The sequence below is a fragment of the Variovorax sp. CCNWLW186 genome, assembly GCF_037203865.1.
Taxonomy (GTDB): domain Bacteria; phylum Pseudomonadota; class Gammaproteobacteria; order Burkholderiales; family Burkholderiaceae_C; genus Variovorax.
On record NZ_JBBCBO010000024.1, the window covers coordinates 1 to 95,713 of the forward strand.

Annotated in this window: 94 protein-coding genes and 7 tRNA genes; 53 read left to right on the forward strand and 48 right to left on the reverse strand. The window is 66.2% G+C overall.

Features of this window, described 5'->3' with window-relative positions; all coding sequences use genetic code 11:
* The first annotated feature begins 159 nt into the window (after nucleotides 1-159).
* The 4 genes from V9K97_RS22635 to V9K97_RS22650 are packed head-to-tail and all read left to right on the forward strand — an operon-like array spanning nucleotide 160 to nucleotide 3,881.
* A complete protein-coding gene (locus V9K97_RS22635) occupies nucleotides 160-1,035 on the forward strand; it encodes a TauD/TfdA dioxygenase family protein (RefSeq protein ID WP_337320856.1) in 876 nt (291 codons plus the stop codon).
* Nucleotides 1,036-1,056: 21 nt separating this feature from the next.
* Nucleotides 1,057-2,067 (forward strand): ABC transporter substrate-binding protein, encoded by a 1,011-nt coding sequence (locus tag V9K97_RS22640; protein ID WP_258504088.1) that lies wholly within the window; start codon nucleotides 1,057-1,059, stop codon nucleotides 2,065-2,067.
* Nucleotides 2,068-2,127: 60 nt separating this feature from the next.
* Nucleotides 2,128-3,015 (forward strand): ABC transporter ATP-binding protein, encoded by an 888-nt coding sequence (locus tag V9K97_RS22645; protein ID WP_337320858.1) that lies wholly within the window; start codon nucleotides 2,128-2,130, stop codon nucleotides 3,013-3,015.
* On the forward strand, nucleotides 3,012-3,881 hold the full coding sequence (locus tag V9K97_RS22650; RefSeq protein WP_337320860.1) for an ABC transporter permease: 870 nt from the start codon (nucleotides 3,012-3,014) through the stop codon (nucleotides 3,879-3,881). Before V9K97_RS22645 ends, V9K97_RS22650 begins: the two co-directional genes overlap by 4 nt.
* 9 nt (nucleotides 3,882-3,890) lie before the next feature.
* Here the strand turns inward: V9K97_RS22650 and V9K97_RS22655 are convergent, their stop codons facing one another.
* Entirely contained in the window at nucleotides 3,891-4,286 is a 396-nt protein-coding gene (locus V9K97_RS22655) for a DUF5329 family protein (RefSeq protein WP_337298213.1), read from the reverse strand.
* A gap of 123 nt (nucleotides 4,287-4,409) precedes the next feature.
* Here V9K97_RS22655 and hisN point away from each other — a divergent pair, with 123 nt between their 5' ends.
* The 3 genes from hisN to V9K97_RS22670 are packed head-to-tail and all read left to right on the forward strand — an operon-like array spanning nucleotide 4,410 to nucleotide 6,363.
* Nucleotides 4,410-5,186: a histidinol-phosphatase gene (gene hisN / locus V9K97_RS22660; RefSeq protein ID WP_337320862.1), complete on the forward strand. Its 777-nt coding sequence runs from the start codon at nucleotides 4,410-4,412 to the stop codon at nucleotides 5,184-5,186.
* A 9-nt stretch (nucleotides 5,187-5,195) separates the two neighbouring features.
* Nucleotides 5,196-5,390: a DUF2905 domain-containing protein gene (locus V9K97_RS22665; protein WP_126747984.1), complete on the forward strand. Its 195-nt coding sequence runs from the start codon at nucleotides 5,196-5,198 to the stop codon at nucleotides 5,388-5,390.
* A gap of 46 nt (nucleotides 5,391-5,436) precedes the next feature.
* On the forward strand, nucleotides 5,437-6,363 hold the full coding sequence (locus tag V9K97_RS22670; RefSeq protein WP_337320864.1) for an ROK family protein: 927 nt from the start codon (nucleotides 5,437-5,439) through the stop codon (nucleotides 6,361-6,363).
* A gap of 49 nt (nucleotides 6,364-6,412) precedes the next feature.
* Here the strand turns inward: V9K97_RS22670 and V9K97_RS22675 are convergent, their stop codons facing one another.
* Nucleotides 6,413-7,939 carry an aminotransferase-like domain-containing protein gene (locus V9K97_RS22675; protein WP_337320866.1) on the reverse strand — a complete coding sequence of 509 codons (1,527 nt, stop codon included), beginning with the start codon at nucleotides 7,937-7,939 and terminating at the stop codon, nucleotides 6,413-6,415.
* Between the two features lie 174 nt (nucleotides 7,940-8,113).
* Here V9K97_RS22675 and V9K97_RS22680 point away from each other — a divergent pair, with 174 nt between their 5' ends.
* Nucleotides 8,114-8,461: a hypothetical protein gene (locus V9K97_RS22680; RefSeq protein WP_337320867.1), complete on the forward strand. Its 348-nt coding sequence runs from the start codon at nucleotides 8,114-8,116 to the stop codon at nucleotides 8,459-8,461.
* Between the two features lie 12 nt (nucleotides 8,462-8,473).
* On the opposite strand, the gene otsA is transcribed toward V9K97_RS22680, so the two are convergent.
* From otsA to V9K97_RS22700, 4 genes are all read right to left on the reverse strand, one after another.
* The gene (gene otsA, locus V9K97_RS22685) at nucleotides 8,474-9,859 is read right to left on the reverse strand and encodes an alpha,alpha-trehalose-phosphate synthase (UDP-forming) (protein WP_337320869.1); all 1,386 of its coding nucleotides are present in this window, start codon (nucleotides 9,857-9,859) and stop codon (nucleotides 8,474-8,476) included.
* Nucleotides 9,856-11,778, reverse strand: a complete 1,923-nt coding sequence (locus V9K97_RS22690) for a glycoside hydrolase family 15 protein (RefSeq protein ID WP_337298218.1) — start codon at nucleotides 11,776-11,778, stop codon at nucleotides 9,856-9,858. The genes otsA and V9K97_RS22690 overlap by 4 nt, the downstream gene beginning before the upstream one ends.
* On the reverse strand, nucleotides 11,775-12,569 hold the full coding sequence (gene otsB / locus V9K97_RS22695) for a trehalose-phosphatase (RefSeq protein ID WP_443098617.1): 795 nt from the start codon (nucleotides 12,567-12,569) through the stop codon (nucleotides 11,775-11,777). Before otsB ends, V9K97_RS22690 begins: the two co-directional genes overlap by 4 nt.
* A 74-nt stretch (nucleotides 12,570-12,643) precedes the next feature.
* Nucleotides 12,644-13,912, reverse strand: coding sequence for a multifunctional CCA addition/repair protein (locus V9K97_RS22700; RefSeq protein ID WP_337320871.1), 1,269 nt, complete (start codon nucleotides 13,910-13,912; stop codon nucleotides 12,644-12,646).
* A 160-nt stretch (nucleotides 13,913-14,072) separates the two neighbouring features.
* Here V9K97_RS22700 and V9K97_RS22705 point away from each other — a divergent pair, with 160 nt between their 5' ends.
* Nucleotides 14,073-14,798 (forward strand): OmpW/AlkL family protein, encoded by a 726-nt coding sequence (locus V9K97_RS22705; protein WP_337320873.1) that lies wholly within the window; start codon nucleotides 14,073-14,075, stop codon nucleotides 14,796-14,798.
* 18 nt (nucleotides 14,799-14,816) lie between these two features.
* Here the strand turns inward: V9K97_RS22705 and V9K97_RS22710 are convergent, their stop codons facing one another.
* The 3 genes from V9K97_RS22710 to V9K97_RS22720 all read right to left on the reverse strand — a co-directional run bounded on the left by V9K97_RS22710 (nucleotide 14,817) and on the right by V9K97_RS22720 (nucleotide 18,189).
* A complete protein-coding gene (locus V9K97_RS22710; RefSeq protein WP_337320875.1) occupies nucleotides 14,817-15,500 on the reverse strand; it encodes a glutathione S-transferase family protein in 684 nt (227 codons plus the stop codon).
* Between the two features lie 120 nt (nucleotides 15,501-15,620).
* Nucleotides 15,621-16,184, reverse strand: a complete 564-nt coding sequence (locus tag V9K97_RS22715; RefSeq protein WP_337320877.1) for an MgtC/SapB family protein — start codon at nucleotides 16,182-16,184, stop codon at nucleotides 15,621-15,623.
* Nucleotide 16,185: 1 nt separating this feature from the next.
* Entirely contained in the window at nucleotides 16,186-18,189 is a 2,004-nt protein-coding gene (locus V9K97_RS22720) for a lytic transglycosylase domain-containing protein (protein WP_337320878.1), read from the reverse strand.
* 36 nt (nucleotides 18,190-18,225) lie between these two features.
* Between V9K97_RS22720 and V9K97_RS22725 the strand changes: the two genes are divergently transcribed.
* Complete coding sequence (locus V9K97_RS22725; RefSeq protein WP_258504104.1) at nucleotides 18,226-18,843, forward strand: 5-formyltetrahydrofolate cyclo-ligase; 618 nt, start codon at nucleotides 18,226-18,228, stop codon at nucleotides 18,841-18,843.
* A 27-nt stretch (nucleotides 18,844-18,870) separates the two neighbouring features.
* On the opposite strand, the gene V9K97_RS22730 is transcribed toward V9K97_RS22725, so the two are convergent.
* Entirely contained in the window at nucleotides 18,871-19,854 is a 984-nt protein-coding gene (locus tag V9K97_RS22730; RefSeq protein ID WP_157612102.1) for a LysR substrate-binding domain-containing protein, read from the reverse strand.
* A gap of 165 nt (nucleotides 19,855-20,019) precedes the next feature.
* Here V9K97_RS22730 and V9K97_RS22735 point away from each other — a divergent pair, with 165 nt between their 5' ends.
* Nucleotides 20,020-20,340 carry a DUF2917 domain-containing protein gene (locus V9K97_RS22735; protein ID WP_126747996.1) on the forward strand — a complete coding sequence of 107 codons (321 nt, stop codon included), beginning with the start codon at nucleotides 20,020-20,022 and terminating at the stop codon, nucleotides 20,338-20,340.
* Nucleotides 20,341-20,390: 50 nt separating this feature from the next.
* Here the strand turns inward: V9K97_RS22735 and V9K97_RS22740 are convergent, their stop codons facing one another.
* Nucleotides 20,391-20,795, reverse strand: coding sequence for a BLUF domain-containing protein (locus V9K97_RS22740; protein WP_258504106.1), 405 nt, complete (start codon nucleotides 20,793-20,795; stop codon nucleotides 20,391-20,393).
* 90 nt (nucleotides 20,796-20,885) lie between these two features.
* Here V9K97_RS22740 and V9K97_RS22745 point away from each other — a divergent pair, with 90 nt between their 5' ends.
* Nucleotides 20,886-21,656: a Crp/Fnr family transcriptional regulator gene (locus V9K97_RS22745; RefSeq protein WP_258504107.1), complete on the forward strand. Its 771-nt coding sequence runs from the start codon at nucleotides 20,886-20,888 to the stop codon at nucleotides 21,654-21,656.
* A gap of 37 nt (nucleotides 21,657-21,693) precedes the next feature.
* Here the strand turns inward: V9K97_RS22745 and V9K97_RS22750 are convergent, their stop codons facing one another.
* Nucleotides 21,694-22,581, reverse strand: coding sequence for a DUF6279 family lipoprotein (locus tag V9K97_RS22750; protein WP_337320881.1), 888 nt, complete (start codon nucleotides 22,579-22,581; stop codon nucleotides 21,694-21,696).
* Here V9K97_RS22750 and glmU point away from each other — a divergent pair.
* Complete coding sequence (gene glmU / locus V9K97_RS22755) at nucleotides 22,580-24,010, forward strand: bifunctional UDP-N-acetylglucosamine diphosphorylase/glucosamine-1-phosphate N-acetyltransferase GlmU (RefSeq protein ID WP_337320883.1); 1,431 nt, start codon at nucleotides 22,580-22,582, stop codon at nucleotides 24,008-24,010. The two genes, V9K97_RS22750 and glmU, sit on opposite strands and share 2 nt — an antisense overlap.
* 13 nt (nucleotides 24,011-24,023) lie before the next feature.
* Here glmU and V9K97_RS22760 read toward each other — a convergent pair whose 3' ends face one another.
* The gene (locus V9K97_RS22760; protein WP_258504110.1) at nucleotides 24,024-24,506 is read right to left on the reverse strand and encodes an Lrp/AsnC family transcriptional regulator; all 483 of its coding nucleotides are present in this window, start codon (nucleotides 24,504-24,506) and stop codon (nucleotides 24,024-24,026) included.
* A 138-nt stretch (nucleotides 24,507-24,644) separates the two neighbouring features.
* On the opposite strand from V9K97_RS22760, the gene glmS reads away from it, so the two are divergent.
* The 8 genes from glmS (at nucleotide 24,645) to V9K97_RS22800 (ending at nucleotide 33,184) form a co-directional block, all read left to right on the forward strand.
* On the forward strand, nucleotides 24,645-26,525 hold the full coding sequence (gene glmS, locus V9K97_RS22765; protein WP_337320885.1) for a glutamine--fructose-6-phosphate transaminase (isomerizing): 1,881 nt from the start codon (nucleotides 24,645-24,647) through the stop codon (nucleotides 26,523-26,525).
* Nucleotides 26,526-26,565: 40 nt separating this feature from the next.
* Nucleotides 26,566-27,477 carry a LysR family transcriptional regulator gene (locus V9K97_RS22770; RefSeq protein ID WP_258504111.1) on the forward strand — a complete coding sequence of 304 codons (912 nt, stop codon included), beginning with the start codon at nucleotides 26,566-26,568 and terminating at the stop codon, nucleotides 27,475-27,477.
* 129 nt (nucleotides 27,478-27,606) lie between these two features.
* Nucleotides 27,607-28,617: a Bug family tripartite tricarboxylate transporter substrate binding protein gene (locus V9K97_RS22775; protein WP_258504112.1), complete on the forward strand. Its 1,011-nt coding sequence runs from the start codon at nucleotides 27,607-27,609 to the stop codon at nucleotides 28,615-28,617.
* A 32-nt stretch (nucleotides 28,618-28,649) separates the two neighbouring features.
* Complete coding sequence (locus tag V9K97_RS22780; protein WP_337298230.1) at nucleotides 28,650-29,339, forward strand: RraA family protein; 690 nt, start codon at nucleotides 28,650-28,652, stop codon at nucleotides 29,337-29,339.
* Nucleotides 29,336-30,262, forward strand: coding sequence for an NAD(P)-dependent oxidoreductase (locus V9K97_RS22785; protein WP_337320888.1), 927 nt, complete (start codon nucleotides 29,336-29,338; stop codon nucleotides 30,260-30,262). Before V9K97_RS22780 ends, V9K97_RS22785 begins: the two co-directional genes overlap by 4 nt.
* A gap of 58 nt (nucleotides 30,263-30,320) precedes the next feature.
* Nucleotides 30,321-31,283, forward strand: a complete 963-nt coding sequence (locus V9K97_RS22790; protein WP_337298232.1) for a tripartite tricarboxylate transporter substrate binding protein — start codon at nucleotides 30,321-30,323, stop codon at nucleotides 31,281-31,283.
* Between the two features lie 10 nt (nucleotides 31,284-31,293).
* A complete protein-coding gene (locus tag V9K97_RS22795) occupies nucleotides 31,294-32,181 on the forward strand; it encodes an amidohydrolase family protein (RefSeq protein WP_337298233.1) in 888 nt (295 codons plus the stop codon).
* A gap of 58 nt (nucleotides 32,182-32,239) precedes the next feature.
* Nucleotides 32,240-33,184 carry an SMP-30/gluconolactonase/LRE family protein gene (locus V9K97_RS22800; RefSeq protein ID WP_337298234.1) on the forward strand — a complete coding sequence of 315 codons (945 nt, stop codon included), beginning with the start codon at nucleotides 32,240-32,242 and terminating at the stop codon, nucleotides 33,182-33,184.
* Nucleotides 33,185-33,366: 182 nt separating this feature from the next.
* Here V9K97_RS22800 and V9K97_RS22805 read toward each other — a convergent pair whose 3' ends face one another.
* From V9K97_RS22805 to V9K97_RS27315, 6 genes are all read right to left on the reverse strand, one after another.
* Nucleotides 33,367-33,864 carry a hypothetical protein gene (locus V9K97_RS22805; RefSeq protein WP_337320890.1) on the reverse strand — a complete coding sequence of 166 codons (498 nt, stop codon included), beginning with the start codon at nucleotides 33,862-33,864 and terminating at the stop codon, nucleotides 33,367-33,369.
* A gap of 71 nt (nucleotides 33,865-33,935) precedes the next feature.
* Nucleotides 33,936-34,307, reverse strand: a complete 372-nt coding sequence (locus V9K97_RS22810) for a VOC family protein (RefSeq protein ID WP_337320892.1) — start codon at nucleotides 34,305-34,307, stop codon at nucleotides 33,936-33,938.
* Between the two features lie 518 nt (nucleotides 34,308-34,825).
* Entirely contained in the window at nucleotides 34,826-35,077 is a 252-nt protein-coding gene (locus V9K97_RS22815; RefSeq protein WP_258505368.1) for a hypothetical protein, read from the reverse strand.
* A 110-nt stretch (nucleotides 35,078-35,187) separates the two neighbouring features.
* On the reverse strand, nucleotides 35,188-35,919 hold the full coding sequence (locus V9K97_RS22820) for a hypothetical protein (RefSeq protein WP_337297928.1): 732 nt from the start codon (nucleotides 35,917-35,919) through the stop codon (nucleotides 35,188-35,190).
* Nucleotides 35,920-36,013: 94 nt separating this feature from the next.
* A complete protein-coding gene (locus V9K97_RS22825) occupies nucleotides 36,014-36,706 on the reverse strand; it encodes an alpha/beta fold hydrolase (protein WP_337320893.1) in 693 nt (230 codons plus the stop codon).
* Between the two features lie 160 nt (nucleotides 36,707-36,866).
* Entirely contained in the window at nucleotides 36,867-37,211 is a 345-nt protein-coding gene (locus tag V9K97_RS27315) for a DUF6896 domain-containing protein (RefSeq protein ID WP_443304013.1), read from the reverse strand.
* A 234-nt stretch (nucleotides 37,212-37,445) separates the two neighbouring features.
* Here V9K97_RS27315 and V9K97_RS22835 point away from each other — a divergent pair, with 234 nt between their 5' ends.
* On the forward strand, nucleotides 37,446-37,736 hold the full coding sequence (locus tag V9K97_RS22835) for a hypothetical protein (RefSeq protein WP_337298236.1): 291 nt from the start codon (nucleotides 37,446-37,448) through the stop codon (nucleotides 37,734-37,736).
* A 99-nt stretch (nucleotides 37,737-37,835) separates the two neighbouring features.
* On the opposite strand, the gene V9K97_RS22840 is transcribed toward V9K97_RS22835, so the two are convergent.
* The 3 genes from V9K97_RS22840 to V9K97_RS22850 form a co-directional block, all read right to left on the reverse strand.
* Entirely contained in the window at nucleotides 37,836-38,309 is a 474-nt protein-coding gene (locus V9K97_RS22840) for a GFA family protein (protein ID WP_337298237.1), read from the reverse strand.
* 101 nt (nucleotides 38,310-38,410) lie between these two features.
* Nucleotides 38,411-38,803 carry a VOC family protein gene (locus V9K97_RS22845; RefSeq protein ID WP_337298277.1) on the reverse strand — a complete coding sequence of 131 codons (393 nt, stop codon included), beginning with the start codon at nucleotides 38,801-38,803 and terminating at the stop codon, nucleotides 38,411-38,413.
* A gap of 186 nt (nucleotides 38,804-38,989) precedes the next feature.
* Nucleotides 38,990-39,550: a dihydrofolate reductase family protein gene (locus tag V9K97_RS22850; protein ID WP_337298238.1), complete on the reverse strand. Its 561-nt coding sequence runs from the start codon at nucleotides 39,548-39,550 to the stop codon at nucleotides 38,990-38,992.
* 145 nt (nucleotides 39,551-39,695) lie between these two features.
* Between V9K97_RS22850 and V9K97_RS22855 the strand changes: the two genes are divergently transcribed.
* From V9K97_RS22855 to V9K97_RS22865, 3 genes are all read left to right on the forward strand, one after another.
* Nucleotides 39,696-40,298 (forward strand): GNAT family N-acetyltransferase, encoded by a 603-nt coding sequence (locus V9K97_RS22855; protein ID WP_337298239.1) that lies wholly within the window; start codon nucleotides 39,696-39,698, stop codon nucleotides 40,296-40,298.
* Nucleotides 40,299-40,514: 216 nt separating this feature from the next.
* Complete coding sequence (locus tag V9K97_RS22860) at nucleotides 40,515-42,401, forward strand: sensor histidine kinase (RefSeq protein ID WP_337298278.1); 1,887 nt, start codon at nucleotides 40,515-40,517, stop codon at nucleotides 42,399-42,401.
* A 95-nt stretch (nucleotides 42,402-42,496) separates the two neighbouring features.
* Complete coding sequence (locus tag V9K97_RS22865) at nucleotides 42,497-43,414, forward strand: AraC family transcriptional regulator (RefSeq protein ID WP_337320898.1); 918 nt, start codon at nucleotides 42,497-42,499, stop codon at nucleotides 43,412-43,414.
* 44 nt (nucleotides 43,415-43,458) lie between these two features.
* Here the strand turns inward: V9K97_RS22865 and V9K97_RS22870 are convergent, their stop codons facing one another.
* A complete protein-coding gene (locus tag V9K97_RS22870) occupies nucleotides 43,459-44,367 on the reverse strand; it encodes a LysR family transcriptional regulator (RefSeq protein WP_337298241.1) in 909 nt (302 codons plus the stop codon).
* Between the two features lie 166 nt (nucleotides 44,368-44,533).
* Here V9K97_RS22870 and V9K97_RS22875 point away from each other — a divergent pair, with 166 nt between their 5' ends.
* The 7 genes from V9K97_RS22875 to V9K97_RS22905 all read left to right on the forward strand — a co-directional run bounded on the left by V9K97_RS22875 (nucleotide 44,534) and on the right by V9K97_RS22905 (nucleotide 51,108).
* Nucleotides 44,534-45,253 carry a pirin family protein gene (locus V9K97_RS22875; protein WP_337298242.1) on the forward strand — a complete coding sequence of 240 codons (720 nt, stop codon included), beginning with the start codon at nucleotides 44,534-44,536 and terminating at the stop codon, nucleotides 45,251-45,253.
* A 140-nt stretch (nucleotides 45,254-45,393) separates the two neighbouring features.
* Entirely contained in the window at nucleotides 45,394-46,047 is a 654-nt protein-coding gene (locus V9K97_RS22880; protein WP_337320900.1) for a hydrolase, read from the forward strand.
* Between the two features lie 16 nt (nucleotides 46,048-46,063).
* Nucleotides 46,064-46,342, forward strand: a complete 279-nt coding sequence (locus tag V9K97_RS22885; RefSeq protein WP_258504132.1) for a XapX domain-containing protein — start codon at nucleotides 46,064-46,066, stop codon at nucleotides 46,340-46,342.
* Nucleotide 46,343: 1 nt separating this feature from the next.
* Nucleotides 46,344-48,233: an amidohydrolase gene (locus tag V9K97_RS22890; RefSeq protein WP_337320901.1), complete on the forward strand. Its 1,890-nt coding sequence runs from the start codon at nucleotides 46,344-46,346 to the stop codon at nucleotides 48,231-48,233.
* A gap of 5 nt (nucleotides 48,234-48,238) precedes the next feature.
* Nucleotides 48,239-48,634, forward strand: a complete 396-nt coding sequence (locus tag V9K97_RS22895) for a DoxX family protein (RefSeq protein WP_337320903.1) — start codon at nucleotides 48,239-48,241, stop codon at nucleotides 48,632-48,634.
* Entirely contained in the window at nucleotides 48,627-50,222 is a 1,596-nt protein-coding gene (locus tag V9K97_RS22900) for an MFS transporter (RefSeq protein ID WP_337320905.1), read from the forward strand. The genes V9K97_RS22895 and V9K97_RS22900 overlap by 8 nt, the downstream gene beginning before the upstream one ends.
* A gap of 64 nt (nucleotides 50,223-50,286) precedes the next feature.
* Nucleotides 50,287-51,108 carry an alpha/beta fold hydrolase gene (locus V9K97_RS22905; RefSeq protein ID WP_258504136.1) on the forward strand — a complete coding sequence of 274 codons (822 nt, stop codon included), beginning with the start codon at nucleotides 50,287-50,289 and terminating at the stop codon, nucleotides 51,106-51,108.
* Nucleotides 51,109-51,123: 15 nt separating this feature from the next.
* Here the strand turns inward: V9K97_RS22905 and V9K97_RS22910 are convergent, their stop codons facing one another.
* Complete coding sequence (locus tag V9K97_RS22910; RefSeq protein ID WP_337320907.1) at nucleotides 51,124-51,939, reverse strand: helix-turn-helix transcriptional regulator; 816 nt, start codon at nucleotides 51,937-51,939, stop codon at nucleotides 51,124-51,126.
* Nucleotides 51,940-52,202: 263 nt separating this feature from the next.
* On the opposite strand from V9K97_RS22910, the gene V9K97_RS22915 reads away from it, so the two are divergent.
* The 6 genes from V9K97_RS22915 (at nucleotide 52,203) to V9K97_RS22940 (ending at nucleotide 59,349) form a co-directional block, all read left to right on the forward strand.
* On the forward strand, nucleotides 52,203-52,556 hold the full coding sequence (locus tag V9K97_RS22915; RefSeq protein WP_337320909.1) for a hypothetical protein: 354 nt from the start codon (nucleotides 52,203-52,205) through the stop codon (nucleotides 52,554-52,556).
* Between the two features lie 174 nt (nucleotides 52,557-52,730).
* Nucleotides 52,731-53,936: a TolC family protein gene (locus V9K97_RS22920; protein WP_337320911.1), complete on the forward strand. Its 1,206-nt coding sequence runs from the start codon at nucleotides 52,731-52,733 to the stop codon at nucleotides 53,934-53,936.
* Nucleotides 53,933-54,553 carry a hypothetical protein gene (locus V9K97_RS22925; RefSeq protein WP_337320912.1) on the forward strand — a complete coding sequence of 207 codons (621 nt, stop codon included), beginning with the start codon at nucleotides 53,933-53,935 and terminating at the stop codon, nucleotides 54,551-54,553. Before V9K97_RS22920 ends, V9K97_RS22925 begins: the two co-directional genes overlap by 4 nt.
* An 8-nt stretch (nucleotides 54,554-54,561) precedes the next feature.
* Nucleotides 54,562-55,725 (forward strand): efflux RND transporter periplasmic adaptor subunit, encoded by a 1,164-nt coding sequence (locus tag V9K97_RS22930; protein WP_443304035.1) that lies wholly within the window; start codon nucleotides 54,562-54,564, stop codon nucleotides 55,723-55,725.
* Nucleotides 55,726-55,740: 15 nt separating this feature from the next.
* The gene (locus V9K97_RS22935) at nucleotides 55,741-58,884 is read left to right on the forward strand and encodes an efflux RND transporter permease subunit (protein WP_337320914.1); all 3,144 of its coding nucleotides are present in this window, start codon (nucleotides 55,741-55,743) and stop codon (nucleotides 58,882-58,884) included.
* A gap of 78 nt (nucleotides 58,885-58,962) precedes the next feature.
* On the forward strand, nucleotides 58,963-59,349 hold the full coding sequence (locus V9K97_RS22940; protein WP_337320916.1) for a hypothetical protein: 387 nt from the start codon (nucleotides 58,963-58,965) through the stop codon (nucleotides 59,347-59,349).
* Nucleotides 59,350-59,389: 40 nt separating this feature from the next.
* Here V9K97_RS22940 and V9K97_RS22945 read toward each other — a convergent pair whose 3' ends face one another.
* The 3 genes from V9K97_RS22945 to V9K97_RS22955 form a co-directional block, all read right to left on the reverse strand.
* Nucleotides 59,390-60,658 carry an MFS transporter gene (locus V9K97_RS22945; RefSeq protein ID WP_337320918.1) on the reverse strand — a complete coding sequence of 423 codons (1,269 nt, stop codon included), beginning with the start codon at nucleotides 60,656-60,658 and terminating at the stop codon, nucleotides 59,390-59,392.
* Entirely contained in the window at nucleotides 60,655-61,263 is a 609-nt protein-coding gene (locus tag V9K97_RS22950) for a rhodanese-like domain-containing protein (protein ID WP_337320920.1), read from the reverse strand. Before V9K97_RS22950 ends, V9K97_RS22945 begins: the two co-directional genes overlap by 4 nt.
* A 123-nt stretch (nucleotides 61,264-61,386) precedes the next feature.
* Nucleotides 61,387-62,832, reverse strand: coding sequence for an aminotransferase-like domain-containing protein (locus V9K97_RS22955; protein WP_337320922.1), 1,446 nt, complete (start codon nucleotides 62,830-62,832; stop codon nucleotides 61,387-61,389).
* Between the two features lie 135 nt (nucleotides 62,833-62,967).
* Here V9K97_RS22955 and V9K97_RS22960 point away from each other — a divergent pair, with 135 nt between their 5' ends.
* Nucleotides 62,968-64,116, forward strand: a complete 1,149-nt coding sequence (locus V9K97_RS22960) for a pyridoxal phosphate-dependent aminotransferase (RefSeq protein ID WP_337320923.1) — start codon at nucleotides 62,968-62,970, stop codon at nucleotides 64,114-64,116.
* Here the strand turns inward: V9K97_RS22960 and V9K97_RS22965 are convergent.
* Entirely contained in the window at nucleotides 64,113-65,939 is a 1,827-nt protein-coding gene (locus V9K97_RS22965) for a histidine kinase (protein WP_337320925.1), read from the reverse strand. The genes V9K97_RS22960 and V9K97_RS22965 overlap by 4 nt on opposite strands.
* A gap of 224 nt (nucleotides 65,940-66,163) precedes the next feature.
* Here V9K97_RS22965 and oxlT point away from each other — a divergent pair, with 224 nt between their 5' ends.
* Nucleotides 66,164-67,510 (forward strand): oxalate/formate MFS antiporter, encoded by a 1,347-nt coding sequence (oxlT, locus tag V9K97_RS22970; RefSeq protein ID WP_337320927.1) that lies wholly within the window; start codon nucleotides 66,164-66,166, stop codon nucleotides 67,508-67,510.
* A gap of 100 nt (nucleotides 67,511-67,610) precedes the next feature.
* On the opposite strand, the gene V9K97_RS22975 is transcribed toward oxlT, so the two are convergent.
* From V9K97_RS22975 to V9K97_RS23035, 13 genes are all read right to left on the reverse strand, one after another.
* The gene (locus tag V9K97_RS22975; protein ID WP_337320929.1) at nucleotides 67,611-68,366 is read right to left on the reverse strand and encodes a response regulator transcription factor; all 756 of its coding nucleotides are present in this window, start codon (nucleotides 68,364-68,366) and stop codon (nucleotides 67,611-67,613) included.
* A 7-nt stretch (nucleotides 68,367-68,373) separates the two neighbouring features.
* Nucleotides 68,374-68,664 (reverse strand): DUF1330 domain-containing protein, encoded by a 291-nt coding sequence (locus V9K97_RS22980; RefSeq protein WP_337320930.1) that lies wholly within the window; start codon nucleotides 68,662-68,664, stop codon nucleotides 68,374-68,376.
* Between the two features lie 68 nt (nucleotides 68,665-68,732).
* Nucleotides 68,733-70,325 (reverse strand): tannase/feruloyl esterase family alpha/beta hydrolase, encoded by a 1,593-nt coding sequence (locus V9K97_RS22985; RefSeq protein WP_337320932.1) that lies wholly within the window; start codon nucleotides 70,323-70,325, stop codon nucleotides 68,733-68,735.
* A gap of 198 nt (nucleotides 70,326-70,523) precedes the next feature.
* Nucleotides 70,524-71,204: a Crp/Fnr family transcriptional regulator gene (locus V9K97_RS22990; RefSeq protein ID WP_258504151.1), complete on the reverse strand. Its 681-nt coding sequence runs from the start codon at nucleotides 71,202-71,204 to the stop codon at nucleotides 70,524-70,526.
* Between the two features lie 241 nt (nucleotides 71,205-71,445).
* The gene (locus tag V9K97_RS22995; protein WP_337320933.1) at nucleotides 71,446-72,009 is read right to left on the reverse strand and encodes an HNH endonuclease; all 564 of its coding nucleotides are present in this window, start codon (nucleotides 72,007-72,009) and stop codon (nucleotides 71,446-71,448) included.
* A 63-nt stretch (nucleotides 72,010-72,072) separates the two neighbouring features.
* Nucleotides 72,073-72,149, reverse strand: a tRNA-Arg gene (locus V9K97_RS23000).
* Between the two features lie 7 nt (nucleotides 72,150-72,156).
* Nucleotides 72,157-72,230: transfer RNA gene (locus tag V9K97_RS23005), tRNA-His, on the reverse strand.
* A gap of 21 nt (nucleotides 72,231-72,251) precedes the next feature.
* Nucleotides 72,252-72,328, reverse strand: a tRNA-Asn gene (locus V9K97_RS23010).
* A 46-nt stretch (nucleotides 72,329-72,374) separates the two neighbouring features.
* Nucleotides 72,375-72,575, reverse strand: a complete 201-nt coding sequence (locus V9K97_RS23015) for a short-chain dehydrogenase (RefSeq protein WP_258504226.1) — start codon at nucleotides 72,573-72,575, stop codon at nucleotides 72,375-72,377.
* Nucleotides 72,576-72,671: 96 nt separating this feature from the next.
* A tRNA-Arg gene (locus tag V9K97_RS23020) sits at nucleotides 72,672-72,749 on the reverse strand.
* Nucleotides 72,750-72,872: 123 nt separating this feature from the next.
* Nucleotides 72,873-72,948, reverse strand: a tRNA-Pro gene (locus tag V9K97_RS23025).
* Between the two features lie 22 nt (nucleotides 72,949-72,970).
* Nucleotides 72,971-73,055: transfer RNA gene (locus V9K97_RS23030), tRNA-Leu, on the reverse strand.
* 147 nt (nucleotides 73,056-73,202) lie between these two features.
* A tRNA-Gly gene (locus V9K97_RS23035) sits at nucleotides 73,203-73,279 on the reverse strand.
* Nucleotides 73,280-73,711: 432 nt separating this feature from the next.
* On the opposite strand from V9K97_RS23035, the gene V9K97_RS23040 reads away from it, so the two are divergent.
* Nucleotides 73,712-74,245 (forward strand): hypothetical protein, encoded by a 534-nt coding sequence (locus tag V9K97_RS23040; protein WP_337320935.1) that lies wholly within the window; start codon nucleotides 73,712-73,714, stop codon nucleotides 74,243-74,245.
* Between the two features lie 29 nt (nucleotides 74,246-74,274).
* On the opposite strand, the gene paoC is transcribed toward V9K97_RS23040, so the two are convergent.
* The 4 genes from paoC to V9K97_RS23060 all read right to left on the reverse strand — a co-directional run bounded on the left by paoC (nucleotide 74,275) and on the right by V9K97_RS23060 (nucleotide 79,321).
* Nucleotides 74,275-76,488 carry an aldehyde oxidoreductase molybdenum-binding subunit PaoC gene (gene paoC / locus V9K97_RS23045; protein ID WP_337320937.1) on the reverse strand — a complete coding sequence of 738 codons (2,214 nt, stop codon included), beginning with the start codon at nucleotides 76,486-76,488 and terminating at the stop codon, nucleotides 74,275-74,277.
* Nucleotides 76,489-76,493: 5 nt separating this feature from the next.
* A complete protein-coding gene (locus V9K97_RS23050; RefSeq protein ID WP_337298263.1) occupies nucleotides 76,494-77,444 on the reverse strand; it encodes an FAD binding domain-containing protein in 951 nt (316 codons plus the stop codon).
* On the reverse strand, nucleotides 77,441-78,091 hold the full coding sequence (paoA, locus tag V9K97_RS23055; RefSeq protein WP_337320939.1) for an aldehyde dehydrogenase iron-sulfur subunit PaoA: 651 nt from the start codon (nucleotides 78,089-78,091) through the stop codon (nucleotides 77,441-77,443). Before paoA ends, V9K97_RS23050 begins: the two co-directional genes overlap by 4 nt.
* Nucleotides 78,092-78,337: 246 nt before the next feature.
* Entirely contained in the window at nucleotides 78,338-79,321 is a 984-nt protein-coding gene (locus V9K97_RS23060; protein WP_337320941.1) for an AraC family transcriptional regulator, read from the reverse strand.
* Between the two features lie 199 nt (nucleotides 79,322-79,520).
* On the opposite strand from V9K97_RS23060, the gene V9K97_RS23065 reads away from it, so the two are divergent.
* Complete coding sequence (locus tag V9K97_RS23065; RefSeq protein ID WP_337320943.1) at nucleotides 79,521-80,381, forward strand: alpha/beta fold hydrolase; 861 nt, start codon at nucleotides 79,521-79,523, stop codon at nucleotides 80,379-80,381.
* A 6-nt stretch (nucleotides 80,382-80,387) separates the two neighbouring features.
* Here the strand turns inward: V9K97_RS23065 and V9K97_RS23070 are convergent, their stop codons facing one another.
* A complete protein-coding gene (locus V9K97_RS23070) occupies nucleotides 80,388-81,293 on the reverse strand; it encodes a beta-1,6-N-acetylglucosaminyltransferase (RefSeq protein ID WP_337320945.1) in 906 nt (301 codons plus the stop codon).
* A 73-nt stretch (nucleotides 81,294-81,366) separates the two neighbouring features.
* Nucleotides 81,367-82,266 carry a LysR substrate-binding domain-containing protein gene (locus tag V9K97_RS23075; protein ID WP_258504234.1) on the reverse strand — a complete coding sequence of 300 codons (900 nt, stop codon included), beginning with the start codon at nucleotides 82,264-82,266 and terminating at the stop codon, nucleotides 81,367-81,369.
* Nucleotides 82,267-82,392: 126 nt separating this feature from the next.
* Between V9K97_RS23075 and V9K97_RS23080 the strand changes: the two genes are divergently transcribed.
* The 5 genes from V9K97_RS23080 to V9K97_RS23100 all read left to right on the forward strand — a co-directional run bounded on the left by V9K97_RS23080 (nucleotide 82,393) and on the right by V9K97_RS23100 (nucleotide 87,394).
* The gene (locus tag V9K97_RS23080) at nucleotides 82,393-83,553 is read left to right on the forward strand and encodes a CaiB/BaiF CoA transferase family protein (protein ID WP_337320947.1); all 1,161 of its coding nucleotides are present in this window, start codon (nucleotides 82,393-82,395) and stop codon (nucleotides 83,551-83,553) included.
* A 52-nt stretch (nucleotides 83,554-83,605) separates the two neighbouring features.
* Nucleotides 83,606-84,532, forward strand: coding sequence for a dioxygenase family protein (locus tag V9K97_RS23085; RefSeq protein WP_337298268.1), 927 nt, complete (start codon nucleotides 83,606-83,608; stop codon nucleotides 84,530-84,532).
* Nucleotides 84,533-84,544: 12 nt separating this feature from the next.
* Nucleotides 84,545-85,351: a citryl-CoA lyase gene (locus tag V9K97_RS23090; protein WP_337320949.1), complete on the forward strand. Its 807-nt coding sequence runs from the start codon at nucleotides 84,545-84,547 to the stop codon at nucleotides 85,349-85,351.
* On the forward strand, nucleotides 85,348-86,313 hold the full coding sequence (locus V9K97_RS23095) for a Bug family tripartite tricarboxylate transporter substrate binding protein (RefSeq protein ID WP_337320951.1): 966 nt from the start codon (nucleotides 85,348-85,350) through the stop codon (nucleotides 86,311-86,313). The genes V9K97_RS23090 and V9K97_RS23095 overlap by 4 nt, the downstream gene beginning before the upstream one ends.
* Before the next feature lie 100 nt (nucleotides 86,314-86,413).
* Nucleotides 86,414-87,394, forward strand: a complete 981-nt coding sequence (locus V9K97_RS23100) for a Bug family tripartite tricarboxylate transporter substrate binding protein (protein ID WP_337320953.1) — start codon at nucleotides 86,414-86,416, stop codon at nucleotides 87,392-87,394.
* A gap of 22 nt (nucleotides 87,395-87,416) precedes the next feature.
* On the opposite strand, the gene V9K97_RS23105 is transcribed toward V9K97_RS23100, so the two are convergent.
* Entirely contained in the window at nucleotides 87,417-88,829 is a 1,413-nt protein-coding gene (locus V9K97_RS23105; RefSeq protein ID WP_337320955.1) for an aminotransferase-like domain-containing protein, read from the reverse strand.
* 161 nt (nucleotides 88,830-88,990) lie between these two features.
* Here V9K97_RS23105 and gabT point away from each other — a divergent pair, with 161 nt between their 5' ends.
* From gabT to speB, 6 genes are all read left to right on the forward strand, one after another.
* A complete protein-coding gene (gabT, locus tag V9K97_RS23110) occupies nucleotides 88,991-90,283 on the forward strand; it encodes a 4-aminobutyrate--2-oxoglutarate transaminase (RefSeq protein ID WP_337320958.1) in 1,293 nt (430 codons plus the stop codon).
* A 27-nt stretch (nucleotides 90,284-90,310) separates the two neighbouring features.
* Nucleotides 90,311-91,405 (forward strand): ABC transporter ATP-binding protein, encoded by a 1,095-nt coding sequence (locus tag V9K97_RS23115; protein ID WP_337320960.1) that lies wholly within the window; start codon nucleotides 90,311-90,313, stop codon nucleotides 91,403-91,405.
* 85 nt (nucleotides 91,406-91,490) lie between these two features.
* Nucleotides 91,491-92,519, forward strand: a complete 1,029-nt coding sequence (locus tag V9K97_RS23120; RefSeq protein WP_337320962.1) for an ABC transporter substrate-binding protein — start codon at nucleotides 91,491-91,493, stop codon at nucleotides 92,517-92,519.
* A 27-nt stretch (nucleotides 92,520-92,546) separates the two neighbouring features.
* Nucleotides 92,547-93,803, forward strand: coding sequence for an ABC transporter permease (locus V9K97_RS23125; RefSeq protein ID WP_337320964.1), 1,257 nt, complete (start codon nucleotides 92,547-92,549; stop codon nucleotides 93,801-93,803).
* 22 nt (nucleotides 93,804-93,825) lie between these two features.
* Nucleotides 93,826-94,644 (forward strand): ABC transporter permease, encoded by an 819-nt coding sequence (locus tag V9K97_RS23130; protein ID WP_157612203.1) that lies wholly within the window; start codon nucleotides 93,826-93,828, stop codon nucleotides 94,642-94,644.
* A gap of 12 nt (nucleotides 94,645-94,656) precedes the next feature.
* Nucleotides 94,657-95,607 carry an agmatinase gene (speB, locus tag V9K97_RS23135; RefSeq protein WP_337298276.1) on the forward strand — a complete coding sequence of 317 codons (951 nt, stop codon included), beginning with the start codon at nucleotides 94,657-94,659 and terminating at the stop codon, nucleotides 95,605-95,607.
* Nucleotides 95,608-95,713 lie beyond the last annotated feature (106 nt).

Here is a 95,713-nt window from a genome sequence, read left to right on the forward strand (position 1 = left end):
ACACCTGTTACCCAGGTCCCCGGTCCATACAGCGAAGCAAAGAAAGTGAGTCGCCCGCCGGGGCGAGACCCGGCCTCGGGAAGCAAACCAAGCCAGCTACATAAGCTACCAACAAAGAGTTCGTTTGAGAAAGCACCCCCTCAAACCTACATTGGCGGGATGACCCAGCCCGACCCAGCCCGGCAGCACTTCGAAGTCCGCCCCTTCAACGCCCCCGTAGGCGCCGAAATCATCGGGCTCGACATCTCCAAGCCCATCAGCGCTGAAGATTTCAAGCGCATCCACCAAGCGCACCTCGACCATCACGTCCTGGTCTTCCGCAACCAACAAATCACCCCCCAAGAGCACATCGATTTCAGCCGTCGCTTCGGCCCACTCGAAATCCACGTGCTGCACCAGTTCCACCTGAAGAATCACCCCGAGATCCTGATCGTTTCCAACATCAAGGAAAACGGCGAACCCATCGGCCTGGGCGATGCGGGCGTCTACTGGCACTCGGACATCTCGTACAAGCCCCAGCCGAGCCTAGGCTCCCTGCTGCATGCGCAAGAGCTGCCGAGCGAAGGTGGCGACACGCTCTTTGCCGATCAGCATCTCGCTTGGGAAGCGCTCGACCCCGAGCTGCAGCAGCGCATCCTGCCGCTCAAGGCCGAGCACAGCTATCTCGCCAAGTACGAAGAGTTGCGCGCCAAGAACCCGTGGCGCCCCAAGCTCTCGCAGGCGCAGATCGACCAGGTCGCCCCCGCGGTGCAGCCGGTGGTGCGCACGCACCCGGAAACGGGCCGCAAGGCGCTGTTCGTCAGCGAGCATTTCACGACACGCATCGTCGGCCTCCCGCAGGAAGAAAGCGACGCACTGCTGGCCGAGCTGTTCGCGCACAGCGTGAAGCCCGAGTTCGTGTATCGCCACCAATGGGCGCCGCACGATCTGGTGTTCTGGGACAACCGCTCGCTGATGCACCTTGCGGCGGGCACGCCCGACCATCTGCGACGGCGCCTCAACCGCACCACCATCGTCGGCGACACGCCTTTCTGATTTTCTCCTGGACTCATTTCAATGAACCGATTCACACGCAAGGCCGCCGCGCTCGTCACCGGCTTCGGTCTCCTCGCGGGCAGTCTTGCTGCCCATGCCGAAGGGCAGATCCGCATCGCCGAGCAATTCGGCATCGTCTACCTGCTGCTCAATGTCGCGCAGGAACAAAAGCTCATCGAGAAGCACGCCAAGGCGGCCGGTGTCGATGCCAAGGTGGAGTGGATCAAGCTTTCGGGCGGCTCGGCGGTGAATGACGCGCTGCTCTCGGGCAACATCGAGATCGCGAGTGCCGGCGTGGGCCCGCTGCTCACGCTGTGGGACCGCACCAAGGGCAAGCAGAACGTGAAGGGCGTGGCATCGCTGGGCAACTTTCCCTACTACCTGGTGAGCAACAACCCGAACGTGAAGACCATTGCAGACTTCACCGACAAGGACCGCATCGCCCTGCCGGCGGTGGGAGTCTCGGTGCAGTCGCGGGTGCTGCAGTTCGCATCGGCCAAGCTCTGGGGCGACAAGGAGTTCAACCGGCTCGACAAGATCAGCGTGGCGGTGCCGCATCCCGATGCTGCGGCGGCCATCATCAAGGGCGGCACCGAGATCACGGCGCATTTCGGCAACCCGCCGTTCCAGGACCAGGAGCTCGCGGGCAATCCGAATGCGCACATCGTCCTCAACTCGTACCAGGTGCTTGGCGGGCCGGCCTCGGCCACGGTGCTTTATGCCACCGAAAAATTCCGTAGCGAGAACCCGAAGACCTACAAGGCGTTTGTCGACGCGCTCGACGAGGCGGCGAAGTTCGTCACGGCCAATCCGGAGAAAGCGGCGGACATCTACCTGAAGGTGGGCAACGCGAAGATCGACCGCGAGCTGCTGCTGAAGATCATCAAGAACCCCGAGGTGCAGTTCAAGACCACGCCGCAGAACACCTATGCGCTGGCGGAGTTCATGCACCGCGTGGGCGCGATCAAGAACAAGCCGGCTTCGGTGAAGGACTATTTCTTCGACGATGCGCAGAACGCTTCGGGGAATTGAATGAGCACGGCGAAGGCGCGATCCGGCTTTGACTCCTTTCCCCTTTGGGGGAAGGCGGGGATGGGGGCGGGCAGAGCGATGGCGACGCCAACGCTGCTTGCCCCCACCCCAGCCCTCCCCCGGGAGGGGAGGGAGGAAGACGAGAGGCAAGACATCGCGCCGCTCCTTCAGGTCGACGGCGTCAGCCTCGAATACCGTACGCCCGAGCGCGTGGCGCGCGCCACCCACCGCGTGAGCTTCGACGTGCACGCCGCCGACCGTTTCGTGCTGCTCGGCCCGTCGGGCTGCGGCAAGTCCACGCTGCTGAAGGCCGTCGGCGGATTCATCCAGCCCGTCGAAGGCGAGATCCGCCTCGACGGCCGTCGCGTGGCACAGCCGGGCCCCGACCGTATCGTCGTGTTCCAGGAGTTCGACCAGCTGCCGCCCTGGAAGACCGTGCAGCAGAACGTGATGTTCCCGCTGCTCGCCTCGCGCACCCTCGGCAAGAAGGAAGCGGCCGAACGCGCGCTGCATTACCTCGACAAGGTGGGCCTCGCCAAGTTCGCCGACGTGCATCCGCACCAGCTGTCGGGAGGCATGAAGCAGCGTGTGGCCATTGCGCGTGCGCTGGCGATGCAGCCGCGCGTGCTGTTGATGGACGAGCCTTTTGCCGCGCTGGATGCACTCACGCGCCGCAAGATGCAGCAGGAGTTGCTCGAGCTGTGGGACGAGGTGCGCTTCACGCTGCTCTTCGTCACGCATTCCATCGAGGAGGCGCTGGTGGTGGGCAACCGCGTGGCGCTGCTGTCGCCGCACCCGGGCCGCATGCGTGCCGAATTGAACAGCCACGGCTTCTCGCTGGCCAGCCTGGGCGGCGCCGAGTTTCAGGGCACGGCGCAGCGCATTCACGACATGCTGTTCGAAGAAGAGCAGGAGCAAGGGCAAGAGCACGAAGAGGCCGCAGCATGAGCGCACTCGTTCCGCCCATCCGCCCCGAGTACGAGCGCACGCTCGAGCCCTTCACCGAGGTGCCGGTCGAGCGGACCCTGCCACTGCCGACGCGCATCTGGGCCCAGGCCGGCGTTCGCAAGGGCCTGATCCTGATCGTCATCGCGGTGCTCTGGGAGCTTGCGGCCCGATGGCAGGACAACGACCTGCTGCTGCCTACCTTCAGCGCCACGGCCCTCGCGTTGGCCGAGGGGCTGGCGAGCGGCGAACTCATCGAGAAGGTGCGCATCTCGCTGGCGGTGCTGCTGCAGGGCTACCTGGCCGGCGTGCTGCTGGCTTTTGCGCTCACCACGCTCGCGGTGTCGACGCAGATCGGGCGCGACCTGCTGGACACGCTGACTTCGATGTTCAATCCGCTGCCCGCCATTGCGCTGCTGCCGCTCGCTTTGCTGTGGTTTGGGCTCGGGCGCGGCAGCCTGGTGTTCGTGCTGATCCATTCGGTGTTGTGGCCGCTGGCGCTCAACACCTATGCGGGCTTCCAGGGCGTGCCTGAAACACTGCGGATGGCGGGGCGCAACTACGGGCTCAAGGGCTTGCGCTACGTGCTGCAGATACTGGTGCCGGCCGCGTTGCCGTCGATCCTGTCGGGGCTGAAGATCGGCTGGGCCTTTGCCTGGCGCACGCTGATCGCGGCCGAGCTGGTGTTCGGCGCCTCGTCGGGCAAGGGCGGCCTTGGCTGGTACATCTTCCAGAACCGCAACGAGCTCTACACCGACCGCGTGTTCGCGGGCCTGGCGATGGTGGTGCTGATCGGCCTGTTGGTGGAAAGCCTGGGCTTCAAGACGCTGGAGCGCCTGACGGTGCGGCGCTGGGGCCAGCAGCGCTGATCGGACGATTCAGCCGGCGCCGGGCTTCGCGCTGCCCTTGCGCAGCGTGCGCAGCTCGGCGTTCAGGAACTCCTTGGCGTCCTTCATCGAGCCATTCGGCATCTTGACCTGGTAGGCCTTGCCGGTCATTTCCGAGCGGGAAGCGCAGCGGTCGATGAAGTCTTCGGCCGTGACGATCTCGTCTTTGAAGTGGTCGAACTTGGCCCGCATGTGCTTGGCGGCATCGTCGGCGTCGTGCGCCTTGCCATTGCGCATGAAGGTCATCGTTTTCATCTGCGAAACGCGTTGGATCAGCGTGTCGATGAGCTTCTGCTCCGACGCGGAAGGGGCGGCCTGGGCCAGTACGGCCATGGAGCCGAGCAAAAGCGCCAGCAGCGCCATGCGCAAAAATCGAAATGAAGCCATTCAGTGGTGATCAGGGATCGAGTGGGACGGGTAGTTCGGCCCATGCTAGAGCGCCGGCACCTGGCATGTCAAACCGGGCCCGGCTCGGGTCTAATCGCAGTTTTGGCCCGCTTCACTTCTTTCATGAGCTCCCCGACCCCCGATCTCCTGTCGATTGCCAATGCGCTGGCCGATGCGGCCGCCGCGCAATCGATGCACTATTTCCGCACGCCGCTGGACATCATCACGAAGGCGGACGAAAGCCCCGTCACGCTCGCAGACCGCGCCGCCGAAACGGCCATGCGCGAAATTCTGGCCGCCCGTGCGCAGGCGGACGGCATCTTCGGCGAAGAGCACGGCCTGGAGCGGCTCGACGCCGAACGCGTCTGGGTGCTCGACCCGATCGACGGCACGCGCAGCTTCATTACCGGCTCTCCGCTCTGGGGCACGCTGATCGGCGTGCTGCAAGGCGCCCGCGTGGTGCTCGGCATGATCGACATGCCGGTGCTCAAGGAGCGCTGGGTCGGCCAGGCCGGCAAGGGCGCCACGCGCGACGGCCAGCCGGTGCGCGCCAGCAGCTGTACAGATGTAGCGAAGGCCCGCATCGTCACCACCTCGCCCGACATTTTTGCGCCGGCCGACTGGCAGGCTTTCGATCGGCTCAGCCGCCAATGCGCGATGCGCCGCTTCGGCGGCGACTGCTATGGCTATGCCCAGCTTGCGGGCGGCACCATCGACCTGGTGGTGGAAACCGGGCTGCAGCCGTACGACTACCTGGGGCCGGCGGGCGTGATCGAGGCGGCGGGCGGCGTCATCACCGACTGGCAGGGGCGGCCGCTGGGGCTGGAGTCCGACGGCAGGGTTATTGCGGCCGCAACGCCCGAACTTCACCGACAAGCCATGGCCGTTCTTGCGGCCTAGACTGTTCCCATGTTCCGCTGGCTGATCGTCGTCGTCCTTGCCCTGGTGCTCATGAGCGGCCTCACGGCCTGGCTGCGCCGGTTCGGCTTCGGGCGATTGCCTGGCGACTTCGAGTTCCGCGCTTTCGGCCGCGAGTGGCAATTGCCCATCTCCAGCACCCTGGTGCTCAGCATGATCGCGGCGCTGGTGGCGCGCTTCATCTAGCGCCTTCGATGAACCAGAAACCGAAAAGAAAGAGAAGAACCACGCGATGAGAGCCTGTGTTGACATCGGCGGCACCAAGGTGGCCGTGAGCCTTTCCGCATCGAGCGATGCGCCGCTGGTCGGCCGCCGCAGCGAACCGACGGCCAAGACCGGCAACAACGACGCCGTGGCCGTGCAGATCATGCGGATGATCGAGGAGGCCTGCACCGAGCAGGGGATCGATATCGCCACGATCGACCGCGTGGGCGTCTCGTCGACCGGCCCCTTCGAGCTGCGGGACGGCATGGTGGAGCTGGCCACGCCCAATATCTGCGGCGGCATTGCCGGCCCGGCGCGCGGCCTGCCCAACGACTGGATGACGGCCATCATCGAAGCACCGCTGGCGCGGCGTTTCGGCAGCGTGCGGGTCGAGAACGACGCCGTGGCCGCGCTGGAGGCCGAACGCCAGTGGGGTGCGTTGCAGGGGATGGACAACTGCGCGTACGTTACCTGGAGCACCGGTGTCGGCGTGGGCCTGTGCGTCGATGGCCGCGCGCTGCGCGGCAAGAACGGCAATGCCGGCCACGCGGGCCACAGCTTTGTGGCGGACGATGCCAGCGGCGCGCTCTGCGGCTGCGGCAATCTCGGCGACGTGGAGGCGCTGGTGGCGGGCAACTCCATTGCGCGCCGTTTCGGCCAGCCCGCGCCCGACCTGTTTGCCGCCGCTTCGGCGGGTGAGCCGCATGCCATAAGCATCGTCGATGCGCTGTGCCGCGTCACCGGACGCATGCTCTACAACCTGGTGGCGACGCTCGATCTCCAGCGCATCAGCCTGGGCGGCAGCGTGTTCTGGCACCACCGCGACTTTTTGCTGCCGCGGCTGCAGGCGCAGGTCGACGGCAAGCTGCTTCCGCTCACGCGCGGCGTGACGCTGGTGCCCGCAGGGCTCGGTGAAAAGGTCGGCGACTACGCCGCCCTGGCGCTGCTCGACTGAGAAGGTGCGAATGAACCTGCTGCGCACCCCGATCTCGCACCTGCGGTCCTCACCGTACGCGAGTACGGTTCCGGTCCTCGACGCAAGCTCGGGGCGCTCGCGACGGTTCCTTCACACCTTCTGACGCCGGCGCACTGCGGCTCATCAGCGTCTCGACGATCTGGCCCAGGCGGCGCAGGCCCGAGTCGACCGCCTCGCCATACGGCCAGCCGCAGTTGATGCGCAGGTAATGGTCGAAGCGCGACGAGTTCGAGAACAGCGTGCCGGGCGCCACCACGATGCGCTCGGCCAGTGCCGCATCGAAGACCCGCGACGAAGAAAGCCGCTCGGGCAACTCGACCCATAGCTGCAGCCCGCCCGGCGGCAGGTTGATGCGGGTGCCCGCCGGAAAGTAGCCGGCAATCGCATCGGCGGTCTGCTCGCGCTGCGTCTTCAGGCAGGCGCGCAGGTGGCGCAAATGGCGGTCGTAGGCGCCGGTGCCCATGAACAGGCCCGCCGCGCTTTGCGAAAGCCCCTCGTTGTTGCGCGTTTGCGCGAACTTGAGCATCTCTACCCGGGCCTGCCAGCGGCCCGCGGTGATCCAGCCCAGCCGCAGGCCGGGCGCCAGGATCTTGTGCAGCGAGGCGCAATAGATCACGTTGCCGCTGGTGTCCCAGGACTTGAGCGCGCGCGGCGGCAATGGCGCGTCGACGAGCTCGCTGTAGGTGTCGTCTTCGATCAGCGGAATGGCGTGCCGCTCGCACAGTTGTGCGAGCCGTGCCTTGTGGGCATCGGGCATCACGCTGCCCAGCGGGTTCTGCAGGTGCGGCACCACCACCACGGCCTTGATGTTGTCGTAGGCGCCGATCGCAAGTTCCAGCGCCTCGATCGAGATGCCGGTTTGCGGGCTGGTCGGGATTTCCAGCGCGCGCATGCCCAGGCTCTCGAGCACCTGCAGCAAACCGTAGAAGGTGGGTGACTCCACCGCCACCGTGTCCCCCGGCTGCGCCACGGCGCGCAACGCGAGGTTCAGCGCCTCGATGCAGCCGTTGGTCACCAGGATGTCTTCCGGCGAGATCGTCATGCCCACGCGCACGCTGCGCTGCGCGAGCACTTCGCGGAACTGGCGATGGCCCTTCAGTTGCGCCGCCACCGTCAGCAGCTCGGGTTGCTGGCGCAGCACGCGCGTCATTGCATTGCGCAAGGCCTCGGCTGGGTACAGCTGCGGTGCGCCGCGCGCAATCGAGAGATTGAGCTTTTCCGGAATCTGCCGGCGGCGGGCCACGAAGTCAGACACCTTGGCGTGAATGCCCACGTACTGGGCCGGATCGGGCGGCACGCCGGCCGCGGGCTCTTCCATGGGGGCAATGGCCAGCCGCTTGGGCCGCCGCACGAAATAGCCCGAGCGGTCGCGCGCCTCGACCCAGCCGTCGCTCTCCATGGTGCGGCACAGCTGCAGCGCGGTCGACAGGCTGATGTCGTGCAGGCGCATGAGGCTGCGCAGCGAAGGCAGCTTGTCGCCCTGCTTGAGAGAACCCGTGTGGATCGCGTCCACATAGCGTGCTGCAAGCTGGCGGTAGAGCGGTAGCGAATCCATGGCGTCGATGCTCTTCCTGTCGCGCGTCCGAAAACAGATGCAGATGCGCAGAAAAACGACCATAACAGATGCCTGATGGCAGGCGCTGTTCCGGTGCGAATCGCCTTGGCGTGTGCCTGTTTTCCGGGCGCCCGAATTCCTACGATGACCGCACCAACTCCAGAAGGTGCGCCCATGTCTCCCCTCACGCTCGATAGATTGCCCGATACCCTCGTGCTGCACCCCGGGCAGGCCTTGCGTGCCTCGCTCGAGCCCGCCACCTGGATCGAAATGCTGGAAGGCTGCGCGCAGCTGGTGTCGCCGCCGTCATGGTTCGGCGACACGGTGTTCACCGCCAAGACCGTGCTGAACGAAGGCGACGTGCATCGCCTGGAGCGGGGCGGCTGGATCGAACTCTCGGCGCTCACGCCGGTGCGGCTGCGCGTGCATGCGCCGCGGCAGGCGGCGGTTGCGCCGGCTTCCAGGCACCCAGCGGAAACGCGGCCGGTGATGCGGCTGGTGCGGCTGCTGACCGGAACCTAGCCGCGCGGCTTTCTACCGCTGGCTCGCCGCTTCGCGCAGCGCATCGAGAAAGCTGCGCCGCCACCAGTGAATGTCTTGCTCGCGGATGCGCGACAGCAGCTTCTGGTGCCGCTCGCGCCGCTCCTCGAGCGGCATCTGTAGCGCCTGCTGCACGGTTTCGGCGGTGCCGTGCGTGTCGTAGGGGTTCACCAGCAGCGCTTCCTTCAGCTGCTCGGCCGCGCCGGCAAAGCGCGAGAGCACCAGCACGCCGGGGTCGCCCGGGTCCTGCGCGGCAATGTATTCCTTGGCGACCAGGTTCATGCCGTCGCGCAGCGGCGTCACCAGCCCCACCGCGGCCGCACGGCACAGCCCCGGCACGCGCTTGCGGGCCACCATGCGGTGGATGTAGCGCACCGGCATCCAGTCGAGTTCGCCGTAGTCGCCGTTGATGGCGCCGCACAGCGACTCGAGCTCGCGCCGGATGTCGCCGTAGGCATCGACCGTTTCGCGCGTGGGCGAGGCAATCTGGATCAGCGTGGCGCTGCGGCGGTTCTCGGGGTAGTTGGCAAGCAGTTCGCGGAATGCGCGCACCCGCTGCGGAATGCCCTTGGAGTAGTCGAGCCGGTCGATGCCCAAGAGCAGCCGCCGCTGCGAGTACTCGCGCTTCATGGTCTCGAACATGTCGCGCGACTCCTTGGCATGCGTGAGCGCCGCGAACTCGTCGACGTCGATGCCGATGGGGAAGGCGCTGCAGCGCACCGTCTGGCCGTAGGCGCGGTACATGTCGTCGCCCAGGTATTCGCCATGCGCCTCGTTGCGCACGTAGTGCTCGAAGTGCTGCACGTCCTGCTGCGCCTGGAAGCCGATCAGATCGTAGGAGAACAGCGAGCGCATGAGCCACTCGTGCTGCGGAACGGCCGCGATGATGATCTGCGGCGGCAGCGGAATGTGCAGGAAGAAGCCGATGCGCTGCGTGCAGCCCATGGCGCGCAACTCGGCCGCGAGCGGGATCAGGTGGTAGTCGTGGATCCAGATGATGTCGTCTGGCTTGAGCATCGGCATCAGCTTGCGCGCGAACAGCTGGTTCACGCGCCGGTAGCCGCCGATGAAGCCAGCTTCGAAGTGGGCCAGGTCGAGCCGGTTGTGGAACACCGGCCACAGCACGTCATTGCTGTAGCCCAGGTAGAAGCTGTCGTGGTCTTCCCGGCTCAGGTCGATGGTGGCGAGCATGACCTTGCCGGCCTGCTGCATGTGCAGCTCGCCTTCGCCCGTGGGGCCGTCTTCCACGATCTGCCCGCTCCAGCCGAACCACAGGCCCCCGCTTTGCTGCAGGCTTTCGCCGAGCGCAACGGCCAGGCCGCCCGCCGCAGGCTTGCGTGGATCCGCCACGCGGTTGGAAACAACAACGAGCCGACTCATATGCACGAGTCCCAGGGCGCCGACAGCCGCACAGCCGCGTTGATGATGCCGACCATCGAATACGTCTGGGGAAAGTTGCCCCACATCTCGCCCGTGACCGGGTGCGTGTCTTCCGAGAGCAGGCCGAGCGGATTGCGCGCCGCCAGCATGGTCTCGAAGATCTGGCGGGCCTCGGCCTTGCGGCCGATCTTGGCCAGCGCGTCGATCCGCCAGAAGGTGCAGATGTTGAATGCGGTCTCGGGCTTGCCGAAGTCGTCGGCCGCTTCGTAGCGGCGCATGTAGGGGCCGTCGCAAAGCGACTTTTCCATGGCGTCGACGGTGGAGATGAAGCGCGGGTCGCGCGCGTCGATCAGCCCAACCTCCACCATCAGCAGAATGCTGGCGTCCAGCTCGTGGCCGCCGAAGCTCTCGGCAAAGGCCTGGCGCTCCTCGCACCATGACTTGGCCAAAATTTCTTCCTTCATGCGCGCGGCATGGCCGTGCCAGTAGGCGGCGCGCTCGGGCAGCTCCAGCGCACGCGCGATCTTGGCCAGCCGGTCGCACGCGGCCCAGCTCATCAGTGCCGAGCTGGTGTGCACGCGGGCGCGGGTGCGCAGCTCCCACATGCCCGCGTCGGGCGTGCCGTAGACGCGAATCGCCTGTTCGCCCACCGCTTCAAGGTGCGGAAACTCGGCCACGCCCGCGCGCGCGAGCAACCGGTGGTCATGAAAGGCCTGCGCCGCGCCGAGCACGATGTTGCCGTAGACGTCGTGCTGGAAGTGCTCCTGCGCCTGGTTGCCCACGCGCACGGGGCCCATGCCGCGGTAGCCCGCAAGGTTCTCGACCATCGACTCGGGCAGTTCGCGCTCCAGCCCGATGCCGTAGAGCGGCTGGATGTGCTCGCCGTGCGAGCCGATCACCACGTTGCCGAGCCAGCGCAGGTAGTCTTCCATGGTGCCGACTTCGCTCAGCGAATTGAGCGCCCGCACCACGAAGAAGGCATCGCGCAGCCAGCAGTAGCGGTAGTCCCAGTTGCGCTGGCTGCCCGGCGCCTCCGGAATGCTCGTGGTCATGGCCGCCACGATGGCGCCGGTGTCTTCGTAGAGCGATAGCTTGAGCGTGATGGCCGCGCGGATCACCGCGTCCTGGTACTCGAACGGAATGGCCAGCCGCTTGCTCCAGGTGCGCCAGTAGGCAATGGTTTCCTGCTCGAAGCTGCGTGCCGTGTCGGCAATGCCGTCGAGCAGGGTTTCGTCGACGCCGAACATGAAGTTGTATTCGCGCGAGATCACGAAGGGCTGGCGCGAAAGAATGTGCGAAATCGATGCGTCGGTATTGAGCCGCAGCGTGAGGTCCGGCCCCACGTAGCGAATGTGGTTGCTGCCGCGGGTGACTTCCACCGGCGCCGAGGCACCCCACTGAAAGCGCGGATCGAGCGCCACGCGAATGCGCGGCGCGCCGGCAATCGGGCGCACGCGGCGCACCAGCATCAGCGGCCGGAAGTAGCGCGAGCGGCTGTAGAAGCGCGGCGCAAAGTCGGTGATCTCGATGCCTTGGCCCGCGCTGTCGAACAGCTGCGTGCGCAGCACCGCGGTATTGGGTTCGTACCACTGCTTGCTGGATGCGAAATCCTCGATCTCGATGGCCCAGGCGCCGGCGTCGTCGCCGGGGTGCAGCAGGGCATTGAACACCGGATCGCCGTCGAAGCGCGGCAGGCAGCACCATACGGCGCGTCCGCGTGCGTCGATGAGCGCGCTGTAGGCGCAGTTTCCAATCACGCCCACATTGAGCGAAGGCTCGGCCGGCGGCCCGAAGCCGCGCGGTACCGCCGAAGCCGCGGCGCGCGGATCCACCGGCGCACGGTCGTCGGGCCCGGCGGCGCCGGCAAGCGAAATGCCCGCACGGTCTTCAGGTGCCTTGGGCAGTTGCAGTTCGCTCATCCAGCACTCCTCGGGTTTTCATCTTTCTTGTGTTCCGGCGCGGCCAGTTGATCGCGCAACTGCACCAGCCATTCGTACACCGCCCGCGGCGATTCGAGCCGGTGCAGCGCCAGGCTCGGTCCCGAGCCCACCTTGATGCCGATGCCGCCGCGCGGCTGCACCACCGCGAAGCCGCTCTCGTCGGTGGTGTCGTCGCCAGCAAAGACCGGCGTGCGTCCGGCGAACGGGGGCTCGTTCATGAAGGCCTCGATCGCAATGCCCTTGTTGATGCCCGTCGGCTTGACCTCGAACACGAACTTGCCATGCAGGAGCTCGAGCTGGGGCCGGCCCGCAATGGCGCGCGACATGGCGTCGCGGCACACGGCCTCCAGTTGCGGCGCGAGCCGGTAGTGCAGTGCAATAGCCGCGTGCTTGCGCTCGACCAGGAGGCCTTCATGCACGCGCGCCAGTTCATTGGCAATCTCGAGAATGGGTACGAGGTCGGGGGCGTGCTGCTCCTGCATGCGGCCCTTCGAATCGCGCCGCTGCACGCCGTGTTCGCCGGCTGCCGGCAGCCGCAGCGGCGCAAGAAAGCGGTCGATGGCGTCGATCTGGCGGCCCGACACCACGGCCAGCGCACCGCCGAGCTGATCGCGCAGGTTCTCGAGCAGTGCCACCAGCGCGGGAGGAACTTCGACAGCCTCGGGAGTGGGCGCAAGTGCGACCAGCGTGCCGTCGAAGTCGAGAAAAAGGGCTGAATCTCGCCCCAACGGAGGGGGCAGTTGTGAGGGCACTTTGGAAGACATTGGCATCGCCGAAAACCATAACACGGGCATAGCAATTCCCGTGTCGGCCAAAGTCGGACGTTACCCGCGGCGGGGCCGCTTCAGCCCGGCAACGCCGTCACGGCCGCCACGGCTTCCACGCGCGCGCGATGGATCGCCTCGCCGATCTGCGGGCCCGTGGCGCCCGACTGCTGAGCCGTGCGTGCGACCGCATCGGTCGCCACGCCGGCCGCCGCGCGCAGCACCGCCAGCAGCCGCTCGCGCTGGGGGTAGGGCTGGTCTTCGAACCCGAGCCGGCCGCGCGAGTCGCACTCGCACGCCAGCAGCACCTCGGCAAAGCGCGCGGGCTTGCGGAACGCATCGCAGCGCTCCAGCAGGCGCACCAGTTCGGGTGCATCGAGTTCGCCGCTGGCGTGAACGTTGCCGTGCTCGCGCGCCACCACCTCGGCCAGTTCGCGAACGTCGACCGGCACGCGCCAGCGGTCGCACACCGCGTGCAGCAGTTCGGCGCTGCGCTTCTCATGGCCGGTATGGCGCGGCAACAGAGCGGGTTCGGTCGTGCCCTTGCCAAGATCATGCATCAGGCAGGCAAAGCGCACCGCCAGCGGCGCCTGCCGCCTGGCGCTGGTGTCGAGGACCATCATCAGGTGCACGCCGGTGTCTACCTCGGGGTGATGCTCCGCGGACTGCGGCACGCCCCAGAGCCTGTCGACTTCCGGCAGCAGCACGGCCAGCGCGCCGCAAGCCCGCAGCACATCGAACATGCGCGAGGGGCGCGTTTCCATCAGGCCGCGGGCCAGCTCTTGCCAGACGCGCTCGGCCACCAGTGCACCGGTTTCGCCGGCTGCCACCATTTCGCGCATCAGGGCCATGGTTTCAGGTGCGACCGAAAAATCGTCGAAGCGCGCGGCGAAGCGCGCCACCCGCAGGATGCGCACCGGGTCTTCGCGGAAGGCGTCGGTGACATGGCGCAGCACTCGCTGTTCCAGATCGCGCCGGCCGTGGAAGGGGTCGGCCAGCTTGTCTGGATCGGGCTCGAAGCTTCCATCGGGCTGCACCCACTCCGCGGGCATTGCAATGGCGTTGACCGTGAGGTCGCGCCGCGCCAGGTCTTGCTCCAGGGTGACGTCTGGCGACGCATGCACGGTGAAACCGCGGTAGCCGGGCGCGCTCTTGCGCTCGGTGCGGGCCAGCGCGTACTCCTCCCGGGTCTGTGGGTGCAGGAACACCGGAAAGTCGCGCCCCACGGGCAGGTAGCCGCGCGACGTCATTTCTTCGGGTGTGGCGCCCACCACCAGCCAGTCATGGTCGGACACCGGCCGCCCGAGCAGCCGGTCACGCAGCGCGCCACCGACGAGATACGTTTTCATGCGCTCCAGTGTAGGGATATCCATACGCCAAGAAATAGAACGACCGTTCGATAATTTTCTGGCAAATCAAAGGAACGTTCGCCGATTTGCCCGAAAGGTAGCCGCTGTTTCAGCAGCTGCCGCGTGCCACGAACATTAAAACCAAAGGAGCAATCACACCATGAAGAAAACAATGTTTGCGCTGGCGGCAGTGAGCGCAATGGCGTCCGGAAGCGCGTGGGCGCAGAACGCCGGGGACTGGGTCATCGGCGCAGGCTGGCTTCGAATGTCACCGCAGGATTCGAGCAAGCCGCTCACCTTCACGGCGCCGGTGCGCAGCGTGGTGCCCGGTTCGGGCGCGTCGGTGAGCGACGCCGACACGCTCGGCCTGAGCGCGGTTTATTTCGTCGACAACCATTGGGCCGTGGAGGGGGTGCTGGGCATTCCGCCAAAGTTCAAGCTCGACGGCGAAGGCACGCTGGCCCGCATTGGCGAACTCGGCGAAGCGCGGCAATGGAGCCCGACGATTCTGGGCAAGTACTACTTCAACGAAGGCAGCAGTACCTTCCGTCCGTTCGTGGGCCTGGGCGCCACCTATGTCTGGTACAGCGACGTCAAGCTCACGCCGGGCCTGCAGGGCGCGCTGGGCAGCCAAGTGCGCCAGCCGCCGCTTTCCACCTCGACCACCGCCAAGCTCGACAGTTCGTTCGCGCCCGTGCTCAATGCCGGCGTGGCCTACCAGTTCGACAAGAACTGGGGCGTGTCGTTCTCGGTGTCCTACATTCCGCTGAAAACCAAGGCCAAGCTCACCACCACGTCGATCACCGGCCTTCCGGTCGCCACCAGCGAAGCCAGGCTCAAGCTCAATCCGATTGTGACGTACCTCGCGGTGACCTATCGCTTCTGAGCCTCGGCCTCGAAGAGCTCAGCGCGCCTTGCGGTACGGCTCTTCGAACTGCAGGAAGTCTTTCTCGGCCAGGGCATCGTCGATCCACGCCTTGACGCCGGGCAGGGCCTGCACACGCTCGATGTAGGCCGTGATGGCCGGCGGCATGGGCAGCCCGTAGGTCTTGATGCGCGTGCCCACGGGTGCGAAGTAGGCGTCGGCATTGCTGAATTCGCCGAACAGCATCGGGCCGCCATGGGCACTGAGCAGGTCGGTCCACATCTGCACGATGCGGTCGACCTCGCCCTGCAGGCCGGGGTTGTCCTTCAGCAGCTGCGCGCCGACGTCGGCCAGCGACGCCTCGATGTTCATGACGCAGAGGCTGCGAAGGTTTCCGAAGCCCGAGTGCATTTCGGCGCAGATGCTGCGCGCGCGGGCCCGGTCGGCCGCGGCGCGGGGCCACAGCTGCTTCTCGGGAAATGTCTCGGCCAGGTATTCGGCAATGGCGAGCGTGTCCCACACCACCAGGTCGCCGTCGACCAGCACCGGCACCTTGGCAACAGGGTTCAGCGAGCCGATGGTTTTCTTGAACTGCGAATTGGCCTCGAACGAATCGAAGCGCACCTTCACTTCCTCGAACGGAATGCCGGCCTGCTTCATGAGCACCCAGGGCCGCATGGACCAGGACGAGTAGTTCTTGTTGCCGATGTAGAGCTTGCGCATCGCGTTGTGATCCTGCGGTTCAGATGAAAGAAAACCTTCAATGCTAGCGGGGCCGTGCGCGCCGATTGATGCCGAAGCGCAGGCGAATTGATGCGTGCAGCGCGCCCACCGGGCCTTTCTTCAGCGCGGTGGCGGGTCTTCAGGAGAGGCGATCACGCGGGACGCCTCGCCGTTCTTGCCTTCGTCGCGCGGCGGACCGACCAGCCGCTCGATCAGGTTCACGAGGCGCGGCACCAGCGAGAGCACGGCCAGCGCCAGCAGCGCGCTCAACACCGCGGTCACTTCGCGGCCGAGCCCGCAGGCCATGCCGATGGCGGCGGTCATCCACAGCCCGGCGGCGGTGGTGAGGCCCTGCACCTGGTGCTCGTCCTTGCCCTGCTTGAGGATGGTGCCGGCGCAAAGAAAGCCCACGCCCGCCACCAGGCCCTGGATCACCCGGCTCATGTCGGCCGGAACAATGCCGGTCTGCTGCGGAATGAGCACGAACAGCGCCGAGCCGATGGCCACCAGCATGTGCGTGCGCACGCCGGCCGCCTTGCCCTGCTGCTCGCGCTCGAAGCCGAGCATGAAGCCGATGATGGCCGCGAGCATCAGGCGAACCACGATGCGCGTGAGCTGGGCGACGTCGCCCACGTCCGAGAACTCGGCCGCAACGGTGTCGAGTACCTGGTCGCCCCAGCTCATGTCAGGGAAGGTCCTTGTTGGGCTCGGGCTCGGAGGCGTCACGCGGGCCCACCCGGCCGAGACGTTCTTTCAGCGATTGCGGGCGCCCGGTGATCAGCGCGGCGTAGTTGGTGGTGTTGGCCAGCACCTTCTTCACGTAGTCGCGCGTTTCGTTGAAGGGCACGTTCTCGGCCCAGATCGCGGCTTCCATCACCGGGCCGTTGCGCCAGTTGCGCGGCCGGCCGGGGCCGGCGTTGTAGGCCGCGGCGGCCAGCGCCATGGAGCCGTCGAAATCGTCGAGCGCCAGCTTCAGGTAGTTGGTGCCGATGGTGATGTTGGTCTCGCGGTCGTTGATCTGCCCCGGCGTGAAGTCGTTCATGCCGATCTTGCGGGCGGTCCAGCGGGCCGTGGCGGGCATGACCTGCATGAGGCCCGAGGCCCCCACGCCCGAGCGCGCGTCCATGATGAAGCGGCTTTCCTGGCGGATCAGCCCGTAGACGTAGGCCGGGTCGAGCCCGATGTCCTGGCTCTTGCGCAGCACCGTGTCGTGGAACGGCATGGGGAAGCGCTGCTCCGCGTCGATCACGCCCTTGGTGCGCTCGCTGGTGTTGATGCAACGGTCCCACACTTCGCGCTGGCAAGCGAGGTCGGCCGCGGCCAGCAGCGCGCGGTCGTCCATGCCGCCCTTGTCGTGCAGGTTGGTGGCGTAGTTCCATTCGCGCGTGCCCTCGGGGCGCAGGCCGATGGCAATGGCGTAGAGGGCGCGGCTGAGCGAAGGGTTGCTGCGCGCGGCGTTCTTCTCTTCGGGCGTGAGGGGCGCCGGGCGAGTCGGCGTCACGGTACGCTGGCCGAGTTCTTCGAGCGCCAGCATTTCGTAGAAGCCGCGCGTGCCGGCAATGCTCTGGTAAAGCTCGCGTGCCTGGGCGCGGCGCTCGTCGCCGCCCGCGGCGCTGAGGGCGCGCGCCTTCCAGTAGACCCAGGTGGGCTCCAGCTGGGCGGTTTCGCTCATGGCGTTGATGGCGGGCGCCACCTCTTTCCACTGGCCGTTGCGCAGCGCGGCGCGCACGCGCCAGCCGAGCATGTCGTCGGACAGGTCGCTGTTCTTGGTGACGTTGGCGAAGTAGCTGCCCGCCATGGGCGAAAGCTTGCCCGCCGCCTGGCGGCCGATGGTGCCCCAGAGCCAGTTGCGCTCTTCGGCGGAAAGCATCGGGCCCCACTTGCTGTCGAGCTGCGTGGCGGCCTGTTCCGGGTCGGCCATGGCAATCTTGATGAGCGCCAGAACCACCAGCTCCTTGCGCGACTTGGCGGCCACGAAGGCGCGGCCGGCCAGGAACTTGGCTGCGCTGGCGTTGAGCTCTTCGAACAGCGGCAGCGCATCGGGGGCGGCGATGGTCACGGCGCCGCGCGCGGCTTGCGGGCGGTTGGCCTCCATGGCCAGGCGGGCCTTCTTCCAGACGTCGTTGGTCGCGATCAGTCGGGCCGCGACCATGCGGTCGGCGGCGGTAAGGCAGCCGTCGTCGGCCTCCTTCTGAGTGAACCAGTTGCGGCGTACCTCGTCGGCCTGGGCCTGGGTGGCGGTGCCGGAGCGCAGCGCCTCGACCAGCACCGCATAGCAGCGCACCTGCGCGTCGTCGCCCATGCGGAAGCCGGCAATGGCGGCGGAAAAACCGTCCCAGTCGCGGCGCTGGCCCAGCAGCAGCAGCCAGTCGTTGCGCAGGCGGTCTTCCTGGTAGGTGCCCGGGTAGCGGGCGAAGAAGTCTTGCACCTCGTTCGGCGCAGCTTCCTGCAGGCGTGCCTTGAGCTCCCAGTAGGCGGCCCAGGGTTCGAGCGCATGGCCGCGCGCCTGGGGCAGCAGGGCGGAAAGGCGGCCCTTGTCTCCGCGCTGGAAGGCCTGCTTCATCTGGATGAGCACGTCGTCGTTGCTGTTGGCCTGCGCGGCGGCGTGCTGCTGTGAAAGCAGTGCGGCAGCTGCTACAACAGCGGAAAAAACGAGTGCGGGTGCTGCGCGGCGCGGGCGGTGGCGCATGGATGCCAAAATGCTTGGGAACTGCATCGGGGGATTATGGACAAGTCAAAGGATGCCGACACCTCGGCGACCGTGAGTTTTCTCAAGGATCAGCTGCGAAAAGCGCTGATCGAGCAGCGCCTGGCCATGCCCGACCGCCTGGCCAGGGCCGACCTTCTGCAGCGGGTCATGCGGATCTGGCTGGTCGGCCGGCCCGACACCGTGATTGGCGCCTACTGGCCCATCAAGGGCGAATTCGATCCGCTGCCCGCATTGCACCGCTGGAAGGAAGACGGCGAGCTCATCGACGAGCCGCAGCGCCGCCGCATCGGGCTGCCGGTGATGAACAAGGTGCACAAGACGCTGACCTTCCACGCCTGGTACCCCGGCTGCCAGATGGAAGAAGACGCCTACGGCATTCCGAAGCCCAAGGACACCGAGCTCATCGTGCCCACGCTGCTGTTCGTGCCCTGCGTGGGCTACAGCGCCGGCGGCTATCGCCTGGGCTACGGCGGCGGCTTTTACGACCGCACGCTGGCCGCGCTGGAGCCGCGCCCGTTCACGGTGGGGCTGGGCTTTACCAACGGCTTTCTCGACGAATACGAGCCCGAGGCGCACGACCTGCCGCTGGACGCGATCCTCAACGACAACGGCGTCGTCTGGCCGACGTCCTGAGCCGCGCGGCGGCCGCTGGTCGCTGGCTCAGTCGATGTTGTCCACGGTGTCCGGGTCGGGCACCTCGCCGATGGTCTCGCGCGTGGTGATGGCCTGGGCCTGGAGCCAGTCCCAAAAGGCCCTGATTTCCGGCCGCAGCGCATTGCGCGGCCCGGCAATGAGCCAGTAGCCCATCGGCGAATCCATTCGGTGCTGCGGCAGCACCTCCACCAGGTCGCCGTTGGCCAGGCTTTCGGCAATGAGCGAGCTGCGCGCGAGCGTGACGCCCTGGCCGGTGAGCGCGGCCTGCACCATCTGGTAGGCGTAGTTGAAATAAAGCCAGCGCTTGGGCTGCGCCCTCTCGAGGCCGTTCACCTCGAACCAGCGCCGCCAGGTCAGCCATTCGAGGTGCGTGCGGTGTGCGTCGCCGGCCTCGATGAGCGTAAAGCCGGCAATGTCGGCCGGCGTCTTGATGGGCGGGCTGCTCTTCAGCAGCCAGGGGCTTGCCACGGGCGTCAGGGTTTCGCCAAAGAGGCGCACCGCCGTGGCCGGCATGGCCTCGCGCGGGCCGTAGCGCAGGGCAATGTCCACGTCGGCCACTTCCAGGTCCACTGCCACGTCGCTGGCGTCGATGCGGATGTCGATCTCGGGGTTGTCGCGCTGAAAGGCCTCCAGCCGCGGAATGAGCCACATCGATGCAAAAGATGCAAAAGTGGTGAGCGACACGCTCTTGCGCCCCGCGCTCTGGCGAATCTGCCGCACCGCCGTATCGATGCGCGGCAGCGATTGCTGCACCGCCAGCAGCAGTTGCGCCCCGGCGCTCGTGAGCTCCACGGCCCGCGTATGGCGCAGGAACAGCGCCACGCCCACTTCTTCTTCCAGCGACTGGATCTGGCGGCTGACCGCCGACTGGGTGAGCGCCATTTCTTCCGCGGCGGCCCGGAAGTTCAGGTGCCGCGCCACGGCTTCGAAGGCGCGCAGATGCCCGGCCGAGATGGGGCGGGAGCGCAGATGGGTTTGGGAGTGCTGCATGGACGGGGGCGTTGAGGGCATCTGAGGATTGATGCGGATTCGGAATCAGTAGGCTACTTCGTTTTCATTGGACTGCCAACAGGCCCCGAACGATCATTCATTCCCGAACTGCGCCATTGCCTCCCTCCGTGTCATCGCAGTTCGGCAAGCCCAAGGAGTTTCATCATGTCCACCGCCGTCTGCACCAACGAATCGCTCGCTTCCCTGTCGTCTGCCCGTACCGCTTCCGCCGTTCCCCCGGCCGTGCGCCGCGGTGCTTGGCAAATTGCCCCCGGCGAGGCAATGAGCCTCAAGGCGCGGTCGGCCAGCGTGCTGCGCGTCAAGCAGGGCCGTGTGTGGATCACGCCGGACGCCACCTCGGCCACGGCCAGCGAAGACCTGGTGCTGGCCCCTGGCGAGTCGCTCAACGTGGCCGCCGGCCAGCGCATCGTCATGGAAGCGTGGGATGGCTACGGTGCCACCTACTCGTGGGATCCTGCGGCCTGACCGGTCGACTCCCCACGGCGGAAAGGCGGCTTCGGCCGCCTTTTTCGTTTTCAGCCGTTGATGTCGAAGCTGGAGCGCAGCGCCAGGAAGTGCTTCAGGGCGGCTTCGCCTTCCAGCGCGTGCACGCCGGCCATGAGGTGGGGGCCTTCGCTTTCGGCCAGGCCCATGCCAAAGCCCGAATAACGGCGGGCGGCCAGGGCGCCCTGGTAGACCACCCGCACATCGGTGTGCCGGGAATCCTGGTCGATGCGCTGCATCAGCGTCTTCACGGCTTCGGGCGGGCCTTCGAGATGCTGGCAGAAGCGCATGCCGTCAAAAACCAGGAGACCGGTGATCTGGTGTTGCGCATTGCGTGCACGGGCCTGGGTCACTATGGCGCCGACCGTGGCGGGTGGCAGGTCTTGCGTGAGCACACTGCAATAAAAAATCTCGAAAAGCGACGTTTCTTCTGTCATGCGAACGGGTGCGGAAAACGTGCGAAGTTTATGAAGCCCCGGCACACGCTGAAATGTAAAAAGACACAGGTAAAAAGCCTATAGTGGCGCGTGAAATTCGAGGACCATTCACCCCCTGCCTTGCCGCCGCAGGGGGCCAACCCCTGCGACGACTGTGCGTTGCGCAAGCTCGAGGCCTTCTTGCCGGCTTCGGCGGAAGAGCTCAAGACCATCGAGTCCTTCCGGGTCGGTGCCCGCCGTGTTCCGGCCGGCGGCGCCATCGTCGAAGAGCATCGGCCAAGCGCCCAGCTGTTCACCCTCTATTCGGGTTGGGCATTTCGCTACAAGACGCTGAGCGACGGCCGTCGCCAGATCCTGAGTTTTCTGCTGCCCGGCGATTTCATCGGCCTGCAGGATGAATTTGCCGACGGCCAGACGCACGGCGTGGAGGCCGTGACCGACGCCACGCTTTGCGCCTTTTCGCGCGACCGGCTCTGGGAACTGTTCCACGCCCAGCCCAAGCTGGGCTACGACATCACCTGGCTCGCCGCGCGCGAGGAAAAGATGGTGGACGACAACCTGGTGACCACCGGCCGCCGCAATGCGAGTGAACGGGTCGCCATGCTGCTGATGCACCTGTACCGCCGGGCCGAGCGGGTCGGCATGGTGCGCGACGGCTGGGTGGAGTTTCCGTTCAACCAGCAGCACCTGGCCGATGCGCTCGGGCTCTCGCTGGTGCACACCAACAAGACGCTGCGCAAGCTGCAGGGGTTGGGGCTCTACAAGCTCGACGCGGGCTGGCTGCGCATTCTCGAGCCGCATGCGCTCGAAACATTGGGCGACTATTTCGAACGCCCCATGCGGCCCACGCCGCTGATCTGAGCTCGCGGCGCCCTGCGGCATCTTGGGGCAGGGCCGTTCAGCGCGCAGCCACCAGTTGCCGAAGATCGTCCTGGTAGGCCTGCAGCCGCCGCACGGCCTGTTCGCGCTGGCTAGCGCTGGTGGCGTTGTGAAGGGCAGCCAGGTTGCGGCAGCCTTCCTGGAGCAGTGCCTGCTGGTGATCGCGCCAAGGTCCGGGCGGCGGATCGGCAATGCGCATCACATAGGCATGGATGGCCGCGCGCGCTTCGGCCGGCGGCGGCTTGGTGGCGTTAAAGCCGCGCAGCAGCGCCAGCGCCTCCTGCTGCCGCTGGCGGCGCTCGGAGCCGGCCAGCCGCGGGTCGAACACCGACTGCGCCACTTGCTGCCGCACCAGTTCGCGCTGCTCGGGCGTCAGCCGGCCGTAGAAATCTTCCAGGCGGTCGAGAAACTTCTCGTAGCGCTTTTCCTGCACTTCGGCGCGGCTGCGGTCGAGCCATTCCTTGCGGTACTCGGCATTGTTCTTTGCATACTTGCGCTCGAGCTGCTGCAGTTGCGCCTCCGTCAGGCTCAGGGCCAGCTCGGTGCCGGCAGGTTCCGCACGCTCGGTTACCGCCAGCAGGCGCTCGCGGATCTGGTCCGCCATGCGGCAGGCCTGGGCCGCGGTCACGTCGCGCGGCGCCAGGGCCTGCGCTTCCTGCAGCACGCCGAGCACCCGGGGGAGTTCGTTCTGACGGTGCCAGCTCAGCAGTTGCGCGAGCTCGTCGCGCACCTTGGGCGTTTGCGAACCGTCGAAATCAACGTATGCGTCGAGCCACCAGTAGCTCAGCTCGGGCAGGTTGTTGTAGGCCAGCTTGATCGTGCTGCACGCGCCCAGCGCGGCGGCCACAAGCAGCACGCCGATAATTCGCGCCAACTTGGCGCAACGCATTCGGGTAGAAAGAAGCATGAATCAGATTCCACAAGACAACCAGGGACCGGTCGACGTGGTCATCATGGCGGCCGGCAAAGGCACGCGCATGAAGAGCAGGCTGCCCAAAGTGTTGCATCGTTTGGCCGGGCGTGCACTGCTCGCGCATGTGACAGGCACCGCGGCGCGCATCGGCGCCCGCCACGTGGTGGTGGTGACCGGCCACGGCGCGGCCGAGGTCGAGGCGGCGATGTCTTCCGGCAACGGCGTCGGCGCCGCCCTGCAGTTTGCGCGGCAGGAGCCGCAGCTTGGCACGGGCCACGCGGTGCAGCAGGCAGTTCCGCTCCTGCCCGAAGACGGCACGGTGCTGGTGCTGTCGGGCGACGTGCCGCTCATCGGCGAGGAAACGCTGCGCGCGCTGATTGCCGCGAGCGCCGGCCAGCGGCTCGCGCTGCTGACCATCGAGTTCGACGATCCGACAGGCTATGGGCGCATCGTCCGCGCGGAATGCCGGGAAGGTGAAGTCACGGCCATCGTCGAGCACAAGGACGCCACCGAGGCACAGCGCGGAATCCGCGAAATCTACAGCGGCATGATGGCCGTGCCCGCGGCCCTGCTCAAGGGCTGGCTGGCCCGCCTGGACAACCGCAACGCCCAGGGCGAGTACTACCTCACCGACATCGTCAAGCTGGCCGCAGCCGACGGCGTGCCGGTGGTGGCGCATGTCACGACCGACGCGCTCCAGGTGGCGGGCATCAACAGCCCCGCGCAGCTGGCGTCGCTCGAGCGTGCCTGGCAGCTGCGGCAGGCGGAGGCGCTCATGGCACAGGGCGTGCGGCTCGCCGATCCGGCGCGGTTCGACTTGCGCGGCACGCTGGCTTGCGAGGCCGACGTCGAGATCGACGTCAACTGCGTGTTCGAAGGCTCGGTGTTCCTGGGCGAGGGCGTGCGCATCGGCGCCAACTGCGTCATTGCAAATGCGCGCATCGAGGCGGGCGCGGTGATCCACCCCTTCACCCACATCGAAGGCGAGAAGGCCGGCGTCACCGTCGGCGAAAGGTCGCTCATCGGCCCCTTCGCACGGCTGCGGCCCGGTGCGCAACTGGGTGCCGAAGTGCACATCGGCAATTTCGTCGAGGTCAAGAACTCGACCCTGGCCGAGGGCGCCAAGGCCAATCACCTGGCCTATCTTGGCGACGCCACGGTGGGCCAGCGCGTCAACTACGGCGCGGGCAGCATCACGGCCAATTACGACGGCGCCAACAAGCACCGCACCGTCATCGAGGACGACGTGCACGTGGGCAGCAACTGCGTACTGGTGGCCCCGGTCACCATTGGCGCGGGCGGCACCATCGGGGGCGGGTCGACCGTGAACAAGTCGACCGAGCCCGGCGCGCTCACCGTGGCGCGGAGCAAGGCTGTGAGCTTTCCCAACTGGAAGCGCCCGCAGAAGAAGCCCAAGGCCTGAAGAGGCAGGCGGATCAACCCAGCGGCAGCCGGGGCTCGAACTTCGCGCGCTTCAGGCTGAAGAAGGCCTTGACGTTGCGCACGTTCGCGTCGGCATTGAAAAGCCGCTGCGCGAGCGCGCCGTAGCCGGGCATGTCGCGGGCGGCCACCACCAGCACGAAGTCCGGGCCCGGCGAAACGCGCCAGCATTGCTGCACGGCGTCGTCGGCGATCACGCGCGCCTCGAAGGCGTCGAGTGCTGCCGCGTCTTGCCTGTCGAGCGAGATTTCGACCACCGCCTGCAGGCCGTGGCCCAGCACCGCGGCCAGGCGGTCAGGCGAAAGCAGCGCGATTTGCCGCTCGATGAGCCCTTCCTGCCGCAGGCGCTGAACGCGGCGCAGGCAGGTCGGAGGCGAAATGCCGATGTTCTCGGCCAGCCGCTGGTTGGTCTGCGAGGCGTCGCGCTGCAGCGCGTCGAGCAGGCGAAGATCTATTGCATCGAGCGAGATCGGTTCCATATATGTATGAATTATGGAATAAAAGTTCATACGAAGAGACGGGTGAAATAAATCTTCAAAAAGATCGATATTTCGAGTGCATATTTTTTCGCCTCATCTCTACCATCTGGCTTTCTCCTCATTCAAAGGCAGCTCACCATGTGCGGCATCGTCGGCGCAGCGTCCCATCGCAACATCGTTCCGGTCCTCGTCCAGGGGCTTCAAAGGCTCGAATACCGCGGTTATGACTCCTGCGGCGTCGCGGTTCATGCGGGCGGCCTCACGCGTGCGCGCACCACATCGCGCGTGGCGGACCTCGTCACGCAAGTGCGCGAAGACCATGTCGAAGGCCTGACGGGCATCGCCCACACGCGCTGGGCCACGCACGGCGCACCGGCCGTGCACAACGCGCACCCGCACTTCAGCCATGGGCCCGGCGCCGACGCGCAAGGCGCGCGCCCCGGCCGCATCGCGCTCGTGCACAACGGCATCATCGAAAACCACGAAGCTTTGCGGGCAGCCCTTGAGGCCAAGGGCTATGTCTTCGAGAGCCAGACCGACACCGAGGTGATCGCCCACCTGGTCGACAGCCTGTACGACGGCGACCTGTTCGAGGCCGTGAAGGCCGCGGTGCTGCAGCTGCACGGCGCCTATGCCATTGCCGTGATCTGTCGTGACGAGCCGCAGCGCGTGGTCGGCGCGCGCGCGGGCTCGCCGCTCATTCTTGGCGTGGGCAAGGAAGGCGGCGAAAACTTTCTTGCAAGCGATGCCATGGCCCTGGCCGGAGTCACCGACCAGATCGTCTATCTCGAAGAAGGCGACGTGGTCGATGTGCAGCCCGGCAAATACTGGATCGTCGACCGCGGCCACAAGCCCGTGCAGCGGCAGGTGCGCACCGTGCAGGCGCACAGCGGCGCGGCCGAGCTCGGCCCCTACCGCCACTACATGCAGAAGGAAATCTTCGAGCAGCCGCGCGCCATTGGCGACACACTCGAAGGCGTGGCCGGCATCGTGCCCGAGCTGTTCGACGGCATCGGGCAGGACGGCGCCACCGGTGCCAGCGCGCATCGCGTGTTCAAGGACATCGACAAGATCCTCATCCTGGCCTGCGGCACCAGCTACTACAGTGGCTGCACCGCCAAGTACTGGCTCGAGGGCATCGCAAAAATCTCGACCCAGGTCGAGATCGCAAGCGAGTACCGCTATCGCGACTCGGTGCCCGACCCCAAGACGCTCGTCGTCACCATCAGCCAGTCGGGCGAAACCGCCGACACGCTCGCAGCGCTCAAGCATGCGCGATCGCTCGGCATGGAGCAGACGCTGACCATCTGCAACGTGGCCACCAGCGCCATGGTGCGCGAATGCAAGCTCGCCTACATCACGCGCGCCGGCGTCGAAATTGGCGTGGCCTCGACCAAGGCCTTCACCACGCAGCTGGCCGGCCTGTTTCTGCTGACGCTCGCCATTGCGCAGACCAAGGGGCGTCTCACCGAAGCCGACGAGGCGCGCTACTTGAAGGAAATGCGCCACCTGCCGGTCGCGCTGCAATCGGTGCTTGCGCTCGAGCCGCAGATCATCGGCTGGGCCGAAGACTTCGCACGCAAGGACAACGCGCTCTTTCTCGGCCGCGGCTTGCACTACCCCATTGCGCTGGAAGGCGCGCTCAAGCTCAAGGAAGTGACCTACATCCACGCCGAGGCCTATGCCGCCGGCGAGCTCAAGCACGGCCCGCTCGCGCTGGTCACCAGCGAAATGCCTGTCGTCGCGGTCGCGCCGAACGACGCGCTGCTCGAAAAGCTCAAGAGCAATCTGCAGGAAGTGCGCGCCCGCGGCGGCGTGCTTTATGTACTGGCCGACGGCGACACGAAGATCAAGGGCAGCGAAGGCCTGCACGTCATTCGCATGCCAGAGCACTACGGCGCGCTGTCGCCGCTGCTGCACGTGGTGCCGCTGCAGCTGCTGGCGTATCACACGGCTTGCGCGCGGGGAACCGATGTGGACAAGCCGCGCAATCTTGCGAAGAGCGTGACGGTGGAGTGAGGCGGGGCTGCGGCCCTGGTTGTAGTCTTCGAATAAATTCTTGGAGTTCATCCTGGACCTGCGCGACCTCCAGTACTTTGAAGTCATTGCCGAGCTCGAGCACATGGGGCGCGCGGCCGAACGGCTGCACCGCACGCAACCGGCGCTGACAAGCTGCGTACGGCGGCTGGAAGAAGCGTGCGGCGCGCTGCTCTTCGAGAAAACAGGACGCGGCATCCGCCTGACCAGTGCGGGGAAGGCGCTTCTCAAATGGGCCCAGCGCACACGCTTCGATGTGGAAAGCGCGCGCCGCGAGATCAACGACATCGGCAGGGGCCTGACCGGAAACATCAAGATCGGCATCGTTCCGACGGCCGCACAGTTCTTGTTGCCTCCGGCCGCGCGCGACTTGATGCGCGAGGCACCCGAGGTCACTTTGCGGACCACCGTGGCGCTGGTCGACATCCTGAAGCCGCTGCTGCGCGCCGGCGATATCGATCTGATGGTCGGCACCGAAGGCGCTGCTGAACCCGGGTTCGCCTCGCAGAATCTGGCCGAGGACGTGATCGTGGTCGCCGCCTCGAATACGCACCCAATCTTCGACAAGCCGAAGCCGAGCCTGAAGGACCTGGCGGGCTATCGATGGGTGCTTCAGCCCCCCGGGGCGCCCACTCGGGACTGGCTCGACCAGACCTTCGATCGCCACCGCATTCACCGGCCTGTGGTGCAGGTCGAAAGCACGATGCTGCTGATGCTGCCGACACTGATCGGCGAGACGGGCCTGCTGAGCTTCATCTCGCGTCTTCACCTGCAGGCGGGGCGTTCCGGCGCAGCCTTGCGCGAAGTGAAGCTGCCGGCCACGACTATGCGCCGCCGCATGGTCGTGACCTATCGCGACAGCGGCTATGTGTCCCCGGCAGCCCAACGGCTGATCCGCCTGCTGGCGAAATACGCCGACTCGCCGCCGGGCTGATACCAAAAGCCAGATCTATCGATCTTCAAAAACTATCGATTGGACTGAATAGGCCCAGCGCCGAATACTTGCCTCCACTGAACGCACCGCCCGCAATCGAGCAGGGTGGGCCAAACAGGAGACAAGTTCATGCCACATCGCGCCCTCACGGCGGCTGCTTCGCGCCGCCTCATCGGCATCGCCGCCATCACGCTACTTGCCGGTGCAACGCTCATGGCGCACTCGACGGCGTCCGCACAGGCGTATCCATCGCGCCCTATCAAGCTGATCGTTCCCTTTCCGGCTGGCGGCGGCACCGACCTTATTGCACGTGAAGTTGCCAACAAGGTGGCCGTCGCCAACGGATGGTCGATCATCATCGACAACAAGCCCGGCTCCGGCGGCAACCTGGGCGTGGATGCCGCAGCCAAGGCACCCGCCGACGGCTACACGCTGGTGCTGGGCCAGACCAGCAACCTGGCGATCAACCCCACGCTCTACGCCAAGCTGCCTTACAACCCCGAGAAGGACCTGACCCCCATCGTCGAGGTTGCAAGCGCGCCGCTCGTCCTTGTGGTGGCTGCGGACTCGCCCTACAAGACGCTCGCCGACGTGGTGGCCGCTGCCAAGGCCAAGCCCGAGTCGCTGAACTACGCCAGTTCCGGCAGCGGCACGGTGGCGCATCTCGCCACCGAGATGTTCCAGAAGACGGCAGCCGTCAAGTTCACGCACGTTCCGTACAAGGGCGCTGCGCAAGGTTCGACCGACCTGATCGGCGGGCAGATCCAGATGTACATGTCGTCTGTGCCGACGCTGATCGGCTACGTCAAGAACGGAAAGATGCGCGCCCTTGCCGTGACCTCGCCCAAGCGCACCGCGGACCTGCCGTCGGTGCCCACCGTTGCGGAATCGGGCTTCAAGGGCTTTGAAGCCGTCACCTGGTTCGGCGTTGCCGGGCCGGCGGGCTTGCCGAAGGACGTGGTCGCCAAGCTGAACGGTGCGTTCAACAAGGCGCTGCAGGACCCGGAGGTCAGGAAAAAGCTCGCCAGCCAGGGCGCCGATGCGCTCGGCGGAACTCCGGAGCAGTTCGCCAAGCTGATCCACGACGACATCGGCCGCTGGGGCAAGATCGTCAAGGAATCCGGCGCCAAGGTCGACTGACCACTTTCATCTCTTGCATCCGAAAGAACGCCATGCCTTCCAATCTTCCCGACATCATTCGCAACTTCGACCGCGTGCCCGCGCACATCGTGGCCCAGGCGGCCCACTTTCAACCGGCAATCCTGGCCGACGTGGCGGGGCGCCGCGGTGCGGTGGACGGCCGCATCAAGGCACTGCGTCCCCGCATGAGGCTCGCCGGCACGGCCATCACGGTGGAAGTGCGCCCCGGCGACAACCTCATGATCCACGCCGCCATCGCCATGGCCAAGCCCGGCGACGTGCTGGTGATCGACGGCAAGGGTGACCAGACCGCGGCGCTCATGGGCACGATCATGATGACCGCATGCAAGAAGCTCGGCATCGCCGGCGTCGTGATGGACGGCGCATGCCGTGACAGCGGCGAGATCGACGAGATGGATTTCCCCGTTTTCTGCGTCGGCACCAATCCGAACGGCCCGACCAAGAACATCGGCGGGCGCATCGGCCATCCGGTGTCGATCGGCGGCGTCACGGTGAACCCCGGCGACTTTGTCATTGGCGACGGTGACGGCGTGGTCGTGGTGGAGCGCGAGAAGATCGAGTCCCTGCTGCCGCTTGCCAAGAAGAAGGTCGAAGACGAGGCCGCGCGCATCGCTGCCATCAAGGACGGGAACACCACCGCCAAATGGCTCGATGCGGCGCTGCGCACCGCCGGCGTGCTGAAAGAAGGCGAGACGCTGTGAGCGCCATCGTCGTGACGGGCGCCGACCTGGCGCCGCAAGCGCTCGCACTGCTCGAGGGGCATGAGGTCGTCTACGCGGGCAAGACACCGACCGAGGAAGACCTGGTTGCCCTGTGCCGCGCGCATGATCCGGTGGCCATCATCGTGCGCTACGGCAAAGTGGGCGCGTCCGTCATGGACGCCGCTCCATCGCTCAAGGTGATATCGAAGCACGGCAGCGGTACCGACACGATCGACAAGGCGGCGGCGAGCGTCCGCGGCATCGAGGTGGTCGCGGCGGTAGGCGCCAACGCCGCAGCCGTCGCCGAGCAGGCCCTCGCGTTGCTGCTTGCCTGCGCCAAGTCGGTGGTGGCGCTGGACGCGCGCATGCATGCCGGCCACTGGGACAAGGCCACGCACAAGAGCCTCGAGCTCGGCGGCCGCACCGTCGGCCTGGTGGGGCTGGGTGCGATCGGCCTGCGCTTTGCGCGCATGGCCGATGCGCTCGGCATGCGCGTGCTGGGGTTCGACCCGTTCGCCAAAAATCTGCCGGCCCATGTCGAAGCGGTGGACCTTGCCACGCTCTGGCGCGAATCCGACGCCATCTCGCTGCACTGCCCGCTGACGGAAGACAACCGAGGCCTGCTCAACGCACAGACGCTGGCGCAATGCAAGCGCGGGGTGATCGTCGTCAACACGGCCCGCGGCGGCCTGATCGACGAGGATGCCCTGCTCGAAGCCGTGCGCTCGGGCCAGGTCGCCATGGCCGGGCTCGACAGCTTCGCGGTCGAACCGATGGCACCCGGCCACCCTTTCCAGGGCGAAACACGCATTGTGCTGAGCCCGCACATCGGCGGCGTGACCGGCGATGCCTATGTGAACATGGGCGTGGGTGCCGCGAAGAACTTGCTGCAGGTGCTGGCGCGCCAGGCCGCGACCAACTGAATCTGCCGAGCTGCGCGAATGAATGCGCCGCCCGCTTTTTGAATATCGCAAGGAACCCATGATTCACAACACCATCCGGCGCATGCTCGGCGCCTGCCTTCTTGCCGCCGCCGCGTCTGCGCAGGCCGCCTTTCCGGAGCGGCCCATCACGCTCGTGGTGCCGTATGCGCCCGGCGGTTCCGCCGATGCGCTCGCGCGGGTGCTCGCGGTGCGCGTCGGCGCGAAGCTCGGCACCAGCGTGATCGTCGACAACAAGCCAGGCGCCAGCGGCACCATCGGTGCGAGCTTTGCCGCCAAGGCCGCACCCGACGGCTACACGGTGCTGTACGACGCAACGCCGTACTCGATCAACCCGCACCTTTTTCCGCGCATGCCGTTCGCCGCCAACGCCTTGCAGCCGCTGGCATTGGTCTCGCTGGCACCCAACATCGTCATCGTGCGCGCGGAGTCGCCCGTCAAGACCATCAAGGACCTCGCGGACAAGGCCAGGTCGGAGCCCGGGAAGATCAACTTCGCATCTGGCGGCAGCGGCACCGTGCAGCGCCTTGCAGCCGAACTGTTGCGCCAGCGGCTCGGTTTGGACATGGTGCACGTCGGCTACAAGAGCGGCGGCCCGGCCATCGTCGACACCATGGGCGGACAGGTCGACTTCATGTTCAGCACCATCGCCGCGTCATACCCGCTGGTGTCCAGCGGCAAGCTGCGCGCGCTGGCGGTGTCGTCGCCGCAGCGCTCGCCGCGCCTGCCCGACGTGCCGACCATTGCCGAGACCGTCGCGCCCGGCTACGAGGCGTACGAATGGAATGGCCTGCTGCTGCCCGCCGGCACCCCTGCCGCTGTCGCCGAGAAGCTCCACAAGGCCGTGGTCGAGGTGCTGAAGGAGGACGAGGTCAAGCGGCGCTTCGTCGACGTGGGCGTGCAGCCGGTGGGCTCGACGCCGGCCGAGTTCGCCGAGTTCCTGAAGAAGGAAGATGCCAAGTGGGCGGACGTGATCCGCAAGGGCAGCATCAAGCTCGACTGAGCCGTCGTCGATGACCGCCAACCCGCTCTCGCAGCCGGTTCCTCATTCGGTGGGACTGAACCGGCCCGTGCTCGCATTTCCGCCGGACGCCTGCGACAGCCACATGCACATCTTCGATCCGCGATTTGCCGCATCGAAGCACTGGAAGCGCCAGCCGCCGCGAGCCGAAGTGGGCGACTATCGTTTGCTGCAGCGGCGGCTTGGCACCACGCGCACAGTGGTCGTCAATCCTTCGACCTACGGCACCGACAACGCCTGCACGCTGGACGCGCTGGCGCAGTTGGGCGAGCACGCGCGCGGCATTGCCGTCGTCGGGCAGGATGTTTCCCACGAAGAGCTCGACCGTCTTGCCGCGCGCCGCATCTGCGGCCTGCGGGTGAACTTCGTCACGCCGCAGTCCTGGGGCACGACCACCGCGCAGATGCTCATCACGCTCGCGGGAAAGGCGGCTCGGCTGGGTTGGCACGTCCAGGTCTTTATGCAGCCGGAGCAACTGGTCGAGCTCGCACCCGTGCTTGCGGCGCTTCCGGTGCCATTGGTCATCGACCACATCGGCCGCATCGATCCGGCCGAGGGGGTCCATGGCGAGGCCTACACGGCCATGCGGCGACTGCTCGACGCAGGCAACACCTGGGTCAAGCTCTCCGGCGTGTACATGCGCTCGCGCGACGGCGCACCGGCCTATCGCGATTGCGCTGCCATGGGCCGGGCGCTGGTTGAAGCGGCACCCGAGCGCCTGGTCTGGGGGAGCGACTGGCCGCACACCACGGAGAATCCCAACACCGTGAACGACGCCGACCTGGCCGATGTGCTCGCGGCCTGGTGCCCGAGCGTGGCGGTGCGCAGCCGCATCCTGGTCGACAACCCCGCGAAGCTCTACGGCTTTGCGGCCGGCTGACTTGCCGGGCAGACCGCCCCTTTAAACCCGTGGGGCCGAGGCCCTCAAGGAGACAGACTTGTACCTACTGCATGCGCCCCAGGTGCTGGAGCTCCAGACCTTCACCACCATGCCCGGCATCTTCCGGCGGCAAGAGCGGAGCGCCTGGGCGGACGCCAACCGCGGAGGCCAACCCACCGATTCCTTTCTCGAAGGCCCCGTGTTCGACGACGCCGGCAATCTCTACGTCTCGGACATTCCCTTTGGCCGGATCTTTCGCATAGACGCCGCGGGCGAATGGACGCAGGTTGCGGAGTACGACGGCGAGCCGAACGGCATGAAGTTCATCGACGCGCACACGCTTCTCGTCACCGACTACAAGAACGGACTGATGCGCGTCGACGTGCGCACCGGCCATGTCACGCCGCACCTGCAGCGGCGCAACACCGAGAGCTTCAAGGGCGTCAACGACCTTGTGCTCGACGCAGAGGGCAACATCTACTTCAGCGACCAGGGCCAGAGCGGATTGCACGATCCGTCGGGCCGGCTCTATCGCTTGCGCCCGAATGGGCAGCTCGACCTGCTGCTCTCCAACGTGCCGAGTCCGAACGGCGTGGCGCTGTCCCCCGATGGCAGGCTGCTGTATCTCGCGGTGACGCGCGGCAACTGCATCTGGCGCGTTCCGTTGCTGCCCGACGGCAGCGTGGCCAAGGTGAGCCAGTTCTTTACCTCCTACGGCCCCAGCGGCCCCGATGGACTTGCGGTCGACACACAGGGGCGCCTGCTGGTCGCCAATCCTGGCCTCGGCTACGTGTGGGTGCTCAACCAGCGCGCGGAACCTGTGATGGTGCTGCGCGGCCCGGCCAGTGCGTCGACGACCAACATCGCGTTCGGCGGGCCCGGCAGAGCGACGCTCTTCGTGACCGACTCCACCCACGGCAATGTGCTGAAGCTGGTGCTGGATACGCCTGGGGTCGCATTGCATCGCGGGCCGCTGCCCGGGCAGCAAGCAGAGAAATACTGATGGTTGATTTGAGCTGGCGTGCTGGAGGCGGTTGTTGCAAGAATGCTGAATTCTTGATCCGGGGGGGCTGCTTTGGAGCAAAGCGTACGGCTGGTGTGGGCCCAATCCGGAAGTTCGCGATGTTCCGAAGCAGTCATTCAGCGCATGTACAGCCTTTCAGCAGAGCGTTGCTTCGGCCACCCTTACCGGAGTTGCCACCAAGGCTTCTTTGGGGGAGCGCTCGATGTCGCCGGAGTTGCTGCCTGCGCGGCCCCGCCCAAGGACTGTGCGCAGATTGAATTCCACACAACAGCGTCCAACGGCATGACTCTTGACCAGTCAATCTTCCCCGCGAACACCGGATGAGGCGCGAAACCGAAAAACTGCCCCACAGATCGCGATACGCCCCGCTCCTTCAGTAAGGCAACACCATTGCTCAAAAGATGTTGTTCCTGCCAAGGCTGAGAGTTCATCAACGTTGCAAACTCTGAACGGTTCGCTGCGACGTGGTGAACCCCGCCTTCCAGTACGTCCAGCTTTTCCACAGCACCAGACCTTCGCTCAAAGAAGAGGTCACCGAAAGCTGAGGCTCCGATAGGCCCTACTTGACCGGTAACCACGTCCGGCCATTCGGAAAGCAGCCTCCTGAAGTCGAGGTGCGCTGCATCGACGAATAGATCGTCCCAAGTCAATGAACTCATGGGTAGGGGTGAAATTGAAATATAGCGGTCAGAGGCAGCTTCTGGCCGGCAACCGCCGGTGCTTCCTCGGCTCAGTCAGGGCCAGAAACATCCTCTCCAAACATCATGCGGTGACCGTCAATGGTCGCGATTCCAAACTCTCGCATGCCCCAGGGCTCTGTACGAAGAGCCTTGACCATCTGAACACCCCGCGCAGCCAGATCCTTGTGCAAGCCAGTGACATCGTCGACCTCAACGTAGGCCATATATGAATGCTCGCCCAGTTCCCGCGCGGCAGGTGTGTCCGGGCACTCTCCCGCCATGATGGTGCAGGCGTCGCGTCTGAACAGACGCCAGCCGGGCACTTCCTTCCACTCGATCGAGAACCCCAGGACGTCGCGGTAGAAATCGGCGGACCGGGCCAGGTCGCGCACTGCGATCACGAACCGAGGTTGTTTGAGCATGACGAATATGACGGAGGATCGAATGACTACCCGCAGGATTCTGCTTCAGAGGTCGGCTGGTCGCCAAGGTCAATGCCCAGCGTCGGAACCGACGCGCGGCGCGCTGCAAGTGGCGCAGTAGTTCGCGGCGGGAGTGCGAAGCGGCTTCCCGCATTCAGAACACGGCGGCCCATAGAGGCTCAGGCGATGGTGGTAAAGAGCAAGAGGATTGGTCTCTTTGAAGCCGGTGATGCGCTCATAAGTTGCTAGCGCTTGCTCTCCGACGTCCGTCTGTGCCTGACGTAAGTCGACCCCTGTTTTCTCGCGATATTCCCGTATCTGCTCTATGAAACTCTTAGGGAAGACCAGTTCATATTCCTCCTCCGTGAGAATCGGGAGATCGATCTTGCATCGCCAGCAATACATAGTGGTAGCCACTCTTCCTCGCTCCTTTGTATGAGGCACATGCTTCTGGAAGACAAAACTGGACGTCCGCCAGAATGTCCGGTCCTGGCCGCATTCTGTCCTTGCTGGCGAGGTCAGGAAAAGACGAATGTCAGAACCGCGAACATGGCCAAGATGAATATGAAAGCCAGCCCGTCGAAAAGCATGACGCTACGGGCGACAAGGCGAGGCAGGCGCGCGGCGAACGTTCGCAATCGATCTGCGGACGGATGGCCGCGAGGATACATCGCCGCTACGACCAAGCAGCCAATGAGGACCAGTGCGCCGAGCGACAGTGCCACGGCCGCGAAGGCCAGCAGAAACCCAAACGCAGGAAAGTTGTTCATCAGTTGGTGCACCCTGAGTGCTTGCGAAGGTCCGATCTGGCCGAGTGCGGGCTCTGCCTTAACGGACTCGAAGTCGCCTCGAGATCGAGAGCAAGGACGCAGCTAGCGCACTAGACATCGAGCGCTCGCTGCCTGCGGATTTGACGTTTCTCCTCAGCACTAGGCGGCTTGTAGGCGTCGGAACGGCGTCGCCGGAGGGACTTTATCGCGGCAGATCTTGCGCGCATCGCACCAGGATCGGTCACCGTCTGGGCTTCTGCCCACTCCAATGAAGCTTCGATGGGCGCCCCTCTCAACGCGCACAGGCAAAGCGTCTGCTGATATGCCGTCCCGGAGGCGGAGAATGTTCTGATCACGAGCTCTTGCAGTTTTTTCTGTTGTTCTTGCGGCGGCACCAACCCGTCATCGAAGCTCGTCAATCCGCTCAACGCGCCCAGCGCTCGCCAGAACGGATCATCTGGATCGTCCGATAGAGCGGTGGTCGACATGCAGTAGTCCAACAACACCGTTACGCTAGATTCAGCGCGAACTTCACTTAAAACCGCAATGGCAAATGTTGCGAGCGCTCGATCGGCGAGCAAATGCTTCAGTGAAGCGATGCCGCCGCGGCCGTAGCCGACGCAGACTGCAGCCCACCGCGCGAGCGGCGTTACTCTTTTTCCGTCTGCCAGCACGCCGTCCTGGTGCCATCCATGCTGCTTGCAGAGCCGCTCAATCTCATCAGCACCGTCCGCGCCGTAAGCAACTGAGAACCGAATCAAGTCTTCCGGATGAACCGTGCCACCGTAGGACGGTGGGCCGGATCCCTTGGCGGCCTTGCGGGCAAGATCATTGAATTTCATGGGAATTCGGCGGGCGTGCTTGCAGCGATTATGTCGTTCGCCAGCTGCCATCTAGGCCAACGTGGCGAAAGTCTGCTTTTGGCCGAATTCTGTCCTACGGCGCCGTCACCGTGTCGATGAAGTCTGCCACTGCGGAAGCGGCCTCTTCGGGAACGACCTGCAGAAGGCAGTGCGGGGCATCAAACAATTGAACCTTCATGCTCCGACAATGGTGCTGCGCTTCAACCGTCGCTGGCGTCGGCACTATCCGATCGCTTGTACCCTTGAGGTACAGGACGGGGACCTCAAGTGCTCGCGCCTGCGCCCGCATATCGACAGAGACTACCGCCCGGAGCCTGGCGCGCAGTATCGTCGGCTGCACCTGGGCCAGAGCATCTCGCAGCATGCGGCTCAATCTCGGGGTCGCGAACCGGCCGAAGAGCATCGAGCTCAGGATTGACGACGGCGGAAGGGGTGCTGGTAGCGACGCCAACCCGCTGAGCCAACGGAGGCCCGGTCTTGGGTTGCGAACGAACGTGCAGCATAGAACGACGCCTACGACACGCTTCGGATTGGCCGCGGCCAACGAGATGGCTATGGGCCCGGAGAACGACTCGCCGAGCAGGACCAAGGGGCCTTCAGGTGGCAATGCCAGGGCAGCGAGGTCGCGCAGGCTCGCATAGGTTTGCGAATGACCTGATGTTGGATAGGTCACCACCCTGACGCGGGTTCCATTTCCGAGTGCTGCAACGAACGGCTCGAACAGGATGCCTGTTCCGTCCATGCCCGGAAGCAGGACGAGGGTCACCAGATTTTGTGCCGCCGTTGGCAAGGAAGGGGACTGCAAGTCAGAGATATTGTTTGGGGAATGCTTCTGACCGACTGTAGCCGGCCGAAGCCGCGCCGCCCTTGAATGGTGTTCGCGAATTAGGCAGTCGTGACGAACGTCCGGTTCTGGCCGAGGGCTGTCAACCCACCGATGATCGGCGAAGCAGGGATTCGGCTTCGTCATAACTCAAAGGCTGGCCCTTCGATTCGGCGAATTTCTGTACTCGCCAAGGATCAATCACCTCCGGGTCGCTGACAACCACGTGCATATCGACGACGAGGTGGGGTGCTGGAGCTCGCCGGGTGAAGACCACGCCAGCTCCGTGTTTCTGTGCTTCCCAACGCTCGCCCTGAACGTCGAGATCCTCAGCTATCTGAACGCCGAGGAGCCATTTATTCCCCTGCACCTCAGGGCAACGCTGCAGCAGCGCCTCACTAAGTCTTCGCTGCCACTGGACCAGTTCTTCTATCAGGCCATCATTCATAGCTGGTGAGTCAATGAGTTGAGCGTCCGGTTTTGGCCGTAACGAGCCGTTGAGGTCGAGACATCGAAACGTTCAACCATACAGGTGACGCCGCCGCCGGCCAGGTGCGTCAATGACCAAGACCCCGATACCTGGGCGCAATTCCTACACCGGCAATCCCGTTTAGCCCACGCCACGGCATCGCCACGAGCATTGAATCTTGGCTTCTTGCCGAAATGATGAAAAGGAGCAGGCATGCCCAAGCGAGCACAAGATCCTGGTGACGAGGCGGGCCGCCTCGACCCCATCGGCCCTCATGGCCCCAATCCGCCGTCGCACGGCCGAGTGAGCGGCGGTGACCCCGGAGCGGAAGCCGAAGTTAATTTCGACGACGATGAGATCTACTCAGGCACTGGTAACAACAGCCGGCGCGGCGGGACTTCAAAAAGCGCGGGTGCTGACAGCGGGGCACTCGGCCCGCCGTCGGAGCAGTTGTCAGACAGCAACCAGCCGCGCGAGAAGAACGCGAACGGAACCGGGATGTAGCGCCACTGGCGTGATGCAGGAACGGCCTTGGCCCTGTAATCGACCAATCGGCGAGAACCTCCACCAAGCGCCAATGAGACATTGAGCATCGTTGAGCGACTACCGGGCCATGACTGGTACTGGATACTTGGCAGGATGCTCCGGCTGCCCTTCGGGGCTCAGCCTTGCCTTCGCAAAGCAGTCAATCTCAGCAGGCAGGGCGACGCCCGATTGCGCCGAGCGGGTCCAAATGTTCGCCGCTACCTCCACCGCATTGGGGTTGTCGTAGCAGCCCCGAGAGAGTGCGCGCAGATTGGGCCAGCGCTCAAAGGTAAGGCCGACGGTCGTTCCGCAAGTTGGGCAGAACTCGACATAGACCTTCTTCCCGCTTACATCCGATGTGTGCTCGTACTTGCGTATCTCGCCACCGTTGAACTCGACTGCCTCGACGGGGAATACGGAGTTGGCGTAGAACGAGGAGCCCGTCATCCGCTGACAGAAAGTGCAGTGACAAACAAGGGTTCTAAGCGGCGCCTGTTTGACGCGGAACTTGACCGCTCCGCAGAGGCAGCCACCGTCAAGAACAAACGGCATCCTGAAGCTCCTGGTTCAATTCTTCGATGACGCGAGGCGACATCTTTGAATCCTGCCACAGGTCTGACCGTCAGCTCCTGGCCTGAACGAGTCAACCGATATCAGCCCCCCATGGGAGAGCAGAGCTCAACGAGCGTGCCGTCTGGGCAGCGCACATACGACACGACTTGTCCCCAGGGCTTGGTGCGAGGTTCGGCCAATTCTGTCGCGCCCGCCGCCAACGAGCGCATGTGCGCAGATTCAACGTCGTCGGTAACGAAACCCAGTTTCATGCCCAAAGGCTTCTTCGACTCCGAGGCGGCTACATGGCCGCCGTCAAAGTTTGTGGATGCCAGTTCGTGGTGCGCGAAGGCAAGCGTCGTACTCCCAGTCTCAACCTCGCCGTACGTTCCAGACTCATGCAGGAACCGTCGAGGGAAGCCAAATGCCTGCTCAAAGAACCGTAACGAGGCTTCGACATCTGGCACGTAGATGATGGTGTATCCGAACTTCATTTGTGGTTGAGCATTGATTCGTGTAGCCGCCCAATGCTGAGCGTGCAATTCAATCTTGCCATGTCGGCGGCCGGAAGCATGCTTCACTGCAAGGAGAGGCGGATGGCCCGCTTTTGGCCGACTGTATCCGGTCGCAGCCTTGGTGCAGCGACGGGCCGCGCGGCAGGCGTGCGCTACAACCGACTGCTAGCCGCGCTCTCGCCGGTAATGCATTGCCACCGCGCCGTTGCCGAGCGGCTTCGCCGAAACCAGCTCGAGTCGTCGCGTGCTGGGCAACCCGCTCTGGTACAGGGTCGGGCCGTGGCCGGCGATCCTGGGGTGAACGAGGAACTTGTACTCGTCGATCAGATTCAGCCGGTCCAGCTCGGCCGCGAGCTTGCCGCTACCGAGGAGCACGCCGGCCGGGGTCGCGTCCTTGAGCCTTTGCACGCCCGAGCGCAAGTCGCCGGCGATGTGGTGGCTGTTGGCCCACGAAAAGTCCGTTCGCGTCGACGACACGACGTACTTCGGCTTAGTCTCCAGCTTGATCGCCCATTCGCGCACTGCTGGCGGCGCGTCCGCATCGCCGTGGGCGACGGCCGGCCAGTAGCTCTCCATCATCTCGTAGGTGGTGCGGCCCCACAGCATCGCCCCTCCGTCGTCCATGAGGCGGGTGAAGAAGGCGTGGGTCTCGTCGTCTGCGATTCCCTCCTGGTGGTCGACACAGCCGTCCAGGGTGAGGTTGAGGCTGAAGGTTAGAAGTCCCATACGAGTCTCCTCCGAGTCAAGCGGTCGCTGGACTGCCGCTTGTCGACGAATGCCTGCGCGAATCCCGCGCGAGGCCTACTATATGTGCGACAACCCGAGTTTTCCGGCAAGTGCGAACCTTCCGTTTTCACATGAGGAGGACGAAATGAACCAGCAGTCGATTGAGATCCGCAGTGCCACGTCCGACGAGATTCCGCGCGCCGTCGCAGCGATCGTGGCGGCATTCCTCACCGATCCGCCTGCGCGGTTCGCGTGGCCTTCGGTGCACGACTATCTCTTGGCCATGCCCGTGGCCACAGGCGAGTTCGCAGGCAGCAGTTTCCAGTACGGCACGGCCTATGTGTCCGTGGACTTCTGCGGCGCCGCACTCTGGTTGCCTCCCGGCGTGGCGCCGAACGGCCAGGCTCTCGAAAAAGTGTTCCGTGACACGGCAAAGCCCGAGCACATGGACGACCTGCTGGCCACCTTCGAGAAGATCGAAAAGTCGCATCCTCGAGAAGCTCATTGGTACTTGCCCCAGATCGGCGTCGAGCCGAACGCCCAGGGCAAAGGCATTGGGGCGGCGTTGATGCGCCACGCTCTCGCCCGTTGCGATGAGGAGCGATCGCTGGCATACCTCGAGGCGTCGAAGACGCAGAACATTCCGTTCTACCAGCACCACGGCTTCGAGGTAATAGGCCAGATCCAGGTGGGTTCGGCCCCGCTCGTCACGCCCATGCTCCGCAAGCCCGGCCGGCCAGGAGCCTGACCCCGCGGAACTGGACGGCTTCCTGCGGTCCCGGACGCAAGGCAGATACGCCACTGACGCTCGCTGGCCGTCACAGGCGACCTTGTCTCATACATTAGTGGTAACGAACCACAGACTCGGCCGATGCATCGCGACTCCACCCCCCGCCGCAGGAACCATCAGCAGATGGCCTGGTGGGCCGTGGCGCTGTGGCTGGCCTTGCCATGTGCGAGCGCCATGCAGCCGCCGGGTGCGGATGCGGCTGCGGGGCAGCCCGATGGCGCCGTCCACATCACGCGGGCCGAGTTGCTGTCCATCCCGGGTACGGGTTATTCGGCCCCGCCGCGACGCATCGAGGAAGCCAGGCTGCCGGTCGACGGATGGCTGGAAGTCAGCCTGCCGCACACGGCCGAGCGCGAACTGGTTCCCACGTCGTCAGGCGGTGTGAACACCATCACCGATTGGTACCGCATCGAGCTGGCCGGCCTGGCGCCATCGGCAGCACAGCCGCGCCTTCTCTACCTGCCGCGTTGGAAGACCCTGGGCCGCATTGCGGTGTACGGCGACGGCGTGCTGCTCTACCAATCGCAAGGCAGCGCCGTGCACAACGGCTACAACCAACCCTTGCTTGTGCCGCTGAACGCGGCGGCCAACACGCCTTCTCCGCGCTCGGTGCTGATTCGCATCGATCGCCTGCGAAGCAGCGGCAGCGGAGTTTCGACGGTGTGGGTGGGTGACCAGCACTCGCTCGGCTGGCGCTACCAGGTGCGCCAGTTGCTGCAAGTGCAGTTGCCGTTCATGGGCAGTGCCGCATTCCTGGCGGTGGGCGCATTCGCGTTTGCGGTGTGGCTGGGCCGGAGGCGCGAATTGCTCTACCTGCTGTTCTTTGCCATCTCGGCACTGGCCTACTTGCGCACGCTCCACTATTTTGTGAGCGGCGACTACCTGCCGATTTCGGACGAATGGTTCGAATGGATCACCGTTGTCTCGCTGCTCTGGCTGATCATCCTCATCCACCTGTTCTTGCAGCGCTTGCATCAGCAGCCCTCGGCCTGGCTGACCCGCTTGTCTGTCGTCCTGGCATTGGCCTGCAGCGTCGCGACCCTGCCGCATGCATCCGAGGCGATGCCGAGTCTCTATCTGTTCACGCCGCTGCTCAACCTGGCGGTGCTGCCCGTTGCGGTACTGATCTTTGCCGTGAACCTGCGCAAGGCATTGCGTGCGAAGCTGCCCGAGGGGCGCCTGGTGGCCGGCTGGGCGGTGGCGGCCGTCGCATTCACCTCGTATGACGGGCTGCTGCAAAACAACCTGGTCAGCCCGGAGAGCGTGTACACCTCTCCCTACGCCATCATCAGCCTGTTCTTCATCTTCTCGTACATCATGTTCCAACGGTATACGGGCGCGTTTGCCGAAGTGGCCCGGTTGAACAAGGGGCTGGCGCAACGCCTGCAGGCGCGCGAAACCGAGCTGGAGCAAAGCTACCAGCGGCTGCGCGTGGTCGAGAACGAGCAAATGCTCGGCGCCGAGCGCCGGCGCCTGATGCAGGACATGCATGACGGGTTGGGGTCTTCGCTGATCAGCGCCATTCGCTCGGTCGAGCAAGGCGCCATGACCGACAGCGAGATCTCCGGCGTGCTCAAGGGCTGCATGGACGACCTGAAGCTTGCCATCGATTCGATGGAGAGCGTGGATGCCGATCTGTTGCTGTTGCTGGCCACCTTGCGCTTTCGCCTGGCACCACGCATAGAGAGCGCCGGCCTCGCGCTGCGCTGGGAAGTGCAGTCGGTGCCTGCGCTGTCGTGGCTGAATCCCGGCAGCGCGCTGCACATCTTGCGCATCATGCAGGAGTGCGTGGCCAACGTGCTGCGCCACACCCGGGCCACCACCATCCGCTTCAGCACCGCAACGGACGGGCAGGGCGTATGCGTGGTGATCGAAGACAACGGCGAGGGCTTTGCCGTGGAGGAGGCCCTGCATCGACGAGGCCGGGGACTGCGCAACCAGCAGCGGCGCGCAACGGCCATCGGCGGCACCGTCAACTGGGAATCCGGCAGCGCCGGAACGCGCTTCACGCTCTGGTTGCCGCTTGAACAGGTCGCCGGCACCGAATTCGTTCCCCAGTGATGCACCCGCCGCCCGCATATTCGAGCAGCCCAACTGGCTACCATGCGGTTTCTCCCAGCCGACAATCGTCCCATGACCCTGCGCATCGTTCCCAAATGCTGAGTGCTCCTGGTATCGGCTGCCACTTCGGACAACGGCTCGCATCGCAGTACGGCATCGACGCGGTTCAGTCCTTCGTGAGCAGGTCGCGGCGCGGCTGCGAGCTGGGCATTGCGCGCATGCGCTATGAGCTGCCGCATCTCTTCGTGCTCGCGCCGCTGCCCACCGAGGACGCGTTCCTGCTCAGCGTGGAGATCAATCCGGGCGGCAGCCGACGCATCATCCGCGACGGCAACAGCCGGCAACTGGGCCTGCAGCAAGAGGGCGCTTTTCACATTGCCGATCTTTCACGGCGCGCCTCGGCCTACGTGAGCAGTCCCTTCCATTCGGTGTTCTTCCACCTGCCGCGCGCAACCATCGATGCGTTCACCGAAGAAATGGAAATGCCGCGTGTCGACGGGCTGGGCTGCGCCGCCGGCACGCTCGATCCAGTGGTCGCCCATCTGGGGCGCGCCATGCTGCCGGTGCTGATGCATCCGCAGGATGCGAGCCGGCTGTTCGTGGAACACCTGGCGCTGGCGCTGAAGGCGCACGTGGTGCATGCCTATGGCGGCGTAGCCGGGCCGGCGCCGGTGCAAGCCCGAGGCCTCGCGCCCTGGCAGGAGCGCCGCGCCAAGGCGTTTCTCATGGAGCACCTTGCCGGGGACGTGTCGCTGGGCGACGCCGCGCGCGAATGTGCGCTGTCGCGCAGCCACTTCAGCAAGGCCTTCAAGCAGACCACGGGGCATACGCCGCATGCATGGCTTGTAGCGCAGCGCGTGCAAGCGGCGCGCCGCCTGCTGGGGCAGCCGCATCTTCCGATCGCGGAGATTGCCACCGCCTGCGGCTTTTCCGACCAGAGCCATCTGACGCGGGTGTTCACCGCGCACATGGGCACGTCTCCCGCGCGCTGGCGGCGCTTGAACGCAGGGTGATCGCGGGTTGATCGTGGGCTGATTCGCGCGCGGCCCGGACGGGTTCAGGCCGATCTCGGCAGCAGCGCCGGAACCAGTTGCCGGTTCAGCTGCTTCACCCACCACTGAAGCGCCTTTCCCTTGGCGCCGGTCTTCCATGCAAGCCAGAATGCCTCGGGGGCGCGCGGCTCTTCGGTTTGCAGCTCGATGAGCGTGCCGCGCTTCAGTTCGCCCTCGATGCAGGCCCTCGGCAAGAATCCGTGCCCCAGGCCCGCGGCCTGGCAGGCGATCTTCGCGGCCATGCTCGGCACCGCCACGCGGTGCTGGCCGGCAAGCAGCCCCACGGTGCGGTCGGAGAGGGTGCGCGCACTGTCGCTCACCACGATGGCGTTGTGTTCCAGCAGATCGCCGCGATGCAGCGGCCGCTCGAGCCGGGTCAGCGGATGCGTGGGCGCCACGCAGAACGCGAACTCGAGGCTGCCCACCATCACCGCCTGGTAGCCCCCGCCGGCCGGCCCCTCGCCTGCGGCAATGACGATGTCGGCGCGCCCTTCGCGCAATGCCTCCCAGGTGCCGGTGAGCGCCTCGCACCCGATGCGCAGCCGCGTGCCGCAGCGCAGCGCCTCGAACGCGCGGATGTCGTCGATCAATGCCTGCGTGGGAATCAGCGAGTCGTGCACCAGCCGCAGCTCCGATTCGAACCCGGTGGCGATCTGCCGCATGCGCGATTCGAGATCGCCCGCGGCGCCGAGCAGCCACCGGCCTTCCTTCAGCATTTCTTCGCCGGCCGCGGTGAGTGTCACGCGCGGCCCGTTGCGCACGAACAGCAGCATGCCCAGCTGCTCCTCGAGCTTGCCCACGGCGTAGGAGATGGTCGAGGGCACCTTGTTCAGGCGCGTGCCCGCGGCGGCGAACGAGCCGTGGCGCGCAATGGCGTCCACCAGTTCGATGGCTTCGAGGCTGAGCTTGAGCACGGCAGGTCCTTCAAGAATTGAATCATCGAAAAATTCGATGATTGACGGCTAAAAGTTTCGTCAAAAGGCCTTGGTGAAAGAAAGATGATTCGTCCATGCCTCGGAGATTCTTCTCCGAAGCGATTGTGAATCACATCGAACCAAACAACCACCAAGGACCTCAATCATGTTGGAAATTCGCAGCGCCAATGACCGCGGACTTGCAGACTTCGGCTGGCTCAAGTCCCGCCATACCTTTTCTTTCGGCCACTACCACGACCCGGAGCAAGAGGGCTTTTCGGACCTGCTGGTGATCAACGACGACCGCGTGCACCCCGGCCGCGGCTTCGGCACCCACCCGCACCGCGACATGGAAATCTTCTCGTATGTGCTCGACGGCGCGCTCGAGCACAAGGACTCGATGGGCACCGGCTCCGTTATCCGCCCCGGCGACGTGCAGATGATGAGCGCCGGTACCGGCGTGCGCCACAGCGAGTTCAATTCGTCCGCCACCGATCCGCTGCACTTCCTGCAGATCTGGATCGTGCCCAATGCCAAGGGCGTTGCACCGCGCTATCAGCAAGTGCACTTCGCGCCTGAGGAAAAGCGCGGCCGGCTGCGGCTGATCGTCTCGCCCGAAGGCACCGACGGCTCGCTTGCCGTGCACCAGGACGCCCGCGTCTACGCCGGCCTGTTCGACGGCGATGAAGCCGCCTCGCTCACGCTCGGCCCCGATCGCCATGCCTATGTGCATGTGGCGCGCGGCAGCGTGGAAGTCAACGGCCAGCGGCTGGGGGAGGGCGACGGTGCGCGGGTGCGCGGCGAAGAGCGGCTCGACCTGGCGCGCGGCCAGGGCGCCGAGGTACTGGTGTTCGACCTGCGCCCGAAAGAGTTGCCTTCTTTCTGACATTGCACATGCGCCCGTGGCCGGCGCGGACGGCAAATGTCCAAACGGCCTCACTAATCGACAAGACACGCATCGGCGCCGAAACGACGATGCATGGCAAGGCAAGACCTAAATTTTTTCACCAACTCACGGAGAGTCCCATGTCCATCAAAGCCACCCCTACCGCCGGTTCCAAGCTGCTCACCCCCGCCGACCACACGCTGATCATGATCGACTTCCAGTCGCAGATGGCATTTGCCACGCACTCGATCGATGCGGTCAACCTGCGCAACAACGCCGCCCTGGTCGCCAACGCGGCCGCCGGCTTCGGCGTGCCGACCATCCTCACGACCGTGGCCGAGAAGAGTTTCTCGGGCCCGATGTTCAGCGAGATCACCGATGCCTTCCCGGGCCAGAAAATGCTCGACCGCACCTCGATGAACACCTGGGAAGACGCCGCGGTGATCGACCGCGTGAACGAGATCGGCAAGAAGCGCATCGTGCTGTCGGGCCTGTGGACCGGCGTGTGCATCGTGGGCCCGGCGCTGTCGGCCATCGACCAGGGCTTTGAGGTGTTCGTGATTGCCGACGCTTGCGGCGATGTGTCCGCCGAAGCGCACAACCGCGCCATGGATCGCATGGTGCAGGCCGGCGCGCAGCCGATGACCTCGCTGCAATACCTGCTCGAGCTGCAGCGCGACTGGGCCCGCACCGACACCTACGAGATGACGACCGGCATCGCGAAGAAGTTCGGCGGCGCCTATGGCCTGGGCGTGACCTACGCCAAGAGCATGTTCGGCGCCCACGAAGGCTGATGGCCAGGTGAACGGAATGAAGCCCTACGTCCTGTCGCTCGCGCTCGGCCTGCTGGTCGGTGTGATCTACGCACTGTTCCAGGTGCGCTCGCCGGCCCCGCCGGTCATTGCCCTCGTGGGGCTGCTCGGCATCTTGCTCGGCGAGCAGATCCCGCCGCTCATCAAGAGCGTGATCAAGCCCGATGCCGTGGCCACCTCGTGGCTGCGGCACCAGGTCAAGCCGCATGTGTTCGGCGAGCTGCCGCAATGCGCCAAGGCCGAAGCCGGCACCGCGGCCGGAAAGAAGGACGCCTGACGTGGCCGGCATCACCGCCCCCCAATTGATCCTGCACAACGGCCGCTTCACCACGCTGGACCGCGCCAACCCCGTGGCCGATGCCGTGGCCATCGCGGACGGCCGCTTCACTCGCGTAGGCCGCGCGCAAGACATCCTGCCGCTGGCGGACGGCAGCACCCGGGTCATCGACCTGCAGGGCAGGCGCGTGCTGCCGGGCCTCATCGACAACCACCTGCACATCATTCGCGGCGGGCTCAACTTCAACCTCGAGCTGCGCTGGGACGGCGTGCGCAGCCTGGCCGACGCCATGGCGATGCTGAAGCGCCAGGTCGCGATCACGCCGGCGCCGCAATGGGTGCGCGTGGTAGGCGGCTTCACCGAACACCAGTTCGTTGAAAAGCGCCTGCCGACCATCGAAGAGCTCAACGCCGTGGCACCCGACACGCCGGTGTTCCTCTTGCACCTGTACGACCGCGCGCTGCTCAACGGCGCGGCGCTGCGCGCGGTGGGCTACACCAGGGACACGCCGGCACCGCCCGGCGGAGAAATCGTGCGCGATGCAGCCGGCAACCCGACCGGGCTGTTGCTGGCCAAACCCAACGCGAGCATCCTCTACGCCACGCTGGCCAAGGGGCCGAAGCTGCCTTTCGAATACCAGCTCAATTCCACGCGCCACTTCATGCGCGAGCTCAACCGCCTTGGCGTGACCGGCGCCATTGACGCAGGCGGCGGCTTCCAGAATTTCCCAGAGGACTACCAGGTGATCCAGCAGCTGGCCGATGCCGGCCAGCTCACCATTCGCCTGGCCTACAACCTGTTCACGCAAAAGCCCAAGCAGGAGAAGCAGGACTTCCTCAACTGGACGGCCAGCTCGAAATACAAGCAGGGCGACGACTACTTTCGCCACAACGGCGCGGGCGAGATGCTGGTGTTCTCGGCGGCCGACTTCGAAGACTTTCGCCAGCCGCGGCCGGACATGGCGCCCGAAATGGAGGGTGAGCTCGAAGAAGTGGTGCGCGTGCTGGTGCAGAACAAGTGGCCGTGGCGCATGCACGCCACCTACGACGAAACCATCGACCGCGCGCTCGACGTGTTCGAGAAGGTCAACCGCGACACCCCGCTCGCGGGCCTGAACTGGTTCTTCGACCACTGCGAGACCATCTCCGAAAAATCGATCGACCGCATCGCCGCGCTCGGCGGCGGCATTGCCGTGCAGCACCGCATGGCCTACCAGGGCGAATACTTCGTCGAGCGCTACGGCGCCGGTGCGGCCGAAGCCACGCCGCCGGTGAAGCGCATGCTCGAGAAGGGCGTGAAGGTGTCCGCGGGCACCGACGCCACGCGCGTTGCCTCGTACAACCCGTGGGTGTCGCTCTCGTGGTTGGTCACCGGCAAGACCGTGGGCGGCATGCAGCTGTACCCGCAGCGCAATTGCCTGGACCGCGAGGCCGCACTTCGCATGTGGACCGAGAACGTCACCTGGTTCTCGAACGAGGTCGGCAAGAAGGGCCGCATCGAAGCCGGCATGCTGGCCGACCTGATGGTGCCGGATCGCGACTTCTTCGCCTGCCCCGAGTTCGAGATTGCCGACACCACGGCGCTCCTGACCATGGTGGGCGGCAAGGTGGTGTATGCCGCGGGGCCGTTCCAGCCGCACGACGAGGGCGCGCCGCCGCCGGCCATGCCCGACTGGTCGCCTGTGCGCAGCTTCGGCGGCTATGCCGGCTGGGGCGATGCCGAGGGCGCGCCGCTGCAAAAGGCGATGCGCCGCGCGGCCATGGCCTGTGCATGTGCCAACAACTGCAGCGTGCACGGCCACCAGCATGCAACCGCCTGGAGCAGCAAGCTGCCGATTGCCGACCTGAAGAGCTTCTGGGGCGCGTTGGGCTGCGCCTGCTGGGCGGTGTGATGGCCATGCGCTGGACCACTTCACCCGCGGTGCGCTGGGTCGCCTTGCTGCTGCTCTGTGCGGCCTACCTGCAGGGCGGCATCAACAAGGCCCTGGACTTCAACGCGGCCATCGCCGAGATGAACCACTTCGGCCTGTCGCCCGCCGCGCCGCTGGCGGTGGGCGTCATCGTGCTGGAGCTGGGCGCCTCGGCGCTCATTCTCACGGGCTTCCTGCGCTGGCTCGGCGCGCTGGCGCTGGGCGGCTTCACGCTGATGGCGACCTTCGTCGCGCTGCGCTTCTGGGAAATGCCGCAGCCCGAGCGCTTCATGGCCGCCAATTCATTCTTCGAACACCTGGGCCTGGTCGGCGGCTTTGTGCTCGTGGCTTGGCTCGACCTGAAGGAGCGCACCCATGACTGATTCCCCCAAGGGCGCTGGAGCTTCGCCGCCCGGCGCTTTCGCTCCCCTGCGCCAACCGGTGTTCGCGGTGCTGTGGGCGGCCACCGTGCTCGGCAACATCGGCAGCTTCATGCGCGACGTGGCGAGCTCGTGGCTGGTGACCGATCTCTCGGCCAACCCGACCGCGGTGGCGCTGATCCAGACCGCGGCCACGCTGCCGATCTTTCTGCTGGCGATTCCGGCGGGCGTGCTCTCCGACATCCTCGACCGGCGGCGCTTCCTGATCTTCGTGCAGCTGGTGCTCGCGGCCGTGAGCGGCACGCTGCTGGTGCTCTCCCACACCGGCACGCTCACCGTCGAATACCTGCTCGCGCTGACTTTCGTCGGCGGCATCGGCGCGGCGCTCATGGGGCCGACCTGGCAATCGATCGTGCCCGAGCTGGTGCCCCGCAGCGACCTGAAGAGCGCGGTCGCGTTGAACTCGCTCGGCATCAACATCGCGCGCTCCATCGGGCCGGCGGCGGGCGGGCTCATTCTCGCGAGCTTCGGCGCCGCGGTGACCTATGGCCTGGATGTGCTGAGCTATGTGTTCGTCATTGCGGCGCTCATCTGGTGGAAGCGCCCCGCGGCCGTCGACACCGGTCTGTCCGAAAACTTCTTCGGCGCCTTCCGTGCCGGCATCCGCTACACGCGAGCGAGCAAGGAGCTGCACGTGGTGCTGTTGCGCGCGGCGGTGTTCTTTGTGTTCGCAAGCTCTGTGTGGGCGCTGCTGCCGCTGGTGGCGCGCCAGATGCTCGGCGGCACGGCGGGCTTCTACGGTGTGCTGCTTGGCGCCGTGGGCGCGGGTGCCATCGGCGGAGCGCTGTTGATGCCGCGACTGCGCAAGCGGCTCGACGCCGACGGCATGCTGCTGCTGGCTTCGCTGCTCAGCGCTGCCGTGATGGGCGGGCTGGTTTTTGCGCCGCCGCAGTGGCTTGCGGTAGCGCTGCTGTTGTTGCTGGGGCTGGGCTGGATCATCGCGCTCACCACGCTCAACGGCGTGGCGCAGTCCATCTTGCCGAACTGGGTGCGCGGCCGCGGGTTGGCCGTGTACCTCACCGTGTTCAACGGCGCAATGGCGGCCGGCAGCCTGGGCTGGGGCCTCGTCGCACAGCAGATCGGCGTGCCCTACACGCTGGTGGCCGGCGCCGTGGGCCTGGTGGTGGCCGGCCTCATCTTCCACCGGGTGCGCCTGCCCGCCGGCGAAGCCGACCTGCAGGCGTCGAACCACTGGCCCGAGCCGCTGCTGGCCGAGCCCGTGGCGCATGACCGCGGGCCGGTGATGGTGCAGGTCGAGTACCGCATCCGCAAGGAAGACCGGCCTGCGTTCATGGAGGCGATGAGGCGCCTGTCGCTCGAACGCCGCCGCGACGGCGCCTATGCATGGGGCGTGACCGAGCACACCGGCGACGCGGAGCGCGTGATGGAGTGGTTTCTCGTCGAGTCCTGGGCCGAGCACCTGCGCCAGCACCAGCGCGTGTCGCATGCCGACGCCGACCTGCAGAACGAAGCCGTGCGCTTTCACATGGGGCCCGGAAAGCCCGAGGTGCACCACTTTCTTTCCCTCTGATTTTTCGATGTCGGCTTTCTTTTTCCTTTCTCCTTTCCCTCAACTCCACTACCACTGAAAAACCATGACCACACTGACATTGCGCGACGGCACCGAGCTCTACTACAAGGACTGGGGCACGGGCCAGCCCATCCTCTTCAGCCACGGCTGGCCGCTCAGCGCCGACATGTGGGATGCGCAAATGCTGTTCTTCGCGGAACGCGGCTACCGCGTCATCGCGTTCGACCGCCGCGGTTTCGGCCGCTCGAGCCAACCCTGGACCGGCTATGACTACGACACCTTTGCGGACGACATCGCCGAGCTGATCGAAAAGCTCGACCTCAACGACGTGATCCTGGCGGGCTTCTCGATGGGCGGCGGCGACGTCACCCGCTACATCGCGCGCAAGGGCAGTGCGCGCGTGGCAAAGCTTGCGCTCATCAGCGCCGTGACGCCGCTGTTCATGAAGACCGAAGACCACCCCGTGGGCCCCGACGCATCGCTGTTCGCGGGCATTCGCGCCGGCCTGGCCGCCGACCGCCCGCAGTTTCTTGACGACTTCAGCACGCTCTTCTACGGCACCAACCGCCCGGGTGCCAACGTGTCGCAAGGCGTTTTCAAGCAGACGCTGCAGATCGCGCTGCAAGCCTCGATCAAGGCCACGATCGACTGCGTGACCGCGTTCTCCGAGACCGACTTCCGCCCCGACATGGCCAAGATCGACGTGCCCACGCTCGTGATCCATGGTGACGACGACCAGGTCGTGCCGATCGACGCCACCGGCAGGCTGGCAGCCAAGATGATCAAGGGCAGCCAGTTCAAGGTGTACGCCGGTGCGCCGCACGCCACCTGCACCACGCACAAGGACCAGGTCAACGCCGACCTGCTCGCGTTCATCCAGGGCTGATTGCTACACGGGCCATCAAAAGCCTGGCCGCGGCGGCGCTGTGTCTGCAACCCGCATCCTGCGCCGCCAGATGCCTGGCGGCACGCCGGCATGCTGCGAGAAGACACGGGAGAAGTGGCTTTGATCGGCAAAGCCGCAGGCCGCGGCAATGTCCGCCAGCGAAGCGCCGGCGTTCATGAGGAGCGCGCGCGCGTGCTCCAGCCGCTGCGCAATCAGCCATTGGTGAGGCGTGCAGCCGGTGGTCTCGCGAAAGGCATGGATGAAATAGCTGCGCGACAGCCCGCACGCATCGGCGATCTCGGTGATTGAAATGCTGCCGTCGAACTTGCTGCGCAGCATTTCCTTGGCGCGCGCCTCGTGCGAGCGCGACAGGATCCGGTTGGTGCGGGGGGCCGACGTTGCCGCGCCGCCGTAGGTTTCGACGAGATAGCTCGTCATGGCAACACTCAGCTGCTCGACGAACAACATGCTCGCGCCGGCGGGGTTCTCGAGCGCCGGCGCCAGGGCCTCGGCAAGGTTGAGCAGCACCTCGTCCCGGACGCCCGCCACATGGGCCAGGCTGCCGACGCGCTTGCCCGGCTTTTCCTCGATGGCCCGGTCCAGGCTGGCCTGCGATATCTCGAGCAGCACAAAATCGAAAGGGCGCCGGATGTCGGCACGATAGCGTTCCGAAAAACCGCGAATGTAGATCGACCCCCTGTCGAAGTCGTGGCACGAGGCATGCCGCCCGGCCACGATGCGCCGGCTGTGGCCGTCGCGCATCGAGATGCCGAGCAGCACGCCGCGAGCGCTGGGCTCCGTCTCCACATGGTGGAGGTGAGGCTGGGCCATGGTCTTGCGGTGGATTCCGACGCCGTTCGCGCTTAGGCCCTGGTCCCGTTGAAGATCGCTGGACATGCACCCGAGCGTGTCTTTCGGTGCCGGCGTGACTCGCAGCGGCGATGCTTGCGGAGCCGGCGGAAACGTAGTTCTGCTTTGCGCCAGACGGTCGCTTTCAACATGCATGGGTGGACGGAACAGGGAAGGGGAGTCGGCAAGCCTATCAGGAGCACGGGCATTCGAAGCCGCGCGGGAGCTTCCGGTAGACTGTTTGCATGCGTCGGCGCTTCGCGATTGTTCTTCTGCTGCTCTCTGCCTTTTGGCAGGCCTTTGCCATGGCCGGGCAGACGACGGCGTTTGCGGATGTGCAGGAAATCGGGCACGCCGTTCTTCACTGGCAGGGCGAAGCCCACCATCATCACGATGACGGATCGGTCGCGCTGGACGAGTCCGACGAATCCCTGCAGCACGTTGCCTCCGATGGTTGCCTGGGCAGCTCGGCAGTCTGGGCGACCATGTCGTTCACCTTTGCGCTGGCCGTCGGCGCACCGCCGCTGGCGGTGAACGAATTGCAAAGAGCCGGGCCGCATCCCGACGGCCCTCGACGACCTCCAAGACTGACCGCCTGAAAACGCCCTTGCTCACCCAGCGCTTGCGCGGGTGGGTCGTTTTCATGCAGGCGAAACCCGCCGGACGATGCTGTGCCTTGGTGCACGCGATCCGCGGGGCTCCTCGCCGCCACGTCAGTCAGGAGTCTTGTGAAACCCGTTCCATGGTTCGTGTCCTGCGCCGTCGCAGGAAGCGTGCTTCTGGGAGCCGCGCCCACAGCTGCGCAGGCGCCCGTTCCTTCGTCCTTTTTGCCGGCCGGCGTGACGCTTGGCCACGCCCTCGAGGCCGCCTGGCAGCGTGCCGTGCAGGCCCGGGAATCGGAGGCGCAGGTCCGGCGCGCCCGGGCCGAGCAGACCGCCGCGTCCAGCCTTTGGGCAGCGCCGCCCGCCGTCGAGCTGAACCATCTCAACGACCGCGCGCACTCGAATGCGGGGCGGCGCGAAACGGAAGTCGGTCTCGTCTGGCCGCTCTGGTTGCCCGGCCAGCGCGACGCGCGCGCCGCGGCGGCCGACGCCGAGTCGAAGCTTGCCGACGCCGCAACGCAAGCCGCCCGATTGCGCGTGGCCGGCCAGGTGAGGGAGGCGGCGTGGAAGCTGTCGGCAGCCCAGGCCGAAGCCGCTTCGGTGGCCACGCAGGCGCGCTATCTCCAAGGCATTGCCGACGACGTGCAGCGTCGCGTCCAGGCCGGCGATCTCGCACGAGCCGATGCACTGGCGGCGCGCGCCGAGCTTCTGGAGGCCAGATCCGCGCAGAGCGACGCCGACCAGCGCGTGCAGGCCGCGCGCGCGCAATGGAAAACGCTGACCGGGCTGGAGGCCATGCCGCGCTTGCAGCCTCCGCTGGCGGCGAGCGTTTCCGATATGCCCACCGAAGAACACCCGGAACTGCGCCTGGCCGCGCAGGCCGTCGAGCGTGCGCGCAAGCGGCTGGATTCAGTCAACCTGTCGCGCCGCGACCCGCCCGAGCTCTCCGTCAAATACCGCGAGGAATCCCCCGGTTTCGGAGAGGCGGCGCAACGCGGCATCGGAATCGGCCTTCGAATCCCGTTCGGCACCGACAGCCGCAACGCGCCGTTGCAGGCGGCGGCGCTCGGCGAGCTCGACGTGGCCGAGGCCACCGAGCAGCGTTTGCGCGAGCGGCAAGACGCTGACCTGGCCCTGGCGCGAAGTGCGCTGCAGAGCGCTGCGCAGCAACTCGACGGCACTCGCGATCGCGCAGGGCTGCGTCGTGAACGCGCCCAACTCGTCGACACGTCATTCAAGGCCGGCGAGACCTCGCTTCCCGAACTTCTGCGCGCCGCCAACGCAGCGGCGCAGGCCGATGCGGCACTCGCACGCCAGCAGGCCGCCCTGGGCCTTGCCCACGCCCAACTCCAACAAGCACTCGGACTTCTTCCATGATCGATTCATCGAACGCCACACAGCGCAGGTGGCATCAACGCCTGGTGCTACTCGCAGCGGCCCTGTTCCTTTTCTTCGCAGCCGGTGCCATGGCATCGCCTGGGGCCCATGGCCCGAATGGCGAGCATCTCGATGGCCCCACCCAGGCGGCGTCCGGCGCGAGCAAGGCACCACGCATGGAAGCCAGGTCGGAGGCCTTCGAACTGGTCGGCCAACTGCGCGATGACGAGTTCTCGATGCTGATCAACCGCTTCGAGACCAGCGAACCCGTGCTGGACGCAAAGGTCGAGATCGAGACCGGCGCACTGAAGGCGCCCGCAAAGTTCCACGCGGACATGGGCGACTACGCGGTGGACGATGCCGCGTTCCTCAAGGCATTGAAGGCCCCCGGCGCGCATGCGGTGGTAGTCACCATCGTGGCGGGTGCCGAGTCCGATCTGCTGGAAGGCACGCTCACGAGCGAAGGCGCCGACGCGCATTCGCATGAAGACGGGCACGGCCATGGAATGCCGACGACGGCATGGCTGGTCCTGGCGCTCGTCGCGCTGGGTCTTGTGATCTACGCGCTGAGCCGCAGGCCTGGCGGCCGCACGGCAACACGCTCTGGAGACGCTTGATGAAGCAGATGACTTTTTCAGCGCCGCGGTGGATGACGCGCAATCACCGGTGCGCAGCGCTCGGCATTCTTGTCGCCCTGCACCTCGCCGCCCTCGGCACCGCATCCGCCGCGCCAGGCGCCCACGGCCCCAACGGCGAGCACCTGGATGCGCCGACCGGTGGAAGCACCTCCGGCCTGGCCCGGCTGCCCGACGGAAGCGTGCAGGTGCCGATGCTGGCGCAACGGCGCATGGCCGTACGGACGGTGCTCGCGAACGAAACCGAGGCCCACGCGACCGTGGAGCTTTCCGGCCGCATCGTGATGGACCCGAATGCCGGCGGGCGCGTGCAGCCGGCGCACGGCGGGCGGATCATGCCGGGGCCGGCGGGACTGCCGGTGGCGGGGCAGGCCGTGCAGCGCGGCGAAGTGCTCGCCTATGTGCAGCACCATGCGGAGCCCTATGCACTTGCGGCGCAGCAATCGCAACTGACCGAGTTGCGAAGCAACCGGGAGCTGGCGGCAAAGCGTGTGCAGCGCCTGCAGTCGCTCGAGGGCACGGTGCCGCGCAAGGAGATCGAAGCCGCCCGGGCCGAGCTCGAGAGCCTCACGGCGCGGGAGAAAAGCATCGGTGCCAGCCTGGGCTCGCGGGAGGCACTGACGGCACCGGTCACCGGCGTCATTGCGCGCGCCGATGCGGTCGCCGGCCAGATCGTCGAAGCGCGCGACGTGCTGTTCGAAGTGATCGACCCTGGCCGCGTGCTGGTCGAGGCGACGACCGCCGACCCGGCATTGCCGGCACGCGTAGGTGACGCCTTCTTGCAAGGCACTCCAGGTGTCAGGCTGAAGTTGCTCGGTGCTGCGCGGTCCTTGCGCGACGGCGTGCTGCCGCTGACCTTTCGCGCGCAGCCTGAGAAAGCGGGCACCCCGATGCCCCTCGCGGTCGGGCAGCCGGTCACGGTCGTCGCCTCGCTCAACGAGCGCATCAAAGGGTTCGTCTTGCCCGCGCAGGCCGTGGTGCGCAACAGCGCCAACGAGCCGATCGTCTGGATCAAGTCCGGTCCCGAACGCTACATACCGCAGCCGGTGCAATACCGCGCGCTCGACGCCGCCACCGTGATCGTCACCCAGGGCCTGGGCGCCGACAACCGCGTCGTGGTGCAAGGCGCACCGCTCATTGCGCAGATCCGCTGAACGGAGCCGCTCCACATGTTCAACTGGATCGTTCGAAACAGCCTGCACAACCGCCTGTTCGTGCTGGCGATTGCGCTGCTGCTGCTGGTCTATGGTGCGATCACGGCGTGGCGCACGCCTGTCGACGTGTTTCCGGACCTCAACAAGCCACTGGTCACCGTGCTGACCGAAGCCGGCGGCATGGCACCCGAGGAGGTAGAGCAGCTCGTCACCTTCCCGCTGGAAACGGCGCTCAACGGCATGCCGGGCGTGACCCGTGTGCGTTCGACCTCGGGCATCGGCCTTTCCATCGTGTATGCCGAATTCGACTGGGGCACCGACGTGTACCGCAACCGCCAGCTCGTGGCGGAACGCCTCGCACAGGTGCGCGAGCAGTTGCCGGCGGGCATCGCGCCGGTCATGGGCCCGGTCTCCTCGATCATGGGCGAGGTGATGCTGATCGCGTTGCCGCTGTCCGCGGGCGATGGCAAGACGGCCGCCGACCCGATGCGGGCGCGGGAATATGCCGACTTTGTGCTGCGGCCGCGCCTGCTGTCGATTGCGGGGGTGTCGCAGGTGATCCCGATTGGCGGCGACGTGCGGCAGTTGCGGGTGGAACCCGACACGGCGCGCATGGCGCAGTTCGGCGTTTCGCTCACGCAGGTAGAGCAGGCGCTGCGCGGCTTCGCCGGCAATGCGGGCGGCGGCTTCATCGACCTCAACAGCCGCGAATACCTCATCCGCCACATCGGGCGGACCAACCGCGTCGAAGACCTGCAGGGCGTCGCGGTGGCCTGGAAAGAAGGCCGTGCGATTCTTCTGAGTCAGGTGGCCGAGGTGCGCTACGCAGCCGCCATGAAGCGCGGTGACGCCGGCTACAACGGCGCACCGGCGGTGATCGTGAGCGTGCAAAAGCAGCCCGCGGCCGACACGGTGCAGCTCACCGGTGCCATCGAGGCCGCACTGGGCGAACTGAAGCAGGGCTTGCCGCCCGGCCTTGCCGCGCCCAAGGTGCTGTTCCGGCAGGCCGACTTCATCGAGTCCTCCATCGGCAACGTGAGCGAGGCGCTGCGCGACGGCGCGATCATGGTGGCGATCGTGCTGTTCGCGTTTCTGCTTTCGGCGCGCACCACGGTCATCTCGCTGGTCGCCATTCCTTTGTCGCTGGCGGTCACCGCGCTGGCCTTCAAGCTGCTCGGGCAATCGATCAACGTGATGACGCTCGGCGGCCTGGCCATTGCCATTGGCGAGCTGGTCGACGACGCGGTGGTCGACGTCGAGAACATCGTGCGCCGGCTCAAGCAGAACCGTGCGGCGGGCAATCCCTTGTCCACCATGGAGGTGGTGCGACAGGCCAGCGTGGAGGTTCGCTCGGGCATCGTGTACGCCACGGTGATCGTCGTGCTGGTGTTCGTTCCGCTCTTCGCACTGCCGGGGATCGAGGGCCGGCTGTTCTCGCCGCTGGGCATTGCCTACATCGTGTCCATCCTGGCCTCGATGCTGGTGTCGATGACCGTCACGCCGGTGCTGTGCCACTACCTGTTGCCGAAGATGAAGCGGCTGGACCATGGCGACAGCCCGCTGGTCACGCGCCTGAAGCGCTGGGATGAAAAGGTGCTGGGCTGGTCGTTCGCGCGCGCGAAGCTGCTGATCGCCATCGCCGCGCTGGCAGTTGCCGCGGCTGCGGCCAGCGTCCCGTTCTTTCCGCGCGCCTTTCTGCCGGCGTTCAACGAAGGCTCGCTGGTGCTGGGCATGGTCTTCAATCCCGGGACGGCGCTGGCCGAGGCCAACCGCATGGGCGCGCTCGCCGAGACGCTGATCGCCGAGGTACCCGAGGTAACGCAGGTGGGCCGGCGCACGGGCCGCGCCGAGCTCGACGAGCATGCCGAAGGCGTGCATTCGGCCGAGATTGACGTGGACCTGAAGCGCTCCGCACGCAGCCGCAAGGCGGTGATGGCCGACATCCGGGCGCGGCTTGCCGTGCTTCCGGCGCAAGTCGCGGTCGGCCAGCCGATTTCTCACCGGTTGGACCACCTGCTGTCGGGCGTGCGTGCGCAGATTGCGCTGAAGATCTTCGGCGACGACACCGACACGCTGCGCGGCCTGGGCGAGCAGATGCGGCAAGGCCTTTCGGGCGTGCCAGGCCTTGTCGACCTGACGGTGGAAAAGCAGGTGCTCATCCCGCAGATCACCGTGCGCCTCGACCAGCGCAAGCTTGCACAGACCGGCCTTTCACCCGGCGAGGCGATCCGGATCCTGCAGGCGCTCACGGATGGCGCGCATGGCGCGCAGATCGTGGACGGCCTGCGCCGCTACGACCTTGTGCTGCGGCTGCCCGACGGCCGACGCAGTCCGCAGGACCTGGCCACGACGCTGATCGACACGCCCGCGGGGCGGCTCCCGGTCTCTGCCATTGCGACAGTCGAGGAAACCGATGGCCCGAACCAGATCGGACGCGAGAACGGGCGGCGGCGCATCGTGGTGTACGCCAACACCGACGGTTCCGACATGGGTCGCGTGATCGAGGACATCCGCGCGGTGATCGCGAAGACCAACCTGCCCCCGGGCACCTTCGTGAGTCTCGAAGGCCAGTTCCAGGCACAGGAGCAGGCAGCGAAACTCATCGTGGGCCTTTCGCTGATCTCGCTCGCGATGATCTTCCTGGTGCTGTACGCGCGCTACAGGTCGGCAGTGCTGGCCGGCATCGTCATGGCCAACATTCCGCTCGCGCTCATCGGCAGCGTGGTGGCCATGTGGCTTGCGGGCGTGAGCCTTTCCGTTGCCTCGATGGTGGGCTTCATCACCCTGGCCGGCATTGCCACGCGCAACGGCATCTTGAAGATCAGCCACTACATCAACCTGTGCAGGTTCGAAGGAGAAGCCTTCGGGCAGGCCATGATCGTGCGCGGTTCGCTGGAGCGGCTGACGCCGGTGCTGATGACCGCGCTGGTCGCAGCCTTTGCGCTCACGCCGCTGCTGCTGGCGGCCGATGCGCCGGGCAAGGAAATCCTGCATCCGGTGGCGGTGGTGATCTTTGGCGGCCTCGTGAGCTCGACGCTGCTGGACACGCTGTTGACGCCGGTTCTCTTCTGGCTTTTCGGCCAACGCGCCACCGAGCGCCTGCTCGAAGCGGAGCCGGTCGAAGCCGGTATCCGCTCTACACCGCAGGAGGCCTACTGACGCAGACTCCGACTCCCAAAGGCACCGCGGCGCCGCCTGTCCAAGCGCGCCGAGATCGAACATAGGAACCCCAACATCATGAAATCCGGAAAATTCAAACACCTTCTCGCCGCGCTCTTGCTGTCTTCGTCGGCCGTTGCGACTCTGCCCGCCTTCGCCCATGGCGCAGCCCCCGCGCGGCACGGCGGTGTTGTGCAGACTGCAAGCGACATGTCGTTCGAACTCGTGCCCGCCGCCGATGGCGCGGCGCTTTATGTCGTCGATCACGAGGCCGACTACAACGTCAAGCAGATGGGCGGCAAGCTGACCGTTCTGAACGGTGCCGAGAAGACCGAAGCCGAACTCAAGCCAGCGGGCGGCAACAAGCTCGAAGCCAAGGGCGTCAAGCTCGGCAAAGGCGCCAAGGCAGTGGCTACGGTGACGGAAGGCCGCAAGACGACGACGGTGCGCTTCACGATCAAGTAGTCCGGAGCACTGTTGCGCGCACCCGTGGAGGCCAGGGCGGCTACTCCCCCTCCACCCGGTCCCGCCGCATGGCTCGCCAGAGCGCGAGGTCATACCCAATCTTCAGCAGCCCGCAGGCGATGAGCGGCAACGAGATCCACCCGGCCGCAAACAGCGCGCCGCTGATCGTCGGGCTGATGGCCGCGGCAAGGCTGCGCGGCACGGCCGTGAAACTCGCCGCGGCGCTGCGCTCCGCGGGTGTGACCACCGCCATCACGTAGGCCGTTCGCGTGGGCACGTCCATCGACGACAGTGCACTGCGAACCATCAGGAGGCCCAGCGCAATCGGCAGGCTGGGCGCCAGCGCCGCAAGTACCAGGCACACGTTGGCCGGCAAGTGCGTGAAGACCATGGTGTTGAGCAACCCGATGCGCCGGGCGACCACCGGTGCGGCAAGCTGCGACGCTGCGCCGAGCAAACCGGTCCAGAAGAAGAACACGCCCGCCTGGGTCAGCGAGAGGCCGAACCGCTCCAGCAGCCACAGCGACATCAGCGCGTTGATGGCGAGTCCACCGGCAAACGAATCGACGCTGAAGAGCGCCGCCAGCCGCATCACCACGCGCCGAGACGGTCCGAGCGGTGCCGGCGGCACAGGCGCGCCGTTCGCGCTGCTGCTGCCGGTGCCGACGTGCGCGGGCAGCTTCCGGTAAAGCCAGAACACGGCCAGCCCGATGGCCGCGTAGACCACGAACATCCCGCGCAGCGCATCGATCCGCGTGAGACCGCTGTGCCGAACCAGCCAGTCGGGCACGGCCGCGGCCAATGCACCCAATGCCGCGCACAACGCACCCAACAGGCTGTAGCGCGCGAACAGGGCCGTGCGGGCATGCCCCTGCGCCGCCGCAGCCAGCCGTGAATGTTCGAGCGGAAGGAACACGCTGACGTCTCCCGAACTGGGGTTGAGCGTGCCGACCAGCGCGACGATCAGCAATGGCCAGAACGACGTCAGGCCCGCAAAGCCCAGGCCCGTGGCCGCCATCAGCAAGGCGGCGCCCCGAAGGAGCCGGCCGCCCGCAAAGCGATATCCCCAGGCGCCCACTGCGAGGGTGGCAAGCGCCGAGCCCAGCATCGTCGCGGTGGCGACGATGCCGACCTCCAGCGTACCCAGCCCGATCGACAGCAGGTAGGCCGGCAGCAGCACGGCCATGTAGCCGTCGCCAAAGGCGCGCAGTCCGCGGGCGGCGAGCAAAGGCACGGCGCCCGGGTCGACTCCGGCTGGCAGCAGTCTTGCAAGACCGGTGCGCGGCCCAGGCGAAGGTGCGGCGCTCATCGGCTTGGCCCGGGAGGCTTGGCCTCGACCGGCCGGCCCGCGGCCTGCCAGCCGTCGAAGCCGCCGCGCAAATACCGCGCATCGATGCCCATGGCGCGCAGCCGCATCGCGGTGCTGCGACCAACCTCATGCCCGTAGACGCAATAGACCACGACGCCGCGGTCCGCCGGCAGCTCGAAGGCCCATCGGTCCACGGCCGACGGGTCGAACCACGTGGCACCGGGGATCATCGCGGTCGCATGCTCGAACACGCCGGCCCGGCGAACGTCGAGCAGCGTCGATCCGGCGACCTCATCTTGCGTCGCGCCGAAGGGCTCGCTGGCGGCGTGCACGGCCTGCTGGTAGCGCTCGTACACCCGAGCCAGCAACCCCCACCCCGAACCGCCGTCATGGGCCTTGCCCATGGCGGCAAACTCTTCGCGCCAACGCTCGGCACTGCCGAAGCTGGCCGAGAGGGCCAGCGCCATGGCAGGCTCCATCGGTTCGCTGTTGCCGCCGAGCGAGACGAGGTACAGCTCGTGCAGCAGCATCGGGTCGAAGGGAGAAAGCGGGAGGGGAACGGGCGCAGAAAGCGCGTGGGATGCGTCAGGCGAAGTGGTGTCCACGGAGTGCTCCGTTGTGAGTCACCAGCGCTTGGACGGGACACCGTCTGACTTTGCAGAACGGGAGGCTGTTTTCCCGATGCCGGCATCGTACACCGGGTTTGAATCCGTTGTCCAAGCCAGAAATCACGAACTCGGAGTGCGCCCCGCGAGCGCCTTGCGCGCCATGGCGCCGAGCGTGCGCAGGCCCTTCTCGATCCGGGCGTCCCAGCCGTGGCCGCCGCTCAGCCGCAGGCAGTGGGCGTATTTGCCGCTGGCAGAGAACACGACGCCGGGCGCGAAGCAAATGCCTTTTTCGAGCGCCTGCGCAAACAGCAGGCGCGTGTCGGCCGGCTCGGGCAGCTCGACCCACAGCACAAAGTTTCCTTCGGGCCGCGACACCTTCGTGCCCGGCGGAAACGCCTGCTCGATCACCCGCGTCATGCGTTCGAGAGTGTCGGCAAACTCGCGCCGGATGCGGCGCAGGTGCCGGTCGTAGTCGCCGTTGGAAAGAAAGGTGGCCAGTGCCACCTGGGTCAGCACCGGCGTGGCCAGGCTCGTGGCGAACTTGGTTTCGAGTACCCGCGCCATGTGCCGGCCGGTCGCGATCCAGCCGATGCGGTAGCCGGGCGCAAGCGTCTTTGAAAACGAGCCGCAGTAGATGACGTTCTCGTGCGTGTCGAGCGCGCTGAAGGGCAGGGGGCGCTCCTCGCCGAAATGAACGTCGCCGTACACGTCGTCCTCGATCAGCGGCACGCCGTGCTTCGCGAGCAGGCGCAGCACGGCGCGCTTGTTCTCTTCGGGCATGGTGCAGCCCAGCGGATTGCTGAAGCTCGACGCCAGCACGCAGGCGCGCACCTTGCCCGAGGCCACGATCTCGCCGAGTGCATCGACGTCCACGCCGGTGACGGCATCGGTTGGCAACTCGACCACCTTGAGCCTCTTCGCGCGCAAGACCTGAAGCAGCCCAAAGTAGGTGGGCGATTCGATCGCGACCGTGTCGCCGGGCTCGGTGACCGCGTCGAGCGCCAGTGCCAGCGCCTCGGTGCAGCCGCAGGTAATGGCGATGTCATCGGGCGACAGCGCCTGCCCGTAGCGCAGCGCGCGCCGGGCAATTTCCAGGCGCAGCGACATCTCGCCGCGCGGCGGCGAATAGGTGTTGCTCTGCCCGCCCTTCACGCGCGCCGTGCGCGCAAGCACAAGATCCAGCTTGGACGAAGACAGCAGCCGCTGGTTGGGAATGGCGCAGCCGAGCGGCACCAGGGTGTCGTCCGAGGCGTGCTCCAGCAGGTCGAGCATGAGGCCCGAGAGCTCCACCTTCGCCGGCCGGATCGAGTGCCGCGTGGTCGTTGGAACGGACAACGCGGGCGGCGCCTTGGCAACGTAGTAGCCCGACTGAGGCCGCACCTCGAGGATGCCGCGGTCTTCGAGCAGGCGATAGGCCTGCACGGCCGTGCTGAGGCTGGTGCGTTGCTGGGTGCTGATCTCGCGCAGCGACGGTGCGCGCATGCCGGGCCGCAGCGCGCCGCGGCCGGCGAGGCCGGCCACGAAATCGGCGACTTCTTCATAGCGGAACCGGGGAGATTGCGACACGGTTGAATCCTGCTTTCATGAACGGCACGGCATGCAACTGTACTGCACCTAATTTCAATAAATTGTGGCTGTTATCGCGAGTCACGAAACGGCAATATCAATGCACAGCCACACCAATCGATCAAGCAGCAGTACATGGCACGGTTTCCGGACAACGAAATCATCTCCCTGGTCAGCAAGGCGCCCCGGTTCGATCTTGCGGAAAGCGTGGGGCCGAGCGTGCGGCTCGCGGAACTGATCGACACGGCCTTCGGCGATGACGCCGATTTTTCGCTGGACTACGGAACGGCGGCGGGCAACCCGGAGCTGCGGCAGGAGATCGCGAACGAAAACGGCGTGCACGCCGACGACGTTGTGGTCACGGTGGGCGGCATGCACGCGCTCTTTCTCATTGCCTTCACGCTGTGTGAGGCGGGCGACGAAGCCATCGTGGCCGAGCCGGTGTTTCCGCTCGCGCGCAACGCGCTGACCGCGGTGGGCGCCGTGACGCGTCCACTGCCGCTCGGCTTCGACACGGGCTACCGAATCGACCTGGAGGCGCTGCGACAGCTGCTGTCCCCCAAGACGAAGCTGGTGAGCCTGGCCTCGCCGCAGAACCCCTCGGGCGTTGCGATCCCCGAGCAGACCCTGCGCGACATCGTGGCCATGCTGGCCGAGCACGCGCCCGATGCCTGGCTGCTGATCGACGAAACCTACCGCGAGGCCGCCTATGGCGAGGATGCCGCCGCGCCGAGCGCCGCATGCCTCGGGCCGAAGGTCATTTCGGTTTCTTCGCTGTCCAAGAGCCATGGGTCGGCGGGCTTGCGCATCGGCTGGGCGATCACGCGCGACACGGCGCTTCGACAGGCGCTGGTGACGGCAAAGTTCAGCACGGTGATCTCCTGTTCGCCGGTCGACGAGGCGCTTGCGCTGGCCGTGTTCAGGCAGCGCGAACGGATCATCGGCGAGAGGCGCAAGCTCCTCGCGCAAAACCTGCAGCTGGTCGAGAACTGGGTGCTGCGCCATCCCGGCCACATCGACTGGGTGCGCCCGGATGCGGGGGCGTTGTGCTGCATGCGGCTCAAGCCCGAAGTCTTCGACGCCGCGGCGATCGAGCGCTTCTATGCGACGCTGGCCAGGTACAGCACGCGTGTCGCGCCCGGCGCGTGGTTCGGAGACGACCCGCTGGTGTTTCGGCTGGGCTTCGGCTTGCCCACGCTCACGGCGCTGGCCATTGCGCTGGAGTGCGTATCGGTGGCCTTGACCGAGGCCACGCGGGCGCCAGAGGGCGCGGCTACCTTCTAGGCCGTGCTTTGCCCGCGCTGGGTCCAGCGCAGCGACACCCAGGTGCCTTCGCCGCGGCGGCTCTCGATGCGCAGCCGCGCGCCGATCGCATCGGCCTGCTCGCGCAGCCCCACGATTCCGTAGTGCCCCGCGGCGCCCGCGCTCGGCTCGAAGCCGATGCCGTCGTCGCCGATCTCCAGCTCGACTTCATCGCTTGCAACGCTGTGCAGGCGAATCAGCAGCCGACGTGCGCCTGCGTGGCGTTCGACGTTGCGCAGCACTTCCTCGCACATGTGGAACACGGTTTCCGCCGGCTCGGCCGCCAGGTCGGACAACGCGGGGTCCATCTGGCAGTCGAGCTCGATGCCGGTGCGCTCGCCCAGGTTCTTGGCCAGCTCGGCCAGCGCCGCGCCCAGCCCGATGTCGCGCACCGGGTTGCTGCGCAGCTGGTCGATGGCGCGGCGTGCCTCGTCCAGCCCGTCGCGCGCCGCGCGCTCGGCCCGGACCAGTTCGTCCGGCAGCGCATCGGGCCGGCTCGATGCCAGGTGCTTGAGCACGCGGATCTCGGTGAGCATTGCCATCATCGAATGCGCCAGCGTGTCGTGCAGCCCGCGCGCCAGGCGCAGGCGCTCGCGCACCACCGCGGCATCGCGTGACTCCTGCGCGAGCCGGCTGATCTCCTCGGTGCGCTGCCGCACGCGCTCGTCCAGCTCGGCATTGAGCCGGCGCAACTCGTCGCGCTCACGCTGCAGCGTATTCAGCAATCGGTCGAGCGCGCTGCCCAGCCGCGCGGCTTCGTCGGCACCTTGCGGCACCTTGATGCGCGTTGCGCTTCCGGCCAGCACCGCGTCCGCCGAGTGGGCGATCACGCTCACGCGCCGCGTGAGGCGGTGCGCCACGATGATGCCGGCGGCAGCGGCCGCCAGGCCCAGCAGGCTCAGCACGATCGAGATGCGCCATTCGATGGCCGTGGCAAAGGCCGCGACCGATTCGACCGGCTGGATCACCACCGCCTGCCAGCCGAGCCGGCGCAGCGTGCCGTCGCGCGCATTGGGCGGAGAGGCGATCAGGTAGGGCCGGTTGTCCAGCAGCCGCCGGGTGCGGATGCGCGTGGGCAGATCGGATCCGTCGTTGCCCAGACCGGCGACGACGGGGTCGAACGGCGTGATGGGATCGCCCACCTCTTGCCAGCGCTTGCCCAGCAGCACGGCCGGCCCATGGCGCACGATGCCGTCGCGGTCGATCAGCAGCCATTCGCCGGGCGAGGCGCGGATTTCGGCCACCATCTTTTCGACCCAGCTCCAGCTCAGGTTGGCGGCCACCACGCCGATGATCGCCCCGTCGGCATTGCGCACCGGCGCGGTGAGCTTCAGGAAGCGCTCACGCGGCGAGCGGCCTTCCTCGATCCATGCGGCGTTCAGGCCTTGCGAAATCCACGCGTGCTGATTGACGTTCTGGCCCACCACCTGCTCGTCGGTCGCGGCGACGATGAAGCCGTCGGCATCGGTCACCGCCAGCCAGATCAGGTCGGGCACGCCGCGGCGCACAGCTTCGAGCGAGCGCTTCAGGCGCGCGCCTTCGCTGTGCTGCACGTCTTCCGACAGCATGGCCGCCACCACGCTGACCGCCTGCAGGCGCAGCAGCAGTGCGGTGTCGAGTTCGGCGTTGACGTGCTCGGCCGCGGCTTCCAGCCGCTGGCCGTGTTGCTCGAGCAGCGTTGCACGCACGAAGCTGCGCAGCCACAGGTTGGACACCAGTGCCAGGCACAAGGTGAGCGCAATCAGCAGCCAGCCGATCGCGGCGGCCATGGAGCGCCGTGGGTCGATGCGACGTGCGAGGTTCATTGGCTGCGGATTCTCGCAAACGGCAGCCGTGACTTTCGGCATGGGTAGTTCCCCTGAGTCCTCGGGGTTTGTCTCGACTCGCTGCGTGACTTCCGGCAGGCGCGCCGGCGGCGGTTTGCGGCAACAGTTGCACCCATCGCGATCCGTGCCCCCAGCGCGACTGATTCCCAACCCTGCAACGTGCCGCGACGCGATCGGCGCGACAACGAATGGAGACGAAGCGAATGAACCCCACTTCCCCGACATACATCTCATCCGGCGCGCCGCCGCGATTGATCGACAACCGCTGGCTGCAGCTGGTGGTCGGCATCGTCTGCATGATTGCCACGGCCAACATCCAGTACGCGTGGACGCTGTTCGTGCCGGAAATCCAGGGCAAGTTCGGCTGGGAGCGTGCGTCGATCCAGGTCGCCTTCACCATCTTCGTGCTGGTGCAGACCTGGCTCGCGCCCATCGAGGGCTACTTCATCGACAAGTTCGGCCCGCGCCTGATCGTGGCCTTTGGCGCGCTGTTCATCGGCGCGGCCTGGGTCATCAACTCGCAGGCCACCACGCTGATGGGCTTCTACATCGGTGCGGCCGTCGGCGGCATTGGCGTGGGCTCCATTTATGCCACCTGCATCAACAACGCGCTCAAGTGGTTCCCCGATCGTCGCGGCCTGGCGGTGGGCCTGACGGCCGGCGGCTACGGCGCCGGCTCGGCCGCCACCATCCTGCCGATCGCGGCAATGATCGAATCGTCGGGCTTCCAGCAAGCCTTCATGTTCTTCGGCCTGCTGCAGGGTTCGCTGGCCTTTGCCGCGGCCTGGTTCCTGCGCGCGCCCAAGGGCAACGAAGTGCGCGGCTCGACCAAGCTTGCGCAGAGCCGCCGCGACTACACGCTGGGCGAGGCGCTTCGCACGCCGCTGTTCTGGCTGATGATCTTGATGTTCTCGTGTGTGGTCACCGGCGGCATGATGGCCGTGGCCCAGCTGGGCGTGATCGCACAGGACCTGGGCGTGAAGAACTTCAAGGTCGACCTGTACTTCGTCACCATGGCCGCACTGCCGCTCGCGCTGATGCTCGACCGCGTCATGAACGGCATCTCGCGTCCGCTGTTCGGCTGGATCTCCGACCACATCGGCCGCGAGAAGACCATGGTGATCGCCTTCACGCTGGAAGGCATCGGCATCATCGCGCTGGGCTACTTCGGCCACAACCCGTGGGCCTTCCTGATCCTGTCGGGCGTGGTCTTCCTGGCCTGGGGCGAGGTGTATTCGCTGTTCTCCGCACTCGCGGGCGATGCGTTCGGCACCAAGCACATCGGCAAGATCTACGGCGTGCTGTACTGCGCCAAGGGCATCGGCGCGCTGTTCGTGCCACTCGGCAACCTGATGATGGAAGCGACCGGCACCTGGTCGACCGTGCTCTACACCGTGGCGGCTCTCGACCTGTTCGCCGCCTTCCTGGCCATCGTCGCGCTGCGGCCGATGCTGGCAAGGCACACGGCCAGCAATGCGTCGTATGCGTCTTCGCCGGCGCCTGACCTCGCGATGCCGGGCGGCCTGTCGGCCGCGGGCCGCACGGCCTGATGACCTGAGACCAACTGCCATCCCACGCGCACCCGCGGAGCCGGCTTTGCCGGGCTCTCGGGTGCGTTTCGCATTCAGGGCGCCGAAGCGCGTTGGAGGTTTATTTCTTCAACACCAGCACGGCCAGTTCAGTGCGTGTGTTCGCGTGAAGCTTTTGCATGATCCGGCTGACGTGGTTCTTCGCCGTTCCCTCGGCCAGGTTGAGCGCCGTGGCAATCTGGCGATTGCCGTAGCCCTTGGCAATCAGTTCGAGCACGGCGGCCTCACGGTCGGTCAGCGGCTTGGTCGCCGCTTCGGCCCCCAGCAACTCGCCGGGAACGGTGGCCTGCGGTTCGGCGCGCAAGTCCGGCGCAGGCGCGGGTGGCGGCTCCTGCGCAACGCGGTCGGCCAGGAGCCGGAACTGGTCCATCACCTTGCGAGCGATTTGCGGCGTGAGCCGTGACTCGCCGCGGTGCACCGCCCGCACAGTGTCCAGCACCTCTTCCTCCGAGGCGTCCTTGAGAAGATAGGCTTGCGCGCCGGCGCGCACCGCGTCGAAGACGAGGTCGTCGCGGTCGAAGGTGGTCAGCACCATCACGCGCGTGTGCGGCAGCGCGGCCGAGATCTCGCGCGTGGCGAGCACGCCGCCCTTGCGTGGCATGTGCAGGTCCATCAGCACCACGTCGGGCAGCAGGCGCCGGGCCAGTTCCACGGCTTCGATGCCGTCGGCGGCTTGGCCGACCACTTCGATGTCCAACGCGGCATCGAGCAGCATGGCCATGCCGCGGCGGATGAGTGCCTGGTCGTCGGCAATCAGCACGCGAATCCGCGGCGCGGCATGCGGCGCGGGCGCCGACGGCTCGGCAATGGTGCTCATGGCAGGCTCAAACGCCTTCGATGATCCGCAGGTCCCGCTCGGCGCCGTCGGCCAGCGCGGCGAGCGCGGCCTGGTAGTCGGGGCTGTCATGCACGGCGCGAGCCTGCTCGACGCTGTCGAATTCGATCAGCACGGTGCGCTCGGCCAGGCCGTATTCATAAACCTGGGCGGGCATGCCCCGCGCCAGGAAACGCCCGCCGCCCGCAGCGATTGCGGGGCCGGCGAGTTTTGCATAGGCCGCGAGTTTGTCGGCATCCTTGACGGCACGGTACGCGCTGACCCAATAGGCTTTTGCCATGGTGATTTCTCTCAGTTGCAGAGCGAGCAATATAGCGTGCTCGCCGCTTCGGCGCTTGGGTTCGCAACTCAGGATGTGCAGGCGTAGTTGGCCGCCAACCGGGACGCTGCAGCATCGTTGGCCGGCCCGGTGTACCGCGGGTATTGCGGGTACTGGCACAACGGCCGGCTGAGCAGAACGGCTCCATCGGCGTCGCGCTTTTCCGCGACCAGCGTGGCCGGTGCCGCGCTCTTGGTCACCCATTGGTCGAGTGCCGTCAGCAGGTCTGCCGAGTCGGCACCCGGTCCTCCGGCGCAGTGGTTCACCCCCGGCGCCACGTAGAAGCGCGTGGACGCGTCGGCGGCCGGGGCGCCCACCGCGTTTCGCATGTTCGCGTGGTACTCGACGGTCGACCGGGCGCTGAGCGCGGCATCGTTTCCGCCGTGCCACAAGATGAGCTTGCCGCCGCTGTTGATGAACGGCCGGATGTCCGCATTGGTCGCGTCGTTGAGTGCGGCCATGGCATAGAGGGCGTTCTGGTTCTGGTCCCAGGGCGTGTAGGCCAGCGAATCGACTGTGCGGTCGCGGGCGAGGTAGTTCTTGACGGTCGTGTCCTGAAACAGGAACTGCAGCGCCATGGTGACGTTGCCGTCTCCCGTGAGCCAGGTCCGCCAGGCGCCCGGGTCGTCCTCGTTGCCTGTCAGGTTCCAGCCCGCATTGCGGAAGGTGGGGCTGCCGGTGAACGTGGCTTCGGTCGTCCACGAAGCCACCACGTCGAGCTGTGCATCCGAGAGGCAGCTGTCGCCGGTATCGGCTCCACCGGCACAGCGCAGCGCGGCAACGTTGACAACCGCCGGCGTGCATGCGGCCTGGTTCGACACAACGCCATCGGTGATGCTGTCGAGCGCGTCGCAGGCGTTTCGCACCTGCGTGCTCAGAAGGGCCGTCTTGGCGGCGCTGAATGCACCGCCGGGTGCGGCAAGCGCCCTGGAGTTCCGGTTGAAGGCACCCATGAACCCGACCCAGTTGTAGGCGGGTGCGCGCGCAATCACGCCGTCGAAGAGGTTCGGCGAGCGCTGCACCGCCATCAACGCTTCCCGTCCGCCGTTCGAGCAGCCCTCGAAGTACGACTTGGCCGGCAGTGCGCCGTAGGCGGTCGCCAGCGTCTCCGTGGCGGTCGACATCACGGTGGGTACCGAGAGGCTGCCGAACAGCTGGGCGGCAAAGGTGTCGGTCAGCGCGAAGTCCGCGCTCAATCCACTGCCCTGATGGCCGGAGTCGCTGGCGACCACGGCGTAGCCCTGGCTCAGCGCCGGTGCCCCGGGCGGCGAGATGGCGCCGTTGTAGCCGCCGCCGCCCTGGTAGTAGAGCTTGCCGTTCCACGCCTCCGGCAGGGAGATCTGGAAGTTCAGCGCGGGCGCGATCGTGCCGGTCACCTTGCAGTACACGGGCGTGCCTGCCGAGGCCGCTTCCATCACGGCCGTCAGCGCGGCGCCTGCAACGGTTTTTCCGTTCAGGTCGCTGCATGCCTTTTGAGCCGTGACAACCGGCGGTGCGGGTGGCGGGTTTCCGGGTTGAGCGGCCGGAGGGGCGGGGAGCGGAAAGAAGGGCGTGCCGTTGTCGGAGCCGCCGCCGCAGGCCGCCAGCATTGCCACGCTGACAGCAGCAGCATGGAGCTTCACGCGAGGCGATGATGCCTTTGAGAGTAAGAAGTGCATGTCTCTATTCCTTTGTCAGTTTTCTGCCGGCGCACCGCATCGAGATTGAGCGATGCCGATCAGATTCTGAAAGGCGAGAACATTGACAACTGTTTCGCAACGGACATTCGGCCCGTTAATTTCTAAGGAAAAACCCTTCGGTTTCCAGGCGTGCCGGCCCTGCTACGGATACCTGGCAAGTGCTTGCCTGTCCATCACCGTGATGTAGCCGTAGCCCCGCTGGATGAGGCCCGCGGTTTCGAGTTCGGTTAACGCGATGTTGACGCGCTGGCGCGAGATGCCGACCAGCAGCCCGATCTCCTCCTGATTGATCCGCAGCGTGGAGTCGGTGTTCGGGTAAAGCACCGGATGGAAGAGGCTGGAGATGCCGCGCGCCACGCGCGCCGTCGGTTCGAGCAGCCGGTCGAACTTCACCATGGCAATGAACTGCCCCAGCCGCTCGTTCAAATGAGAAAGCATGAAATGGTTGAACGGAATACTTCGGTCGAGCAACCACGAGAACGTGGCCCTCGGCAGGTGGACCGTGATGGTCGGCCGCGTTGCCATGACCTCGTACCTGCGGTGCTCGGGCTTCAGCAGCGATCCTTCGCCGATCCATCCGCTGGCCGCGACGCCCGTGAACATGATCAGGCGGCCGTCCACCGTGGTGTCCTGCACACGAAGAAAACCTTCCAGCACGCCAATCCAGCTGTCGGCTATTTCGTCGCGCTGGCACACATACGAGTGCGCTTCATGGTGACGGACGTACAGGGCCTCGAACGCCTTCGTTCGCTCTGCCTGCGTCAGTGCGCGCGGCCAGATGCAGCGCTCGAAGAAGGCATTCAGTTCCTTGGCCGGCAGCATGCGTTACCACCACGCCAGGCGAGAGATATCGGCGCGGGCGAAGAACGAACCAGATCGAACTCTCATTGCGAATTTCCTTCAGCTGGCGAATCCTATGGGCGCTGGCTTGCCGAGTTTGTAGCGTGGACGACATTTACGCCCTTGCACCGCTGGGACAAACCCTGACGGAAGAGCCTGCGAAGCGCTTCGCGTGGCGCGAAAAGAAAAAGGGGCGCCCCTCGCGGAGCGCCCCCTTGTTCGTTCAGTTGAGCCTGGAGCCCTTCGGCAGCCGGCTTGCGAGCCACTCGTGCACGTCGGCTCGCACGTTCCGGCCTTCCAGAAGAAAGTCTTCCCAGCGGCTTGGGACGTACGGCAGGTAGACCAGCTTCATGCCGGCTTCCTCGGGCAGGCGGTCTGCTTTTTCCGAGTTGCAAGCGCGGCAGGCCGCGACCAGGTTCATCCAGTCCCAGCCGCCGCCGCGGCTGATGGGAAGAATGTGCTCGCACGTGAGGTCTTGTTCGCGAAAGTGCTGCGCGCAGTAGGCGCAGGTGAAACGGTCGCGCACGAAGAGCTTGCGCCGGCTGAAGGCCGGCGTCTGGTCGAACAGGTTCACCTTCGCGCAGCCCTTGAGCGCGATGATCGGCGAAATCTCGAGCCGCGACTCCACGCCGCGCGCCACGTTGAAGCCCCCACGCATCGTCGCCAGCGGACCAGCGCCGTCTTCCCATACAACGGAGTCCGTCGCATAGTGAGCAGCGGCGTGCTCAAGCGAGATCCAGGCCTGCGGCGTTCCCTGGATGTCGAGCTGAAGAACTTGGGGTTTCATGATGACGGCCTCCTTTCATGGCCGAGCGCTTTTTTAGAGGGGAATCTCCTGTTTCGTGTTTGTTGGACCAGCCGGCTGGATCCGCCCCAGCGACCTCGCGCTTCGGAGGCGCGCGCGCTGTCTGACTGCGCCACGGCTGGAAAAAATTGGGGTGCACGAACGGAATCGAACCGTCGTCAGCTGGACCACAACCAGCGGCTCTGCCATTGAGCTACGCGCACCGTAAGCGTTGGGGAAAAAAATGGCTCCTCGACCTGGGTTCGAACCAGGGACCTTCGCATTAACAGTGCGACGCTGCTACCAGCTGAGCTACCGAGGAAAAAAGAATGTGTTCGATCGAGTAGGCGGCGGCCATTGCCGCGGCTTTACCACTCGCCGATTTCGCGCACGCGCTGGTCGAAGTCGAGCTTCTCGAAGCGCTCGCGTGCGCGCTCGGCCTCCCGCTGGCGCTGCCCTGTCATCGCACCGAAGCTGCGGGTGACCGCCTGCACAAGCGCGTTGCGAGGCCTGGGCTCGGACACCAAGATGCTGTTCGCCGGCCGGCGGTGGCTGGTGGTGAGTCGCATGGATGTCCTCCTGTGGGTCGCGCTGGGCGGTGGTGAATGATCTGTATATCGGCGGGTGCCGTGAAATGTTGAGCGGCTGCTCGCACTCCAGGTGTATGGCCCCACGCACACGATTCGAACGTGCAACCCCCGGCTTCGTAGGCCGGTGCTCTGATCCAGTTGAGCTAACGCGGGAAGGGAAGAATGGCCTCTCGGCCAATGCTCCAACGGTGTCCGGTTACGAGTTCCGGCGCCTCCCAATCTTTGAGGCCGGTTTCCACGAGAGGACGATGTGAATCGCCCGGTCTCGCTCTTGTGTGGTCGGGGCGGCAGAAATCGAATCTGCGACCTGATGCTCCCAAAGCAACCGCGCTGCCAACTGCGCTACGCCCCGAATTTTTCAAATGAATCTGGTGTGGTGCCCCAAGAGAGCCTCGAACTCTCATGACTTTCGTCCCCGGCTTCTGAGGCCGGTGCGTCTTCCAATTCCGCCATCGGGGCATTCCATTTCGGTTGTGTCTTCACGCGATTCGAGCGCTTGCGCGCCCACGTCGGCATCGCTGCACATGGTTGGGTCCAGACCGTGCACATCCCTCCAGGCCGCCGGCGCGGTTGGCCTCTGGAGGTGCTGCAAAGGCACACCCGAAATGGAGCAGCAGGAGGGCTTCGATCCCTCGGCCTCAACGTTGGCGACGTTGCGCTCTACCTGGCTGAGCTACGGCTGCATGTTCTTGCGGATCGTCGGCCCACCAGTGAGGGACGCGATCCGCGGCAAATTTTTAAAGAGCGTTCACCGGCGCCGCTCGGCGGGTGAATTCACGGCAGCGCGATCACTGCAGTGGCGGCCGGCAACAGGTGCCGCTCGCGGTAGGTGGTGCGAAAAAACAAAAAGGCCCGGATCCATTTCGGAATCCGGGCCTCTGATGAGAGAGCTTGGAAGGTATGCGCCTACGCGCTACCTCCACCCGGGTGCGGCTGATCCTCGTACTGCTGTCCGAGCCACAAGGTGGCCGGCGCTGCGGGACGGGAGTTCAGCTGCGAATGCACGTTGGACGCCGCCAGACCGCGACCGCCGCGAAACGAGACGCGCACGAACGTCCGACCCGATGCCGGTCGGTTGTTCAGTGAGGTCATGTTTGCTTTCACGATGGTTTCCAGTGCTTGGCGAAGTTCTCGATGATTCGAAGTTGGTTGTTGCGGATGAAACGGGGACGAAGCATTTCGTCGATGGGATGTACTGTAAACTCGGTTTACTAATTCGCGCAACACTTTTTTTGAGTGTTGTGTTTTTTTTCTCACCAAGCATGTCTCTTCCAGCTATCCGCCGCAACAACGTCCTGCTTCTGTTCGGTGAGTTCGTTGCGGAGCATGCGGCCAACGGGGCGGAGCCGCTCGGCCTGGCCGCCAAGTTTGCACAGAAGCTGCAGATCTCGGCGAGCATGTGGAGCCAGATCAAGAAGGGCCGGGTGATCTCGGACAAGCTGGCCCGGCAGATCGAGTCCCACTGCGGTAAGGCTCCACTCTGGCTTGATGCGCCGCAAGCCGCCGAGCCTTTGCCCGACCTGGGGGAAGAGCGGTTCGTGGAACTGGCGCGCCAGGCCTACAGGGCGCAGAACGCGCGTGGCAAGCGCGCACTGCGCACCATCTTGCTGGAGCACGCGAACCCACCACAAGCCCAAAGCCCGCGGTAGGTTGGCAGTAGGTAATAACCCCGCTTGGCTCAGGCCACCGGCGGCAAGCGGTCCAGCAACTTGTCGAGCGTGATCGGGTAGTTGCGCACCCGGACACCAGTCGCGTTGTAGACGGCGTTGGCCACCGCGGCCGCCACGCCGCACATGCCGAGCTCGCCCACACCCTTGGCCTTCATCGGCGACGAGATCGGGTCCGTCTCATCGAGAAAGATCACTTCCTGGTGCGGAATGTCGGCGTGCACCGGCACCTCGTAGCCCGCCAGGTCGTGGTTGACGAAGAAGCCATGCCGCTTGTCGAGCGCCAGCTCTTCCATCAATGCGCCTCCAACGCCCATCGTCATGGCGCCGATCACCTGGCTGCGCGCCGATTTGGGATTGAGAATGCGGCCCGCCGCGCACACCGCGAGCATGCGCCTGACGCGTATCTCGCCCGTGGCTGCATCGACGCCCACCTCCACGAAATGTGCGCCGAAGGTGGACTGCTGGTACTTCTTGTCGAGGTCTCCGTACTCGATGCCGTCCTCGGCTACCAAGCCGTTCGCGCCTGCCGCGTCTGCGATGGGCACCACGCGCTCGCCGGACCGCACCATGCCGTCCGAAAATTCCACGCCCGCCGCAGCAGCAAAGCCCAGCTTGCTTGCAATGGCTTCGCGCAGCTTCATGCAGGCCGCATAAACGCCCGACGTCGAGTTGTTGGCGCCCCACTGCCCGCCGGAGCCGGCTGAAACGGGGTAGGCCGAGTCTCCCAGTCGCACTTGGACCTTGTCGAGCGGCACGCCCATGGTTTCCGCGGCGGTCTGCGCAATGATGGTGTAAGTGCCCGTGCCGATGTCGGTCATGTCGGTTTCGACCGTGACCATGCCGCGGTTGTCCAGACGCACACGTGCGGCCGACTTGGTCAGCAGGTTGTTGCGGAATGCCGCGGCGACGCCCATTCCCACAAGCCAGCGCCCGTCACGCTGCCGGCCCGGCGACGTGTTGCGCTTGCTCCAGCCGAAGCGCTCGGCGCCTGTGCGCATGCACTCGATCAGCTTGCGCTGCGAGTAGGGGCGCTCCGGTTTTTCAGGGTCGACCTGCGTGTCGTTGAGCACGCGAAACTCGATTGGATCAAGCCCGAGCTTCTCGGCCATTTCGTCCATGGCGATCTCCAGCGCCATCATGCCGGGCGCTTCGCCGGGCGCGCGCATGGCGTTGCCCTCGGGCAGGTCGAGCACCGCGAGCCGCGTGGTCGTCAGGCGGTTGGCGCCCGCATAGAGCAGCCGGGTCTGGTTGACCGCCGTCTCCGCCTGGCCGCCCGGCAGGTCGCCGGACCAGCCTTCATGCGCAATGGCCGTGATCTTGCCGTCCCTCGCGGCGCCGATGCGGATGCGCTGGATGGTGGCGGGCCGGTGCGTGGTGTTGTTCATCATCAGCGGCCGCTGCAGGGCCACCTTCACGGGGCGCTTTGCCGCCCGCGCACCCAATGCGGCAAGCAATGCATCCGCGCGCACGAACAGCTTGCCGCCGAACCCGCCGCCGATGAAGGGCGACACCAGGCGCACATTCGCTTTCGGAATGCCGAGCGTCTTGGCGACATCGCCGACGCCCCACGCGATCATCTGGTTCGATGTCCAGATGGTGAGCTTGTCGCCCTTCCACTGTGCGATGGAAGCGTGCGGCTCCATCATCGCGTGCGACTCGTCGGGCGTGGTGTAGGTCGCATCGAGCTGCACCGGGGCCGCGGCAAACGCACCCGGAAAGTCCCCGGTCTTGGTTTCCGGCTGGCCCGAAAACGGATTGGGTTCGGGCAGCTGCGCCGCACCCATCTCGGCCGACAGGTCGAAGCGTCCCTGTGTTCGCGTGTACTCGATGCGCACCAGCTGGGCCGCGGCACGCGCCTGTTCGAAGGTGTTGGCCACCACCAGCGCTACCGCCTGGTGGTAGTGATCGATCTCCGGCCCGCCCAGGAGCTTGGCCGTATTGAAGTCGCCCTTGCCGAGCTTGCCTGCGTTGCGCGCCGTGACGATCGCCAGCACGCCCGGCGCCGCGCGTGCGGCGTTCAGGTCCATCGAGGCGATGCGGCCTTTTGCGATGCCGGCACCCACCACGTAGCCATAGGCGGCATTGGGCACTTCGGAGTTGCGTTCATAGGCATAGCGTGCGGAGCCCGTGGTCTTGACCGGGCCGTCGATCCGGTCGGTCGGCTTGCCGATGATCTTGAGCTGGTCGATCGGGTTGGTGGTGGCGGGTGTGTCGAATTTCATGATGGTCAGCTCCTCGCTTGCACCAGCGCCGCGGCCAGCGCGCGCTCGGCCAATGGCAACTTGAATGCGTTCTCGTGGGTCGGCTGCGCGCCGGCCAGCAGCTGTGCGGTCACGGCTTTGGCGCCCTGCGGCATTGCGGCCTCCGCGGACTCCAGGCGCCACGGTTTGTGCGCCACGCCGCCCAGGGCCACGCGGCCGGAGCCGTCGCGCTGCACGATGGCCGCAACGGACACGAGCGCAAAGGCATAGGAGGCCCGGTCACGCACCTTGCGATACACCTGGGTGCCGCCAATCGGCTTGGGCAGCGTGACGCTGGTGATCAGCTCGTCCTGCTCCAGCGCCGTTTCGATGTGCGGCGTGTCGCCGGGCAGGCGGTGAAAGTCGGCAATTGGGATCACGCGCGTGCGGCCATCGGGGCGCACCGTTTCCACGGTCGCGTCGAGCACGCGCATGGCCACCGCCATGTCGCTGGGGTGCGTCGCAATGCAGGCCTTGCTGGTGCCGACCACCGCATGCTGGCGGGTAACGCCGCCGATGGCGCTGCAACCGCTCCCGGGCTGGCGCTTGTTGCACGGCTGGTCGGTGTCGTAGAAGTAGGGGCAGCGCGTGCGCTGCAGCAGGTTGCCCGCCGTCGTTGCCTTGTTGCGCAACTGGCCGGAGGCGCCGGCCAGCAGCGCGCGCGACAACACGCCGTAGTCGCGGCGCACGCGCTCATCGGCCGCCAGGTCGGTGTTGCGCACCAGCGCGCCCACGCGCAAGCCGCCATCGGCCGTGGGTTCGATCTTGTCCAGTGCAAGGCCGTTCACGTCGACCAGGTGCGGCGGCGCTTCGATCTGCAGCTTCATCAGGTCCAGCAGGTTGGTGCCGCCCGCGATGAACTTTGCGCCCGGGTTGCGGGCGATGGCTGCGGCAGCCTGTGCCGGCGACTGCGCCTTCTCGTAGGTGAACGGCTTCATGCTCTGCTCCCCGCCACTTCGGTGATGGCCTCGACGATGTTGGAATAGGCGCCGCAGCGGCAGATGTTGCCGCTCATGCGCTCGCGCAGTTCTTCGGCCGAAAGCATCGGGCGCGCAGTGAGGTCGGCGCTCACGTGGCTCGGCACGCCGCGCTTCACCTCGTCGATCACGCCGACCGCCGAGCAGATCTGGCCCGGCGTGCAGTAGCCGCACTGGTAGCCGTCGTGCTTCACGAATGCCGCCTGCAGCGGATGCATGTTCTGCGGAGTGCCCAATCCTTCGATGGTGGTGACCTGCCCGCCGTCGTGCATGACGGCGAGCGTCAGGCAGGAGTTGATGCGCCTTCCGTCGGCAATGACGGTGCAGGCGCCGCACTGGCCGTGGTCGCAGCCCTTCTTGGTGCCGGTCAGGTGCAGGTGTTCGCGCAATGCATCGAGCAGGGTCGTGCGCGTATCGAGATCGAGCGAGTGAGATTTGCCGTTGACGGTGAGCGACAGCTTCGCACGGGGCACCGCACCTGCCGCGGAAGCAGCGGGCGCAGCGGCAGCAGGGGCGGAAGCCGAAACCGCGGCGGCAGTGGCCGCGGTCGCGGCACCGACGATGAGCGCGTCGCGTCGCGAGATCAGATGGGTCGTGGGACTGTCCATATCAGCTCCTGTTGTTCGAGGTTCGTGGGTTCGTGGGCGATCACCGCTGATATCGCGAGCCATCAGCGATGGCAATAGGAGGCGGGCCCTTTGTTGCCGGATGAGTTCCCCGACAGCAAAAAGTCCTCAGCCCCAAAAGGCGAGGCCGGATCACCATTTTTAGAAGACGCGCGCGGGATTGATAGAGCAATCCGCTTCATTTCTTGCCTGATCCTCTGTGCTCGGCATGTGCCGCGCCGCAAAGCGTCAATCGTTCAGGGCAGGGCGGCGTCGCACGAAGTCTTTTGCATGCGTTTGCACGTTGGCGCCGCGCGCGCCGTCCCGCAGCACCTCGATGTCTCGCTTGGGCGGTGCTCCGAACAGCCGGCTGTATTCGCGGCTGAACTGCGAGGGGCTTTCGTAGCCGACCTTGAAGGCGGCGCTCGCCGCGTCGGAGTGCTCGCTCAGCATCAACCGCTTCGCTTCGTTCAGCCGCAGCCACTTCTGGTACTGCAGCGGGCTCATGGCGGTGAGCTGGCGAAAGTGGTGATGGAACGTGGGCGTGCTCATCTGCACGCGCGCCGCGAGTTCATCGACGCGCAGCGGCGACGCGTAGTTCAGCTTGAGCCAATCGATGGCTCTTGCAATCCGGTAGCCCTGTCCGTCCACGGAGGCGATCTGCCGCAGCTTGGGCGCCTGGTCGCTCATCAGCAGCCGGTAGTGAATCTCGCGGTGAATCAGGGGCGCGAGAACAGGAATGGCCGCAGGCTCGTCGAGCAGCTCCAGCAGCCGTCCGAACGGCGCCAGCAGCGCGGGTGTTGCCGCGCCGATTCCCACACCCACGCCGGGCGAGCGATCGCGATGCGGCGGCAGGCCGCCCTGCGCGACCAGCTCGGTCAGCACCCGCACGTCCAGCTTCAGCACCAGGCCGAGGCAGGGCCGCTCAGGGCTTGCCGCCAGCACTTCGGAGTTGGCGGGCACATCCAGCGAGGTGACCAGAAAACGCGACGTGTCGTAGGGATAGGCTTCGCCGCCCACCCACATCTGCTTTGCGCCTTGGGCGACAAGAACGATGCTCGGCTCGACCATGCACACGACAGGCGACGCCGGGGCGTCGCGCCTAAAGAAGGCCAGGCCGGCAATGGGCGTTTCGAAGTCGCCCGAACCCGACGTTCGCGCGCCGATGATGCGGACCATGGCCTCTTGCGGCGGAATGGGCTGGGCGGCCGTGTCGTGGGGTTTGGGTGCCATGTTGCTGGAGCCTCCGCAAAGCACTCTAATGCGCGGGCCGATCTTGATCCGCAAAATAGCGGCAGCGCCAGAGGATCAGGCAAGAAATCGAGCGAAATGCGCAAACGATTGGTGGGGCGGCTCTCCAGAACGTGCACTTGCCCAGCTTGCCGCGGCGAGCGTACCCTTTGATTCAAGCTGATGAAAGGAGAGCCGCGAAATGAAAGCCGATCCAGCACACCGCGAAAGCTTCGATATCGCAGGCTGCAAACTTTCCGCCGTGGTGGGCGGAAACCGGAACCACCCGGCTGTCTTGCTCCTGCATGGGTTCCCGAGTTCGTCGCGTACCTTCAGGAACGTCATTCCGCGCTTGGCTGAAGCATGCTTCGTGATCGCGCCGGATCTTCCGGGCTCGGGCGAGTCCGATCTCATTCCAGACGCGACCTTTGCCCGCTTCGCCGACCTGGTCGAAGGCCTGCTGCAAGAGCTTGGCATCGCCAAGACCCATCTCTATCTGCATGATTTCGGCACGCCTGTGGCCCTCGAGCTGGCAATGCGCGATCCGCGTCGTGTGCTGGGCCTGATCATCCAGAACGCGAATGCGCATCGCAGCGGTATGGGGCCGCAATGGCGCGGCACGATTGACTATTGGAACGCGCCGACAAAAGAAAACGAACGGGCCGCCACGGCGCATCTGACCTTCGAAGGTGTGCGCGCCGAATATGTCGGCGGCGTGCCGGACGACATTGCCTCGCGCATCTCCGCCGACAGCTGGATCGAAGACTGGCGCACGATGAGTCGGCCCGGCCATCTGGAACTTCAACGCGCCCTGGTGAAGGACTACGGAAACTACGTGGCCCGCTTCGACGACATCGCACGCTATCTGCGCGACCACCAGCCGCCGGCGCTAATGCTCTGGGGACGGCATGACAGCTACTTCGATTGCGCCGAGATCCTCTCCTGGCTGCAGGATCTGCCGCGCATGGAAGCGCATGTTCTGGACGGCCCCCACATGCTGCTCGAAACCCACGCCGAGTACTGCGCGGAACGGATTGCCGATTTCGTGCGGCGCCACGGCTGAGCCGCGCTACGCAGTCTTTCTGTCTTGCTCCGAGGCCAAGTCGTCGTCCATATCGTCCAGCATGTCGCACAGCTCGCCCGAGACGCCGCTCCCCACCTTGCGAACGAACCATCTGCCCGACGCGACGATCTCCTCGTAGTCCGCCGCGTGAAACCAGCGCGACAGCGAAGGGTCGATCAGGTGCAGGTTGGCCGCGTCCCACACGCCGGAGCCGGAGACGCGCTTCACGCTGTGCCGAAGCGGGGAGTGTGCGAGCAGGGTATGAAAGTAGATTTCGTCCGGCGCCTTGGAGAACCGCAGAAAGCGCTTCACGGGCTCTTCGAGCGGATGCGAAACGAGGTACTCCACCGCTTCGGGGTTGAGCGCCCACCACTGCGAGCCGAAGTGCCATTGCGGAAAGAGCGAAAGCGAGCGGCGGCCGAGCTTGCCGGCCAACTGCGAAAGGCCGCGCGCCAGGCGCACCAGCGTGAACTTGCGTCCATCGACCGGCAGGTCTTCGTAGAACCAGAAATGGCGAATGCGCTCATGCAGCTTGCGCGTGCTTGCCAGGGGAATCATCTTGATGAAGTTCATGCCGGCATGCGAGCGCGAGTAGGCACCGAACTCTTCCAGTGGCCGCACGGGGTAGCAGTTGCCGGAGAGCAGCACGAAATGGCTCACCTGCGACACCTCGCATCCTGCAAGCGCAGCCCGCATGAGCCTCAAGGTGGCGTCGACCTGAGAGATGGCGCCCCAGCGCACGTCGACGCGGTCTTGCACGTAGCTCACGCGCGGGTCTTCGATGCGGAAATCCGAAAGATCGGACTTTGCATCGACATGAACAAAGCAGCGGCCCACGGAAACGAGCCGCTGCAGCAGCCGTTTGGCCTGCTGTGGATCCGTATGGACAAGCAATAGGAATACCGGGCTCATGTCGCGGCGTGCTCAGTGTTTGGGGTTCTTTCGATCATGCAAGAAGAATGCCCCGGAAACCAGCGCGACCCCGCTACTGGGTACCCTGCAGGCTGCTTCGCAGCGCCAGTTTGCGCACGATGGTCGAGAACGCACGCGTGGCTGCCGCGTCGCGCGCCACGGGCGACCACAGCATGCCGGGCGTGCGCACCGGCGTGGGGCTTTCGAGCCGAACGACCACGAGGCCCGACTGAGCAGTAACGACATTGGCCGCCATGATGGAAGCCAGCTGCGTCTTGGCGACCAGGTCCATCATGGGCGCCAGCGTGTTGATCTCCGCCACCACGTGCGGCTGCGCACCGCAGGAGCGAAAGCATTCGTCCAGCATCTGGCGGGTGGCAAAGCTGCCCGGCAGCAGCACCATGGGCAGGCGATGCAGCTCCACCATGCGCACGCGCTTGCGCCGCGCAAGAGGGTGCTTCTTCGCCACCACCAGCACCATCTCCTCGTTGTAGAGCGGCTCGAACTGCAGCGGGCCGGGCGCATTCGGCCGGTAGGCAATGCCCAGGTCGAGCGTGCCCTGCTGCAGCCGCGCGGCAATCTGGTCGGCCGAGAGTTCTTCGACCACCACCTTCACCTGCGGGTGCTTGCCGTGAAAGCTCGCAATGCAGTCGGGAATGAAGCCCAGGTTGAAGGTGTGCGTGGAGCCCACGCGCAATTCGCCTGCTATGTCGGAGCTGCTCTGGCGCAGCGCGCCCAGGCCCAGGTCGATCTCGTGCAGGGCCTTGGTGCAGTAGTGCAGAAACTCGTCGCCGGCCTCGGTCAGGCTCACGCGCTTGCCGATGCGGTCGAACAGCGGCTGGCCGATTTCTTCTTCGAGTTGCTTGATCTGGTGCGACAGCGTCGACTGCGTCACATGCAGCCGCTCGGCCGCGCGGGTGAAGTTGAGCGAGCCTGAAAGGGCGATGAAGTAGCGCAGGTGCCGGAGTTCCATGGCGGTTTTGGGTGCCGATGATCGATGGCGTCGATGCTAACGATGAAAAACAATCATTTTCAGGAACTGCCCGCCCCGCCTACAGTTTCTTCCAGTCCTTACAAACAACTATCAGGAGACGCCTCGGTGCAAAAAGTCCTCAGCGGCATCAAGGTGCTGGAGCAAGGCACATTCATCACAGGGCCGGCCGCGGGCATGTTTCTCGCGGACCTGGGCGCCGAGGTGGTGAAGATCGAGCAGCCCGGCGCGGGCGACCCGTTCCGCGCCTTTCGCGGCGGGCTCTACAGCCCTCACTTCCAGACCTACAACCGCAACAAGCGCAGCATCACGCTCAACCCCAAGCTGCCCGAAGACGCGGCCGTGTTCGACGAGCTCGTCAAGGACGCGGACGTCTACATCCAGAATTTCCGTCCCGGCGCGGCCGACCGACTCGGGGCCGGCGAAGCCCGGTTGCGCGCGCTCAACCCGCGGCTGGTGTATTGCGCCATCAGCGGTTTTGGGCAAACGGGCCCCGCCGCCGGGCGGCCCGCCTACGACACTGTGGCGCAGGCCGCGAGTGCCTTCCTCAAGCTGCTGGTGAACCCCGCCAACCCACGCGTTGTGGGCCCCGCGCTGGCCGACGCCATGACCGGCTTCTATGCCGCCTACGGGGTGCTCGGCGCGCTTGTCGAGCGGGGCCGAACCGGCCGCGGCCGCGCGGTGGAAGTGTCGATGCTGGAGGCCATGTGCCACTTCAACCTCGACGCATTCACGCACTACTTTTCGGAGAGCGAGGTCATGGGCCCGTTCAGCCGGCCGAGCGTGTCGCAGTCCTACGTGCTGGAGTGCGCGGACGGCCTGTGGATTGCGCTGCACATGTCGTCGCCCGAAAAGTTCTGGCAGGGCCTGGCCAATGCCATCGAGCGGCCGCAGCTTTTTGCCGACCCGCGCTTTGCCTCGCGCGAGGCGCGCATTGCCCATCAGGAAGACCTGATCACGCTGCTCGGCGAGCTGTTCCGCCAGCAGCCGCGCGCCACCTGGTGCGCCCGGCTCGAGGCGGAAGACGTGCCGCACGCCCCCATGTACGACACCCGTGAGGCGATGGAAGACCCGCAGGCGCGGCACCTGCAATTGGAGGTGAGCGCGCCGCATCCGGAGGGCGGCGAATGGCGCACCATCCGCTCGCCCGTGAGCTTCGACGGCGAGCGCGCGCTGGAAGTGACGGCGCCGCCCACGCTCGGCGCCGACAACGCATCCATCGTCGATCCGATCCGCAAGCGCCTGGGGCAGCCGCCGGGTGCAAGCTGAATCTCTCTCGACACACCCCTTGAATCAAAACAGAGCCAGGAGACAAAAGAACATGACCCCATCGAACGAAAGCGAGCTGACGCAGGCCGTGCTGCAGCGGCTGGAAGGCGCCGGCGATGCGCGCTTTGCAGAGATCATGCAGTCGCTCATCACCCACCTGCATGCGTTCATCCGCGAGGTGGACCTGAAGCCCGATGAATGGATGAAAGGCATCGAGTTTCTGACGGCGGTGGGCCAGACCTGCACCGACAAGCGCCAGGAGTTCATCCTGCTGTCGGACACGCTGGGCGCCTCGATGATGGTGGTCATGCTCGACCAGCTGCGTGCCGCCGCCGGCAGGCGCAGCCGCGGGGGCAGCGGTGCGACCGAAGCCACAGAAGCCACAGAGCTGGGCGAGGCTACGCACGCCACGGTGCAGGGCCCCTTCTATTGGGAAGGCGCACCCGATCTGCCGCTGGGCGCCGACGTGGCGCAGGGCGCGCGCGGTGAGCCGACCTTCTACAGCGGCCGCGTGACCGACACCCACGGGCAGCCGCTGCAGGGTGCGCTGCTCGACATCTGGTCGGGCGACGGCGAAGGCGTGTACGACATGCAGATCGAAGGCGCCGCCATGGCCGCGCGCGGGCGCATTCGTACCGACCATGAAGGCCGCTACTGGTTCTGGTCGATCCGCCCGACCTTCTATCCGATTCCGGTCGATGGACCCGTGGGCCGCATGCTCGATGCGATGGGACGCCACCCGAACCGCCCCGGCCACATCCACATGATGGTTTCGGCGCCGGGCCATGTGCCGGTGACCACGCACCTGTTCGTGGCGGGCAGCCCGTACATCGAATCCGACGCGGTGTTCGGCGTGCGGCCCAGCCTGATCGTCGATTTCGAATCGCACCCCGCGGGCCGCGCGCCCGACGGCAAGACGCTGGAAACGCCGTACTGGTCCGCGCACTACGACTTCCGCCTCGAACCCCAACACGCCTGAAAGACGCTACCCATGAAGATCGGAAAGTCCACCGTCCCGAGCACCGCCATCTGCACCTCGGACGAACACACCATCGTCGTGCGCGGGCAGGACCTGTGCCAGGAGCTGATCGGGCACCTCTCGTTTGCCGACTACTTCTTCTTGCTGCTCACCGGGCGGCGCCCCGATGCGGCGTGCAGTGCCGTGCTCAATGCCACGCTGGTCGCCATCGCGGAGCACGGCCTGGTGCCGAGCGTGCAGGCCAGCCGCATGACCTTTGCGGCAGCGCCCGATGCGCTGCAGGGCGCGGTGGCGGCGGGCATCCTCGGCTGCGGTTCGGTCATCCTCGGCGCATCCGAAACGGCTGGCCGCCTGTTCATGGACGTGGCGGTGCGCGTGGATGCGGGGGCCGCGCTGCCAGACGCCGCCACGGCAGCCATCACCGAGCTGAAGGCCGCGCGCGCGGCCATTCCGGGCTACGGCCATCCGCTGCACAAGGAGCGCGATCCGCGCGTCGACCGCCTGATCGAAGTGGCCACGCAGGCGGGTGCAGACCTGCGCTACGTGCGCATCGCGCAAGCGCTCGAAGAAGTGATTCCGGGCATCGTCGGCAAGGACCTGCGCATGAACGTTTCCGCAGCCATTCCGGCGGTGCTGCTGGGGGTGGGCTTTCCGGTGGCGTCGCTGCGCGGCGTGCCGATTCTTGCGCGCACGGCGGGGCTCATCGCGCACCTGGCGGAAGAGGCTGAAACGCCCAGCGGCTTTGCGCTGTCTTACCAGGCCACGCGCGAGCTTCAGTACAACGGCACCGTGCCTGCGGGCTTCGGAAAACCGGCATGAAGCGCCGCGCAGTCCTGGCCTCGGCGGCCGTGGCCGCCATGCTGCTTCCCCAGGCGGGCGCATGGGCGCAGGCCGGCGACAGCAGGCCCATCAAACTGGTCGTGCCCTTCGCTGCCGGCACCTCGACCGACATCGTGGGGCGCGTGCTGGGCGAAGCGCTGGCGCGCCAACTCTCGCAGCCGGTCATCGTCGACAACAGGCCCGGCGCGGGCGGCGCCATCGGCAGCGAGCTGGTGGCCCGTTCGGGTGCGGACGGGCACACCGTGCTGCTGGGCACCGTGGGCACGCACGCCATCAACGCTTCGCTCTACAAGCGGCTTTCCTACCAGCCGCAGCGCGACTTCGTGCCGCTGGGTTTCGTCGGAGCCACGCCCACGCTGCTGGTGGTGCCCGCCGCGGCACCGTGGAAGACGGTGGCGGACATGCGCCAGGCCAGCGGCAAGTCGGTGAGCTTTGCGTCCGCCGGCAACGGCACCTCGGGCCACCTTGCGGGCGAACTGCTCAACCTGCGGCTGGGCAAGGACTTCGTGCACGTGCCGTACCGCGACGGCGCGCAGGCGCTCACCGAGGTGATGGCGGGCAACGTGCAGTTCATGTTCTATCACCCTGCCGCGGTGCTGCCGCAGGTGCGCGCCGGCAAGCTGCGCGCCCTCGGCGCATCGAGCGCCCGGCGGAGCATGGCCGCACCCGATGTGCCCACGCTGGCCGAGCAGGGCATCGCCGAATTCGACCTGGTCGCCTGGTTCATGCTGTATGCCCCGGCCGACATGCCCACTGCCCAGCGCGATCGGCTGCGGGAAGCAACGCAGGCCGTGCTGGCCCAACCCGCGGTGCGCGACAAGCTGGCCGCCCAAGGCATCGAGCCCATGGCCATGACGGCCGCGGAAATGGCGGCCTTCGGCACAGCCGAGATCGCGAAATGGGGCGAGGCCGTGCGCCGTTCGGGCGCACAGGTCGACTGAAGAAAAAGACGACAACAAGAGCGGACGCCCGGCCGCACCGGGCGCGACAAGAAGCGGAATGACCAAAACACGGGCACGCAGTGGCCCAAGGAGACAAAGAATGCGTTCGACAACCCTCAAGAAGATGCTCGGCCTGGTGCTGGGCATTGCCGGCAGCGTGGCCTCGGGCCTTGCAGGCGCCCAGACACCGGAATGGCCGAGCAAGCCGATCAAGATCGTGGTGGGCTTTGCCCCCGGCACGCCGCCCGACATCTTTGCGCGCATGTACGGCGACTACGCGAGCCGCAAGCTCGGCGTGCCCGTGCTCATCGACAACAAGCCGGGCACGGCCGGCAACCTTGCGTCGGACACCGTAGCCAAGGCGCCGGCCGATGGCTACACCTTTCTCTACAACCTCTCGACCGCGTTCACGATCAACCCGTACATCTACAGCAAGCTCCCGTTCGATCCGGAGAAGGACCTGGTGCCTGTTGCGACGACGATGCGCCAGGGCCTTGTGCTGATCGCCAACGCCAAGTTCCCGGCCAAGACCATCAAGGAGCTGGTGGCCGCGGCCAAGGAGAAGCCGGGCACCTACTCGCATGCCTCCTACGGCGCGGGGAGCCCGTCGCAGCTGATCGTCGAGTCGCTGAAGGACGAGGTGGGCATCAACATGCTGCACGTGCCGTATCGCGCCAGCCCCATCGCCGACCTGGTGGGCGGGCAGGTCGACACGCTGATGGAGCCGATTGCCACGGGGTATCCGCTCATCAGCAGCGGCCGTGTCCAGGCCCTGGCTTACTCGGGCCCCACGCGCCACCCGGCCTTGCCCGACGTACCCACGCTGTCAGAAGTGATGCCCGGCTTTTCGATGATGTCGTGGCACGGCATCTGGGCGCCCGCTGCAACGCCTGCCGCGGTGCTCAACCGTTTCAACGCGGTGTTCGTGGAGGCCAGCAAGGACCCGGACCTGGCCAAACGCATCAAGGACCTCAACAGCGAACCGCTGGGTGTCACGCGCGGCGAGATGAGCGCCATGGTGCGGCGCGACGCGGAAATCTACAGCAAGGTGGTGAAGGCCCGCAACATCAGGGTGGACTGAGGCAGGCAGATGCCGGCGCGCCTCAATCCACCTTGCGCTCTTCGATGCTGCGCGCCAGGAAGCGCCAGATCCGCTCGTCCTCGCTGAACGCCACGTTGAAGCGCAGCCAACCGGTGGGGCGCGGGTTCACCAGAAACAGCTGCCCCGGGCCGAGCATGATTCCTTCCGTTGCCGCCAGGCGGGACAGCTCGGCGGTGTCGGTCAGGTCGGGGTGGCGCGCCCACAGGTACAGGCCCGCCGCGGGCTCGTGAAAAAGCTCGAAGCCCTGGGCCTCCAGCCGCCTGGCGACGTTCGAATGCGCCTCGGCCAACCGCTCGCGCAGCGACTTCAGGTGCTTGCGCCAGCGCCCGTCGGTCACGGCGCCGAAGACCAGCCGCTCGGTGATGTCCGACGAGGTGAGCCCCGAGACCATCTTCAGCTGGGCCAGGTCTTCCATCAGCTCGGGCTGCGCCACCACGTAGCCGACCCGCAGGTTCGGCGAAATGGTCTTGGAAAAGCTGCCGACGTACACCACCTGGCGCAACTGGCTCAGGCTGGCCAGCGAGGGCCGCGACGAGGCGTCCATGTCGGCGTAGATGTCGTTCTCGACCAGCGTGAACTGGTGCTCCTGCGCGAGCTGCAGCAGCCGCACGAGCTGCGGCATCGACGCCAGCGAGCAGGTGGGGCTTTGCAGCCGCGGCTGCGTGAAGAAGGCCTTGGGCCGGTGCACCGCCAGCAGCGCCTCCAGCGCAGGCAGGTCGTAGCCGGTGGGCGTGCGCGGCACGCCGATGATGTTCACGCCCAGGAAGCGCAGCATGAACATCAGGTTGGGATAGCCGGGGTCGTCCACCAGCACTTCGTCGCCCGGCTTCAGCAGCTGGCGCGCCACCAGGTCGAGCGCCTGGCTGGAGCCCTGGGTGAGCAGCACCTGGCCCGCCTCCACCGCAATCTGCCGCTCGCAGAGCGAATCGGCCACCGCCATGCGCAGCGCCATGTGTCCGAAAGGCAGGCCGTAGCCGCCGATGTCCGTGCCGCCGGCCGCAAGGCTGCGCAGGCTGCGGCGCATGCCGTCCTCGAACAGCCAGTCGTGCGGCAGCCATCCGCAGCCCGGCTTGAGCGGCAGGTTGCGGTTCTCGAAGATCTGCCGCAGGTACCAGCGCGCATCGAAGCGCGGGTCGGGCTGGGCCGCGGTGGGCCCGCTGCCGGCGGGGTTGTCGTCGCTTCGCCGCTTGACGAAGAAGCCCGCGTTGGCGCGCGACACCAGGAGGCCCTGCGCCACCAGCCGGTCGTAGGCCTCCACCACCGTGAAAACACTGACGCCATGGGCCGCTGCAAAGGCGCGGATCGAAGGCAGCTTGCTGTCCGCCTTGAGTTTCTGGGCGCCGATCAGCCCGCGGAGCCCTTCCACGATCTGGCTCACCAGCGGAGTCGGCTGTTCGGGATGAAGAATGAGCATCAAAGGGGTCCCGGCAGGCCGAATCTGCACCATATTGAGGAAAGTATGTACAGGATACAAGACCAGCACAGTCCGCCGATCCACGGCTCGGGGTGTACATGGTCAGGCCCGGACGTGAAACCTAAAGTGCCAGCATCTTCTTTCAGGCACAGGTCGTATCCATGCAGCGCGAACCCCATCTCAGCAACGCCGCCCTCATGGCCCGCCGCGGCGCGGCCGTGGCCCGCGGCGTTGGCCAAGGCCATGAAATCTTCGTCAGCCGGGCGGCCAACGCCGAGGTCTGGGACGTGGAAGGGCGCCGCTACATCGACTTTGCCGGCGGCATTGCGGTGCTCAACACCGGCCACTGCCACCCGGAGATCAGCGCGGCGGTCAAGGCGCAGGTCGACCTGTATTCGCACACCTGCTTCCAGGTGCTGGCCTACGAACCCTATGTGGAACTGGCCGAGCGGCTGAACGCGCTGGCACCGGGCAACTTTGCGAAGAAGTCGATCTTCCTGAGCACCGGCGCCGAGGCGGTCGAAAACGCGGTGAAGATCGCCCGCGCGTATACCAAGCGGCCGGGTGTCATCGCCTTTACCGGCGGCTACCACGGCCGCACGATGATGACGCTGGGCCTCACCGGCAAGGTGGCGCCCTACAAGATCGGCTTCGGCCCGTTCCCGGGCGAGGTGTTCCACGCGCTGTACCCGAACGCGCTGCACGGCGTGAGCGTGGACGACGCCCTGCAGTCGGTCGAGCTGCTGTTCAAGAACGACATCGAGCCCGAGCGCGTGGCGGCCTTCATCCTGGAGCCGGTGCAGGGGGAGGGCGGCTTCTACGTCGCGCCCAACGACTTCGTCGAAGGTCTGCGCGCCCTGGCGGACCGCCACGGCATCCTGGTCATTGCCGACGAAGTGCAGACCGGCGCCGGCCGCACCGGCACCTGGTTTGCCAGCGAGCAGTGGCCCGTGGCGCCCGACCTGATCACCACCGCCAAGTCGATGGCGGGCGGCTTCCCAATCTCCGGCGTGGTGGGCCGCGCCGAGGTGATGGACGCCCCAGCGCCCGGCGGCCTGGGCGGCACCTATGCCGGCAGTCCCATCGGCTGCGCCGCGGCGCTGGCGGTGCTCAAGGTGTTCGACGACGAGCAGCTGCTGGCGCGCAGCAGGGCGCTGGGCGAACGGCTCACGGCGGGACTGCGCCGCATGGCGGCCGAGGTGCCGGCCATTGGCGACGTGCGGGGCCTTGGCGCCATGGTGGCGATCGAGCTGTTCGAAGAGGGCGATACGGCGCGCCCGGACGCGGCATTGACCCGCCGGGTGGTGGCCGAAGCGGCGCGGCGCGGGTTAATCCTGCTGTCATGCGGCACCTACGGCAATGTAATTCGCGTGCTGGTGCCGTTGACGGCATCCGACTTGCTTGTGGATGAAGGCCTGTCGCTTCTCGCGGACAGCTTCGCCGCACTGCGCTGACCGGTCCCTTTTCTCTTGAACACCTCCATGACAGCAGAACCCCTGGTGCGTTTCCAGCGTGTCCAGAAAACCTACGACGGCGAACACCTGGTGGTGCGCCAGCTCGACCTGGACATTCATCGCGGCGAGTTCCTGAGCCTGCTCGGTCCGTCGGGCTCGGGCAAGACCACCACGCTGATGATGCTGGCGGGCTTCGAGTCGCCGACCTCCGGGGAGATCTTGCTGAACGGCAAGCCGATCACCGGCACGCCGCCGCACAAGCGGCACTTCGGCATGGTGTTCCAGAACTACGCGCTGTTTCCGCACCTGAGCGTGGGGCAGAACGTGGCCTATCCGCTCACCGTGCGCAAGGTGCCGAAAGACGAGCAGCAGCGCCGCGTGCAGCGTGCGCTCGACATGGTGCAGCTGCGCGGCATGACCGACCGGCTTCCGGGCCAGCTCTCGGGCGGCCAGCAGCAGCGCGTGGCGCTGGCGCGCGCGCTGGTGTTCGAACCCCAGCTGGTGCTGATGGACGAGCCGCTCGGCGCGCTCGACAAGCAGCTGCGTGAGCACATGCAGATCGAGCTGAAAGACCTGCACCGCCAACTGGGCGTGACCTTCGTCTACGTAACGCACGACCAGAGCGAGGCGCTCACCATGAGCGACCGCGTCGCGGTGTTCAACGAGGGCGTGATCCAGCAGCTGGACACGGTCGACCGGCTGTACGAGAAGCCGTCGAATCGTTTCGTGGCCGGCTTCGTCGGGGACAACACCGTGCTCAAGGGGCAACTGAGCCGCGCCGGCGAACACGCCGAAATGACGCTGCCCGACGGCCGTGTGCTGAGCGGACTCAACGTCGGCGGTGCCGCCGCCGGCAGCGCCGTGGAGGCATGCATCCGCCCCGAGCGCGTGGTACTGCACCGCGGCGCCGAGGCCCAGGGCCCCAACATGCTCCAGGCCGAAGTGGCGCGCGTCATCTACTTCGGCGACCACCTGCGGCTGCTCTGCAACGTGGGCGACGGCCAGGCCGAAGCCACCGTGAAGCTGCCGCTCACCGGCCTGAACGGCGCCGCGGCACCGCAGGGCGGCGAATCGGTGTCGCTCGAATTTCCGGTTGCGCATGCGCGCATGTATGCGTCGTAACGCGCGCTCTGACATGCGCATTGAATCCCGTCCCGTTTCTCGCTCCCGTTCCCGCTTCCGTACATCACCCAGGACTACCACCACCATGAAAAAGACACTCCTCGCCTGCACCGTCGTTGCCAGCTTCGCGCTGCCGGCGCTTGCCCAGCAGCAGCTCACCGTCGTCAACTTCGGTGGCGCCAACGCCAACGCGCAGAAGAAGGCGTACTACGAGCCCTACGAGAAGACCGGCACCAAGATCATTCCGGTCGAATACAACGGCGAGCAGGCCAAGATCAAGGCCATGGTCGAGACCAAGAAGGTCACCTGGGACGTGGTCGAGGTCGAGTCGCCCGACGCGGCGCGCGGCTGCGACGAAGGCCTGTTCGAGAAGCTCGACTATTCGAAGATCGGCAACAAGGCCGACTTTCTTCCGGCCGCCGTCACCGATTGCGGCGTGGGCCTTTTCGTGTGGTCGACCGTGATGGCCTACAACGGCGAAAAGCTCAAGACCGCGCCCACCAGTTGGGCCGACTTCTGGGACGTGAAGAAGATCCCGGGCAAGCGCGGCATGCGCAAGGGCGCGCGCTACAACCTCGAGTTCGCGCTCATGGCCGACGGCGTGAAGCCGGCCGACGTGTACAAGGTGCTGGCCACCAAGGACGGCGCCGAGCGCGCATTCAAGAAGCTTTCCGAACTCAAGCCGAACATCCAGTGGTGGGAAGCCGGCGCCCAGCCGCCGCAGTTCCTGGTGGCCGGCGACGTGGTGCTCACCACCGTGTACAACGGCCGCATCGACGCCGCCAACCGCGAAGGCCGCGATCTCAAGATCTTCTGGCCGGGCGGCATCTACGACCTGGACTACCTGGTGATTCCGAAGGGCGCACCCAACAAAGAAGCCTCGCTGAAGTACATCCAGTTCGCAATGCAGCCGGCCAACCAGGCGGTGTATGCGCAGAACATCGCCTACGGCCCCACCAACACCAAGGCACTGGCTTCGCTCAGCCCCAAGGTGCTGGCCGACCTGCCGACCTCGGCGGGCAACGCGAAGGAAGCGCTGCAGTTCAACGTCGGCTTCTGGGCCGACCAGGGTGAGGCGCTCGAGAAGCGCTTCGCATCCTGGGCCACCCAGTAAACGGCGCGCGAACGAACGAAAGAGGCCATGCACGCGGCAACGACTGTTCCCCTGGTTCCGGCGGAAGTGCCCCCCGTTTCGCTGCGGCGTGCGCTGGCCCGCGCCGAAGCGCGCCGCAAGTGGCGGGCCTTCGCGCTCACGGCGCCGCTGCTGGTGTTCCTGTTGTTGACGCTGCTGGTGCCCATCGTCGCGTTGCTGCAGCGTGCGGTCGAAAACCCCGAGGTCGCCAACGCGCTGCCGCGCACCGTGCGCGCCCTCGACGGCTGGAACCGCAAGGAGGCGCCCGCACCCGCGGCCTACGCCGCCATGGCGGCCGACCTGGCGCAGCTGCCAGACAGCTCCGACGCGGGCGCCCTGGCGCGCCGCCTCAACACTGAAATTGCCGGCGCCCGTTCGCTGGTGATGAGCACCTTTCGGGCGCTTCCGATTGCCGGCACGCCCGAAGAGGTGAAGGCGCGCATGCTGGAACTCGACCCGCGCTGGGGCGAGCCGCCGTTCTGGCAAGCCATTGCCAAGAACGGCTCGCGCTGGACGCCCGACTACCTGCTCGCCTCGGTCGACCTGCGGCGCGACGTGGCCGGCGAGGTCGAACGCATGCCCGACGACCAGCGCGCCTTCGCGAACATCCTGTTGCGCACCTTTCACATCAGCGCAGTGGTCACCTTCTTTTGCCTGCTGCTGGCGTATCCGCTGGCGTGGTGGCTGTCGACCCTGCCCGCGCGCAAGGCCAACGTGCTGATGATCCTGGTGCTGGTGCCGTTCTGGACGTCCATCCTGGTGCGCGTGGCGGCGTGGATCGTGCTGCTGCAATCCGAAGGGCTGGTCAACCGCGGCCTCATGGGCATCGGGCTGATCGACCATCCGCTGGCGCTGCTGTTCAACCGCACCGGCGTGATCATCGCCATGGTGCACATCCTGCTGCCCTTCATGATCCTGCCGCTCTACAGCGTGATGAAGAGCGTGCCGCCCACCTACCTGCGCGCGGCTGTCTCGCTGGGCAGTTCTCCGCTGGCCGCGTTCTTTCGGGTGTATGTGCCGCAGACCTATCCCGGCATCGGCGCGGGCGCGCTGCTGGTCTTCATCCTGGCCATCGGCTACTACGTGACGCCGGCGCTGCTCGGCGGCGCGGACGACCAGATGCTGAGCTACTACATCGCGCGCTACACCAATGTGGAAATCAACTGGGGCATGGCCTGTGCGCTGGGCGCCGTGCTGCTGGTCGCCACGCTGGTGCTGTATGCCGTGTACCGCCGCATCGGCAAGGCCGAGCTGAGCCTCGGCTGAGCGGCACGAAGGATACACACGCATGTTCAAGCTCCCTCAATTCCCGGCCTACGCCACCTTCGCCGACAAGCTCGGCTGGTGGCTGGTGCGCGCCGGCTGTGTCGCGGTGCTGGCCTTTCTGCTGGCGCCGATCCTGGTGGTGATTCCGCTGTCTTTCTCCGACAGCTCCTTTCTGGCCTACCCGATCCGGGGCTGGTCGCTGCAGTGGTACCGCCACCTGTTCGAATCGCCCGAGTGGGCACGCGCGGCGCGCAACAGCTTCATCGTCGCGCCGGCCGCCACGGCGCTGGCCACCGTGCTCGGCACCCTGGCGGCGGTGGGGTTGTCGCGCACCAACTTCGCGTTCAAGGGCCTGCTCATGAGCGTGCTGATCTCGCCGATGGTGGTGCCCATCGTGGTGGTGGGCGTGGCCGCGTACCTGTACTTTGCGCCGCTCGGCCTGGCCGACACCTACTTCGGGCTGATCGTGGTGCATGCGGCGTTGGGTGCGCCATTCGTGCTGACGACCGTGCTTGCCACGCTGGCGGGCTTCAACCACAACCTGGTGCGTGCATCGCTGAGCCTGGGCGAGACACCGTTCAGGACTTTCATGCGCATCACGCTGCCGGTGATTGCGCCGGGCGTGATCTCGGGCGCGCTGTTCGCCTTTGCCACGTCGTTCGACGAAGTGGTGGTCACGCTGTTTCTTGCGGGGCCCGACCAGGTGACCCTGCCCCGCCAGATGTTCACCGGCATTCGCGAGAACATCTCGCCCACCATTGCGGCAGTGGCAACGCTGCTGATCATTTTCACCACCGCGCTGCTGCTCGCGCTCGAATGGCTGCGCGGCCGGCAGCGCTGAGGCGAGGCTCCCATGACCACACCGAACCAGCCGCTCGGCGGCAACAGCATGCCGCGCTTCGCGGGCCCGGGCACCATGATGCGGCTGCCGGCCGCAGCGTCGGCGCAGGGGCTCGATGCAGCGTTCATCGGCGTGCCGCTGGACATCGGCACCTCCAACCGTCCGGGCGCACGCTTCGGGCCGCGCCAGATCCGTGCCGAATCGGCACTGCTGCGGCCCTACAACATGGCGACCGGCGCAGCGCCGTTCGACAAGCTGAACGTGGCCGACCTGGGCGATGTGCCCATCAACACCTATTCGCTCGAAAAGTCGGTCGACATCATCTCGACGTTCTACGACACGGTGCTGGCCGCCGGTTGCGCGCCGCTCACGCTCGGCGGCGACCACACCATTGCGCTGCCCATCCTGCGTGCAGTGGCACGCAAGCACGGCCCGGTCGCGCTGGTGCATGTGGATGCGCATGCGGATGTGAACGACGACATGTTCGGGGAGCGCATCGCGCACGGCACGCCGTTCCGCCGCGCGGTGGAAGAGGGCCTGCTGGCCTGCGACAAGGTGTGGCAAATCGGCTTGCGCGGCACTGGTTATGCGGCGGACGATTTCGACTGGCCGCGCCAGCAGGGCTTTACCGTGGTGCAGGCGCATGAGGTCTGGTACCAGTCGTTGGCGCCTTTGATGGCACAAGTGCGCGAGCGCATCGGGCCGACTCATCCGGTCTACATCAGCTTCGACATCGACGGCATCGACCCTTCGTTTGCCGGCGGTACGGGCACACCGGAGATCGGTGGGCTTACGGTGCCGCAGGCACTGGAGATCGTGCGGGGGTGCCGGGGCTTGAATGTGGTTGGGGCCGATCTGGTGGAGGTGAGTCCGCCTTACGACGTCAGCGGGAATACCGCGCTGCTGGGGGCCAATCTTCTGTATGAGATGTTGTGTGTGCTGCCTGGGGTGCCTTATCGGTGACGGTGCGTGGTCTTTTTAGGCGCTGCTGTTTCAGGGCGTGTGCAAAGGCCACCGGGTACTCCCCTCCGCGAATGTCCCCCGCCTTCGGCTCCTCCTTTATTTCGCT

Bases quoted from the DNA above. Each gene is read 5' to 3' on its own strand.
- V9K97_RS22795 (WP_337298233.1), top strand. From the start codon at position 31,294: ATGACCGCCAACCCGCTCTCGCAGCCGGTTCCTCATTCGGTGGGACTG.
- V9K97_RS22875 (WP_337298242.1), top strand. From the start codon at position 44,534: ATGTTGGAAATTCGCAGCGCCAATGACCGCGGACTTGCAGACTTCGGC.
- V9K97_RS23085 (WP_337298268.1), top strand. From the start codon at position 83,606: ATGACCCCATCGAACGAAAGCGAGCTGACGCAGGCCGTGCTGCAGCGG.
- V9K97_RS23130 (WP_157612203.1), top strand. From the start codon at position 93,826: ATGTTCAAGCTCCCTCAATTCCCGGCCTACGCCACCTTCGCCGACAAG.
- gabT (WP_337320958.1), top strand. From the start codon at position 88,991: ATGCAGCGCGAACCCCATCTCAGCAACGCCGCCCTCATGGCCCGCCGC.
- V9K97_RS22930 (WP_443304035.1), top strand. From the start codon at position 54,562: ATGACTTTTTCAGCGCCGCGGTGGATGACGCGCAATCACCGGTGCGCA.
- oxlT (WP_337320927.1), top strand. From the start codon at position 66,164: ATGAACCCCACTTCCCCGACATACATCTCATCCGGCGCGCCGCCGCGA.
- V9K97_RS22715 (WP_337320877.1), bottom strand. From the start codon at position 16,184: ATGAGCTGGGGCGACCAGGTACTCGACACCGTTGCGGCCGAGTTCTCG.
- V9K97_RS22815 (WP_258505368.1), bottom strand. From the start codon at position 35,077: ATGAACAACTTTCCTGCGTTTGGGTTTCTGCTGGCCTTCGCGGCCGTG.
- otsA (WP_337320869.1), bottom strand. From the start codon at position 9,859: ATGAGTCGGCTCGTTGTTGTTTCCAACCGCGTGGCGGATCCACGCAAG.
- V9K97_RS22750 (WP_337320881.1), bottom strand. From the start codon at position 22,581: ATGCTTCTTTCTACCCGAATGCGTTGCGCCAAGTTGGCGCGAATTATC.
- V9K97_RS22740 (WP_258504106.1), bottom strand. From the start codon at position 20,795: ATGACAGAAGAAACGTCGCTTTTCGAGATTTTTTATTGCAGTGTGCTC.
- V9K97_RS23125 (WP_337320964.1), top strand. From the start codon at position 92,547: ATGCACGCGGCAACGACTGTTCCCCTGGTTCCGGCGGAAGTGCCCCCC.
- V9K97_RS23120 (WP_337320962.1), top strand. From the start codon at position 91,491: ATGAAAAAGACACTCCTCGCCTGCACCGTCGTTGCCAGCTTCGCGCTG.
- V9K97_RS22735 (WP_126747996.1), top strand. From the start codon at position 20,020: ATGTCCACCGCCGTCTGCACCAACGAATCGCTCGCTTCCCTGTCGTCT.
- V9K97_RS23065 (WP_337320943.1), top strand. From the start codon at position 79,521: ATGAAAGCCGATCCAGCACACCGCGAAAGCTTCGATATCGCAGGCTGC.
- V9K97_RS23090 (WP_337320949.1), top strand. From the start codon at position 84,545: ATGAAGATCGGAAAGTCCACCGTCCCGAGCACCGCCATCTGCACCTCG.
- V9K97_RS23100 (WP_337320953.1), top strand. From the start codon at position 86,414: ATGCGTTCGACAACCCTCAAGAAGATGCTCGGCCTGGTGCTGGGCATT.
- V9K97_RS22995 (WP_337320933.1), bottom strand. From the start codon at position 72,009: ATGAAACCCCAAGTTCTTCAGCTCGACATCCAGGGAACGCCGCAGGCC.
- V9K97_RS23115 (WP_337320960.1), top strand. From the start codon at position 90,311: ATGACAGCAGAACCCCTGGTGCGTTTCCAGCGTGTCCAGAAAACCTAC.
- V9K97_RS23015 (WP_258504226.1), bottom strand. From the start codon at position 72,575: ATGCGACTCACCACCAGCCACCGCCGGCCGGCGAACAGCATCTTGGTG.
- V9K97_RS22975 (WP_337320929.1), bottom strand. From the start codon at position 68,366: ATGAGCACCATTGCCGAGCCGTCGGCGCCCGCGCCGCATGCCGCGCCG.
- V9K97_RS22905 (WP_258504136.1), top strand. From the start codon at position 50,287: ATGACCACACTGACATTGCGCGACGGCACCGAGCTCTACTACAAGGAC.
- V9K97_RS22820 (WP_337297928.1), bottom strand. From the start codon at position 35,919: ATGAAATTCAATGATCTTGCCCGCAAGGCCGCCAAGGGATCCGGCCCA.
- V9K97_RS22790 (WP_337298232.1), top strand. From the start codon at position 30,321: ATGATTCACAACACCATCCGGCGCATGCTCGGCGCCTGCCTTCTTGCC.
- V9K97_RS22990 (WP_258504151.1), bottom strand. From the start codon at position 71,204: ATGCTGCCGGCCAAGGAACTGAATGCCTTCTTCGAGCGCTGCATCTGG.
- paoA (WP_337320939.1), bottom strand. From the start codon at position 78,091: ATGGACAGTCCCACGACCCATCTGATCTCGCGACGCGACGCGCTCATC.
- V9K97_RS22925 (WP_337320912.1), top strand. From the start codon at position 53,933: ATGATCGATTCATCGAACGCCACACAGCGCAGGTGGCATCAACGCCTG.
- V9K97_RS22665 (WP_126747984.1), top strand. From the start codon at position 5,196: ATGTTCCGCTGGCTGATCGTCGTCGTCCTTGCCCTGGTGCTCATGAGC.
- V9K97_RS22670 (WP_337320864.1), top strand. From the start codon at position 5,437: ATGAGAGCCTGTGTTGACATCGGCGGCACCAAGGTGGCCGTGAGCCTT.
- V9K97_RS23060 (WP_337320941.1), bottom strand. From the start codon at position 79,321: ATGGCACCCAAACCCCACGACACGGCCGCCCAGCCCATTCCGCCGCAA.
- V9K97_RS22940 (WP_337320916.1), top strand. From the start codon at position 58,963: ATGAAATCCGGAAAATTCAAACACCTTCTCGCCGCGCTCTTGCTGTCT.
- V9K97_RS22850 (WP_337298238.1), bottom strand. From the start codon at position 39,550: ATGGGACTTCTAACCTTCAGCCTCAACCTCACCCTGGACGGCTGTGTC.
- V9K97_RS22720 (WP_337320878.1), bottom strand. From the start codon at position 18,189: ATGCGCCACCGCCCGCGCCGCGCAGCACCCGCACTCGTTTTTTCCGCT.
- V9K97_RS22860 (WP_337298278.1), top strand. From the start codon at position 40,515: ATGCAGCCGCCGGGTGCGGATGCGGCTGCGGGGCAGCCCGATGGCGCC.
- V9K97_RS22775 (WP_258504112.1), top strand. From the start codon at position 27,607: ATGCCACATCGCGCCCTCACGGCGGCTGCTTCGCGCCGCCTCATCGGC.
- V9K97_RS22835 (WP_337298236.1), top strand. From the start codon at position 37,446: ATGCCCAAGCGAGCACAAGATCCTGGTGACGAGGCGGGCCGCCTCGAC.
- V9K97_RS22780 (WP_337298230.1), top strand. From the start codon at position 28,650: ATGCCTTCCAATCTTCCCGACATCATTCGCAACTTCGACCGCGTGCCC.
- hisN (WP_337320862.1), top strand. From the start codon at position 4,410: ATGAGCTCCCCGACCCCCGATCTCCTGTCGATTGCCAATGCGCTGGCC.
- V9K97_RS22810 (WP_337320892.1), bottom strand. From the start codon at position 34,307: ATGCTCAAACAACCTCGGTTCGTGATCGCAGTGCGCGACCTGGCCCGG.
- V9K97_RS22730 (WP_157612102.1), bottom strand. From the start codon at position 19,854: ATGCAGCACTCCCAAACCCATCTGCGCTCCCGCCCCATCTCGGCCGGG.
- paoC (WP_337320937.1), bottom strand. From the start codon at position 76,488: ATGAAATTCGACACACCCGCCACCACCAACCCGATCGACCAGCTCAAG.
- V9K97_RS23105 (WP_337320955.1), bottom strand. From the start codon at position 88,829: ATGCTCATTCTTCATCCCGAACAGCCGACTCCGCTGGTGAGCCAGATC.
- V9K97_RS23050 (WP_337298263.1), bottom strand. From the start codon at position 77,444: ATGAAGCCGTTCACCTACGAGAAGGCGCAGTCGCCGGCACAGGCTGCC.
- V9K97_RS22710 (WP_337320875.1), bottom strand. From the start codon at position 15,500: ATGCGCAAGCTCTACATCGGCAACAAGAACTACTCGTCCTGGTCCATG.
- V9K97_RS22915 (WP_337320909.1), top strand. From the start codon at position 52,203: ATGCGTCGGCGCTTCGCGATTGTTCTTCTGCTGCTCTCTGCCTTTTGG.
- V9K97_RS22900 (WP_337320905.1), top strand. From the start codon at position 48,627: ATGACTGATTCCCCCAAGGGCGCTGGAGCTTCGCCGCCCGGCGCTTTC.
- V9K97_RS22845 (WP_337298277.1), bottom strand. From the start codon at position 38,803: ATGAAGTTCGGATACACCATCATCTACGTGCCAGATGTCGAAGCCTCG.
- V9K97_RS22885 (WP_258504132.1), top strand. From the start codon at position 46,064: ATGAAGCCCTACGTCCTGTCGCTCGCGCTCGGCCTGCTGGTCGGTGTG.
- speB (WP_337298276.1), top strand. From the start codon at position 94,657: ATGACCACACCGAACCAGCCGCTCGGCGGCAACAGCATGCCGCGCTTC.
- V9K97_RS23075 (WP_258504234.1), bottom strand. From the start codon at position 82,266: ATGGAACTCCGGCACCTGCGCTACTTCATCGCCCTTTCAGGCTCGCTC.
- V9K97_RS22895 (WP_337320903.1), top strand. From the start codon at position 48,239: ATGCGCTGGACCACTTCACCCGCGGTGCGCTGGGTCGCCTTGCTGCTG.
- V9K97_RS22855 (WP_337298239.1), top strand. From the start codon at position 39,696: ATGAACCAGCAGTCGATTGAGATCCGCAGTGCCACGTCCGACGAGATT.
- V9K97_RS22910 (WP_337320907.1), bottom strand. From the start codon at position 51,939: ATGGCCCAGCCTCACCTCCACCATGTGGAGACGGAGCCCAGCGCTCGC.
- V9K97_RS22640 (WP_258504088.1), top strand. From the start codon at position 1,057: ATGAACCGATTCACACGCAAGGCCGCCGCGCTCGTCACCGGCTTCGGT.
- glmS (WP_337320885.1), top strand. From the start codon at position 24,645: ATGTGCGGCATCGTCGGCGCAGCGTCCCATCGCAACATCGTTCCGGTC.
- V9K97_RS22760 (WP_258504110.1), bottom strand. From the start codon at position 24,506: ATGGAACCGATCTCGCTCGATGCAATAGATCTTCGCCTGCTCGACGCG.
- glmU (WP_337320883.1), top strand. From the start codon at position 22,580: ATGAATCAGATTCCACAAGACAACCAGGGACCGGTCGACGTGGTCATC.
- V9K97_RS22705 (WP_337320873.1), top strand. From the start codon at position 14,073: ATGAAGAAAACAATGTTTGCGCTGGCGGCAGTGAGCGCAATGGCGTCC.
- V9K97_RS22945 (WP_337320918.1), bottom strand. From the start codon at position 60,658: ATGAGCGCCGCACCTTCGCCTGGGCCGCGCACCGGTCTTGCAAGACTG.
- V9K97_RS27315 (WP_443304013.1), bottom strand. From the start codon at position 37,211: ATGAATGATGGCCTGATAGAAGAACTGGTCCAGTGGCAGCGAAGACTT.
- V9K97_RS22680 (WP_337320867.1), top strand. From the start codon at position 8,114: ATGTCTCCCCTCACGCTCGATAGATTGCCCGATACCCTCGTGCTGCAC.
- V9K97_RS23070 (WP_337320945.1), bottom strand. From the start codon at position 81,293: ATGAGCCCGGTATTCCTATTGCTTGTCCATACGGATCCACAGCAGGCC.
- V9K97_RS22935 (WP_337320914.1), top strand. From the start codon at position 55,741: ATGTTCAACTGGATCGTTCGAAACAGCCTGCACAACCGCCTGTTCGTG.
- V9K97_RS22645 (WP_337320858.1), top strand. From the start codon at position 2,128: ATGGGGGCGGGCAGAGCGATGGCGACGCCAACGCTGCTTGCCCCCACC.
- otsB (WP_443098617.1), bottom strand. From the start codon at position 12,569: ATGCCAATGTCTTCCAAAGTGCCCTCACAACTGCCCCCTCCGTTGGGG.
- V9K97_RS22880 (WP_337320900.1), top strand. From the start codon at position 45,394: ATGTCCATCAAAGCCACCCCTACCGCCGGTTCCAAGCTGCTCACCCCC.
- V9K97_RS22805 (WP_337320890.1), bottom strand. From the start codon at position 33,864: ATGAGTTCATTGACTTGGGACGATCTATTCGTCGATGCAGCGCACCTC.
- V9K97_RS22840 (WP_337298237.1), bottom strand. From the start codon at position 38,309: ATGCCGTTTGTTCTTGACGGTGGCTGCCTCTGCGGAGCGGTCAAGTTC.
- V9K97_RS22700 (WP_337320871.1), bottom strand. From the start codon at position 13,912: ATGAAAACGTATCTCGTCGGTGGCGCGCTGCGTGACCGGCTGCTCGGG.
- V9K97_RS22960 (WP_337320923.1), top strand. From the start codon at position 62,968: ATGGCACGGTTTCCGGACAACGAAATCATCTCCCTGGTCAGCAAGGCG.
- V9K97_RS22690 (WP_337298218.1), bottom strand. From the start codon at position 11,778: ATGAGCGAACTGCAACTGCCCAAGGCACCTGAAGACCGTGCGGGCATT.
- V9K97_RS22980 (WP_337320930.1), bottom strand. From the start codon at position 68,664: ATGGCAAAAGCCTATTGGGTCAGCGCGTACCGTGCCGTCAAGGATGCC.
- V9K97_RS22655 (WP_337298213.1), bottom strand. From the start codon at position 4,286: ATGGCTTCATTTCGATTTTTGCGCATGGCGCTGCTGGCGCTTTTGCTC.
- V9K97_RS22725 (WP_258504104.1), top strand. From the start codon at position 18,226: ATGGACAAGTCAAAGGATGCCGACACCTCGGCGACCGTGAGTTTTCTC.
- V9K97_RS23095 (WP_337320951.1), top strand. From the start codon at position 85,348: ATGAAGCGCCGCGCAGTCCTGGCCTCGGCGGCCGTGGCCGCCATGCTG.
- V9K97_RS22675 (WP_337320866.1), bottom strand. From the start codon at position 7,939: ATGGATTCGCTACCGCTCTACCGCCAGCTTGCAGCACGCTATGTGGAC.
- V9K97_RS22650 (WP_337320860.1), top strand. From the start codon at position 3,012: ATGAGCGCACTCGTTCCGCCCATCCGCCCCGAGTACGAGCGCACGCTC.
- V9K97_RS22635 (WP_337320856.1), top strand. From the start codon at position 160: ATGACCCAGCCCGACCCAGCCCGGCAGCACTTCGAAGTCCGCCCCTTC.
- V9K97_RS22965 (WP_337320925.1), bottom strand. From the start codon at position 65,939: ATGAACCTCGCACGTCGCATCGACCCACGGCGCTCCATGGCCGCCGCG.
- V9K97_RS22865 (WP_337320898.1), top strand. From the start codon at position 42,497: ATGCTGAGTGCTCCTGGTATCGGCTGCCACTTCGGACAACGGCTCGCA.